General features: G+C 60.9%; 110 protein-coding genes and 3 pseudogenes (2 of these 113 only partly in view). 34 read left to right on the plus strand and 79 right to left on the minus strand.

Annotated elements, in window-relative coordinates:
• Positions 1-462, minus strand: the 5' end (the start) of a protein-coding gene (locus AC5V87_RS27925; protein WP_495368365.1) for an MFS transporter. The gene continues 822 nt to the left of window position 1, outside the view; the window shows 462 of its 1,284 coding nt (coding positions 1-462); the start codon lies at positions 460-462; the stop codon falls past the left edge of the window.
• A 55-nt stretch (positions 463-517) separates the two neighbouring features.
• Complete coding sequence (locus AC5V87_RS27930) at positions 518-1,720, minus strand: pyridoxal-phosphate-dependent aminotransferase family protein (RefSeq protein ID WP_495368366.1); 1,203 nt, start codon at positions 1,718-1,720, stop codon at positions 518-520.
• Positions 1,721-1,853: 133 nt separating this feature from the next.
• Between AC5V87_RS27930 and AC5V87_RS27935 the strand changes: the two genes are divergently transcribed.
• The 6 genes from AC5V87_RS27935 (at position 1,854) to AC5V87_RS27960 (ending at position 8,658) form a co-directional block, all read left to right on the plus strand.
• Positions 1,854-2,591 (plus strand): GntR family transcriptional regulator, encoded by a 738-nt coding sequence (locus AC5V87_RS27935; RefSeq protein WP_495368367.1) that lies wholly within the window; start codon positions 1,854-1,856, stop codon positions 2,589-2,591.
• A gap of 104 nt (positions 2,592-2,695) precedes the next feature.
• The gene (locus AC5V87_RS27940; protein WP_495368368.1) at positions 2,696-5,671 is read left to right on the plus strand and encodes an FAD-binding and (Fe-S)-binding domain-containing protein; all 2,976 of its coding nucleotides are present in this window, start codon (positions 2,696-2,698) and stop codon (positions 5,669-5,671) included.
• Positions 5,664-6,092, plus strand: a complete 429-nt coding sequence (locus AC5V87_RS27945; RefSeq protein ID WP_495368370.1) for a GlcG/HbpS family heme-binding protein — start codon at positions 5,664-5,666, stop codon at positions 6,090-6,092. Before AC5V87_RS27940 ends, AC5V87_RS27945 begins: the two co-directional genes overlap by 8 nt.
• Positions 6,093-7,098: 1,006 nt before the next feature.
• Positions 7,099-7,677: a DUF2939 domain-containing protein gene (locus AC5V87_RS27950; protein ID WP_456837187.1), complete on the plus strand. Its 579-nt coding sequence runs from the start codon at positions 7,099-7,101 to the stop codon at positions 7,675-7,677.
• A gap of 121 nt (positions 7,678-7,798) precedes the next feature.
• Positions 7,799-7,981, plus strand: coding sequence for a hypothetical protein (locus AC5V87_RS27955; protein WP_456837186.1), 183 nt, complete (start codon positions 7,799-7,801; stop codon positions 7,979-7,981).
• 419 nt (positions 7,982-8,400) lie between these two features.
• Positions 8,401-8,658: a hypothetical protein gene (locus tag AC5V87_RS27960; protein WP_456837185.1), complete on the plus strand. Its 258-nt coding sequence runs from the start codon at positions 8,401-8,403 to the stop codon at positions 8,656-8,658.
• Between the two features lie 749 nt (positions 8,659-9,407).
• Here the strand turns inward: AC5V87_RS27960 and AC5V87_RS27965 are convergent.
• The 3 genes from AC5V87_RS27965 to AC5V87_RS27975 form a co-directional block, all read right to left on the minus strand.
• The gene (locus AC5V87_RS27965) at positions 9,408-9,713 is read right to left on the minus strand and encodes a hypothetical protein (RefSeq protein ID WP_495368371.1); all 306 of its coding nucleotides are present in this window, start codon (positions 9,711-9,713) and stop codon (positions 9,408-9,410) included.
• Between the two features lie 943 nt (positions 9,714-10,656).
• The gene (locus tag AC5V87_RS27970) at positions 10,657-10,788 is read right to left on the minus strand and encodes a hypothetical protein (RefSeq protein ID WP_495368372.1); all 132 of its coding nucleotides are present in this window, start codon (positions 10,786-10,788) and stop codon (positions 10,657-10,659) included.
• A gap of 961 nt (positions 10,789-11,749) precedes the next feature.
• Positions 11,750-12,181 (minus strand): hypothetical protein, encoded by a 432-nt coding sequence (locus AC5V87_RS27975; protein ID WP_495368373.1) that lies wholly within the window; start codon positions 12,179-12,181, stop codon positions 11,750-11,752.
• A 120-nt stretch (positions 12,182-12,301) separates the two neighbouring features.
• Between AC5V87_RS27975 and AC5V87_RS27980 the strand changes: the two genes are divergently transcribed.
• Positions 12,302-12,643: an acyltransferase family protein gene (locus AC5V87_RS27980; RefSeq protein ID WP_495368375.1), complete on the plus strand. Its 342-nt coding sequence runs from the start codon at positions 12,302-12,304 to the stop codon at positions 12,641-12,643.
• A 939-nt stretch (positions 12,644-13,582) separates the two neighbouring features.
• On the opposite strand, the gene AC5V87_RS27985 is transcribed toward AC5V87_RS27980, so the two are convergent.
• On the minus strand, positions 13,583-14,359 hold the full coding sequence (locus AC5V87_RS27985; protein WP_495368376.1) for an outer membrane protein: 777 nt from the start codon (positions 14,357-14,359) through the stop codon (positions 13,583-13,585).
• Positions 14,360-14,658: 299 nt separating this feature from the next.
• Positions 14,659-14,913: a hypothetical protein gene (locus tag AC5V87_RS27990; RefSeq protein ID WP_495368378.1), complete on the minus strand. Its 255-nt coding sequence runs from the start codon at positions 14,911-14,913 to the stop codon at positions 14,659-14,661.
• A gap of 114 nt (positions 14,914-15,027) precedes the next feature.
• On the opposite strand from AC5V87_RS27990, the gene AC5V87_RS27995 reads away from it, so the two are divergent.
• The 4 genes from AC5V87_RS27995 to AC5V87_RS28010 all read left to right on the plus strand — a co-directional run bounded on the left by AC5V87_RS27995 (position 15,028) and on the right by AC5V87_RS28010 (position 17,321).
• On the plus strand, positions 15,028-15,387 hold the full coding sequence (locus tag AC5V87_RS27995) for a hypothetical protein (RefSeq protein WP_495368380.1): 360 nt from the start codon (positions 15,028-15,030) through the stop codon (positions 15,385-15,387).
• A gap of 546 nt (positions 15,388-15,933) precedes the next feature.
• The gene (locus tag AC5V87_RS28000) at positions 15,934-16,410 is read left to right on the plus strand and encodes an ATP-dependent DNA ligase (protein WP_495368381.1); all 477 of its coding nucleotides are present in this window, start codon (positions 15,934-15,936) and stop codon (positions 16,408-16,410) included.
• A gap of 370 nt (positions 16,411-16,780) precedes the next feature.
• Positions 16,781-16,966, plus strand: coding sequence for a hypothetical protein (locus AC5V87_RS28005; RefSeq protein ID WP_495368382.1), 186 nt, complete (start codon positions 16,781-16,783; stop codon positions 16,964-16,966).
• Positions 16,967-17,012: 46 nt separating this feature from the next.
• Entirely contained in the window at positions 17,013-17,321 is a 309-nt protein-coding gene (locus AC5V87_RS28010; protein ID WP_495368383.1) for a hypothetical protein, read from the plus strand.
• Between the two features lie 756 nt (positions 17,322-18,077).
• Here the strand turns inward: AC5V87_RS28010 and AC5V87_RS28015 are convergent.
• Both AC5V87_RS28015 and AC5V87_RS28020 read right to left on the minus strand, forming a co-directional pair.
• Positions 18,078-18,269: a DUF3606 domain-containing protein gene (locus tag AC5V87_RS28015; protein ID WP_495368384.1), complete on the minus strand. Its 192-nt coding sequence runs from the start codon at positions 18,267-18,269 to the stop codon at positions 18,078-18,080.
• A gap of 110 nt (positions 18,270-18,379) precedes the next feature.
• Positions 18,380-18,592 carry an ATP dependent DNA ligase gene (locus AC5V87_RS28020; protein ID WP_495371951.1) on the minus strand — a complete coding sequence of 71 codons (213 nt, stop codon included), beginning with the start codon at positions 18,590-18,592 and terminating at the stop codon, positions 18,380-18,382.
• A gap of 165 nt (positions 18,593-18,757) precedes the next feature.
• On the opposite strand from AC5V87_RS28020, the gene AC5V87_RS28025 reads away from it, so the two are divergent.
• A complete protein-coding gene (locus AC5V87_RS28025) occupies positions 18,758-18,991 on the plus strand; it encodes a hypothetical protein (RefSeq protein ID WP_495368385.1) in 234 nt (77 codons plus the stop codon).
• A gap of 361 nt (positions 18,992-19,352) precedes the next feature.
• Here AC5V87_RS28025 and AC5V87_RS28030 read toward each other — a convergent pair whose 3' ends face one another.
• The 9 genes from AC5V87_RS28030 to AC5V87_RS28070 form a co-directional block, all read right to left on the minus strand.
• Entirely contained in the window at positions 19,353-19,628 is a 276-nt protein-coding gene (locus AC5V87_RS28030) for a hypothetical protein (RefSeq protein WP_495368386.1), read from the minus strand.
• Entirely contained in the window at positions 19,622-19,816 is a 195-nt protein-coding gene (locus AC5V87_RS28035; RefSeq protein ID WP_495368387.1) for a hypothetical protein, read from the minus strand. The genes AC5V87_RS28030 and AC5V87_RS28035 overlap by 7 nt, the downstream gene beginning before the upstream one ends.
• Positions 19,817-20,032: 216 nt before the next feature.
• On the minus strand, positions 20,033-20,209 hold the full coding sequence (locus tag AC5V87_RS28040) for a DUF2934 domain-containing protein (protein WP_342737408.1): 177 nt from the start codon (positions 20,207-20,209) through the stop codon (positions 20,033-20,035).
• A 938-nt stretch (positions 20,210-21,147) separates the two neighbouring features.
• Positions 21,148-21,930: an ABC transporter permease gene (locus AC5V87_RS28045; RefSeq protein WP_495368388.1), complete on the minus strand. Its 783-nt coding sequence runs from the start codon at positions 21,928-21,930 to the stop codon at positions 21,148-21,150.
• Positions 21,930-22,742 (minus strand): ABC transporter permease, encoded by an 813-nt coding sequence (locus AC5V87_RS28050; RefSeq protein ID WP_495371952.1) that lies wholly within the window; start codon positions 22,740-22,742, stop codon positions 21,930-21,932. Before AC5V87_RS28050 ends, AC5V87_RS28045 begins: the two co-directional genes overlap by 1 nt.
• A 68-nt stretch (positions 22,743-22,810) precedes the next feature.
• Complete coding sequence (locus AC5V87_RS28055) at positions 22,811-23,860, minus strand: ABC transporter substrate-binding protein (protein ID WP_495368389.1); 1,050 nt, start codon at positions 23,858-23,860, stop codon at positions 22,811-22,813.
• A 22-nt stretch (positions 23,861-23,882) separates the two neighbouring features.
• The gene (locus AC5V87_RS28060; protein WP_495368390.1) at positions 23,883-25,190 is read right to left on the minus strand and encodes an NAD(P)/FAD-dependent oxidoreductase; all 1,308 of its coding nucleotides are present in this window, start codon (positions 25,188-25,190) and stop codon (positions 23,883-23,885) included.
• 16 nt (positions 25,191-25,206) lie between these two features.
• Positions 25,207-25,923 (minus strand): HAD family hydrolase, encoded by a 717-nt coding sequence (locus tag AC5V87_RS28065; RefSeq protein WP_495368391.1) that lies wholly within the window; start codon positions 25,921-25,923, stop codon positions 25,207-25,209.
• 34 nt (positions 25,924-25,957) lie between these two features.
• Positions 25,958-27,037: an ABC transporter ATP-binding protein gene (locus AC5V87_RS28070; protein WP_495368392.1), complete on the minus strand. Its 1,080-nt coding sequence runs from the start codon at positions 27,035-27,037 to the stop codon at positions 25,958-25,960.
• Between the two features lie 211 nt (positions 27,038-27,248).
• On the opposite strand from AC5V87_RS28070, the gene AC5V87_RS28075 reads away from it, so the two are divergent.
• Entirely contained in the window at positions 27,249-28,187 is a 939-nt protein-coding gene (locus AC5V87_RS28075) for a LysR family transcriptional regulator (RefSeq protein WP_495368393.1), read from the plus strand.
• Between the two features lie 787 nt (positions 28,188-28,974).
• Here AC5V87_RS28075 and AC5V87_RS28080 read toward each other — a convergent pair.
• The 7 genes from AC5V87_RS28080 to AC5V87_RS28110 form a co-directional block, all read right to left on the minus strand.
• Positions 28,975-29,310, minus strand: coding sequence for a helix-turn-helix domain-containing protein (locus AC5V87_RS28080; RefSeq protein ID WP_495371953.1), 336 nt, complete (start codon positions 29,308-29,310; stop codon positions 28,975-28,977).
• Positions 29,311-29,343: 33 nt separating this feature from the next.
• The gene (locus AC5V87_RS28085; RefSeq protein WP_495368394.1) at positions 29,344-30,549 is read right to left on the minus strand and encodes an ABC transporter substrate-binding protein; all 1,206 of its coding nucleotides are present in this window, start codon (positions 30,547-30,549) and stop codon (positions 29,344-29,346) included.
• Between the two features lie 81 nt (positions 30,550-30,630).
• Entirely contained in the window at positions 30,631-31,515 is an 885-nt protein-coding gene (locus AC5V87_RS28090) for a VOC family protein (protein WP_495368395.1), read from the minus strand.
• A gap of 48 nt (positions 31,516-31,563) precedes the next feature.
• A complete protein-coding gene (locus tag AC5V87_RS28095; RefSeq protein WP_495368396.1) occupies positions 31,564-32,760 on the minus strand; it encodes an FAD-dependent monooxygenase in 1,197 nt (398 codons plus the stop codon).
• Positions 32,757-34,379, minus strand: coding sequence for an FAD-dependent monooxygenase (locus tag AC5V87_RS28100; RefSeq protein WP_495368397.1), 1,623 nt, complete (start codon positions 34,377-34,379; stop codon positions 32,757-32,759). The genes AC5V87_RS28095 and AC5V87_RS28100 overlap by 4 nt, the downstream gene beginning before the upstream one ends.
• 64 nt (positions 34,380-34,443) lie before the next feature.
• Positions 34,444-35,328, minus strand: coding sequence for a fumarylacetoacetate hydrolase family protein (locus tag AC5V87_RS28105; RefSeq protein ID WP_495368399.1), 885 nt, complete (start codon positions 35,326-35,328; stop codon positions 34,444-34,446).
• Positions 35,329-35,435: 107 nt separating this feature from the next.
• A complete protein-coding gene (locus tag AC5V87_RS28110; RefSeq protein WP_495368400.1) occupies positions 35,436-36,176 on the minus strand; it encodes a GntR family transcriptional regulator in 741 nt (246 codons plus the stop codon).
• 203 nt (positions 36,177-36,379) lie between these two features.
• On the opposite strand from AC5V87_RS28110, the gene AC5V87_RS28115 reads away from it, so the two are divergent.
• Positions 36,380-37,051: a 3-oxoacid CoA-transferase subunit A gene (locus tag AC5V87_RS28115; protein WP_495368401.1), complete on the plus strand. Its 672-nt coding sequence runs from the start codon at positions 36,380-36,382 to the stop codon at positions 37,049-37,051.
• Positions 37,045-37,710, plus strand: a complete 666-nt coding sequence (locus AC5V87_RS28120) for a 3-oxoacid CoA-transferase subunit B (protein ID WP_495368402.1) — start codon at positions 37,045-37,047, stop codon at positions 37,708-37,710. The genes AC5V87_RS28115 and AC5V87_RS28120 overlap by 7 nt, the downstream gene beginning before the upstream one ends.
• A gap of 599 nt (positions 37,711-38,309) precedes the next feature.
• On the opposite strand, the gene AC5V87_RS28125 is transcribed toward AC5V87_RS28120, so the two are convergent.
• From AC5V87_RS28125 to AC5V87_RS28145, 5 genes are read right to left on the minus strand one after another with little or no spacing between them, the layout of a single operon-like run.
• Positions 38,310-39,221, minus strand: coding sequence for an IclR family transcriptional regulator (locus AC5V87_RS28125; RefSeq protein ID WP_495368403.1), 912 nt, complete (start codon positions 39,219-39,221; stop codon positions 38,310-38,312).
• A 58-nt stretch (positions 39,222-39,279) separates the two neighbouring features.
• The gene (locus tag AC5V87_RS28130; RefSeq protein ID WP_495368404.1) at positions 39,280-40,059 is read right to left on the minus strand and encodes a maleate cis-trans isomerase family protein; all 780 of its coding nucleotides are present in this window, start codon (positions 40,057-40,059) and stop codon (positions 39,280-39,282) included.
• A 55-nt stretch (positions 40,060-40,114) separates the two neighbouring features.
• Complete coding sequence (locus AC5V87_RS28135) at positions 40,115-41,026, minus strand: fumarylacetoacetate hydrolase family protein (protein ID WP_495368405.1); 912 nt, start codon at positions 41,024-41,026, stop codon at positions 40,115-40,117.
• A gap of 23 nt (positions 41,027-41,049) precedes the next feature.
• Positions 41,050-42,153, minus strand: coding sequence for a cupin domain-containing protein (locus AC5V87_RS28140; protein WP_495368406.1), 1,104 nt, complete (start codon positions 42,151-42,153; stop codon positions 41,050-41,052).
• Positions 42,146-43,222, minus strand: coding sequence for a carbon-nitrogen hydrolase family protein (locus AC5V87_RS28145; RefSeq protein WP_495368408.1), 1,077 nt, complete (start codon positions 43,220-43,222; stop codon positions 42,146-42,148). The genes AC5V87_RS28140 and AC5V87_RS28145 overlap by 8 nt, the downstream gene beginning before the upstream one ends.
• Before the next feature lie 269 nt (positions 43,223-43,491).
• Between AC5V87_RS28145 and AC5V87_RS28150 the strand changes: the two genes are divergently transcribed.
• From AC5V87_RS28150 to kynU, 6 genes are all read left to right on the plus strand, one after another.
• On the plus strand, positions 43,492-44,277 hold the full coding sequence (locus AC5V87_RS28150) for a tryptophan 2,3-dioxygenase family protein (RefSeq protein ID WP_495368409.1): 786 nt from the start codon (positions 43,492-43,494) through the stop codon (positions 44,275-44,277).
• Between the two features lie 53 nt (positions 44,278-44,330).
• Complete coding sequence (locus AC5V87_RS28155) at positions 44,331-45,317, plus strand: ABC transporter substrate-binding protein (protein WP_495368410.1); 987 nt, start codon at positions 44,331-44,333, stop codon at positions 45,315-45,317.
• 65 nt (positions 45,318-45,382) lie between these two features.
• Positions 45,383-46,162, plus strand: coding sequence for an ABC transporter ATP-binding protein (locus AC5V87_RS28160; RefSeq protein WP_495368411.1), 780 nt, complete (start codon positions 45,383-45,385; stop codon positions 46,160-46,162).
• A 10-nt stretch (positions 46,163-46,172) separates the two neighbouring features.
• Complete coding sequence (locus tag AC5V87_RS28165; protein WP_495368412.1) at positions 46,173-47,084, plus strand: ABC transporter permease; 912 nt, start codon at positions 46,173-46,175, stop codon at positions 47,082-47,084.
• A 1-nt stretch (position 47,085) separates the two neighbouring features.
• Positions 47,086-47,961 carry an alpha/beta hydrolase gene (locus AC5V87_RS28170; RefSeq protein ID WP_495368413.1) on the plus strand — a complete coding sequence of 292 codons (876 nt, stop codon included), beginning with the start codon at positions 47,086-47,088 and terminating at the stop codon, positions 47,959-47,961.
• A gap of 9 nt (positions 47,962-47,970) precedes the next feature.
• On the plus strand, positions 47,971-49,209 hold the full coding sequence (gene kynU, locus AC5V87_RS28175; protein ID WP_495368414.1) for a kynureninase: 1,239 nt from the start codon (positions 47,971-47,973) through the stop codon (positions 49,207-49,209).
• Between the two features lie 264 nt (positions 49,210-49,473).
• On the opposite strand, the gene AC5V87_RS28180 is transcribed toward kynU, so the two are convergent.
• The 3 genes from AC5V87_RS28180 to AC5V87_RS28190 form a co-directional block, all read right to left on the minus strand.
• Complete coding sequence (locus AC5V87_RS28180; protein WP_495368415.1) at positions 49,474-50,346, minus strand: ABC transporter substrate-binding protein; 873 nt, start codon at positions 50,344-50,346, stop codon at positions 49,474-49,476.
• Positions 50,347-50,374: 28 nt separating this feature from the next.
• A complete protein-coding gene (locus tag AC5V87_RS28185) occupies positions 50,375-51,730 on the minus strand; it encodes an MFS transporter (protein WP_495368416.1) in 1,356 nt (451 codons plus the stop codon).
• Positions 51,731-51,818: 88 nt separating this feature from the next.
• Positions 51,819-52,442, minus strand: a complete 624-nt coding sequence (locus tag AC5V87_RS28190) for a nuclear transport factor 2 family protein (protein ID WP_495368417.1) — start codon at positions 52,440-52,442, stop codon at positions 51,819-51,821.
• An 81-nt stretch (positions 52,443-52,523) separates the two neighbouring features.
• Here AC5V87_RS28190 and AC5V87_RS28195 point away from each other — a divergent pair, with 81 nt between their 5' ends.
• The gene (locus AC5V87_RS28195) at positions 52,524-53,294 is read left to right on the plus strand and encodes an IclR family transcriptional regulator (RefSeq protein WP_495368418.1); all 771 of its coding nucleotides are present in this window, start codon (positions 52,524-52,526) and stop codon (positions 53,292-53,294) included.
• A 262-nt stretch (positions 53,295-53,556) separates the two neighbouring features.
• Here AC5V87_RS28195 and AC5V87_RS28200 read toward each other — a convergent pair whose 3' ends face one another.
• The gene (locus AC5V87_RS28200; protein ID WP_495368419.1) at positions 53,557-53,982 is read right to left on the minus strand and encodes a DoxX family protein; all 426 of its coding nucleotides are present in this window, start codon (positions 53,980-53,982) and stop codon (positions 53,557-53,559) included.
• A gap of 198 nt (positions 53,983-54,180) precedes the next feature.
• On the opposite strand from AC5V87_RS28200, the gene AC5V87_RS28205 reads away from it, so the two are divergent.
• Positions 54,181-55,230 carry an IS630 family transposase gene (locus AC5V87_RS28205; protein WP_495371954.1) on the plus strand — a complete coding sequence of 350 codons (1,050 nt, stop codon included), beginning with the start codon at positions 54,181-54,183 and terminating at the stop codon, positions 55,228-55,230.
• 332 nt (positions 55,231-55,562) lie between these two features.
• Here AC5V87_RS28205 and AC5V87_RS28210 read toward each other — a convergent pair whose 3' ends face one another.
• Together AC5V87_RS28210 and AC5V87_RS28215 are read right to left on the minus strand one after the other, a co-directional pair.
• On the minus strand, positions 55,563-55,916 hold the full coding sequence (locus tag AC5V87_RS28210; protein WP_495368420.1) for a kynureninase/PvdN C-terminal domain-containing protein: 354 nt from the start codon (positions 55,914-55,916) through the stop codon (positions 55,563-55,565).
• A gap of 19 nt (positions 55,917-55,935) precedes the next feature.
• Entirely contained in the window at positions 55,936-57,399 is a 1,464-nt protein-coding gene (locus AC5V87_RS28215) for an aminotransferase-like domain-containing protein (protein WP_495368421.1), read from the minus strand.
• A 71-nt stretch (positions 57,400-57,470) separates the two neighbouring features.
• Between AC5V87_RS28215 and AC5V87_RS28220 the strand changes: the two genes are divergently transcribed.
• Positions 57,471-57,698 (plus strand): hypothetical protein, encoded by a 228-nt coding sequence (locus tag AC5V87_RS28220; RefSeq protein WP_495368422.1) that lies wholly within the window; start codon positions 57,471-57,473, stop codon positions 57,696-57,698.
• A gap of 28 nt (positions 57,699-57,726) precedes the next feature.
• Here AC5V87_RS28220 and AC5V87_RS28225 read toward each other — a convergent pair whose 3' ends face one another.
• Together AC5V87_RS28225 and AC5V87_RS28230 are read right to left on the minus strand one after the other, a co-directional pair.
• A complete protein-coding gene (locus AC5V87_RS28225) occupies positions 57,727-58,308 on the minus strand; it encodes a hypothetical protein (protein WP_495371955.1) in 582 nt (193 codons plus the stop codon).
• A gap of 336 nt (positions 58,309-58,644) precedes the next feature.
• Positions 58,645-59,667 carry a hypothetical protein gene (locus AC5V87_RS28230; protein WP_495368423.1) on the minus strand — a complete coding sequence of 341 codons (1,023 nt, stop codon included), beginning with the start codon at positions 59,665-59,667 and terminating at the stop codon, positions 58,645-58,647.
• Positions 59,668-60,439: 772 nt separating this feature from the next.
• Between AC5V87_RS28230 and AC5V87_RS28235 the strand changes: the two genes are divergently transcribed.
• Positions 60,440-61,399: a LysR family transcriptional regulator gene (locus AC5V87_RS28235; protein ID WP_495368424.1), complete on the plus strand. Its 960-nt coding sequence runs from the start codon at positions 60,440-60,442 to the stop codon at positions 61,397-61,399.
• On the opposite strand, the gene AC5V87_RS28240 is transcribed toward AC5V87_RS28235, so the two are convergent.
• The 20 genes from AC5V87_RS28240 to AC5V87_RS28335 form a co-directional block, all read right to left on the minus strand.
• On the minus strand, positions 61,372-61,611 hold the full coding sequence (locus AC5V87_RS28240; protein WP_495368425.1) for a DUF2274 domain-containing protein: 240 nt from the start codon (positions 61,609-61,611) through the stop codon (positions 61,372-61,374). The genes AC5V87_RS28235 and AC5V87_RS28240 overlap by 28 nt on opposite strands.
• Positions 61,612-61,615: 4 nt before the next feature.
• Positions 61,616-62,821 carry a TraB/TrbI/VirB10 family type IV secretion system protein gene (locus AC5V87_RS28245; RefSeq protein ID WP_495368426.1) on the minus strand — a complete coding sequence of 402 codons (1,206 nt, stop codon included), beginning with the start codon at positions 62,819-62,821 and terminating at the stop codon, positions 61,616-61,618.
• Positions 62,818-63,852, minus strand: coding sequence for a P-type conjugative transfer protein TrbG (gene trbG, locus AC5V87_RS28250; RefSeq protein ID WP_495368427.1), 1,035 nt, complete (start codon positions 63,850-63,852; stop codon positions 62,818-62,820). The genes AC5V87_RS28245 and trbG overlap by 4 nt, the downstream gene beginning before the upstream one ends.
• Positions 63,849-64,532 (minus strand): conjugal transfer protein TrbF, encoded by a 684-nt coding sequence (trbF, locus tag AC5V87_RS28255; RefSeq protein WP_495368428.1) that lies wholly within the window; start codon positions 64,530-64,532, stop codon positions 63,849-63,851. Before trbF ends, trbG begins: the two co-directional genes overlap by 4 nt.
• A gap of 102 nt (positions 64,533-64,634) precedes the next feature.
• Positions 64,635-65,864 (minus strand): P-type conjugative transfer protein TrbL, encoded by a 1,230-nt coding sequence (trbL, locus tag AC5V87_RS28260; protein WP_495368429.1) that lies wholly within the window; start codon positions 65,862-65,864, stop codon positions 64,635-64,637.
• Positions 65,861-66,232 carry a putative entry exclusion protein TrbK-alt gene (gene trbK-alt, locus AC5V87_RS28265; RefSeq protein WP_495368430.1) on the minus strand — a complete coding sequence of 124 codons (372 nt, stop codon included), beginning with the start codon at positions 66,230-66,232 and terminating at the stop codon, positions 65,861-65,863. Before trbK-alt ends, trbL begins: the two co-directional genes overlap by 4 nt.
• Positions 66,232-66,960, minus strand: a complete 729-nt coding sequence (gene trbJ / locus AC5V87_RS28270; protein ID WP_495368431.1) for a P-type conjugative transfer protein TrbJ — start codon at positions 66,958-66,960, stop codon at positions 66,232-66,234. Before trbJ ends, trbK-alt begins: the two co-directional genes overlap by 1 nt.
• Positions 66,957-69,398 carry a conjugal transfer protein TrbE gene (trbE, locus tag AC5V87_RS28275; protein ID WP_495368432.1) on the minus strand — a complete coding sequence of 814 codons (2,442 nt, stop codon included), beginning with the start codon at positions 69,396-69,398 and terminating at the stop codon, positions 66,957-66,959. Before trbE ends, trbJ begins: the two co-directional genes overlap by 4 nt.
• Positions 69,399-69,408: 10 nt before the next feature.
• Positions 69,409-69,672, minus strand: a complete 264-nt coding sequence (locus AC5V87_RS28280) for a VirB3 family type IV secretion system protein (RefSeq protein WP_495368433.1) — start codon at positions 69,670-69,672, stop codon at positions 69,409-69,411.
• Positions 69,672-69,995 (minus strand): TrbC/VirB2 family type IV secretion system protein, encoded by a 324-nt coding sequence (locus AC5V87_RS28285; RefSeq protein ID WP_260382384.1) that lies wholly within the window; start codon positions 69,993-69,995, stop codon positions 69,672-69,674. The genes AC5V87_RS28280 and AC5V87_RS28285 overlap by 1 nt, the downstream gene beginning before the upstream one ends.
• A 1-nt stretch (position 69,996) precedes the next feature.
• Complete coding sequence (gene trbB / locus AC5V87_RS28290) at positions 69,997-70,911, minus strand: P-type conjugative transfer ATPase TrbB (protein ID WP_495368434.1); 915 nt, start codon at positions 70,909-70,911, stop codon at positions 69,997-69,999.
• 229 nt (positions 70,912-71,140) lie between these two features.
• A complete protein-coding gene (locus AC5V87_RS28295; RefSeq protein ID WP_495368435.1) occupies positions 71,141-72,466 on the minus strand; it encodes an MFS transporter in 1,326 nt (441 codons plus the stop codon).
• 134 nt (positions 72,467-72,600) lie between these two features.
• Positions 72,601-73,026 (minus strand): CopG family transcriptional regulator, encoded by a 426-nt coding sequence (locus tag AC5V87_RS28300; protein WP_495368437.1) that lies wholly within the window; start codon positions 73,024-73,026, stop codon positions 72,601-72,603.
• A 6-nt stretch (positions 73,027-73,032) separates the two neighbouring features.
• On the minus strand, positions 73,033-75,021 hold the full coding sequence (locus AC5V87_RS28305) for a conjugal transfer protein TraG (RefSeq protein WP_495371956.1): 1,989 nt from the start codon (positions 75,019-75,021) through the stop codon (positions 73,033-73,035).
• A gap of 36 nt (positions 75,022-75,057) precedes the next feature.
• Entirely contained in the window at positions 75,058-76,821 is a 1,764-nt protein-coding gene (locus AC5V87_RS28310; RefSeq protein ID WP_495368438.1) for a relaxase/mobilization nuclease domain-containing protein, read from the minus strand.
• Positions 76,822-77,377: 556 nt separating this feature from the next.
• Positions 77,378-78,466 carry an IS110 family RNA-guided transposase gene (locus AC5V87_RS28315; RefSeq protein WP_495368439.1) on the minus strand — a complete coding sequence of 363 codons (1,089 nt, stop codon included), beginning with the start codon at positions 78,464-78,466 and terminating at the stop codon, positions 77,378-77,380.
• A 487-nt stretch (positions 78,467-78,953) separates the two neighbouring features.
• Positions 78,954-80,021: an IS110 family RNA-guided transposase gene (locus AC5V87_RS28320; RefSeq protein WP_495368440.1), complete on the minus strand. Its 1,068-nt coding sequence runs from the start codon at positions 80,019-80,021 to the stop codon at positions 78,954-78,956.
• Positions 80,022-80,327: 306 nt separating this feature from the next.
• Positions 80,328-81,041 (minus strand): lytic transglycosylase domain-containing protein, encoded by a 714-nt coding sequence (locus tag AC5V87_RS28325; protein WP_495368441.1) that lies wholly within the window; start codon positions 81,039-81,041, stop codon positions 80,328-80,330.
• A gap of 206 nt (positions 81,042-81,247) precedes the next feature.
• Positions 81,248-81,760: a S26 family signal peptidase gene (locus AC5V87_RS28330; protein WP_495368442.1), complete on the minus strand. Its 513-nt coding sequence runs from the start codon at positions 81,758-81,760 to the stop codon at positions 81,248-81,250.
• Positions 81,757-82,176: a DUF2840 domain-containing protein gene (locus AC5V87_RS28335; RefSeq protein WP_495371957.1), complete on the minus strand. Its 420-nt coding sequence runs from the start codon at positions 82,174-82,176 to the stop codon at positions 81,757-81,759. Before AC5V87_RS28335 ends, AC5V87_RS28330 begins: the two co-directional genes overlap by 4 nt.
• On the opposite strand from AC5V87_RS28335, the gene AC5V87_RS28340 reads away from it, so the two are divergent.
• Entirely contained in the window at positions 82,120-82,248 is a 129-nt protein-coding gene (locus AC5V87_RS28340; RefSeq protein ID WP_495372040.1) for a hypothetical protein, read from the plus strand. The genes AC5V87_RS28335 and AC5V87_RS28340 overlap by 57 nt on opposite strands.
• A 262-nt stretch (positions 82,249-82,510) precedes the next feature.
• Here the strand turns inward: AC5V87_RS28340 and AC5V87_RS28345 are convergent, their stop codons facing one another.
• The 5 genes from AC5V87_RS28345 to AC5V87_RS28365 all read right to left on the minus strand — a co-directional run bounded on the left by AC5V87_RS28345 (position 82,511) and on the right by AC5V87_RS28365 (position 85,016).
• The gene (locus AC5V87_RS28345) at positions 82,511-83,368 is read right to left on the minus strand and encodes a replication initiator protein A (RefSeq protein ID WP_495368444.1); all 858 of its coding nucleotides are present in this window, start codon (positions 83,366-83,368) and stop codon (positions 82,511-82,513) included.
• A gap of 22 nt (positions 83,369-83,390) precedes the next feature.
• Positions 83,391-83,672, minus strand: coding sequence for a helix-turn-helix transcriptional regulator (locus AC5V87_RS28350; protein WP_495368445.1), 282 nt, complete (start codon positions 83,670-83,672; stop codon positions 83,391-83,393).
• Positions 83,673-83,806: 134 nt separating this feature from the next.
• The gene (locus AC5V87_RS28355; RefSeq protein ID WP_495368446.1) at positions 83,807-84,247 is read right to left on the minus strand and encodes a DUF2285 domain-containing protein; all 441 of its coding nucleotides are present in this window, start codon (positions 84,245-84,247) and stop codon (positions 83,807-83,809) included.
• Positions 84,248-84,383: 136 nt separating this feature from the next.
• On the minus strand, positions 84,384-84,578 hold the full coding sequence (locus tag AC5V87_RS28360) for a transcriptional regulator domain-containing protein (RefSeq protein ID WP_495368447.1): 195 nt from the start codon (positions 84,576-84,578) through the stop codon (positions 84,384-84,386).
• A 165-nt stretch (positions 84,579-84,743) separates the two neighbouring features.
• A complete protein-coding gene (locus AC5V87_RS28365) occupies positions 84,744-85,016 on the minus strand; it encodes a DUF2285 domain-containing protein (protein WP_495371958.1) in 273 nt (90 codons plus the stop codon).
• A gap of 210 nt (positions 85,017-85,226) precedes the next feature.
• Here AC5V87_RS28365 and AC5V87_RS28370 point away from each other — a divergent pair, with 210 nt between their 5' ends.
• Entirely contained in the window at positions 85,227-85,454 is a 228-nt protein-coding gene (locus AC5V87_RS28370; protein ID WP_050385492.1) for a helix-turn-helix domain-containing protein, read from the plus strand.
• Positions 85,455-85,518: 64 nt separating this feature from the next.
• On the opposite strand, the gene AC5V87_RS28375 is transcribed toward AC5V87_RS28370, so the two are convergent.
• Positions 85,519-85,839: a DUF736 domain-containing protein gene (locus tag AC5V87_RS28375; protein ID WP_495371959.1), complete on the minus strand. Its 321-nt coding sequence runs from the start codon at positions 85,837-85,839 to the stop codon at positions 85,519-85,521.
• An 891-nt stretch (positions 85,840-86,730) separates the two neighbouring features.
• Here AC5V87_RS28375 and AC5V87_RS28380 point away from each other — a divergent pair.
• Positions 86,731-86,968, plus strand: a pseudogene (locus AC5V87_RS28380) (hypothetical protein); the annotation flags it as partial.
• A gap of 707 nt (positions 86,969-87,675) precedes the next feature.
• On the opposite strand, the gene AC5V87_RS28385 reads toward AC5V87_RS28380, so the two are convergent.
• A complete protein-coding gene (locus AC5V87_RS28385; RefSeq protein WP_495368448.1) occupies positions 87,676-88,062 on the minus strand; it encodes a response regulator in 387 nt (128 codons plus the stop codon).
• 1,229 nt (positions 88,063-89,291) lie between these two features.
• Between AC5V87_RS28385 and AC5V87_RS28390 the strand changes: the two genes are divergently transcribed.
• The 3 genes from AC5V87_RS28390 to AC5V87_RS28400 are packed head-to-tail and all read left to right on the plus strand — an operon-like array spanning position 89,292 to position 95,025.
• Positions 89,292-94,454: a GAF domain-containing protein gene (locus AC5V87_RS28390; RefSeq protein ID WP_495368449.1), complete on the plus strand. Its 5,163-nt coding sequence runs from the start codon at positions 89,292-89,294 to the stop codon at positions 94,452-94,454.
• A 17-nt stretch (positions 94,455-94,471) separates the two neighbouring features.
• Positions 94,472-94,861 (plus strand): response regulator, encoded by a 390-nt coding sequence (locus AC5V87_RS28395; RefSeq protein ID WP_495368450.1) that lies wholly within the window; start codon positions 94,472-94,474, stop codon positions 94,859-94,861.
• The gene (locus AC5V87_RS28400) at positions 94,858-95,025 is read left to right on the plus strand and encodes a hypothetical protein (RefSeq protein WP_495368451.1); all 168 of its coding nucleotides are present in this window, start codon (positions 94,858-94,860) and stop codon (positions 95,023-95,025) included. Before AC5V87_RS28395 ends, AC5V87_RS28400 begins: the two co-directional genes overlap by 4 nt.
• Positions 95,026-95,811: 786 nt before the next feature.
• On the opposite strand, the gene AC5V87_RS28405 is transcribed toward AC5V87_RS28400, so the two are convergent.
• Positions 95,812-97,221 carry an alpha/beta fold hydrolase gene (locus AC5V87_RS28405; RefSeq protein ID WP_495368452.1) on the minus strand — a complete coding sequence of 470 codons (1,410 nt, stop codon included), beginning with the start codon at positions 97,219-97,221 and terminating at the stop codon, positions 95,812-95,814.
• Positions 97,222-97,521: 300 nt separating this feature from the next.
• Between AC5V87_RS28405 and AC5V87_RS28410 the strand changes: the two genes are divergently transcribed.
• Positions 97,522-98,469: a class I SAM-dependent methyltransferase gene (locus AC5V87_RS28410; protein WP_495368453.1), complete on the plus strand. Its 948-nt coding sequence runs from the start codon at positions 97,522-97,524 to the stop codon at positions 98,467-98,469.
• A 312-nt stretch (positions 98,470-98,781) separates the two neighbouring features.
• Positions 98,782-98,961 carry a hypothetical protein gene (locus AC5V87_RS28415; protein WP_495372041.1) on the plus strand — a complete coding sequence of 60 codons (180 nt, stop codon included), beginning with the start codon at positions 98,782-98,784 and terminating at the stop codon, positions 98,959-98,961.
• A 106-nt stretch (positions 98,962-99,067) separates the two neighbouring features.
• Here AC5V87_RS28415 and AC5V87_RS28420 read toward each other — a convergent pair.
• The 7 genes and pseudogenes from AC5V87_RS28420 to AC5V87_RS28450 all read right to left on the minus strand — a co-directional run.
• Positions 99,068-99,412: pseudogene (locus tag AC5V87_RS28420) on the minus strand (glycosyltransferase); the annotation flags it as partial.
• A pseudogene (locus tag AC5V87_RS28425) lies at positions 99,395-99,562 on the minus strand (glycosyltransferase family 4 protein); the annotation flags it as partial. The pseudogenes AC5V87_RS28425 and AC5V87_RS28420, both read right to left, overlap by 18 nt.
• Before the next feature lie 445 nt (positions 99,563-100,007).
• On the minus strand, positions 100,008-100,352 hold the full coding sequence (locus tag AC5V87_RS28430) for a hypothetical protein (protein ID WP_495371960.1): 345 nt from the start codon (positions 100,350-100,352) through the stop codon (positions 100,008-100,010).
• A 74-nt stretch (positions 100,353-100,426) separates the two neighbouring features.
• Positions 100,427-100,627, minus strand: a complete 201-nt coding sequence (locus tag AC5V87_RS28435) for a hypothetical protein (RefSeq protein ID WP_495368454.1) — start codon at positions 100,625-100,627, stop codon at positions 100,427-100,429.
• Positions 100,628-100,944: 317 nt separating this feature from the next.
• Positions 100,945-101,367 carry a hypothetical protein gene (locus AC5V87_RS28440; RefSeq protein ID WP_495368455.1) on the minus strand — a complete coding sequence of 141 codons (423 nt, stop codon included), beginning with the start codon at positions 101,365-101,367 and terminating at the stop codon, positions 100,945-100,947.
• Positions 101,368-101,456: 89 nt separating this feature from the next.
• Entirely contained in the window at positions 101,457-101,804 is a 348-nt protein-coding gene (locus tag AC5V87_RS28445; RefSeq protein WP_495368456.1) for a DUF1236 domain-containing protein, read from the minus strand.
• Between the two features lie 503 nt (positions 101,805-102,307).
• A complete protein-coding gene (locus AC5V87_RS28450) occupies positions 102,308-102,535 on the minus strand; it encodes a hypothetical protein (RefSeq protein WP_495368457.1) in 228 nt (75 codons plus the stop codon).
• A 290-nt stretch (positions 102,536-102,825) separates the two neighbouring features.
• Between AC5V87_RS28450 and AC5V87_RS28455 the strand changes: the two genes are divergently transcribed.
• Positions 102,826-103,803, plus strand: a complete 978-nt coding sequence (locus AC5V87_RS28455) for an ABC transporter substrate-binding protein (RefSeq protein ID WP_495368458.1) — start codon at positions 102,826-102,828, stop codon at positions 103,801-103,803.
• Positions 103,804-103,862: 59 nt separating this feature from the next.
• Here the strand turns inward: AC5V87_RS28455 and mdoH are convergent, their stop codons facing one another.
• The 6 genes from mdoH to AC5V87_RS28485 all read right to left on the minus strand — a co-directional run.
• The gene (mdoH, locus tag AC5V87_RS28460) at positions 103,863-105,983 is read right to left on the minus strand and encodes a glucans biosynthesis glucosyltransferase MdoH (protein WP_495368459.1); all 2,121 of its coding nucleotides are present in this window, start codon (positions 105,981-105,983) and stop codon (positions 103,863-103,865) included.
• Positions 105,971-107,476 (minus strand): glucan biosynthesis protein G, encoded by a 1,506-nt coding sequence (locus AC5V87_RS28465; RefSeq protein ID WP_495368460.1) that lies wholly within the window; start codon positions 107,474-107,476, stop codon positions 105,971-105,973. The genes mdoH and AC5V87_RS28465 overlap by 13 nt, the downstream gene beginning before the upstream one ends.
• Before the next feature lie 405 nt (positions 107,477-107,881).
• Positions 107,882-108,202, minus strand: a complete 321-nt coding sequence (locus tag AC5V87_RS28470) for a DUF736 domain-containing protein (protein ID WP_495368461.1) — start codon at positions 108,200-108,202, stop codon at positions 107,882-107,884.
• A 573-nt stretch (positions 108,203-108,775) separates the two neighbouring features.
• Entirely contained in the window at positions 108,776-109,114 is a 339-nt protein-coding gene (locus AC5V87_RS28475; protein ID WP_495368462.1) for a hypothetical protein, read from the minus strand.
• Between the two features lie 238 nt (positions 109,115-109,352).
• On the minus strand, positions 109,353-110,276 hold the full coding sequence (locus AC5V87_RS28480) for a DUF2493 domain-containing protein (protein ID WP_495368463.1): 924 nt from the start codon (positions 110,274-110,276) through the stop codon (positions 109,353-109,355).
• A 334-nt stretch (positions 110,277-110,610) separates the two neighbouring features.
• Positions 110,611-111,647 carry the 3' portion of a DUF7146 domain-containing protein gene (locus AC5V87_RS28485; RefSeq protein WP_495368464.1) on the minus strand. 25 nt of this gene lie beyond the right edge of the window, so the window shows 1,037 of its 1,062 coding nt (coding positions 26-1,062); its start codon lies beyond the right edge, outside the window; the stop codon is at positions 110,611-110,613.

Raw genomic sequence — 111,647 nt, forward strand, 5'->3', positions numbered from 1 at the left:
CACCACCGGCGGCGTCACCGCATTGCCGAGCCTGGCGAAAGAATGGGTCAGGCCTTGCGCGAAGCCGCGGCGGTTTGCCGGCGTCCAGTATTGCATCGCGCGCGTCGCCGTCGGGAACGTCGCGCCCTCGCCGAAGCCGAGCGCGAAGCGTGCGACGAACAGCGCAGCGAGACCGTTGACGAAGCCGGTCATGATGGTGGCGACCGCCCAGATCATGCCGCACCAGAACAGCGTCTTGCGCGGCCCGAAATGATCGCCGACCCAGCCGCCGATCACCTGGAACAAGAGGTAGGGATAGGCGAAGGCGGAGAAGACGAGGCCGAGCTGGGTGTTCGATAGACCCAGCTCCTTCTGGATCTCGCTCGCGGCGGTGCCGATGTTCACCCGGTCGACATAGGTGATGAAATACATCGCGCAGAGCATTGCCAGCACGACATGCGTCGCCTTGAATCGAATTCCCATCTCCACCCCTCCCTGATTGCTTGTTATGATTGTCAGCCGCGTGTCCCGCGCAGCTTTAAGTGCCGACCACTTTCAGATGCGGCGACGCGTTGCCCTCTGGGCGCTGCTCCAAGAGCTTCATTGCGACATAGACGCCGCCGGAGCGGTGCGGCACGCCGGCAACCGCGAGACCCATCTCGACGCCGGTGAGCGCGCCGAGCAAGGTCAGCGCATTGCATTCGCCGAGATGACCAATGCGGAAGACTTTTCCGGCGACCTTCGACAGACCAGAGCCGAGCGACATATTGTAATTGTCGAGCACGACCTTTCTGAACTGGTCGGCATCATGGCCGGGCGGCATCAGCACTGCCGTGAGCACCGGCGAGAACTCTGACGGCTCCTGGCAGAGCACTTCGAGGCCCCAATGATTGACGGCGGCACGCGTTGCGGCCGCCAGCCGCTGATGGCGCGCGAACACGTTGTCGAGCCCCTCCTCGAGCAGCATCGCGATCGCCTCGCGCAGGCCGTAGAGCAGATTGGTCGCCGGCGTGTAGGGGAAGAAGCCTTTGGCATTGGGCTTGAGCATCTCCTCCCAGTCGAAATAGGAACGCGGCATCTTGTTGGTCTTGGACGCAGCCAGCGCCTTCTCCGAGATCGCGTTGAAGCCGAGGCCGGGCGGCAGCATGAAGCCCTTCTGCGAGCAGCTGACGCTGACGTCGACCTTCCATTCGTCGTGGCGGTAGTCGACCGAGCCGAGCGAGGAGATGGTGTCGACCATCAGCAGGGCCGGATGTGCGGCGCGATCGATCGCGGCGCGGATCTCGGCGATGCGGCTGGTCGCGCCGGTCGAGGTCTCGTTGTGCACGACCATGACGGCCTTGATCGCGCGCGCCTTGTCCTCAGTCAGCTTTGCTTCGATCACGGCGGGGTCAGCGCCGCGGCGCCAGTCGCCGGGCACGAAATCGACCTCGATACCGAAGCGGCCGGCCATCTGCCGCCACAGGGTGGCGAAATGGCCGGTCTCGATCATCAGCACCTTGTCGCCCGGCGACAGCGTGTTGACGATCGCAGCCTCCCAAGCGCCGGTCCCCGAAGACGGAAAGATCACGACCGGGCCTTGGGTCTGGAAAATCTTCTGGCTGCCCTCGAGCACGGTCCTGCCGAGCTCGCCGAACTCGGCGCTCCGGTGGTCAATCACCGGCATGTCCATGGCGCGCAGGACACGCCCGGGGACCGGGCTCGGGCCCGGAATCTGAAGGAAATGGCGTCCCTGATGCATGAAAACCTCCCTGTCGGCGGGTTCTGGCCGGCTCCGGAGGCTATTTTGCATTCATTTTTTGTCCTTTCAATCGAAATTTGGTATTCGATCGTGGACGTCGACGCGACTGACCCGGCAAACTACTGTGCTGCAAATGAAATCCACGATTCCCGATACCGGGGTTCCGATCGCCCCACCGGCTGGCAATGGCGGCGACCGTCAGGAGGCCTCGCTTCACGGCGAGATCCTGCTGCGGCTGCGCGACTACGTGGTCGAAGGCAACATCCCGGAAGGCGCGCGCGTTCCCGAGCGGCAACTCTGCGAGATGCTCGGCATCTCCCGCACGCCGCTACGCGAGGCGCTCAAGGTGCTCGCCGCCGAGGGCCTGATCGAGCTGCTGCCCAACCGCGGCGCGCGGGTGCGACAGCTCAGCCAGCGCGACCTGGAAGAACTGTTCGACGTCATGGCGGGACTGGAGAGCCTCGCCGGGCGCCTCGCCTGCGAGGCCATTACGGATGCGGAAATCACCGCGATCGAGCAGCTGCATTACGAGATGTACGGCCACTATCTGCATCGCGACATGCACGGCTATTTCCAGACCAACCAGCGCATCCACGAGAGCATCGTCGCGGCTGCACGCAACGACACGCTGAAGACGGCCTACGCCAATTTCGCCGGCCGCATTCGCCGCGTCCGCTACTCCGCCAATTTCGCCCGCAAGCGGCAGCGCTGGGCCGAGGCGATGCGTGAGCACGAGGCGATCCTCGATGCGCTGCGCCGGAGAGCCGCCAGCGAGCTCAGCGACATCCTGTTCCAGCACCTGCGCAACAAGCGGACGGCCGCGATCGAGCACCTGACCGAGCCCCAAGAGGACGCCCCAGCTTCGCCTTAGGGGCGGCCGGCTTGCTCATTTTGAATTCATCATATAATCGGTCGAAAGCCATAATGAATAACTCAGCAAGGCGTGAGCCTCGCTGGGGCAGTCCGGGATCAGGGATGACAAACGCCTCCTCGCTCGAACGGCGCCTGCGGTCGGAAGTGACCGGCGACGTCCTGTTCGACCCCTTCAGCCGCGGCCGCTACGCCACCGACGCCTCGTTCTACCAGATCATGCCGGCGGGCGTGGTGGTGCCGAAGACCATGGGCGAGGCCTTGAGGGCGCTGGCGATCGCCCGCGACGAGGGGCTGAAGGTCACCCCGCGCGGCGGCGGCACCTCGCAATGCGGCCAGACCGTGAATGACGGCCTCGTGGTCGATCTCTCGAAGCACCTCAACCGCATCCTGTCGCTCGATGTCGAGGGCCGCACCTGCGTGGTCGAGCCCGGCATCGTGCTCGACGACCTCAACCGCCAGCTCAGAAAGCACGGCCTGTGGTTTCCGGTCGACGTCTCCACGGCGTCGCGCGCCACGATCGGCGGGATGGCCGGCAACAATTCCTGCGGCGGCCGCTCGCTCCGCTACGGCACCATGCGCGACAACACGCTGTCGATGGAGGCCGCGCTCGCCGACGGCACGCTGAGCCGTTTCGGCGAGGTCTCGCGCGATCTCTCCGACGTCGATGTGCCCGACAGCACCCGCGCGCTGTTCCGCGACATGCTCGATCTCGGCAGCCGCGAGGCGGATGAGATCGCGGCGCGCTTTCCAAAGGTGCAGCGCCGCGTCGGCGGCTACAATCTCGACGCCCTGGTGCCGCGCAATGCGCCGAGCAACATGGCGCATCTGCTGGTCGGCTCGGAAGGCACCCTCGCCTTCACCACCAAGGTCGAGCTGAAGCTGTGGCCCGTCATCCGCAACAAGGCGCTCGGCGTCTGCCATTTCGGCAGTTTTTACGAGGCGATGGATGCGGCGCAGCACCTCGTCAAGCTGAAGCCGATCGCGGTCGAGCTGGTCGACCGCACCATGATCGCGCTCGGCCGCGACATCGCGATGTTTCGCCCGATCATCTCCGCTGCGATCAAGGGCGATCCGGACGCGGTGCTGGTGGTCGAGTTCGCTGAAGAAGATCAGGCGGACAACCTTGTACGCCTCAAGCAGCTCACCGAGCTGATGGGCGATCTCGGCTTCGGCTGGAACAACGAGCCGCGCAAATGGGGCGGCGTGGTCGAGATCACCGAGCCGGCGCTGCAAAGCGGCATCGCCGATTTCCGCGCCGCCGGCCTCAACGTCATGATGTCGATGAAGCAGGAGGGCAAGCCGGTCTCGTTCGTCGAGGACTGCGCCGTGCCGCTGCCGCACCTCGCCGACTACACCGCGCGGCTGAACGAGGTGTTTGCCAAGCACGGCACCAGCGGCACGATGTATGCGCACGCCTCCGAGGGCTGTCTGCACGTGCGGCCCGTGTTGAACCTGAAGCTGGACAAGGACGTCAAGGCGATGCGCGCCATCGCCGAGGAGGCTTTCGCGCTGGTGCGCGAGTACAAGGGCTCGCATTCCGGCGAGCATGGCGACGGCCTGGTGCGCTCCGAATTCCACGAGACGATGTTCGGCGAGCGCCTCGTCGCCGATTTCAGGGAGGTGAAGCAGCGCTTCGATCCCGAAGGCGTCCTCAATCCCGGCAAGATCGTCGACGCGCCCAAAATGGACGATCGCTCGCTGTTCCGCTTCAAGCCCGACTATCGCGTTGGCGAGCTGAAAACAAAACTCGACTGGTCCGCCTATCCCGGCGCCGGCGGTGGTTTCCAGGGCGCGGTCGAGATGTGCAACAACAACGGCGCCTGCCGCAAGCTCGAGGGCGGCGTGATGTGCCCGTCCTATCGCGCCACGCGCAACGAGAAGGACGTCACGCGAGGGCGCGCCAACACGCTGCGGCTCGCGATATCAGGCCAGCTCGGCCCCGATGCGCTCGCCTCCGACGAGATGATGGAGACCTTGAAACTCTGCGTCTCCTGCAAGGCCTGCCGCCACGAATGCCCAACCGGCGTCGACATGGCCAAGATGAAGATCGAGGTGCTCGCCGCGCGCGCCGCAAGCCACGGCCTGACGCTGCGCGACCGCCTGGTCGGCTACTTGCCGCGCTATGCCGGCCTTGCCGCGCGCTTTGCGCCGCTGGCGAATTGGCGCAACCACAGCCCGCTGCTGCGAAAGCTGTTCGAGTGGTTTGCCGGCATCAGCGCACGCCGCGCCCTGCCCGCCTTCCGTAGCGACGTGTTCGTGCCGCCCGCTGATAGCGTCGGTCCGGAAAGTGGCCGTGAGGTCGTGCTGTTCGCCGATACGTTCAACCGCATCTACGAGCGCGAGAATCTCGACGCCGCGCTCCGCGTGCTCGCGGCCGGCGCCTATCGGGTGCACATGCCAAAGCCCGCGAGCGGCAGCCGCCCGCTCTGCTGCGGCCGCACCTTCCTCTCAGCTGGTCTCGTCGATGAAGCGAGGGCCGAGCTCGACCGGCTCGTCGCGACCTTCGCTCCCTTTGCCGCGCGCGGCGTGCCGGTCGTCGGCCTCGAGCCGAGCTGCCTGCTGACGCTGCGCGACGAGCTCGGCTCGCTGCGCCAGGACAACGACGCCAAGGCGATCGGCGCCCACGCGCTCACCTTCGAGGAGTTTTTGGTGCGCGAGGCCGAGGCCGGCCGGCTGCAATTGCCACTCGGCGCCGTCGCTGACAAGGCCATGGTGCACGGCCATTGCCACCAAAAATCCTTCGGTGCCTTTAAGCCGGTCCAGCAGGTGCTGCGCCTCGTCCCCGACCTCACGGTCGAAACCATCGAGTCCAGCTGCTGCGGCATGGCCGGCGCCTTCGGCTATGGTGCGGACACCTATGATGCCTCGATCGAGATGGCCGAGCTGTCGCTGCTGCCCGCGGTGCGGCGCGCGGACCAGAGCACGCTGGTTGTCGCCGACGGCACCTCCTGCCGGCACCAGATCCATGACGGCGCCCAGCGCGAGGCGCTTCACGTCGCGCGCGTGCTGGCGATGAGCCTCGACCGCGCCGGAACCAATTCCACTTCAACCGCTGCAAAGGAAAACAGCCATGGCTGAGCTCACGCTCGACACCGGCCGAAAGATCCTCGACGCCGCCTTCGCAAAATCCGCCGAGCTGAAGCTGAAGCCGCTGGTCGTCACCATCCTGGATGCGCGCGGCGTGCTCAAGATCGCGGCGGCGCAGGACGGCACCAGCCTGATGCGCGCCGAGATCGCGCACGGCAAAGCCTATGGCGCACTCGCCATGGGCATGGGCTCGCGCGCCCTGTTCCAGCGCGCGCAGGAGCAGGCCTATTTCATCGACGCAGTGAACACGATTGCCAGGGGCGCGCTGGTCCCTGTCCCCGGCGGCGTGCTGATCATGGACAGGATGACTCTGCTCGGCGCCGTCGGCGTCTCGGGCGACACCTCCGACAATGATGAGGCCTGCGCGGTGGCTGGCATCCAGGCGGCCGGGCTGAAGGCCGACGCAGGTTAGCCCCAACCGGTCTTGCTAACTGGAGCAGGGATTCCGGTTTTGGCAGGTTTTTGATTCAGGATGCTGGCTGGAACGGAGTCCAGCATCCGATGACCCGACCTCTTTCCCGGCCGAACTCGGTTGCCGGACAATGCCAGCGGGGTTCAGCCGGCCGAGGCAGGTAGTCACCCCTCCGGATGGTTTGCATGCTGGGCGAAGCGGTCAAATGTATGCCGGAACCTCACCATAGCCGCCATCCCTGATCCGCCGCCCCCTTCCTCCGTGATTGCACCGCACAACGGGAATTTCTGGCAAATTCGTCGAATCAGCAGCAGGCTATCGATACCAAGTGCCCGGAGGGCGCAGCATGTTGGGCGGACTGCTCATCAGTCTCGCAATGTGGGGAATGCTGATGTGCGCGGTGCTGAAGCTTGCGACGCTGGTAGCGTAGCGGCTATCAGACTCTAACTAACAATCCAGCTTATCGCGAGAATGACGCCTCGGGTCAAAGCGTAAAGCCAGCCAGCCATGGCTCCCAGTACCACTGCGCCGAAACCCGCCTCTGTGGCGATGTCTTTTATTGCTCTTTTTTGAGAGGCATCCGCCGTCTTGGTGCCAGCTTGCTCCGCGCCATCCACGTGACCATACTCCACCCTGTCCGGGAAAAACCGGAAACCAGCAAACCATCGCTGCGTTCCTGGCCTCTCTTGTGTTCTTTTCGAGGCTGTGGATCCAATTTATGCCTGCGCCCCAACGGACGGGGGTACCGCACGCTTGATGGCTTCGAAGCGTTGGGTGCCGTCCAAAGCGCCTGGCGATCAGCGTTCTGGATGGTTGCGGATTCCGGTCGGACCGACCCGAGATCCCGGCGGCTCCCCTCCCCTTAATGGCGTGTGCTCGAGCTCCGCCGAGCACAGCCACCACCAGTCAGCTCCTGCTCTCGCCGGAGGATACAGGCGCATTGTGCTGCCGTCTTCTTGTGACATAAGCCATTGGAACGAAGCCCAACCATTTCGATTGCCGCATCATGAAGTGGCTTGTGGGCATCGTCACGGCTTTCCTGATCTTCCTTCTGGTATACGCGGGATCCGCTTTTGTTTCTGCCCTGAGCCTGGTTTCGGCCGTGAGGAGCGGAAACACTGCAGAGGTGATGGTTCGGACGAATTTGCCGCGCGTTCGCCATTCGCTCGTCGACCAAATAGTATCGGCCTATCTCCATCGTCTTGGCCAAAAGCGGCCTGTACGCGCGTTCGAACGAATGGCTATCAACGCGTTTGGCGCAACGATCGCGGATGATTTTGTGACCAAGCTCATGACGTCTGAAAATCTCTCCGTGCTACTGAAGAGTGGTACCGTTCGGAACGGAGCAGAGAACATCACTTTTGGGACGATGTCTTCACTTGCCGAGCTCGACGCCTCAAACTTCTTCGTTTTCGCAAGCCGGATCTCGCTAGTGAAGCCCGTCGAATTTTCCGTGAGGCTTGGCGAGAGTCAGGACGCCGGAAGCGTTAGCATGCACTTCGAAGGCTCGACCTGGAGACTCTCTGCTATCAAGCTACCACCAAAAGTGTTGTCCAGTATTGTGGACCGGCTACCGAGCCGCTGAGGCTTCGCGCCGCCGGCAAGGTCGCTGGCTGACGCTTGTCCTTGCTAAAATACATGCCTTGGTCATTGCGGCGCCCACATCTCCGACTACTGGGAGCGAAGTTTTTGTCAATGGAGTCGTTATGTCCAAAAAAGTGAAGAAGCGAGTCCGGCGCGAGTACACAGCGGCAGACGTCAAAGAGTTGCGCGCCCATTCAAGGGCACGGACTCCGGTCACGAAGATCGCTAAAGCTATGAAGCGAACCGAGGCATCCCTGCGTCAGAAAGCCAGAACGCTTGGCATGCCGCTCGGGCATGTTCGCTAGAGTCCCTCTTCGTTCTAACGTTCGTGGAAGGTTTTTCCTCTTCAGGGAAATTGGTTTCCACCGGAGAACCGACCGCGAACGTCACCGTCAGCGTTGGTGACTCCTGCCGGAGTGCCCAGACGGGATGTTCGCGACGATCTATAATCCGGGAGTAACATCGCCTGTACGCACAGGTGACGAAAGGCTAACGACAGAGTATCTCATGCCAACTTTGTTGCCTCGGGCAGAGCCTGGTTCATCGTCTCAGCGATGCCGGCCCTAAGTTGCCATCGACGGGAAGCGAGGTTGGGTAACTGGGGGGCGGAGTGCGTGAGAACCGCGCCCGCAGACAGCAAGAGTCCCCGCCAGCTCGCTTGCAATAGGTTGCTGAAAGTTTTTTTAAGACTTGTTTTCGCGCGAAGTGACTTTATCTCCGCGCTATGGATCTCAGCGACACCCAAGACTACGCGATTCAGGCAAAGCTAGCCGGTGTAATAGGCGCGACTGTGTTCTATCGCGTGTTCGCTGGCGTCAGATTTGCTGAAGTGGATGGACCCCTCTTGTACGTCTATGCGAAGGACGAAAGCATCGCCGCGGAGATCGAAGATGACTTCGCCTTGGTGATTTCGGATCTGGCTACGGAGATCTTGAAACAAGTGATTGAGGTTGTCGTCGTGCTGCCCAAAGTCCTTCGGTAGCAGTCGCTGGAAGCAACCCGCAGCTTGCCGCCAATGCGAAATAGCCAGTGAGGGCAGCTTGCAGGTCAAAAAACGGCCCCAGCACAACCCGCCGGAGCCGCTGTTGGAGGCCTCGACAGTAATGGGGGGCCGCCGAGGCATGCCGAGGTCTAGGGTGATTCGGCAATCGGGTCTGTACCCCTTTGGATATAAGCGGCGCCCTTGATCGCGCCCCCTGCGTGACCGACACACTTCGCTTTTCCACACCCACGGCGCCCAGTAGCCCGCGCCCGCTCGGAACCACCAGCTATTGATAAGGCGAGACACTTATGATGCCGCTTTGATGCCGGCATGCCTCGCCCTGTCCGACGCCACACGCCAACGCAGGCCGATGGTCGGCCGCTTAAGGTTCGGCGAGATGCGCGAGAGGGCCTACGCGGGATCCTGATCTACTGCCATTGCGGCCATCACGTCGCGCTGAGTGCCGATCGTTGGCCTGACGATGTTCGGCTGTCCGATCTCGAGCCGCGGTTTGTCTGCTAAGCCTGCGGATCACGCGGTGCCGATGTCCAGCCTGACTTCGAACGAGGCAATCAGCGGCTTGCGATCGCGGTCCGCCAAGACGCGGGCTGAGGCGGCCCGAGCGCTGCTCTGTTCGTTTGAGCACACCGGCCGAGGTTCTCGCCAGGAACACGGCCAGAGATGCGTCCATTTTTCCCTGGGTGATTCACATAACCGTAGGAATAGGCGTGGCGTACTTGTTAGGGGCATCAGGAGGACTGCTCTTGACTGACAGCGCCGCGCCTCGGAACAGATTTCTCGTTCGCATGGGAGGCCTCGGTTGGATGGTCTACGATCGTGAGCGCAAAGGCCCGGCGGTGGTCGGGACCGAGTTCGCAGCCAATCTGACGAAGGAGCAGGCAGAGCGAGCGTATGAAATCCTCACTGGCTCCCCACACCAACCCGACGCTGAGAAAGGCCCGCCAGCGTGAATTGGCGGGTATCTTGTATTTCACCGCCTTGCCCTGCAGAAGCGGCCTGTCCATCAACTCAGTTTGGTTTCCCGGCTCAGCCACTCGTCCAGCTCTCCTCGGGATCAATTCGCCAGGAAGGCGACACCCCCTCCGCCGTTCGAGCCGCCAGCCGGTACCCTTTCCGACGGAGCTTGGCCGCCAAATTCTTCGCGCTTGCCTCGTCGCTACACTCCACGGACATGCCTCCGTACACGACGACCCACTTGGAGGGTGGCTTGCGTTTCTCGGGGTGCCGTCGCCTCGAAAAGTGGCGCATGACCATGAACCCCAAAATGCTAGACCTTCAGAGTTTAACTATCATTAGACACTCTGTTGAGATGTTTCGCAAAGAAAAGCAACCTCAATGCGATTATGCCGCATGCACGCGCGAGTTGTGACTGCGGGCGCGAATAGAATGTACGGATTAACTCCAGCGATTTGGTCCACGTCATCAGCCCGAGTACAAAGCCCGCCAGCGTGAACCGGCGGGGTCTGACTCCAGTTTTACTTTTTCAGGCAAAGACCAATCGTCGGTGAAGTGCCGCACTTTCCGCCATCCGCGCTGCCACCACTGGGGCAGAACACCGACACAAGCGTTTCGCTGCTGTCGCAATTGACGGCGCCGTCCGCCTGCAACGCTCGGATGTTGACCGACGCCGGATCGCCTTTGTCTCCCTTGTCACCCTTCGGCCCCTGTGGTCCTTGGGGTCCTTGAGCGCCTGCTGCCCCCTGAGGACCTGGCACGCCCTGAATCCCCTGGGCACCTTGCGGGCCAGCCGGCCCCTGGGGTCCTGGATCACCCTTTGGCCCAGGCTCTCTGCCACATGCTGCAAGTACGAGTGCGGCGGCCATTACAGCCGCCATAATCAATTTCTGCATTGCGATCCTCCCGGTGATCGAAGCCATTAAACTGGTCGCTTAAGAGGGCCGCAAGAGAGAAGCCCGCCGGCTGTTAGACCAGCGGGCTCCTGGTCGTTTACCGCCTCAAAGCCGCCGGCGACATCGATTAGGCCGGCCGCTCCAGCGGCAGCACCGCGCCACGGCAAAGCCGCTCCATGCGCGCGAGCTTGTCGATGTCGTCTGGTGCTGCCCCATGGCGCCGATCAGACTCCGACGATGAGTCCGCCGTCAAGGTCATTGAGATGGCCTCATGGGTTACTCCCGGAGCGCATCTCACTTTGCCGCTCCTTCCCTGTACAGTGGCTTTGCGCGCGGCGGAGCGCACGGAGACGAACGGCTCCGGCGTGTCCGCCAGCCTCGCGCGCCGGGGCCGTTATCGCGTGCAGTATCGAAGCGCCCTGGCAGCTCAAATGGGGCGGGAGCGTATGATTAACTTGGTGGTCGCAATTTGAGGGCGCAAACCAAGGGGAAACAAAATGCGTGCCTTTTTTGTGGTATTCTTCGCATTGGCTCCGCTTTTCCAGGCTCATTCACAAGAGGCAGCTCAAGGCAGAGCCGAGACGTCCGGAAGGGCAGATCCTAGCCTCCGCGAGGTCTGCACCTACACGATACGCGGGTATCCACAAGACGTTCCGGCGGGCGTGAATCTATGTTAGCGCGCACCATACCCGTATTTGTCGGAATATGGGCTATTGCACTGTGAACCAAAATACAACTTCCAAGAGATCACTCTGGTGAAACGCGGCGATCCTCGCTGCGAGCGATACGAGATCCGTCAATAGGGATGAACGACCTGAACTGGCGGGCCTGCGTGCGCTGGCACCGTCGAACAATCATTAGTCGACCCGGCAACGACCAGAGGTCGCACTTCGTGATGCCGTGCATATCAGGTGCGAAACCATCGACCTCCACGACTCTCGGCTTCCTGTGCGAGCTTAAGCCACTCGGCGGCCAAGCGCTGCCACTCTTCCTTGTCTAGGGCGCTGATCGCCTTCTCCGCAAGGTGGAGGCAATCCTCGGCTTCCTTGCGGAAGAGTTCTGCGTCCGTCACGGCCATGGTGCAAAGGTAACGCACAAGACAGGGCAAAGTTGAAGGCCCGCGCCGATCGCGGCTGGCTCGAGCTGCACGAGAGCGGGACCTATTGCGGCTGCTGACGCCAGGGGGAAGATCTGCTGGCAAAGGCGCGACGCTGAACTGACTAAGTCGGTGGCCCTTCCGGCTCTCCAACTGATCGGGACAAAGTTCGGTATGCTCGTTCTGCCTGCTCCTTCGTCAGATTAGCTGCCCAATCGGTCCCGATCAGCGCAGGTCCCTTGCGCTCTCGATCGTAAACCATCCAACCAGTGCCTCCCATTCGAACAACAAATCTGCTTGCCCTAGCCCCTCTTTCACTCACCATTGCCTCCTCTTCTTTATCAGGATGCAAATTTGATTGTGCTCCCTCAAGGATTGCATTTTTATGAAACGGCTGGCAATGCCGGGCCGGGTCGCGCTCTGGTTTGGTAAATAGGGCGATGCCAAAAGGCACAGCGGGTTCACATTTGTTGTCGCCGGAACTGAAGCTACCGGGAAGATTCGGCAAGCCGGGGCTGGCTCCATAGTTCACGTAGATCGTTTTCACCCGGTTCATTTGACCTTGCGCGGGCCGCAGCGATTGAGTTCGCTGCGGCCTTCGTCGAACCGGCGGGGTCGCCTCAGCTCGCGAGCGCTGCGACGTACGCCTCTGGCAAGCCCATTTCCGAGCGATCGCTTGCAACGCATCAACATATTCGGGATTACCGCTCGTTCCCTGCGGCGAACCCGGCACATTGAAACAAAGGGCGAGCTCAGCCGGAATGTCCAGAGGGCTCTTGAATGGCGCCCCCTGCTGTCTCTCGGAAAGATCTCCTATTCTCTCTACCTTTGGCACATGATCGTGATTGGCGTGCTGTTTCGAGTGCTCAACGGCCTACCGCCGCTGCTTATTGGCGCCCTCTGTATGCTTTGCAGCGTCGCCATCGCGGCGCTGATGTACAGATTAACCGAACTTCCATTCATCAGACTTGGCCGACTTTACTGCGCAAAATGCTACCAGCCCAATGTTGCCGCGTGAGGCGAGCACGCGAATCGGAGAGTGCGGCCTTAACGAAGGCGAATTCATCCAGGAGCCTGTGAGCCGGAATGTTTCGGGAGACGCGCCACCGCCAATCGAGTTGTCTAACATGGTCATGCAGTCGATTTGAGGGGCGTCTCGCTGGCGATGTATGAGATCGAAGGCGTAGATGAAGCCGAGCTCAAATCTCGTGTGGCGGCGCTCTTAGAAGCACATGCTGCCATCGAGGTCTGGGACGGGTCGAGGCTGGTAATGCGGGTAGCTCGAGACCAGAGGAGCGGCGCCAGTTAAGGCGGAGCGGACGTTCACTACCGCACCGCGCCCGGCCGGCCACCGCGAATAACCCGCTAGTGGACGCAGCCGCCGACACCCTCGCAAGAGCACGGTGTGGCACGGCGTCCGGTGCTATTCAAATGGTTTCGCGCTAGAGAGCCCATCTCGGTGAGATTTCCCGCTGTCGATCCGAGTCCGTTCGCGCGGACCAAGGTACTACCACTCGGACGTAGCGCTCGGCGGGCCCCAGCTCCACTTGCCTGGCACATACGGAGCTGCATCATCGGCGGCCTGTTCTGCTTCAGGCACCTTCGAGCGACGCGACACGGGAGCATGGTTTGGAGCGACCTTGGTGTGGTCGTTGCGTCCCGCAGGGCTCTGAGCGACATCATTTGGCATGCTGGACTCCCAAATAACGAAGGGGCTTTTTAGCAGACGTCTATCGCTGACAGCTGTGACTGAATGGCCACATTCCCTGCCATTTAGAGGTAGTTCTGAGCAGCCCGTCCTCCGGCAGCTTTGATTTTGGGGGCTGGCCGCGGAACCTGTCGCATCAAGGAAGTGCAAACCAGTTTGACTCCAGCCTTGTTGCAGGAGCCCATTCGGTGCCCACCCACAAGGCCGGCTCGCTGAGCCGGCCTATCATTTTCGTTCAGCTGACGCTGCTTAGTACTTCGCGACGACCGGTCCACCCCAACGGTAGTTCACCCGAACCAGCCCCATGTCGACATCCTGTCCAATGCGAGCCGTCCCGAAAACGCCGCCAGCCGGAGTGGTGAAAACCGTATCGTGATGTCCCAGGAAGATATGATCATACTCGAAGCCGACCGACCAATTCGGCGCAAAACCAAACTCGATGCCAGCGCCGACCGTCGCTCCCCAACGGGTGTCGCGTGAAGACGCCAAGAGCGTGCCAGCTCCAACGAACCCAGGCGGAATGTAAGTGTCGAAGCGATCTCCAACCACAGCTGCGCCGCCCTTCACGTAGAGCAGCACATTATTCCAGGCATATCCCACCTGGCCAGTGATCAAACCAAACGAGTCGATCCGTGAGCGATTGTCAGCCCCAGTGAAAAGACCAATGTTGCTGCCCGTGAAATCGGCCCAGTTGCCCTGCCCCTCAAGGCCGAACACCCAGTTGGCCGATTGCCAACGGTAGCCGATCTGACCACCGGCAGTGCCGCCGGTCGCGTTGTGGCAGCCCTCGGCAGCCGCCGGCGCGACTGGGACGACGCCAACCGCGACGATGTCGGCGCAGGTATGCGAGGAGCCATAACCTCCGTTGACGCCGATGTAGAAGCCGCTCCAGTCATAGATTGTCGCGACTACGGGTGGCGGAGCCTTGGTGTACGGACGTGCAGCCAAGTCCGCTGCACTGGCTGGAGCCGTCAAGCCCAGAGCCAGCGCTCCGGCGCCAGCGGCGACTGCAAACAGTTTCTTCATGCGCATTGTCTCCCCAGGAAAGAACTTCAGTGAATCGGTGCGTTCGCCACCTGCAAAGAAATGATAATCGCTTGACCTGCTCGTTGCTGTAGCCAGGTTGCAACACTTGCCAAAGACAACGCGGCGGAGATTCCCGATTGTTGTCAAGCACGTGGAACCTAAAGCTCGTTGGAATGCATATGTGACGGCTGGGCTGCCGTCGTCGAGCGACCAATAAGCCGCGGGCGATTTCAGCGCTCGGTATTCTAGGGACGGGAAGCTGCAGACAAGCTTACAAACATGGCGAAGCATTTCACCATCTATTTCGGGTCCTTGTTCCGGAACGGATCCGCGGCCTTGTCATAGCCTCGGCGGCTGCTGAAGAACATCAAGGCCATCAAGCCGCAGCCCATAACCAGCGAGAAGAACGAGCCAGGGCCGAGTGCGATCCAGCCGCTTTCGTCCATAGCAACATCCTCCACCCCGTTAGTCGCATTCCAGGTCCACGCGATGCCGAACGCGGCAAGGCTTCCTCCAAGCCCGCCGCCGGCCTGGCAAGAGCGGCCCCGGCCCATACTTCCCAAGCCTGAGAGCCGGGGCCGTCTCTCCGCCCTTCCTGCAGCGCATGCGGGGCGTGATACGCCTTCTCGCTGCCTATCTTGGACTCCGGTCACTGGAAGTTCTTGCGTATGGCCTTCCCTTCGATCATCCCGAACGATCGCCTCGACAAAGATTTCTATTTGGTCCTGGAGGAATTCCGGGATGGCGCAGCGTTTGGCGAGACTGACGAAGGCATCACCTACGCCACGCTGATCGGAGACATGCTCGCCGGGCAATACGATCAGGTCCTTCGCGTCGTGGCATTCAATCCGGTCGAGGGGTGGTCCCGAGACGCCTCCGAAGATGTGGCGCGCGAACTTGAGCGCCGCATTTCTGCCGAAGGCCACGAGATCTCCGATGCGCTGAAAGACTTCGTCGAGAGCCAGCTCGGCCACGCAATCGGCGTCCAGTTGGCGCTCCCGTTGCGGATGGCGGGCTATGCCTCGTGAAGGCAACCCGCAAGGCAACTGGTCGCAACGCGAGGGCGACCACTTCATCGGCTGCAAGATCTGGGGCGAATTGCTCGATGTGCGCGACCTCGGCTAGGTGCTCGAACATCTGCACGGGCGGCCGATCGAGGAAGAGCCGACACAGCATTGAAGGGAGGTCCGGCATGACTTGCGCGCGCTGCGACGGCACGCACTGGGTTTGCGAGAACCACCCTGAGCGCCCGTGGGAAGGACCGCTGGCCTGCGGCTGCGGCGGCGCGGGTGCGCCCTGCCCCGTCTGCAACAGGGTCGGCCCCGACGAGATGCCATCGCTGCCAATCGGGTTCGAGACCAGCTTCACGACCACCGACATCATGCGTCCTTTTCTTCGCAAGCCAACGAAACCATAGCGGCCTCTGAACCACCGAGACTCATTTTCAACGATGCGTAAAGCGTTTGAGTTTTGCCTGCCGACGGCCGCCAATTCTGTCCCTGATGGGCCCGACTGGATTCACGAAGTCAAATACGACGGCTACCGCCTGATGGTGGTGCGAGAAGAACGATCGCGTGCGGCTGTTCATTAGGAACGGCCACGACGGGACCAAGCGCTACTCCTTGATCGTCGAGGCCGCGTTGAAGAACCGGCAGAAGCACTTTGTGATCGACGGCGAAGCGGTGGTGCTGACTATGACCGGCATCCCCGACTGGGAGGCACTGCACTCGCGCAAGCACGACGACGAGGTCCAGCTCTACGCCTTCGACATCCTCGCCGGCGACGGCGACGATTTCCGCGGCCTGCCGCTGAAGCTGCGCAAGCCGCACCTCGCCCGGCTGCTGGCGTTCCGCCCCGAGGGCATCTTCGCTGCACCGTTCGAGCAGGGCGAGATCGGCCCCGACCTGTTCCGGCACGCCTGCCCATGGGTCTCGAAGGGCTGGTTTCGAAACGCTGCGACCGGCGATAGCGGTGGTCGATCGAAGGACTGGATCAAGGTCAAGAACCGGACGCATCCGGCGATGACACGTGTGGCGGACGCGCTCACGTAAGGGGCGTCTTAGACTCCGTCGCGGGCCTATGGCGATCGATCCATATAGCTTTGGCACGACATCTCGGTCGGCATTGCATCCAACCATGCTTGCAGCTAGTGGTCGTTATTTCGCGCAGTAGTTGGATTTTTGTTCACGCAGGAGCGACCTTGAGTTGTTTGACGAAGTTTTGCCGAAACAGAAGGCTGCTACATTAGCTTTTTAGGTAATTAGCCCTGTTCTTTTTTGTGCCGACAACCAAGTCGGCCAACTGCACATTTCGACGCTCGAACGCCAGGTTGTGAACGAGCTGTCGGAGAGTCGGTCAAAGGGCCAACGTCAGAAAACTCTCGAAAGACATTCTAGGTCGTCTTCAAACACGGGGGCAACCATGCCTGCCATATTCGATGTGCTTTATCACCAATACTGCCGCGCCCGCCTCGCTGAAATGCGGAAACAGCTTTTGATTGTGAAACAGGATCCTGCGGGTCTAGAGGCCGATTACAATCGTGCTGATCAGGATGGAATCGGCAGGATAGACACGCAGCAGGAGATTGCTTGCGCCGCAGGGAATTGAAGCGGCCGCGAGCTACAACTTCATTTCGGTTGTGAGGGCTCAGCTCATGACGAAGAATTTTTTCAAGCGCCCCGTGATCGATGTGCTGGTCGCCATGTTTGTCACGGCAATCGCGATTGAACTGACCTCGTCGGGAGGATCTATTGTTGCAGGCGTTGCTGCTTCTATTCCCGGCCCATTTCATCTTGCGACGGAAATGACAGTTACAAACAGAGAGCCGAGCAAACCGAAGCTCGCCCGCGCACCAACAGGCTGTCCGCTTCGATCTGCTCCTCCTCAATGGAAGGCGGACGGACTTCTCGAGCCGCCTACAGCTCCCGACCCAGGGCCGCCGAGCGCTGCCGTTGAGGATTAACGGGAAGGGCAAGCCGAAGCTTTGCTCACGTTCGCTCGCGGCGCGGACTGAAATGAAGAATGGTTTAGTGGACGGAGGCTTCCAATGCTCGCAGTAGTCAAATGGAACTCGCGACATAGTACTCGCGAATGGGTAGTGATGGCCGTGGGGCTTCTGATCGGCACAGAGGAAAATCGGCAGAACGGCGAAAGGAAGCCACTCTGGAAGCGCTTCGACGACACTCACCATTGGGATGAAACTGCGGAGGAATGGGTCCCTAACCTAGACCGCTGACCGCGCAGCGCATGTGGCTTCATCGGCCATTGTCTGTCGCGTTCTGGACGGCGTCTTGCTAGCGGCTCTAGGTGCTACGTTTCATCGTCTCTCGTCCGTCGCGGCGCATCTCTCGGCAAGCCCCATCATCTGGTCGCGCCGCTGCGCCGACGCGGTGATCTCGCGCAGCATCCGCGTGAAGCCGGCGAGGAACAGAGCGCGAGCGACTGCGCCTGCGAGCTGGCGACGATGACTCGCGCTGACCGCCGCATCAGCGCGGCGAAGTGCGCGTCTCGAACAACTGTTTGCCGGCGCCGCACTGACAGTCGTCAGGCTTTTTGGTCCAAGCGGGAGTTCTTACTGATCCAGCCGAGCCCGTGGCTGATAAGTTCGCAGGGCTAAACCAAGAACAGCCCTCCGACCATATGCGCGAAGGTTATCACAAGGCCGGGCAGGCAAACGGCTACAGCGATGTCGATGTAGAACAGCAGCCACTCGCGGTCCTTATTGCGCATCTGCCTCTTTGCCCAACTCCTTACGTACCGTTGCTGCGGAGTTGCCTACCTTATCGACTGCTTTCTGAAGCTCTTCGCGGGTCACGCCGAGAGCATGGGTCCAGTACTTTACCTCGTGAGCTTCGTGCATGTTTATTTTGCTGCGATCGGGCTGGCCTCGCTTGGTGAGACTATCAGTCACGTTCTTCCTCCCTATTCTTGTGTACTGAACGCAACTAGGAACGCCGGGTTCCTTTGCTCAGTCCTTTGAACGAGCTGGCGTGTAGCGCGGCAATCTGGGTAGGAAGTCTTCTATCCTGATCGCCGCGCGACACTGGCGCGAAGCAACCCCTCAGAGGATATGTCCCGGTACTCAATATCCGCCAAGAACTTAGGTTCGACCCATGTGGCCTTTGGCTTTCTAATGGGCTTGGTGAGCTTCTGCTTTGGGCTCACGACGGTATTAAGCGCCTTACGAATCTTGGCAGATGTTATGCGATTCCAACCCTTGCCGACCTTCCACATGTAGACGAGATCCTTCCCTTCGTGTTGGCCGAGATAGAGAGCTGCAACACCGGTGGATGTTTTATAAAGCCGACGACGGGCTATTTGCCCTTCTGGACGGCCTTGATCTTCTGCCAAGCTTCCACGCGATCCGATCTGTACGGAGCATCTACCCGCTTGGAGACGATGCCTTCGATCCTGATCCCCTCTCGCAAGGTCGGCCTGCAGCTCGGAGAAGTTAGGCCGCCCCTCGTGGATAACGACGACCTCACCGTCAACGATCGCCTGACCTTTGATGTCGAAGGCGCCGGCGACGACGGAGAATTTGTGGACCCAGTTGTGGCCGCTTCGCGTGTAGGCGCGGCGGTCATCTCCATCGATGCGAAGCTGGATGCGGTAACGTCGTTTTTGACTTCATGAATCCACTGCGCACCCGAAGGCGCCTTCATCTTCACGATCGCAAGGTGGGGCAATAAACCCGGGCATCGGACGGGCTTCCGGCTCGTTGCCCGATGCCCTGACAGGCTTTGCCACTCACGCAACTCACAAAAAGCCCGCCGTCGGGTTGGGGCAACAGCGGGCAGTCTACCTACCTCAATCAATGAGTCACGAACGCTAAGTCGCCTTCTGAGTTCCTGCGCGTTCTCGGATACAACCGAAATCGCGCTTCTTCGGTTGTATTCTCAACGTCAACGAGAACGCCCGCCGAACGGCAAGAGCGCGGTGTGACAAAGCTCCCCTTTGCGATGGCGGCCCGGAAGAAGAGTCTGCGTACTGGCATTTACATCGGCCCGGAAAGCGGCACGGTCAGGCCGAGAAGAAGTAACGACGGGATGTCAGTCTGGCTCCGAGGCCCAATGCCGTACGGCTTGTTGAGGAAGAACTCACGGTTGCCCGGCGCGGCCTCGGCGTACTCATCGATCGCGACCTGGATGGCGAGGACGTGATCGCGACACCAGCCCTCGCGGGTACCGAGCCTTCTCACAAGGTCAAGCGCCTTGATGTATTCGGGCGGGTTTTCCCAGTCTGAAAAATACTGCGGATGAACTCTCACCATTTCCGCCCCCCGAGCACCCGCGGTTTTATCTCGCGCGGTTCAGCCTTCTTCTTCTCATCCCGTTGGGCACAGAGATCATCCACCTTTGCTTGCATCCGCGCGAGGAGGGCTTCGGCCGATGCCGTTCCTATCCCGGCCCGTTGGAGCTGGAGGATTTCCGTGCGCTGACGGCTGATCTGCGCGCGCATGCGCTCGTCTCCGACAGGACGAATTCGAATGTGGGCATGGTCTAACCTGGGATTTCGTTCAATAGAACGAAACAAGAACCCCAGAGTCAAGCTCGCTCGCAAAACGCCGCCCGCTTAAATGACCCGCGGGCGGCGGCTTTCCAGCCCCGAGAGGGTGTCGTGCAAAATCTCAGCAGCTGGAGCTAAGCACGGTCTGAACCGAAACTTTGCGGCAGCTCAGACCGGCAGATTATCCGTCATTCCGGGAGGCACCTCGCCCAATTCCCTCCGTTCGGCAAGAAGCTGCTTCTCAGCCTCGTACCAAAATGTGTCCATCTGTCCCGCCGGCTCCCCGGCCTCTGTCCAGAGATGATACGCCCGAACGCGGATTTCTTCTTCGCTTAGACCAGCCATGACTTTCTCCTTTCAGAAGCAAGCGTTGGCGAAACGCCGAGTTCCTGTCATGCGGCAATGAGAGCGCTCATCTTCACCTTGCCCTCCGCGCATCCAATCTAAAGTCGGCCCAAAAATTCTTCGTAGATGAACAAACGAGCAAGCCGGCATTAACAAAGGCTTGAGCCAGGCCAAGGCGAGCCAGCAACCAATTTGTGCCAATTGCTCATTCTTTCGGCGCATCGGAATCCAATAACCCGCGTTTTCACTAATGCGGGTCCTGGCGGTGACACCTCGTCCGCGAGCCTCACCTCCTCCATCCGCGCAGCCCTCGCCGGCCAACGGCGGGGGCTTGTCGCTATTCTCGCGGGGCCGGAAGATCAGGCTGCGCGGCGCTTCTTTCGCGAGCTCGCCGGCCTTGCCTTTTTGCGCCCGACCTTAGAATCACGTGCGACGGAGGCGAGCGAAGCGGCAAGGATTTCGCGCTGAGCCTCGAGCCAGTGCGCTTCGGCGTTGCCGTCCCGGTTGATAACGATTCAATCCGCGAAACGGAAGTGCAGGCTCAGGCGAGGTAGGACACGTCCTTTGCACGTGATGCCAACTCGGCCTCAATCTTGTCGATCTCCGCCTGATTGCTCGCAATGAAGGCAGCAAGCTCGTCCCGAGATCTTTCGGAAAGCGATGCTGTGAAGAAGTGTCCTTGCGCGTCGGGGCGATGTGCCCTGCCCGATCCAACACTTTAGTCGAGAGATCTGCTCGGACGCGCGCACTCACGAAGATAGGGCGATGAAGCGCGTCGTTTGATTCGGGCGTCACCACGCCAGGGACGTTCTGCCTTAAGCTCGCGAGCATCGCCTCATTCTCTTCCGAAGTGCGCTGCCAGCGGCTGTGCCTCCGTGCACTTCTGCCATGAGACTGGCTAACGGAAAATACAGCGCATCATTAGCTAGGGATTTGCGCTACGCGTTGCCTTTCTGTCGTGCAGTTGCGGCCAGCACCAGCATGAAGGAGGCCACCGTCATTAACGTCGAAATGGCTGCAATAGTCGGGTCGATCTCGTCGCGGAGAGCGGTGAACATGCGCTTGGTCAACGGCTGGTACTGGCCGCCGGAGATGAACAGCGCGACGATAGTCTCGTCCATGGCCGAGATGAAGGCGAAGATTCCGCCCGCAACCACGCTCGACTTGATCTGCGGCAGCGTCACCGCGAAGAAGCTGCGCAGGCGGTTCATGCCCAGGCTCCGCGCCACCATCTCCTGCGTGGGATCGAAACTCTGCAGGCCCGCGAGCACCGAGATGACGACATAGGGCAGGCCCAGCATCACGTTCGCCAGCACGAGGCCGGGCATGGTCGCGACCAGACCGACCTTGGCATAGACGAAGAAGATGCCGACGGCGGTGATAATGATCGGCACCACTAGCGGCAACAGCAGCGCCATGTGGATGAGGCGCATGATCCATAGCTTCGACTGGCTGATGGCGTATGCGGCGGCCACCCCGAACGGGGTCGCGATCACGACGGTGAGGAGCGCAACCGTCAGCGTCACGCGCGTCGCCTGCATCCAGGCGGGATTGGAGAAATATTGTTGGTACCAGCGCAGCGAGAAGGACGGCGGCGGAAAGGTCAGGAAGCGCGCGCTGGAGAACGAGATCGGCGCGATGATCAGGACGGGGATGATCAGAAAGACCAGCACCAGCGCGCTGATCACGTAGAGGGCACTCCGTGCGGGTGAGGCGCGCATTACTTCTGCCCCAGCACGCGATCGAGCGAGATGAAGCGGCTGACGACGAAGAAGATCGCGAGCACGCTGAGGAGCAGCACCACGGCAACCGCGCTCGCAGCCCCAAACTGGTTGTAGAGCTCGACATTGCGGCTCACCAGCATGGACACCATGACGGTGCGGCCGCCGCCAAGCAGCTCCGGCGTGATGTAGAAGCCGAGGCAGAGCACGAACACCATGGTGCAGCCCGCAAGCACACCCGGCAGCGACAGCGGCAGGAACACGCGAAAGAAAGTCAGCGACGGGCTCGCGCCGAGGCTGGCGCCAGCCTGCATCAGATCGTTCGGAATCTTCTGCATGGTGGCGTAGAGCGGCAGCACCATGAACGGCAGCAGGATGTGCACGGTCGCGACCACCGTGCCGAAGGTGTTATGGACCAGCGCCAGCGGCTCGGAGATCACATCAAGGTAGCGCAAGAACTGGTTGATGACGCCGGTGCGCTGGAGCAGCGCCAGCCAGGCATAGGCGCGGACCAGCACGGACGTCCAGAACGGCAGCACGACCAGCGACAGGATGAGGATACTCCATCCCTTCGATACGGAATTGGCGAGATAGGCCACGGGATAACCAAGCAGCAGCGCGATCACTGTCACCGCGAGGCTGATCTCGAATGTCAGCGCAAAGCTCCGCCAGTAGACGTCTTCGGCGAAGACGCGGCGATAATTCTCCAGCGTGAAGCCGTCGTGATAGATCGACTGCCAGGCCAGCCAGCCGACTGGCAGCACGATCAGAGCCAGGATCACCAGCAGCGCCGGCGACGCGAGCGCTAGCATCAGGCCGTGCTCGCGGCGCTGATGCTTCTGCGATGGATCTGGCGCGGATGTCGTCAACGCTGCCTCGCCTACTTCTGCATGAATGACGCCCAGCGCTTCTCGGCGGCCTCCCCCGCCGGCGACGACCACCAGGCATAGGACATCAGCGCCTGCTTGGCTGCATTGGCCGGCTCGCTCGGCAATTGAGCGGCACGCTCGGGCTTGATCACGCCGGTCTCGAACGCCTTGGGATTGCCAGGGCCATAGTCGATCTGCAACGGCAGATTGGCCTGGTGCACGGGATCGACGGCCTCGTTGACGAATTTCACCGCCGTGTCGAGATTCGGCGCGCCCTTGAGGATGCAGAGCGAGGTGCTCTGCAGGATGCCCTGGTTGTAGGTGAACGACACCTTGGCGCCTTCCTTGGCGACAGCGCTGACGCGGCCGTTCCACGCCATCTCCATGTCGACCTCGCCGTCATTGAGGAGCTGCGCCGACTGCGCGCCCGAGGTCCACCACACCGTGATGTGCGGCTTGATCTCCTCCAGCTTCTTGAACGCGCGGTCGACGTCGAGCGGATAGAGCTTGTCCGGCGCGACACCGTCGGCCATCAGTGCCGCTTCGAGCGTCGCGAACGGGTGGTTGCGCAGCGCGCGGCGGCCGGGGAATTTCTTGACGTCCCAGAAATCCGCCCAGCTATTCGGCGCGTCCTTCGGAAAGGTCTTCTGGCTGTAGGCCAGCACGCTGGAATAGAACTCGTAGGATACCGAATAGGGACTGCGATACGCCTCCGGCATCGCCGCGCCGTTTGGAATCTTCGAGAAGTCGAGCTTCTCGATCAGCCCCTGCTCGCCGCCACGCAGGCAGTTGCCGGTGGGGGTGTCCACGACGTCCCAGATCGGCTTGCCGCTGCCGACCTGGGTCTTGATCGCGGGCCAGGCGTCGGGAATGGAGTCCTGGTTGATGGTGATGCCGAGCTTCTTGGCGGAGGGATCGAGGATCGCCACCGTCTGCGCCTGCTGATAGGCACCGCCCTGCGAGACGAAGGTGATCTGCTCGGCAGCATCGGCCGCGGTGCCGGTCAGCGCGAACGCGCCAAGCAGGGCGCAACCAAATCCAAACTTCTGCTTCATCGTCATCCTCACCTCCTCCAAAGAGATCTCACCGACCGATCGCATCGAGAAACTGGTACCAGCCGGCGATCATGCGCACGGCAGGCTCACGCAGCGGGTAGAACGGAATCGCCTTCATGCGCCTGACGTCGAGCAGGCCGACATCGGGGCTCTCGCCGCGGACGAGCGCGGCGAGATAGCGGCCCATCAGGCTCGACATCGCAACGCCGGCGCCGTTGTAGCCCATCGAGACCAGCGTGCGCTGGTCGAGCCGGCCGATATGCGGGACCGAATCCAGCGTCATCGCGACGAGGCCCGACCATTTGTATTCGAGCGGCACGTCGGCAAGGTCCGGGAAGATGCCGACCATCGCCTTGCGCAGCGCATCAAAGGCGGCCTGCGAATCCTGTTTGCCAAAGGCGCCGCGGCCGCCGACGATCACGCGGTTCTCGACCATGCGGAACCAGCGCATCATGCGCTTGGTCTCGGTATAGGTGCGCCCGGTCGGCATCAGTTTTCCGGCGAGATTGCGCGGCAACTGCTCGGTGGCAACCATGGCACTGCGGAACGGGATCAGCGTGCGCTGCATCTGCGCGGTCGCGCCGGTGAGGTCGGAATAGCTGTTGGTGGCGATAATGGCCTGTTTTGCGCGCACCGCGCCTCGCGGCGTCTCGGCGACGATGCCGTCCGTCTCGCGCCTGAGCTTGACGACCGGCGACTCCTGGAAAATGGGGACACCGCGGCGCGCCACGCCGTCGGCGAGACCGCGCAGATAATTCAGCGGATGGATGCCGCCGGAGCCCGGGTTGAGCACGCCGCCAACAAAGATATCGGAGCCGGTCTCATCGCGCACGCCGTTCTTGTCGAGGATGCGAACCTCGGCAGAGCCCATCTCGCGCGTCATCCAATTGGCCTCGTCGATGGCCGCTTTCAGCGTCGTCTCGTTGTGCGCGGCCTTGACCTGGCCGGTGCGGATCAGGTTCGCGCGGGTGATGCCGAATTCTGACACCAGCTCCTCGACCATGTCGGTCGATTCATGCGCGATCTGGTACATGCGCCGCGCCATGGCGCGGCCGTGCACGGCGTCGATCTCGCGGAACGAGAGGCGGAATTTTGCGGTGATCACGCCGCCATTGCGCCCGCTCGCGCCCCAGCCGGGGCGGTTCGCTTCCAGCACGATGGGCGAAAGACCGTCCTTGGCGATGTGGTGCGCCGCTGACAGGCCCGTGTAGCCCGCACCGATGATCACAACGTCCGCCTGGTGCTCGCCGGTCAGCACGGGATAATCACGCGCCGGCTCCGCCGTGGCTTCCCACAGCGAATTGACCGATGGCAGCGCGCGCCAGTCCCGTGTCATGCCCGCGCTCACGAACTTACGCCGCCGGCCCGATCGCCGCGTCGGCGAGTGCCTTCAAGGTCGGATAATGGAAGTCCGGCTTTGTCAATGTCTCGACCGCGGGCGTGCCGCCAAAGCCGGCGAGGCCCTGGCGCCGCTCGATCCAACACACCTTGTAGCCGAGTTTTCGCGCGATACCGATGTCGTGGTACTGGCTCTGCGCGACGTGCAGGATGTCGGACTGCTTGTAGCCGAAGGCGGACTGGCGACCCTTGTTGTAGGCGAAGAACTCGGGGTTCGGCTTGGCCACGCCGGTGTCGTCGGCGCAAACGGTGTCGTCGAAGGGATTGCCGAGCGCGTGCGCGTAGCAGGACAGCGCGACGCGGTCGGCATTGGTCATCGCCACCAGACGGAATTTTGTACGCAAGCGCTTCAAGGCCTCGACCGAGTCCGGGAACGGTCCCCAGCGCAGCACGGCGATCTGGAACACGTCGCAGGAGGCATCGTCGGCCGGCAGCCCGAGCTCCTCGGCGAGATAGCGGTAGACGTGAAACATCACCTCGCTCGAACGCTCGTAGTGCTTGTCGCGGCCGCGCTTGTAGGCTTCGAAAATTTGCTCGTCGGTGAGCTCGGCGGGCGTCTTGCCGGAGATCTTGCGCACCGCTGCGAGCACGCCGGTCTCGAAATCGATCAGGGTGCCGACGACGTCGAAGGTGAGAACCTTGAAATTGCTGAAGGCGGCTTGGGTCGACATATCGGTTTCTTCTCTCGGTTGAACAGGACTGGTTTCAGTCCACCCGGGGCACCACGATGGTGTCCTCGGGGTGAAGGGTGACTGTGAGGCTGCCGCCAAGCGGCGGGATGCGGTGATAGGCCTGGTGGTAGCTCGGCTGGCGCAGGCTGAGCGCGATGCCGTCGGTGAGCGCAAGGAAAATGCGCAGGCTCTCGCCCTGATACACGATGTCGGTGACGGTCCCGGTCAGCCGGTTGCAGGCGGCATCCTGCGCGCCGTCGTCGATCAAGAGCTTCTCGCTGTGCACGGCCAGCATCAGCGCATCGACATCGGGAATGGCGCGGGCGCTGCGCAGCACGGCATTGCCGAGCGCGACGCAGGTCCCATCGACACGGCGGACCGGGAGCATCGTCGCTTCGCCGATGAAGCTGGCGACGAAGGAATCGGCGGGATGATCGTGCAGCCGCGCCGGCTCGTCGATCTGAACCATCCGGCCGTCTTTCATGACGGCGACGCGGTCGCTCATGGTCAGCGCCTCGCGCTGGTCATGAGTGACGTAGATGATGGTGGCGCCAATGCGCTTGTGAAGCGCGCGCAGCTCGATCTGCATGGATTCGCGGAGCTGCTTGTCGAGCGCCGAGAGCGGCTCGTCCATCAGGATTAGCCGCGGCTCGAAGATCATCGCGCGTGCGAGGGCCACGCGCTGGCGCTGGCCGCCGGAAAGCTGCGCGATGCCGCGCTCCTCATAGCCGGCAAGCCCGACCATGCTGAGCGCAGCGCGAACCTTGTCCGGCCAGCTCGCTTTCGGCAGGCGCCGCGCGCGCAGGGGAAAGGCGACGTTCTCGCCGACGCTCATATGCGGAAACAGTGCGTAGTTCTGGAAGACCACGCCGATGTCGCGCTTGTGCGGCGGCATCCAGGTGACGTCGCGGCCGCCGAACAGAATCGTGCCTGACGTCGGCAGGATGAAGCCGCCCAAAATGCCGAGCAGCGTGGTCTTGCCGGAGCCGGAGGGGCCGAGCAGCGAGACGAATTCACCGGCGCCGACATTGAGCGAAACGTCGTCGAGGGCGCGAACGGCGCCATAGGCCTTGCTGGCGGACCTGATCTCGACGCTTTCCGCTCGCTTGTCCAACGATCGTCCTCGCCATGTCCCTGCGCTGGCGTGCCTCACTGCACGCCATAAGCCTACTTTATAGACAGGGCTTTGGAGCACTCACGGCCGAAGCGTGCGCTGCACCAAGTCTTCTCACGAAGGGCCTGTCTTTGGGCTGTCATATTCATGACATCAGACTTGCCAAAACTCGGCAATTGCCAAATTCTCACCGCGCCCATAACATGCCGTTATGCCCGAGCTCCGCCGCATGCTGCCGTCCAGTAACGCCCTGTTCGTCTTCGACGCAGCCGCGCGCAATGGCAGCTTCACGGCGGCGGCGGCGGAATTGAACGTGACGCAGCCGGCGGTGAGCCGGATGCTTGGCCAGTTCGAGGAGCATCTCGGCGTACGCCTGTTCGATCGCAGGACGGGCCGCGCCGTGCTCACGGAGGAAGGTGAGCTCTTGTATCGCCGCGTCCTCGAAGGCTTTCGCAGCATCGAAAGCGGGCTCGTCGAGATCGAGCGGCGCCGCAAGGGCACCGAGACGGTGACGCTGTCAGTCTCCTCCGCCTTTACCACGCACTGGCTGATGCCGCGAATCGACAAGCTGCAGAAACAGTTTCCGCAAGTGGATTTGCGTTTCCAGCTCATCTCCGGCGCGCTGCGCGGGCCGGTGGAGAATGTCGACCTCGGTATGCGCTTTCGCGACCGCGACGAACCATCTTCCGGCGGCACGCTGATCATGAAGGAAGTGATGCTGCCGATGTGCAGCCCCGGTTATCTCGGCGAGACCGATCCTGCCGAAGGCAACACCATCATTCGCCTTGCCGAGACGCCCGGCGACTGGGCCGTGGATTACACATCGCTTCTCACCGGGCGCCGTGGGGCGGCGAAGGCACTCAGCTTCACCGATTATGCCGTCGTGGTGCAGGCAGCCCTGCTCGGCCAAGGCATTGCGCTCGGCTGGCTCACGGTGACCTCGCATTGGTTACTGACGGGCGCGCTGGTGCCAGCCTCGGATACCCTTGCCGTCACGCGCCGCCTCTGCGAGTTCATGCCGCCCCGAAACCGTACCATGCGGCCTATTGCGGCCGAGATCCGGGATTGGATCACGGCACAGATGCGAAACGAAGTGGCTGCAATCGATCGGCTATATCCGCGACTTGGATTGATGCCTGCATGCTACTGAGGTTCAGGCATGGAATGGTTTTCTTGGCGGCCGGCTCATCCTATCCGATTGAGAATTCGTTCACGAAGCGATACCGCACCTCAAAGGGATACGACTTTGAAACCGGCTTTGGCGGCGAGGATCAACTCGAGATCCAGCCTGGTCGAGCAAGGGGCAGATCTCTTTCTCATTGGCGGGAATCGAGATGCCGACACCGATTTCGACAATCGACCGCATGATTTGCGCGTCAATCAGATCCTACACTCATCGCTGGTGCCTTGGTCATGTTCTGCCCTCACCTATTCACCGTCTCATATTGGGCGACGCAGGATTTTTCCTGATTTCCCGGTGCACGCGACGTGCACACGCCGACCTCTAACCGACTTAAAAACTTGAACTCTCGATCCAGTCCATCATAGACCAGTTTGAGGCTGACTTAAGCTAAGCCGAGGCAACTCCGGCTTGCTAGAAGAAGCAGCCGATGCCCGCCGCGCACAGCAGAAATAGCTTGTCGGGGGTTCGAGTCGGGGGTCCGCTACATCGCGAACCCACTATTTCGGAAGTGCTGTTTTCCTATCGGCGAGCAGCCTAGCTGGCCTATTCACGTCTTGATAGTGCGCCGAAAGCTGCATTTTTTGCGCAATCAGACTACGCCTCGAATGTGGATGGGCCAACTTCAGATACAGGAGGCGCAACACCTGATCTCAGCGAAGCGGCTCCCAAAATGCGAATCCGTCCTCCGACCCCACGCTCAGAAGCTACCGTTTGCGCGGTGACTACGGGTAACATCGTGGAACCAGCCGCAACCCTAGCTCGGGAGGTGGAGCATCCTGGGTAAGGTCAGTTTGCGCGAGGCGCATAGAAATCTCTCTTGGGTCGCGCGATCATTGATGACGAACTTTTTCGGAGTACTCAAGCCGACCTGATCGAGCTGATCCACCCGGACGCTTGTGCTCTGCTCTTGCATCCCAGCGAAGGCCGCTCTTTCGCAGCTTCCCGAGAACAACGAGGCAGCGAGGGCGAGGGCATTGGGGCCTACGGCATATTTCTGATCTTGCGGCAGATAGGTGAGTTGGCCGATCCGCGTCAAAGTCAGCGTCAAACGAGAGACCGTCGATCGAGTAAGACCGCAGCGGTCGGCGATTTCCCGGTTGCCGAGGCGGCTACACCCATGCTTCTAGGGCAAGTCCATGATTTCGCCGATCGCATCCCAGCCCGTTCCGTTGAACCGCATCAACCGAATTTGTTTGATAGGTTCGTAATCCTGATTGGCCGTGTTGAGCGTGATGCCGGGCAGCAGCAGTGATAATGGAACCTGCTTTAGATTCGTCGCTTGCCGCATCAGGTTTTCCCGCGTCAGGTCGTCGCCGCACTGACGCAGAACCGCCACGATGGCTTCCCCGACCGAATATCCGAAGACCGCATTGGAATCGTACGGATCGATATCGGGAGCATAGGTTTTGAGGGTCTTGAGATACTCCGTGACCGCTGGATCGTTCTGCCACGTCGGATCCTGCAGATCCTTGAAATACGTGCCGGAAATAACGCCGACCGTCTTATCTAGTCCGACGGGCTTGAACGTGACTGCGATCGAGGTCGCAGGCACGTCGATGAATTGGAGCGGCTGCCAGCCAAGCTCGTGAACCTTGCGCAGCCCCTGCGCCGCAAACTTGGAAATGCTGACATGGAAGAGGACGTCGGCGCCGCTGGCCTTGAGGCTAACGATCTGCGAATCGACCGTCGGATCGTTCACCTCGTACGCCTTCTCTGCGACGACGAACTTGTCGACCTCGGGTCCCAAGCCCTTGCGAATTCCCCTCTCTCCCTCTCTGCCGTACTCGTCGTTCTGATACACGATGGCGACCTTGGCGTCGGGCCGGGCTTCGCGGATGTAGCGCCCATATGCCTCGCCGACCCTTTCCGCAGACAGGGTGAACGGCATGGTCCAAGGAAACTCCTTCGGTTGAAGGAACCGCGAGGAGCCCGACATGATGAAGATCTGAGGCACCTTCTTGAGGTTGAGATATTTTTGGATGGCCGCGTTCGGTGCGCTGCCAAGGGATCCTGCAATTGCAAGAACCTCCTCCGATTCGACCAACCGCCGCGTTTGCTCGACGGTCTTCGGCGGGCTTAATGCGTCATCCAGAGAAATCAGCGTTATCTTTCGTCCATTGATGCCGCCCGCCTCGTTCACCTTCCGCAGCAGCGCTTGCGTACCGCCCGCCGTCGGAATACCGACCGCCGAGCCGTTTCCACTATAGGCCATGGTCTGCCCCAGCTTGATTTCGGTATCGGTCACGCCTGGACCGTATTGCGGCCCGCCGTAGGCAAGAGTTGTGGTGAGGAACGCAGCCGTCGCGGTTAATGAAAACACAGCTTTCACGGACTTACTCCTGGGTTACTTGGGCGCGGTTGGGCCGCCGACAAACGGTCATGTCAGTCCGGCATGTCCTTGGAACGCGCCCTATGCCTTCCGGAAATCGAAGTCGTACTTGGTGCCCCAAGTGGTTAGCGTTCCGCGCTGCCAGACCTGGGGCTTGAGCGGCAAGGTTTCATGCCACGGCCGCGGCTCGAACCAGCCCAGTTCGGGAATGAGTATGTCCATATCGGCGTAGAGCTCGACCAGCACCTGGTCGGGATCGAAGTGATAGGACGCGAGATTGTGGCCCGCCGTATGCCGCGCTGGTCCCCAGACGATCGGGATGTCGTGAGAGCTCAACAGATCGGCGGCATCATGATGATGGGCGCGCTCCTTCAGCTCGAATGCGATGTGGTGGAGTTTTCGGCGCGGCGCATCGACCACATTCAGGACATGATGGTCGCGGTTACACGTCAAGAAGGTCGCGCCAGGGTCGATGCGATCTGTCAACGCAAAGCCCAGTGCCTGTTCGAAGAACCTCACCGACTTGGCCGCTTCGGGTGACATGATGGCGATATGACCCAGCTTGTTGGGCACGATGCCGTGCGTGGCGAAACCGGGCGCCGGCAGGCTCATCTCCGCATAGAGCTGCACCACGTGGCCGCCGGGCTCCACCACCTCGACGAGCTTGCTCACTCCGGGTCGCGCATCGGTTTTGACCGACGCCGCCAATCCCTGGTCACTCAGGCGCATCGCCCAATCTTCCATGGATATATCCCTGGTTACCTGCAACCCAACGCATTGCAGACCGGTCTCCTCGGAGACGCGCAAGGCGATGTTGTGATGGTCGAGTCCGAGGCTGAGATAGGCCGAACCGTCGGCGGCACGCTCGGTCACCTTCGCGCCGATGACTTCGGTGTAGTAGCGCAGCTCGGGTTCGATGTGTTGGGTCCCCAGTTCGACGAAACCCAGCTGGAATGCTCTCGGCATGGCGTCCTCCGTATCTGCGGCGGCCGGCTCAATCCGGCGCTGCCAAGGTCATGAAAGCGATGCGGTGGGTTGCGGCCGTTCGGCGTCGAAGCCGAAAATCGCCGCCCGCCGTGGCGACAGCCCGACCCAGGCCGCCATCTGTGCATCCCTCTTCTGCTGCTCGACGCCGTCGGCGAGATGGAACGTCGTCGCGTTACCGCGCGCCGCCAGCTGGATCGCCGCGGTCCTGGGCTTGCGCCATGTTTCATAGTTGGCCAGTGCCTCCGCTACGCGAGCCGGCGCGACCCCGGTTAAACACACGGCAAGCGTGGCCCCATCTTCGATCGCCTGCGCCGCGCCCTGCGCCATGTAGGGCAGCATGGGATGGCAGGCGTCGCCAAGCAGCGTGACCCGACCTACGCTCCACGCCGACAGGGGGGGCCGGTCGAAGAGCGCCCACTTGAATGTTTCGTCGACGGCTCCCAGGATCTGGTGGATCTGAGGATGCCAGCCGGCATAGCATCGCTTGGCGTCTTCGACGTTGCCGCGGTCGTTCCAGGATTCGCGATCCCAGCTGTCCTGCTCAGTTACAGCCACGAAGTTCAGAAAGCGGCCGCCGGACACGAAGTAGTGCACGAAGTGTCCGCCCGGCCCCATCCAGTTGGTCGCGCAATGCTCGAGATTGAGATGGGTTAGCCGCTCCGCGCGCGCGAGCCCGCGATAGGCGACATTGCCGGAAAACCGCGGACGCTCGTCACCGAACAGCACCTTTCGTACCACCGAATGAATGCCGTCGGCACCGACCACGACGTCACTGTCGACGGCCGTGCCGTCATCAAAGACCGCCAAGGCGACAGCATCGCTCTGCCTGACATCGACGCAGCGCCATCCGGAATGAAGGCGCTCCGCCGGCAACGCCGCAGTAAGAATCGACAACAGGTCGGCGCGGTGGAAGTGGTAGTACGGCGCACCGTAGGCCTCCTCGACGGCGCGTCCCAGTTCCTCGCGCCCCAATATCCGGCCGTCGCCCCAGCGCTTGATTTCGACATGCGACGGCTTGACCGCGACCCGTGCTAACGCGTCCCCCAGGCCACAGCGGTGCAACAGCCGCGTGGCATTCGGGCTAAGCTGAATGCCGGCGCCGACCTCTGACTTTCTGGCGACCTGCTCATAGACGTGGACGTCGCAGCCGGCGCGCAGCAGCGCCAGCGCAGCCGCGGTGCCGCCGATGCCACCGCCCACCACCGTAACTTTCAGACCGCTCATGCGACGGCCTCATAGCCGAGTGCGCGCGCCAGGATCCTGTCCGCATCCGCGGTGGACGCGTCCGACCCGCGCCAGGCGATATGCTGGTCGGGCCGGACGAGCAACACTTCGCGACCATAGACCGGTTCGAGCGACGGCTCGTCTAGATCGACAATCTGCAGCGGAATCTTCGCTTTCCGTGCGGCGCGTGCGAAACCGCCGCTGTCGGAGCCACCTAGATTGATCAATGTGAACCACGGCCCCAGCCTGTCAAACAGCGCACCGCCGTCGCTCAGGAAGGTGCTCGGCAGCCGTGCACCAGGCATGGTCGTCGGGGTGTAGTGTACCGGATCCGTCGGCGGCTCGACATTTGGTTCGACGGCAACAATCGGCGACCGGTGATATACGTAGCCGAGCTCGATGCCCCAACTTTCGTTCTCGGCATTCCCAAGTTCCGCTATCCGTGACGCGATCTCGCTGCGGCGCTCCGCGCTCACCGCTTGCGTGCCGTCAAGATCGCTTCTGTAGGTTTGCATAATGTCGATCCGAACTCTGGTGTGACGAGCCGACGCTTCGCGATTGCGCAAGCCCACCGGACGGCGTTCGCGCTCGTACGAGGCCAGCAGGCCGGGGCCTCCAAAACCTTGGATCGTTGCCGCCAGCTTCCATCCGAGATCGACAGCGTCGGCAATTCCCGTGTTCATGCCGTAGCCACCGGTCGGAATATACTGGTGGACGGCATCGCCGGCGAGAAACACACGGCCGCGGCCATAGGACTGCGCCAGCAGCAGATGAGGCGTCCAGGCGTTAGTTATCAGAATCGTATGGTCGAAGTCCGTGCCGACGAATTTTCGCAACACCGTCCTCGGATCGATATCGCCGGGCGCAACCGCGGGATCCTGGCGGGCCTGGATGGTCCAGATGTCTCTGTCATTCTGCGCGATCATGGTGCCGAACGGGGACTGGTAGTGCCAGGCGATGCCCCAGCGCTGCAGGATTTCGCGTGCGTTCGAGTAGAAATGGACCATCTGGAAGATCCCAACTCGCGGCGTGCCATCAAGCCCGATGTCGAGCAGCTTGCGAACACGGCTTCCACCGCCGTCGCAGCCGATCAGATAGTCGCATTCGACGATTTGGGTCCTGTCATCTTCGGAGTTACACAGTGTGACCGTGACTCCGGCATCGTCCTGCGTGAAATCCTCCAAGGTCCAGCCGAAGCGCACGACAGCATTCGGCTCAGCGTCAACCGCGCGCTTCAGGACCGGCTCGATCTCCACCTGCGAGACGCGCATGGCGGGTTCCCGGGCCTGGGTGCCGTCATTGGTCTCGCGAATCTGGCGACGCGCCTGTTCGGGACTCGGATAGCGGAAACGATGCAGCTCGTGCCCGGCAAGCGAGGTGATCCAGGAGACGTCGAACGGATGATGCTCTGGGACCGCGACCTTGCGCAGACTCTCGGCCAATCCAAACTTCCGGAACAGTTCCATGCTGCGGCCATTGGTGATGTCCATCTTGGGATATCGGGTGGTCGTGGCATTGCGTTCGACGACCATGACCTTGATACCGAAGTGAGTCAGCACCTTTGCCAGCGTCAGCCCCACCGGCCCACCGCCCGCGATTAGAACCTGGGTCGTCTTCATTGGAACTCCATCCGAATCGCGCCCCGAACCTTAGGCGGTGCAACATCCGCCCGCGACATGGCATTCAAGCCGCGCGAACCTGATCTTCCTCAGCGATGATTGGATTCGACAGCGTGCCGATTTTTTCGATCATCACCTCGACGAGGTCGCCCGGCTTCATCCAGACCGGTGGCTTTCTTGCGGCGCCGACGCCAGCGGGCGTTCCCATCACCAGGATGTCGCCAGCTTCCAGCGTCATGCAGGCGGACAGCAGTTCGACCGTCTCCGCAACGCCAAAAATCATGTCGCGCGTATTGGCGCTCTGCATCACCGCACCGTTGAGGCGGGTCTCGATCTTCAGCCCCGTCGCACCGGGTGGAATTTCGTCGCTGGTGACGAAGTCCGGGCCGAACGCTCCACTGGCATCGAAATTCTTGCCGACCGTCCATTGCGGCGTCCGCAGCTGATAGTCGCGGATGGAGGCGTCATTGAAGATCGAATAACCGGCGATGTAGTCGAGCGCGTGGTCGCGCTTCACGTGACGCGCGGTGCGGCCGACAACAGCGACCAATTCTCCCTCGAAATCCAGCGCCGACGACTGCGACGGCCGCACGATCGCCTGACCGTGGGCGACGAGCGAGGTGTTCGCGCGGAGAAAGATCACCGGAAAATCGGGGCGGGCCTGCTTCGATTCGGCAGCATGGTCCGCATAGTTCAGACCGAGGCACAGGATTTTTCCCGCCTGGGTGATTGGCGGAAGCAAGCGAATTGCGCCTTCGGCGATCGGTTTGATCTGCGGTGCATGACCGAGCGCGTCCGCGATTCGCCTCATCGCCGGCGCGCCCAGCGCGAGCAGCGCCGGAAGGTTCTCTGGCAGGTCCGTCACGAGATCGGCCAGCGGCAGGATGCCTTCGGACGACCGAACGCCCAGCGCGGGTTGGGAACGACGTTCGTAGCTGACAAGTCGCATGATGCCTCACCAAAAAATCGATGTTTTCGTCATAAACAATAAAACATCGATTTTCAAGTGCGATCAATGATGACGAAGTTCCGTTATTTCCTAGATAGTTGCCGCACTCAAAGGGCCTCGTGGCGGCGCGCGACCTGAGCAACAAGCGCCGTGGTGTGGGATATGTGGGCGTTGGCCAGGCGGATCGCCTCTGCCACGTCGCGCCGCATCACCGCCTCCGCGATCGCCTTGTGCTCCTTCTGCACATCCCGGCTCACCTTCGAGCGTGCGGACAAGGCGCGGTATCGCGCCGCCTGTTCGAACAGCATCGCATCAAAATCGATCAGCCAGCGCGAGCCGCAGGCGGCGATGAGACTGGCGTGAAACGCGCGATGCCGTGTCTCCCACTCCGGATTGATCCGCTTCGGATCATCTGCATCGCGCGGCGGCGTGCGCGACAGCCGATGCAACGCAACCACGATTGCTTCATCGGTTTCGTTACTGGCCCGGGCAATCGATTCACGCAGCGTGATCTCGTTGAGGAGACAGCGTGAGCGAGTCAGCTCTTCCAGCTGATCCGCTGAGACTGACGGAACACGGAAGCCGCGCTGGTCAGACTGTACAACCCACCCCTCCGCAGAAAGGCGGTTGAGCGCCTCGCGCACGGGGCTCGCACCTGCACCGTATTTGTCCCGAAGCGTGTCGATCGCCAACTTTTCTCCCGGCATGAACACCGCGGAGATCAAGTCGCGACGCAGCCTTTCCTCGATCGTTGAGGCCAGCGTTGTCGCGCCACGCGGCGCGGCTTCGATATGGGCGACTGCTTTCTTCAGCGGCATATGATCCTCGACATGGCGGCGGGCCGACATGGCGCCCGATCGAGCGAAGCCCGCGAGCGCACAACAGATCAAACATCCAAAAAATCGATAAAAAGTCAACGAAACCGAATCATCGGTTTTCGCCAAAGCGCCATTTTATCGATATTCTTTCAGAATCTCCTTGAACATCGATGTTCCTTCCTCTATCAGCACCCGGCCGACCGCGTAGGCCAAGCTCGCTCCTAGGACGTGTAATGCTCGATCGCCGAATGAACACATACGCGGAGGCATTGAGTGGGCTCTTCCACGGGGCCACGATCTTGCTGGGCGGCTTCGGAGGCGCAGGCGTTGCGCTTGGCCTTATCCGCGCCGTCCTAGATTCGGGCGCGCGCGATCTTGTCGTCGTCTCCAACAACGCGGGCTCTTCCGACGACGACCTCGCGCTTCTTCTTCGGAACGGACGCGTAGCAAAGGTCATCTGCTCGTTTCCGAGATCGAAGACGAATACGGTGTTCGCGGAGCTTCATCGGCAAGGAAAGGTCGCGCTCGAACTGGTGCCTCAAGGGACGCTCGTCGAACGGATTCGATGCGCCGGTGCCGGGCTGGGCGGGTTCTACACGCCGACCTCGGCTGGAACGCAGATCGGCGCCCATAAGGAACCTAGAATTCTGAACGGACGGGAGCACGTGCTCGAGCTTCCGCTCGGCGGCGATTTCGCCCTGTTGAGCGCGTTGCGCGCTGATCGCCACGGCAACCTCGTCTACAACAAGAGTGCCCGCAACTTTCAGCCTATGATGGCGACTGCGGCGAAAATCACCGTCGCAGAGGTCGACGAACTCGTCGACATCGGACAACTGGATCCGGAGGCGATCGTGACGCCGGGCATCTTCGTCAATCGTATCGTAACGCGGGGATCACCATGGTGAAGCGGCTATCACGCGAAGAAATCGCGGACCGGATCGCCAGGGAACTTCGGGACGGGTCCTTCGTCAATCTCGGCATAGGTCTTCCGACGCTCGTGGCGGACCGCATTCCCGAAGGAATCGAAGTCATCCTACATAGCGAAAATGGCATCCTGAACATCGGACCTCGACCGCCCGCGGGAGAGGAGGATTGGGATCTCGTCAACGCAGGCAAGGATCCGATTTCGATACTTCGTGGGGGATCGTTCTTCGATTCCAGCCTGAGCTTCATGATGATGCGCGGCGGACATCTCGATTGTTCGATACTCGGGGCGTACCAGGTGTCAGACAAAGGTGATTTGGCGAACTGGTCAATGGGTTCAGGAGACGATTTGCCCGGCGTCGGCGGAGCGATGGATCTTGCCGTTGGCGCCCGCGAGATCTGGGTGATGATGGAGCACGTCACCAAGCAAGGTGCGCCTCGGATCGTCAGAGAATGCACTCTGCCGTTGACCGCGTTGGGCGTGGTGACCCGTATCTTCACCGATCTCGCCGTCCTCGACGTGACTTCGGACGGTCTCGTCTTACGAGAGATCGTCGAAGGATTAGGCACTCAACGCCTGCAAGAGCTCACGGCAGCGCCAATCGCTCTCGACGGAACGCTAAGGCCTCTTCATCCTTAGTAATTCCGCGAGATTCGATCACAATTGGGGCTTGCTTCAGAGGTCCACTGCATCGCGAGAGCCACTATTCTCGAAGCGCTAGTTTCTTATCGTCGCACAGTGTAACCGGCCTGGCGGCGCTTTCGCAGCCAGCCAGAATTGCCCTTTGCACGTGATCGCGAGCGATACTTTGAATGTTGATTAGCAGTTTCAAATCCAGGACGCGCAACCACCAATACCGACATTCGTCGGCTGTCGGCGCGCGGTAGCTATTTTTCCAGCAACCTTTTGAGACCGAGACTTTGGCATCCTTTTGCCGCGGACCCGGCGAGTTGGAGACGAATAGACCAAGCTCGCCTTGATTCGGGCAGGCGCTGGTTGGGGGCGACTTCCATACTGGATTGTACAGCAAGAGTTGACCAATGGCAGATTGAGCCGGGTGTTGACACCTGCACAGAGGGCGAGACAATTAGCTGGGCCTACCTGGCCCATTGGTTAGATCGACCTCTTCATCCGGCGGCTAGACTCCTTAGAACCGCCTTGAAGGGAGTCACAGCCAAAAGGCAGACGGAATTCGGCCCATAATAAGAGCGTCGTGAAGGGGTGAGCCAGCCCTCTATCTAAGTCTTTGAAATATAACGTATATAGCTTGTGGTTCTTTGGCCTGCATCACTGGAGATATCGCGGGCCAGAGACTGTATCGCCATAGCGTTTGGTCCTCCCAGATCGTCATCTAGGACACCTCGCAGGCCCATTACCGTGATACCCGCAATGATGGTGCTAGTATGGTCAAAGATGGGAGCCGAGATCGCAGTGTAGTCAGACAGCAGATTGCCTCGACTGCGACTAATTCCCTTTTGCCTGATCGTCGCGACGAGTTCGCGTACTTCCTTCCAACTGCGCGGGACGTCGGCCAACTCGGTCGGCGAAGGGCGCTGAGACAGGTCTACCAGTTCCGCATCAACATGGGCGGACGTCATGCCCTCGGGAAGATACGCCAGGAACAGCCGTCCCAAGGCAGATCTCAAGATCGGGAGTACACTGCCCACGCGGAGTTCGAAAACGGAGCGACTGTGGATACCATCGGCCCGAAAGACAATCGTCGGGCCGTGATTGCCCCAAACGCCGAGAAAGACGCTGTGGCCGATGTCGTTTGCCAGTTCGACGAGCCGATCGCGGGAAGCTGTGAATATGTCGAACTGCTCGAGGCCGGCAATTCCAAGTTTCAGCGTATATGGACCAAGGCCATAATGCCCGGTGCTGGCATCCTGATGAACCACTCCGATGCCGAGCAGGCTGACGAGATAGAAATGCAGCTTGCTCGCGGATAGGCCTGTGCCCGCTGCAATTTCCTTTAGGGGCAGCGGCCGCCCGGCGCCAACCAGGAAGTCGATTACCCGAAATCCAATTTCGATGGACTGAATGCCTTTCCGAGCACTCTTTTTAGATCCGTCTTTATCCACTTGAGCCGTTCCCGGGGCCGTTGCGCGAACCGCCACCATGTCGGCTAGGTTCTCCTTGGAGTGGTCCATGTCTTACAACCCGGGGGGCAAACGGGCAACGGAGTCCTCCAAGTCCCGCTGACGCAATTCAATTGACGGGAGCTGTCTGGCCAAAGGCTCCGGAAAGCAGGTGGCCCGCGTTGGGGAGTGTCGCTTCGAGCCCTAACGCCCTCAGCATCTGGTGCGTTGTGGCGATGGCCGCAGTGACGACGGGTACACCACATTCGGCCTCGACGTCGGGCACCGCCGCCAGCGATGGCATTTGGACGCATGCTGAGAGGACGAGGGTGTCAATGCCCTTGATATCGAGCTTTTTGTAAATGTCGAAGAGGCCCAGTGGGTCTCGTGCACCGACTGCCAGATTGTCTTCTATCTCGAGGGCGATGAAATCGTTGACGGAGATGTTTTCGCTCTCGATGTAATCGACAACCAGTTTGGTCAACGGCTTCATATACGGAGCGACGATGGCGATACGCTTTGCACCCATGAGCTTGAGGCTGTCGACAAGTGCGCCGGCGGAGGTAACAACGGGCGCAGGGGCGCCATTTTCCACGGTGCGGCCGTGCAGCCGTTCCTGCGAGACGCGATGGTAGCCCTTGCCCATCGCCATGATCGCGACCAGGCAGGCGTAGCCGAGAACATCGACCCGCGCGTCCGATAACTCGGCGGCGCAGCGGTCGGAATCGCGGTCCATCGCCGCCAGTTGGTCCGTTGTGACGCTCTTCATTCGCATGCGCGCGGAGTGGAAAGAGAAACGTTCGGGAAGAACACTCTCTCTCGCGCGCAGCATCGCCGGAATCTCGCGCTCCATGGTCACATTGGAGCTGGGCACGATCTGGCCGATGCGTATTACTTTGTCTGTAGTCATGGTGTCCTGTCCCGGGTTACGTGCAAAATCTCAGGTGAAGTCTGTCGTCAGGACATCAAATGGCGACGACAGGGTTGCGCAGCCTGCCGATGCCTGCCACCTCGGCCTCGATGACGTCACCCGGCCGCAGCCATTCCTGCGGGGCGCGCCCAGCGCCGACGCCGTCCGGCGTGCCGGTCGCGATGATATCGCCTGGCTCGAGCGTGATGCCCTGGCTGATATCGGAGATCAGCGCGTTGACGTTGAATAGCATGTGCCGCGTATTCGAGTTCTGCTTCTCGACGCCATTGACGGACAGCGAGAGGTCCAGAACGTGTGGGTCGGGGATGTCATCTGTGGTGACGATCGCTGGACCGAAGGGCGCATAGGTGTCCTGGCCCTTCGAGTAGATCCACTGGCCAGCGCGGCGGTTGTCGCGCGCGCTGATATCGATAAGTACGCTGTAGCCAAAGACATGACTGAGCGCATCTTCGGCTCGGACCCGGCGAGCGGTCCGCCCGATGATCACGGCCAATTCCACCTCCCAGTCGAGTTGCTTGGTGATCTTGGCGTCGTGATGCACGGCATCGCCGGGGCCGATCACTGTAGTGGGTGGCTTGGAGAAGATCACCGGCTGTTTTGGCAACTCCCTCGACGTGTCCAAGGTGCGGCTCGATTCTGCGACATGCTCGATATAGTTGAGCCCGATGCCAAAAATGTTCTTGCGTGGGCGCTGGATCGGAGCGAGCACCCTGACGTTCTCGATTGGTAGCGCAGCGCCGACCGGCAAGGCCCGTTCCGTGTCGCCAACGAGCTTGCGAAGCGCTGCCAGTGCGGCAGGACCCTGATCGATGAAGGCAAGCATGTCGTCCGCCAGAGGAATGCCGGACGCCGCACCCAGCCCACCGACATCGAGGACGGTTCCCCCGATCACGACGCCGAGTTTTGACTTATCGGCGGGGTGGGCACGGAATGTAATCAACCGCATGTTCGTCTCCGGTGTTTCGTGGCTTAAGCGGCGAGCGGCTGATAGCCCTCGTTCTCGCCATAGGCCTCCTCGCGATAGAGGCCGAGCGAATGCATGACTGGCAGGTCATTGAACGAGAACAGGCAGGCATCCTCCTTGTCCGATGCATTGGCATGCTCGTGGATCGCCCATGATGGGACGCAAAAGATGTCGCGCTCCTGCCAATCGAAGCGCTTTCCATCGACGATGGAGTAGCCACTGCCTTTGGCGCACTGATAGATGAAGCTTCCAGTGTGGCGGTGCGCCTTTGTCCTCTCTGCGGGCCGCAGCAATTGCATGCCGGCCCCGATCGTCTGCATCACGGGACCGCCCGTGATTGGATTGACGTATTTCATCAGGACGCCGTCATAGGGCGAACCGTCGGTTGCCATGGCGTACTTGGTCAGCGCCTCGTAGGTCGGCTCCCACTCATACTTGAAGAGCGGCGAGTAGGGTTTCGACCAGGTGCCTGTAGCAGGTAGTACGCCAGGAGCGCCGTAGGTGTTGGTCGAGTCGTCAATCTCATAGGTGACCTGCTGCCTCAGGTCTGGATGGACGGTGAAGAAGTTCGCCTCGAGCGCGTTCATCAACGGAATGTCCAGCCCATCCTGCCAAATGCAGGGGCTGCCGTCGGCCGACACGCCATGCTCGTGCCAGGTGCCATTCGGCGTGAGGACGAAATCGTTGCGGCGCAGCGTCATCTTGTGGCCGTCGACGATCGTATAAGCGCCAGACCCTTCCATGATGAAGCGTAGAGCGGAAGCCGAATGGGCATGGGCCGAAGCGGCCTCGCCTGGGTTCATCACCTGAAGACCGGTATAGAGCCAGCCCACGGCTGCCGAAACGTCGCGACGGTTGGGATTGGACAGGTAGATCACCCGTCGGCCGGCCTTCTCTGGCGTTACCAACTCCACCGAGCGAAGGACATATTCGCGCAGGCGACGGTAGGGCCAAAGGACCGGGACCGACGTCGACTTCGGGAACCAGGGCTCAATTTTGTTCGCCACTGTCCAGAGTGCGCCGGCCTCTAGATCCTCGAGTTCCTTGTAATAGGAAAGCAGTTCCTGAGTGTCCTCGACGTTGGAGCGACCCGCAACATCTTCACGCATTTGACAATCTCCTCTTCATGGTCTCTGCAAAATGACCGGCTTCCTCCCCGGCGGGGTCGGATAAGGTGGCGTGGTCGGAATTGTCTCGGCCACCAGAGATAATCGAGGTGGGATCGTTGCGGATCGACACTGCCTCCTGCGGCGCGGCATTCACCCGCAGATTGAAGATGTCGAAGCGCTGATAATGGCCGACGATATCGTGCATCTGCTTTGGCTGAATGCAGCGGCTGAGATCGATGTCGGCATAAACAATGCCTTCGTCGTCGATCAGCGGTGTGCCCACGACACGTCCATCCGGCCCTACAATGCCGGAGAATGCGCTCGACTTGCGTTTCAGCCGCGCCCGAGCGTCCGGAACGATCGTTTCCATCGCAGCGATGATCTCTTCGGAGATGGTCGAGCAGGCCACGACGGTGAATAGCTTGCCTTCAAAGGAATGAGCCGCAGCCCGCAGCCGGATCGCATCGGCCATGTCGTAGTCAGGCGGAGCAACAGGCAGTGCAATGTAGCTTGCGACGTGGACCAACTCGCCCTGAGCAAGCAGAGCGTAGCGCGCGAGCGTATTGGTGTTCTCACCGCAGGCCAGCCCGGCGAGCGGACCGATCGCGGTTTGATGAACCACGAGCGAAGAACCATCGCCGTTGGTCCAGGTCAGCTTCTCCGCCCAGGTCGGAACGAGCTTCCTGTGCCGGCCCAGCAGCCTTCCGTCAGGGCCGATGAATAGCAAGGTGTTGTATATGGCGCCCAAACTGATCGGGCTACGCTCGTTGATGCCGATAACGACGTGAACACCGTGCTCGCGTGCCGCCGCGCACAATGTCGCCACCTCCGGACCGTCGATCAATATGGAGGCTCGCGAAAGCCGCTCGAACCATGCGCTTCCCGTTACTGGGTCAGTAATCCAACTCCAATATGGATACCCAGGAACGAACACCTCCGGAAAGGCGACTAGCGAAGCGCCATGCCGTGCCGCCTCCCCGATCAGGTCCACCGCTTTCAATATCGTCTTTGCGGTGTCCAGGAACTCCGGTGAGGCCTGGATGGCGGCGGCGCGAAACACGGGGAGCATTTTTAAGCCCTCATTTTTCCAATATTGTTGTACATAACACAACATTGATGAATGGTGTCAAGTCCTCAGACCACGCGGCTGACGCAGCAGCGCGAGAGTTCGCGCAGCAGTCCATCCAACAATTTGGGATCGGCGCGAGATGGTGCGCCAGGGGGAGGACTGGCGCGCCGCCAGGTTATCGCATTGACAGAAGCGACCAATATACAATAGTGCTGAACGAATAAATCCATATTAAACGCCGATGAGGCGTTGGAGGAGACGGTAGAGGCATGTCGGACACCAAGCTGACCGATCAGCAGTTCAGTTACGTGAATCACCTGCAACTCGAGCAGTTGCTCTCAGTGATGCGGCAGGTCACGCCACATCCCGAAGAGCACATTTTCATCACCACGCATCACGCGCTGGAGATCTGGTTCAAGCACCTGATCTTCGACATGAAGCGAATTATCGAGCACTTGTCCGCGGGCGAATTGACAAGGGCGAACTGGCTCCTGAAGCGGGCCGCCGAAATCATGAGGCTGGCGGAAGGGCATTGGACCGTTCTCGAAACCATGTCCGCGGCGGACTTCCTAGAGTTTCGGAGCTATCTGACCGGTGCCTCGGGGATGCAGTCCCGCCAGTTTCGCGAACTGGAGGTCATGTGTGGACTTTGTGAGACAGCAGGAGAAGCTTACCGCCAGCGCGTGGCCAAAGCTTGGCCAGGTCTCGCCGAGGGCTACCCGATAACTTTGCGCAAGGCGTTCTTTGCCGCCGTCGGAAACTCGGGCCACTCACTCGTCGATATCTACCGCGATAGATGGAAGCTCTTCGAACTTTTCACACTCGCCGAAAATGTCTTTGAATTTGATCGCCGCTTCCTGTCCTGGCGACACAGCCACATTCTGATGGTGCGACGCCAGATTGGTATGCGCACCAAAGGCACGGGCGGAACCATCGGCCAGGACTATCTCGCTTCAACGGCCAACTTCCTGTTTTTCCCCGAGCTTTGGGAGCTTCGACACGAGCTGACGCTTAGCGCCGGCGGGGAAGTGGCGGCACTACAAGCGGCCGATTAACGAGCGCACCGTCCGGGCGCTGATGATCGGACGATCTATGGGGAACTGAGCCAATGAAATGGAGAAGAACCAGCCTCTCGGGCGCGATCGCGATTTCGCTGACGGCGATGTTTGGCGACGTAGCGCGTGCGGACGAGGTCGCAAAAATCGGGATAGCGCAATTCGGGCGCCATCCACAGCTCGATCTCATCACTGAGTCGTTCAAAGAAGAGTTGAGCAAGCTAGGGAAGCACGAGGGGAAGAACGTCTCCTACAATTTGAAGCAGGTGAATTTCGATCCTTCCCTTGTTCCACAGATGATCGGCCAGTTGCTTTCTGAGAAGCCGAATTTGATCCTGACTATCACTACTCCGGTCAGCCAAGGGGCCAAAGCGATATTGCAGAACACCGATGCGGTTGGCGTGTTTGCCGCAGTGAGCGATCCGGTTCAGGCAAGCCTTGTTCCAAGCTGGCAAGGAGGGGACAAGAACATGACCGGCGCCTCGGACCTGCAAGACATCGACGCCGTGCTTAATTTCATTCACGAACTGCTGCCGGACGCTAAGCGGCTGGGCGTCCCCTACAATCCGGGTGAAGATAACGACATGGCGGTGCTACGGATCATCAAGGATCTGGCGCCCAGATATGGCTTTGAGGTAGTCGAGGTCGGCGTCGAGACAGTCAACGACATTCCGGTGCGAATCTCCGCGTTCAAGGGTCGCGCTGATGTTCTGTACGTCATGACGTCCAATCTGCTGCAATCGTCAGAGCCCGCCGTCGCGGCTGCAGCCGACTCCGTTGCAATCCCAGTCATTTCGGCAAATGACGCAAACGTGCGCACAGGTAGTTTCCTGGCCTCGTTTGCGGTCGACTACGCTAGCGTCGGACGGCTGGCGGCGGATTTGGCTGCACGTATTCTCAAGGGCGAGAAACCGGAAAACATCCCGGTCGCCAAACCGGCCCCGAAGGACCACAAGCCGGTGATCAGTGCCAGGCAGATGGAGAAGTTCGGCCTCAAGCTCCCGGCCTCCCTCTCATCCTGCAACTGCATGATTGATTGAATCATCCGCACCGGGGTGGCCGGTTAGGGCTGCCTCGGTGCGTGGTCAGAGTAAGGGAGGAAGAAATGCTGGCCATCAAAAGCATCGACAAGAAGTTCTTTGCTGGAACGCTTGACGAAAAGCATGCGCTTAAGGGCGTAGATCTTACGCTCAACGAAGGCGATTTCTGCTGCGTCATCGGCAGCAACGGCGCTGGAAAGAGCACACTGTTGAACGGTGTTGCCGGCAAGATCATTCCCGACAAGGGATCGATCCGGATAGATGACCGAGACGTCACCGCGATGCCAGTGCATCGACGCTCGCGGTGGGTCGCCCGTGTCTTCCAGGATCCTATGCTGGGTACGGCGCCGGAGATGACGATCGCAGAAAACATGCTCATGGCCGAACTACGCCCTCGACCCGCGCGGTTCACGCTCGGACTGAGCGCAACCAGACGTGACGCCTATAAAGAAAGGCTGAGAACGCTGCGGCTCGGGCTCGAGGACCGGCTCGACTCGAAGGTATCACTGCTTTCAGGCGGACAAAGACAATCACTGTCGTTGCTCATGGCCGTCATGGCGCAGCCCAGGATTCTGCTCCTCGATGAGCACACCGCTGCGCTCGATCCGCGCACGGCGCAACTCGTTCTCGACATCACCTTGGACGCTGTCGAACGCAACAAGCTGACAGCGCTGATGGTGACTCATGACATGGATATGGCGATCCGCTGCGGCAACAGGCTGGTGATGATGGAAGCGGGCCAGATCATTTACTCGACTTCGGGCGAAGCAAAGAGACAGCACACTGTCTCTGATCTTATCGATCGCTTCCACACCAAAGACGACAAGATACTGCTGGCAAGTTGAGGGCACCATCATGACGGCGTTCTGGAGCTTTTACGACCTCATTCCGATCACCTTGTCGCAAAGTCTCATCTATGCGTTTGTGGCCTTAGGGATCATGCTGCCTTTTCGTATCCTCAACTTTCCGGACATGACGGCGGAGGGTGCGTTTCCTCTTGGCGGCAGTATCTGCGCAGCATTCCTAGCAAGCGGACTGTCCCCCATAGCGGGCATGGCAGTGGCAGCTGTGGGTGGGGCGCTTGCCGGCGCTAGCACCGCAATCATTCACCTGCGCTTTCGCATTAATTCGCTGTTGGCAGGCATTCTGGTGATGACCATGCTCTACTCGGTCAATCTCCATATCCTCGGCCGACCGAACGTCGCGTTGTTCAAATACCCGACCTTGTTTAGCAGCATTGCATACTTCGGTCCGGGCTCCCTTGCAGGAAAGATCGTTGTGCTGAGTCTTCTCGTCGCGGCAGTCTTCTTCCTACTCCTCTACCTGTTATTGACGGAGCGTGGCGTGGGTGTCCGCGCCGCCGGCTCGAACCCGGAGATGGCTGAAGCTTATGGTGTCAGCGTTGCCTCGATAACCGTTGCCGGCGTCGCGATAGCGGGTGCCTGCTCTGCTTTTGGTGGATCGCTCCTCGTGCAATCGCAGGGCTTCGTCGATGTCGGCATGGGTATTGGCGTTCTCGTCAACGGCCTCGCCTCTCTCATCATTGGCGAAAGCTTGCTAGGGCGACGGCGCGTCATAAACCAACTGGCCGCCCCGGTTGTCGGATCAATCCTCTATTCGCAGACGGTATCGGTCTGTCTGGCGATTGGGCTCCCGCCCTCGGACCTCCGCTTCGCTACCGGTCTGCTGGTCCTGGTCGCGCTGGCGCTCCCTATTTTGCGAAAGCGCGGAACCGCACCAGCAATGCGGGAAAAGATGAGAGCCTGACATGCAGATGCTCGATTTGGCCGACCCGCCAGCCGAGAAAGCCGAGTTGGATCTCCAGCTTTCGCCCAGTCGCTCCTCATTGCATGTGCCGGCTATTTTTGGACAATGGCAAGCGCTTTCCGAGAAAGCTCGTCATCAGTCGGGGTCGGCTGCATTCCTGAACCTGCCCTACGGCAAAAAGACCCGACAACGTCTCGACGTTTTCACCAATGGCTACAGGAAGGGGGCGCAGCTCCGTCCGGTCCATGTCTTTATTCATGGCGGATTCTGGCAAGAGGGCAGCAAGGACGATTTCCATTTCCCAGGGCCGGCATTTGTTAAGGCGGGTTGGGTCTACATCGTGGTGGGCTATTCGCTCGCTCCGACAGTCTCGCTTAGTGAGATCGTAGCAGAGATCCGGGAGGCCGCCGGCTATGTGAGGGCCCGTGCTGCCGACTTCGGAGGTGACCCGGAAAGGATCGTGGTCTCCGGCCATTCGGCTGGCGGTCATCTGGCGGCATGCTTGGCCCTAGCGGGCGAGGAGGAGCAAAAGCTGGCCGGAATTGTCGCAATCAGCGGCGTCTTTGACCTTCACCCTATCCGTCAGTCCTATGTGAACGATGCGATCAACATTGGGGATGACGAGGCTCGTTTGCTGTCGCCGGCGCTCCGCGCCCCCATTCCCGGCACCGTAGCTCGCGTTTTGGTCGGCGCTTTGGAAAGTCCGGAATTCATTCGTCAGTCGCGATTGCTTGTTCAGAACTGGGGCAACGCATGTGGCTCGTTGAGCTACAGCACGATCGCCGAGGCCGACCACTTCAGCATTCTTCTAGATCTCACCGACCCAACCAGCCAGGCCTTCCGCGCCGTCGCGGGCGTGGTCGACACCGCTGCCTGAGGAAAAGATATGACCGATCTTGTCGCAATGGCATACGCACTTGATGCGGCCGACCCACTGGCTCGCTATCGCGAGTTGTTTCAAATCCCCGAAGGCATGATCTACCTCGACGGCAATTCACTCGGCCCGCTGCAGAGGGCTGTCGCGGAACGCACTTCCCTGACCGTGGGTAGGGAGTGGGGCGAGGGTCTGATCAGCAGTTGGGACAAAGCTGGTTGGATCAGGATGCCGGTAAACGTGGGCGATCGCATTGCCTCGCTGGTGGGTGTCGGTAACGGGGAAATAGCTGTCGGCGACAGCACCTCCGTGAATCTGTTCAAATGCTTGGCCGCCGCGTTACAACTACGCCCTCGCCGGCGGGTGATTCTGGCAGAGCACGACAACTTTCCGACAGACAACTATATTGTCGAGGGATTGGCTGAGTTGTGTAGGGACGTCGAGATTCGATTTTTCCCTTCGACAGATCGGATCGCAGACCACCTTGCGGACGATGTCGCAGTGGTGTTGCTCAGTCACGTTCATTACCGGACATCCAAAATCCAGGACATGGCGGCGGTGACCCGCGAAGCCCACGCGTGCGGCGCGCTGGTCGTTTGGGATCTTTCGCACTCGACCGGCGCCGTTAAGGTGGAACTGGCAAAGTCGGGAGCCGATTTTGCGGTTGGCTGCACGTACAAGTACCTCAACGGGGGTCCGGGTGCGCCAGCCTTCGTTTGGGTCGCTCCGTCACTGGTGAGTTCGGTATCACAACCCCTCACTGGCTGGATGGGCCACAGTCGCCCCTTCGAGTTCATACCGGAATACGAAGCAGGCGCAGCGATCAAACGCTTCGTTTGCGGTACGCCGCACGTGCTGAGCCTTTCTGCCCTGGATGAAGCCTTGAAGTTGTGGGCCGAAGTGGATCTCGACCACGTCTTCGAGAAGTCAAGGCGCATGACCGAGTTGTTCATTGAACTCGTAGAACAGGAGTGCGGCCAGTTTGGGCTGGAGTTGCAGTCGCCGCGCGACGCAAGCGGACGAGGCAGCCATGTCTCGTTCGGTTTGACCTATGGCTATCCCGTGATGCGGGCGCTGGCGGCGAATGGCGTCCTCGGGGATTTCCGCGCTCCCGACACTATGAGGTTTGGGTTCGCGCCGCTTTATCTGCGATATTCCGATATGGCTGAGGCCGTGGCGCGGCTGAGGACAATCCTGACCAACAAGCTATGGGATGTCGACACATTCAAGGCCAGAGCCGCTGTGACTTGAACTTATTGCTTCCGTGCGTCCAACCGTCGGCGCGGAAGGCGGCAGGTGGGCTAGCCATTTCAACAGGATGGCGAAGAGAGTGTCAGTCAATCCCCATTGAAGCATAAGGTATTCTCTGCTTTTTTTTCCAAAACCTACCAGTTCTACGGCCGTGAAGGTCTTGGGCCATCGATCCCCAGTGCAAGAGAACGAAGTCGTGGTACCGACGTCTCGTCGGGTTGTCGCCGCGACGGCGGTTCCGGAGTGTTTCCCAACATTGTCGGGCTAACTCTTGATCAAAGAACATTTTCCCTGCGCCAGTGGTCGGAAAGCCTCCTCACCTTCGACGGTCCGAAGATACTTGTAGTAGTCCCACGGCTTCTTCGATTCTTCTGGGGCCTTGACCTCGAATAGATGCATGTCATGGATCTTGCGGCCGTCTTCCCGTAGGCGCCCCTTGCCAAAGGCTAGGTCATCGGTCGGCATCTCCTTCATTTTCGTCACGACCGCAGCGCCGCTCTTTTTGGCGTTGTCGAATCCCAGCGCGGCGACGGCCTTTAAATAGTGAAGAACTCCCGAGTAGCAGCCCGCCTGAATCGTGCAGGGCTTGGCACCCCCGACCTGAGGCGCATACCGCTCCGTCAGCGCTCGCGTGCCGTCGTTGAGATCCCAATAAAATGCCTCGGAGACGAGGAGCCCCTTCGACGCTTGAAGACCCAGCGAGTGGATTTGGGGAATGAAGCACAGCAAAGCCGTCAGCTTCACGCTGCCGTTCGCGAGGCCGAACTCTGATGCTTGCTTGATCAAGTTCGACGTGTCGGCCCCTGCGCTCGCGAAGCCGATGACTTCCGCGCCGCTCGCCTGTGCCTGTAGCAGGAAGGAAGCGTAGTCACTCGTTTCCGGGAACGGATACTTCACGGTTCCAAGAACCTTGCCGCCGGAGGCCGTGATGACCGAGCTTGCGTCTTCGACCAGGGACGCGCCGAATGCGTAATTTGCTTGGACGAAGAACCAAGTCTTTCCGCCCGCCTCGACGACGGCGCGGCCTGTCGTGGCGGCGAGCCCGTAGGTATCAAAGGCCCAGTGGGCGGTATTGGACGTGCAGCTGGCGCCGCTCAACGCGGATGATCCCGCGTTGAAGAGCGCAACCTTGCGCATGCTCAATCCCGCTCCGGCTCGAGGCGGCTCATTCCGCAAGCCCGAGGACGGCCGAAGGCAGGCCCGAATGATACCTTCTCATTTTCGCGACGATTGCTAGGGCCGCAATGGCCGCGGGCACGGCGAGCACGCCGATGATCAGCTGAAATGACCATCCCACACTGAGGAGGACGCCGCCTGAGAACGCACCGAGAATCGCGCCGAACCGGCCGATGCCAAGCATCCAGCTTACGCCCGTGGCCCGGCCCAGCGTCGGATAGAAGCTCGCTGCCAACGGCGACATGGATGTCTGGGACCCGCTCATGAAGAACCCCGCCATGAACACCGCAGTACTGAGAGCGATGAGGTTCGACGGGACCTGCGCGATCGCGACCAGGCAAATCGCGCCGAGGAGATAGGATATCACGATAGATAGATGCGGATTGTATCGGTCCATGCACCAGCTGACAGCGATCGCACCGAGGGTGCCGCCGAGTTGGAACATAGCGCCAATTACCGCGGCCTGCTCGATGGGAAGGCCGGACGTAGAGATGAGCGTCGGAAGCCAGCTCGTCAGCAGGTAGATCACCATGAGTCCCATGAAGAACGTGACCCAGAGCGCGATCGTGCCGAACGTCAGTCCGTTTTCGAACAGCACGCCGAGCGAGGAGCTTTCGCTCTTTCTGTCGTTCACGCCCACGAAACGCGTGTTGCTGTCGATCGGGGCGAACTGGTCGATCCGATGAACGACCGACGCAATGGCGTGCTGCCTGGCGCTTCCCCGCGCGACGAGATACTGGATCGATTCAGGCAGCGCGAACACGAGCACGATCGCGAGAGCCAGAGGCGCGACGCCGCCGACCACGAACACGCTCTGCCAGCCGAAATAGGGAATCATCGCCGCGGCAGCGAAACCTCCGCCCGCGGAGCCGAGCGTGAAGCCGGAGAACATCAATGTGATCAGGAGCGAACGACGGGCCGCAGGGCAGTATTCGGCCGTCAGCGTGGTGGCGTTCGGCATCGCCGCGCCGAGGCCGACGCCTGTCAGAAACCGGAGCACCGTGAGCTCGGTGAGCCCGATCGCATGCGCCGCGATCAGGCTGAACAGACCGAAGAAGGCGAGCGAGCCGGTCAGGACCCATTTTCGACCTACGCGATCCGCCACTGGCCCCGAAAGGAGCGCGCCAATCGCGAGACCGAAGAAGCCGACGGTGAGAAGTTGCTTCAATTCCGGCGGCGGCACGTGAAGTGCCTTGCTAAGTGCGGGCGCGACGAAACCGACGGCTGCGGTGTCGAAACCGTCAAGAAACGTCACGAGGAAACAAAGAGCGAGGGTCATCCACTGAAAGGCGGATACCGGCCTCTCGTCGATGAATTTCTGGACGTCAAACGTTGAAGCAGTCATGGCGCATCCTTCCGATTTTGCGAGCGACACGTGCAAGCGAAACGCGCCTCGGGTTGGCTCCCGAGGTCTGGACGGTTGGCGAAGTCGCCTAGACGGCGGCGAGCTTGGGTTGGGGGGCGGTTTGGCCGAGCCATTCCTGGCCCAGACGGTAGAGAGCCTCGACCTCCGGCCCCTTGAGGCCGGGCATGTCGCGCTTCACGCGATAGCCGATCTGCTCCTGGATGTAGGCGAGGTGCCGGTATCCAACCGGATACTGCTGCAGATTCGTCTGGGCGATGACGAGTTTGGCCGCGGGGTCCACCGGATCGATCCGGTCTTTTTCGTAGATCGGCTGTCGCCTAACCACTCCCCACTTGCCGCCGCGCTTTTCCAGAAAATCGTAGAAGCGGCCGGTGCAGACGACGTCGCATTCGACGCCATGAACCGGACCACGTTGGGAGATGGTCATCTTGGTCTGGGCGATGGCGCGGTCTCCGGAGAGATCGATGCTCATGCCTCCGAGGAAGTGCAGGATGCTAACTCCCTTCGCCCAGCCTTCCTGGCTGACGCGGATAAACTCGCTGGCAGGTCCCTGGAACCAAGTCGCCGACATCCACCCGTCGGCATGCCATACTGTAGCGAATCGGTCCCAGTCGCCGGCGTCGCGCCAGACCACCCAATTCTCGATGAGATCGCGGATCGCGATCCGATCCAAAAGGTGTGCATCAACCATGTTCGTGATCCTCGCTGAAGGCTGGCCCTGGACAGAACCTCGGAGCCTGGTATAGTTTACATATATAAACTGGTGTAAGTTATGAAACTCAAATCGGACTCCTCTGTCAAGTCCGCGGATCGCGCTTTCGATATTCTGGAGTACGTCGCGGACGCGCCGGAACCGCCGTCGTTCTCGCAGTTGCTCGCCGACCTCGAAATTCCAAGGAGCAGTTTGTTTCATCTACTCAATAACTTGCTTGCCCGTGGTTATTTGGCGCAGGATCCAGCGACGGACCGCTACAGCCTCGGCGAACACGTGCTGACGCTTGCTAAGAAAATATCTGCTCCGGCCCTTCCGGCGATCGCCACTCCCTTTCTGAAGCAACTGACCGGCGAGCTGAATGAAACATCTGGCTTCTACGTAAGGGCAGGAGATGTAGTCGAGGCCGTGGCTTCTGCCACAAGCACACAGGCACTCGCCTACACCATGAAAGTTGGAGAACGCGCCCCAATGTACGCGGTGTCGGGCGGCAAGATCGCACTGGCAAAGATGTCCGCCGAACAACTGGATGAATACCTGCGGCAGTTGAAGCTGGAGCCGATCACCGAAAAGACGATCAACTCCAAGAAGCAGCTTCGGGAGGAGCTGATCTCGGTGAGGCGCAGCGGTTTCGCCTATTCCTACGAGGAGTTCACTCCGGGCATCATTGGCATCGCGAAGGCGGTCGAGTACGACGGCCGCTTCTACGGAGCGCTCAACCTTGCGATCCCCGCTGCGCGATACACGCGGGAGCGCGAAGCCGTCATTCGACGGCAGCTCGAGGCCGTCGCTGCCTCGCTCGGAAAGGCCATCGCGTCGCGGAATGCTTAATGGGCGACGGAGCCGGAGCCGACGAAGCAGGAACAGGCGTTTATCCGAATAGCTGCGTCCTGGGCCGGACGAGACATCCGAGGAAGCCCGCCGCCCCTTCCCTAGCGGCTCGGCCCTGTAGCACATCGCCCGAGGTCGCCTGATGATCTCGTCCGCTCACCATTCGCCTGCGGTACGGAAGCGGAGACGTGCGGAGCTCGAGACACAGTAAAACCGCGGCCCATCTGTCGGCTGCACGTCTCTGCAGACTTCGATCATGGCGTCAGACTTCTCGGTTCAGTAGATGGTCCACGGAGAACCTGCCGGGTCCGGCAAATAAGAAGCCGAGATAAATGACCAGCAACAAAAACGGAAACTCAGCTCCTCCTCCTGGGACACTGTAGATCCATCCCTTCGGCAGGCTGACGAAGAGCGCAATCACAGCCGTTTCACCCACGAGCATTGCTGCGATCAACCGCGTAAGAAAGCCGGTGGCGAGCAATAGACCGCCGAGAACTTCCAAGGTCCCGAGGAGGTAAGCGATCAGCAGAGGGGCGGGAAGCCCTAGTGGTACCAGCACGTTCTTCGCCAAGACCGGCGCGAACGTACCGAAAAGCTTCGGGATCCCGTGCGGTATTAAAATCAACCCTGCCGCGATCCTCAGCATCGGCCAGGCTAGCGGCGCAAAGCCGGTGTTGATCGCACGCAAAATCGAAAAATGCGCGTGCCCTAGCGCGTCGTTCGCTAGTGTCCTGAGTCACAAGTTCGCAATCGTAGATTCGCAGTAGATTCGCGTCGCTGTGCCAGAGATGGCGGCTGTAACAGCGACGGAGGATCTGATGTCGGCCCAGCGGCTTGCGCCCTGATATTGAGCGATGATGAGCTTGCCGAACTTCAGTCGCTGACGATGCGGCGGAAAACGGCGCAGGCGCTGGCTCTGAGAGCCCGGATCGTGCTGACCTGCGCGGAAGGCGGTCAGAACAAGGAGGTGGCGGCCAAGCTAGGCCTGGAGCGGGGAACGGTAGGCAAGTGGCGGCAGCGTTTTGTAGAGCAGCGCGTGGCCGGGCTGCACGACGAGCCGCGTTCCGGGGCGCCGCGCACCATTGACGATGCCCGCATCGAAGCCGTGATCGTGCGGACGCTGGAAAGCTGCCCCGAGAACGCCACTCATTGGAGTTCTCGGGGCATGGCGAAGGCCAGCGGCCTGTCGGTGTCAACGGTGCAACGCATCTGGCGGGCCTTCGGGCTCCAGCCGCACCGGCTGGAGACATTCAAGCTCTCCACCGATCCGAACTTCGTCGCCAAGGTGCGCGACGTCGTCGGCCTTTACGTCTCGCCGCCGGCACACGCCATCGTTCTGTGTGTAGACGAAAAGTCCCAAATCCAGGCGCTGGACCGCAGTCAGCCGATGCTGCCGATGCGTCCCGGTCAGCCGGCTCGAAGGAGCCATGACTACAAAAGGCACGGCACCACATCGCTGTTCGCCGCTCTCGACATTGCGACCGGACGGGTCATCGGCAAATGCTACGGACGCCACCGAGCCGCCGAGTTCCGCAAGTTCCTCGACGAGATCGAGGCCGCCGTACCGGGCGAACTCGACGTCCATCTCGTCATGGATAACTATGCAACGCACAAGACGCCGCTGATCCGGAAATGGCTAGCCAAAAGGCCGCGTTGGCATGTGCACCTGACCCCGACCAGTTCGTCATGGCTCAATCAGGTCGAGCGCTTCTTCGCGCTCCTTACCGATAAGAAGATCAGACGCGGCGTCTATCGCAGTGTCGCTGCCCTCAGGGCGGACATCACCTCGTTCATCGAACGACACAATGCCGATCCGAAACCATTCCGATGGACCAAGTCCGCTGACGACATCCTTGCTTCCATCGAGCGCTTCTGCCGATACAATGCCCCGGCACAAAACGGACCAATGTTGCGAACTTCTGGTTCAGGACACTAGGTTGTCGTCCTCACTCAGTGAACTCATCCGAAACACGCTCAGTTTATATACATAAACCAGTTTATTATATGAAATGTACCGCCTTTGTCAAGGTACTCGTTGGCTGCCTAAAGCAAACGAGTGCGGACAAGCGACAAAGTAAGTCGATAATGGGACAGCCGGCGAGATACGCGGAGACATCAAGTGTCCACACCAAGTTCGTAACCTATCGTGACCCGACTGCTATTCGTCCTGCTCATGGTCAATAGCAGCGGCAACAACCTCGGAGCGATCGTCGGCACGTTGATGAAGTCGGCGCTGTGGCCTCTCAAACCGTGCTCACGTTACAATGCTCAGATTTTGTGGGCATCCACGTTCCAGAGCCTGCCAGCGAGGATCGACTTGAGGCGAGCCACAGCTTCTGCGACATCGGAATGTCGCAGATAAAGAGGAGTGAACCCGAACCTCATTGTATTGGGGGCGCGGAAGTCCCCGATGACTCCGCTCGCAGCCAGCGCCCGCATCACCGGATAGCCGTAGCTCAGACCAAAAGGGACATGGCTGCCTCGTGCGCTTTCGTCTTGCGGCGATTGCAGCTCGAGACCGAACCGGCCGCACTCCTTTTGCACCAGCTCGATGAACCACCCGCTCATGCGCTTCGACTTTTCGAAGACGAGGTCGAGATCAATCTCGTCCCACAACTTCAAGGCTTCATCCAGAGCCGGTTTAGCTTCCGCCAACGTCCTTGATGCTCGCCTTCAATCGATCCTCAAACTCAACGGAATCGCAAGCCGCAATGCTGAAGCGTAGCCAAGGCGTCGCTTTCCTCGTCGCGAAGAAGATCGATCCTGGCGCGAGCACCAAGCCGCGGCGCAATGCTGCCTCTGCTAACAAGTCGCTTGAGGCGATGTCGCCAAGGCGCGCCCAGAGAAAGAACCCCCCGTCAGGCTCGGTCGGTATCGACAGTCCTGCAGATTGGAGCTTGGCCAACGCGTGAGGCAGCTTCGCCGACAGCCTTTCCCTAATGCGCGCCATCTGCCGCCGATATTCTCCAGTCGCGAGCAGCTCCGCCACAATGCGCTCGCTGATCTCAGATGTCGCCAGGCAGGTGGCGAGTTTGCGCTGCGCCAGCCGAGTGGCGATCGCCGGACTAGCGGCCACATATCCCAACCGTAGATTCGGTGATATCGTTTTGGAAAAGCTGGACAAGTAGACCACGCGTTCGAGCTGGTCGAGGTTGGCGATCCGGAACGAACGTCCCTTGTAAAAGTCGCCATAAATGTCGTCCTCGACGATCGTGAGATCATGTTGTTCGGCGAGCGCCAGGATCTTGTGCGCGTTGATCGGGTGAAGCGTCGCGCCGGTTGGATTATGGAGCATTGAATTCAAAACGAGCAGCTTCGGCTTCTCGGTCCGGATCGCTCGCTCCAGCGCATCGAGATCCAGCCCTTCCGCTGTCCTTGGAATCGCAACATACGGGATACTGTGCATCTCAAGGTAGGCATAGAGTGAATAGTAGCCGGGCTCCTCGACCAGGATTGTATCGTTGGATCCTAGAAGCGTGCGCAGAACCAGGTCCAGCGCGTGACTTGCGCCTGAGGTCAGCACGATCTGGTCAGCTTGTACTGCTATCCCTCCTTCGATCAGCTTGAGCGCAATCAGCTCGCGCAGACGCTTATAGCCGAGCGTCGTGGGATATTGGCCCAGCGAGGCTCGAGACGTGCGGAGTGCCGTTCGCGCACAGCGTTTCAGAGCTTCCTCGTCGAACCAGTCGAGCGGAAGGACGCCGGCTCCCGCCTTGATGGAGGCGCGACTGTCGTGGAGGGCCCTGAACAGCCAGCTCGGTCCGATTGGAAGCGTCTCCCCAGGGGCTTCGCGCGTGCGGTCCAGCTGCCTTTCAGTGACATAGAATCCGCTCTTCTGGCGAGCGCGAATGTGGCAGGACGCAACCAGTCGGTCGTAGGCGTTCACTACCGAGAATGTGCTGATCCCGAGATCCTTGGCCAGGCGCCGGACCGACGGCATGCGCGTACCCGGAGAAAGGCGGCCGCTTTCGATAAGTTCGCTGACCTGCCGCTCTAGCTGGCTGACGATAGGGCTATCTTGCGTGAGGACGATGGGCAGCACAGTTCGACTGTTGCGTTCACTCAACTGTACAACTTTACGAACCCTCAACTGATCAGTCAACATTCGCATCCGGAGACGATGGTGATCCTGCTGAAGCGTTTCTCCTTACGCTTCGGTTTCGAGGTCATCGTGTAATGGACGTCAATGAGGATCGGCGTCCTCGTGCCGAGGACGTTCCAGATGTCTGCGAGATAAACGATGACGGCGCCTCGTCTAAGATCGCCTCGTCACGCGCGTTGCGGCGGGTGGTCGTTGTGCACAGCAACTGGCCATCCATCAGCTTCAACTGGATCTCAATCACCTACACAGGCGAAGGTGAACTTGTCGTGGCTGGTGCTTTTGGCTTATCGGCATTGGACTAGTCTATGAAAGGCGTACTTCCGGCCGACATTATACTGGGCGACATTGATAGTCGGGCTGCCTCAAGTCTGCGCTGCGATCGCCGCGCGGCAGCGTCGTACTGCAGCGGGATCGGGCCTGGGCCATCCCTGATGACCAAGACCGAAGCGACGGGGGTAGAATGGCGTCGGATAGGTTGCAAGGACGAAGAGCTCGGCGCGCGCCAGGCGGCGTCGAAATGCCACGTGAGACAGTAGAATAGCCAGCCAGATCCACAACAGCAGAATTGCCGATATCGTCATAGTTGCTTTGCAACACGAAACCCGAAGTTAGCCAGTTGAGAAACACGATTCCGACCGGGCCAACTGCTGATACATTGATTGCATATGCGGAAATGCTGTCAGAGTTTAGAGTCGCAAAGGATGAAGGAGCGTGCGCGCTCCGTGCAAGGGCCGGCAAGGACCGTCCCGTCGCGAACAGCCCAGTACTACTCGCGGAAACAGCGGTGGTGATAACAACAAAGTTGATCACATCACCGGCGCAACAAATACCAATCTTCTGCATAGCAACGACGAAGGGGCTTACATAGACCGCATATTCTGTCCAAGCTGCAAGCGACATAATGATCGCCATTGATCCAACATAAACCAAAATGCGAACGATCACTCCAGTGATGGCGCGGGGCAACCGGAATCCTCGGACTCGACAGCGGTGAGCCCGATGACCTCAACGCCCCCAAATGCGAAAAGAGCTATTGGGCAGGACCGGGATAAAGCTGGCAACACCTCTTGGAAGCATGTCTCCCTGCGACCAGAGGTTAGCAATCGTTGCATCGCCGGCGGCGCCCAATTTGGAAAGAGTAGGACGGCGGCACCACCGCTGTTTCAACCTCGCCGGCAAGAAGAATTGAAGCCCGATTGAATGCGGCGCCCCCGGCCAGAATGCTTAAGCGGCATATAGGACGAATGCCTATGGAAAGAGTACCGAATAGGTGAATACTGGAGCAGTGAATCGCGGCGTGTTTCGCCCGGCAACTGTCGTTATGAACCCAAGATTAAAGCGCACTGTGTCAAGGTTGTACTCAATTTGCGGGGCCACAACGAACGACCAATTGCTCGGTCCGCCGACGGAGGCCAATCGGGTCATTCCGAAGTCAGAAAACCCCGAGATGCCATTGAAGGCCGACCTCGTTTGATAGGCATAACTAAGATCCAGACCCAGCACAAATTCCTTAGTTACGCTGTATTCGAGACCAAGAATTTCGTTGATCGTTGTTCCGACTCCGACTTTTCCTAGAGTACCATACCCGCCGCCATAGGCGTTGAACCCATGCACGCTCGCGTCATGATCAGCGAATAGAACGTCAGTATCGAAGCGAACACGCAGGATCCGTCCCGTAAAGGGAACTATCAGTTCCTTCTGCAACAGGATTGACGTGGACGTGGAGAAAACCCCAGCGCCGACCACATCGGCACGGCTAGGCAAACCATTCTCATATTTGCCGGCTGGGACGTTCTGACGAACTTGAAAGGCCACCGTGGGCATGGTCGAGCAAAAGTCTGGACGGTTCAGTTGATACACGCCACGCAACTGGACGTCTCCCGCCTGTACGGATCCAGCATCAGCGATCGAGGCGTTGCGCAAAAAGATTGGATAAATGCCCGCGCTAAAATTATCCGTGAAACCATAAGCGAAGCCGGGATTGACGACTGATTGGTCGTTGCTAGGTATTCTTCGTACGTTGCCCGCATCATCGTAGATGCCGTTGACGTGAACGTTGTAGAAGTATGTCTGATTGCCGAAAGCTCCCTTCGGAAGCGCCGTATTTTGGTAGGTCAACAGCGTCCCGGCATATCGAGCATCGTCCGGTGATTGCTGACCCGGAAGCAGACAGCCATTGGTGGCGGCCCAAGACGAGACACTCCCCGAACTGAGCGCCACGAAAGCAAGCACAGCTTGCAGTGAAGTTCTGGCATAACTGCGCGTAGACATAGTTCCGGCCCCCTAGATTTCCTGTCAATCATGCACAATGAGCGCACGACGAGCGTTCGCCGCTATTTGGAGATTGCCTACGCGTCGATGGGTAGATACAGAACTCTTGGAATTGATTGGCCTGTATCGGTGCAAATGCCGACACACCTATGGGCGAATGTTTCGGAAGCAAGCTGTTGACAGCCCGATTGGGCGCGGTCGGACTGCTTATGCGCACCTATCGATGCGGCGTGGCCGGTGTCAGCCCAATCAACTCAGGTATTCACAGCGATCCCATCGGTGGCGTCCTTTTGCGGCAAGCGAACGCGCATTTTGTGATAGAAACCGAAGCCCACGTTGGAGCCCCAACTTTCTACTGGCTGTGCGGTTTCTTGACCCGCACAGTTAACTGGATTCCCATCGATCTGTCGCGATCCACTGCGGCAGGATTGGGCTAGTCTAACGACCTCTTTCATGATCGTCAGAAGCGACTATCGCCTGCAATTTCAGCATGTCCTTCGCTGTTTATAGCCTCGCTGGATTGCCCTTATGCGCTGTTTGAGTCCGTCGTCGCATATCCGCCTTTCTGATCGATTGCAGTCTTGCCCAGATGCACTCTCCCGACGACACATTCAGGTCGGCCGGCGTACGGAAGTAGAATTTGCAACGATATCGCCCGTTCATGCATCGGCTCTTTCAGCGGCTTTTAGAACAGTTCCGAGCGCCGCCGATAGACACGCGCTCAGCCCTGTCGCAGGCAGGAAGTGAACCTAGTTGATTTAGGGTGCTCCACATGGCCCGCGACGCCACTACCAACCAGAAGCCCAGAATCGCGCGGCCGGTCGCCATCGATCTCCAGCACCTCAGATTCCTTGTCGCCGCCTGCGATTCCGGAAGCTTCCGACAGGCGGGTGACGTGCTCCGTGTTCAACACTCTGTGCTTAGCCGCTCCATCGCTCACCTAGAATATCTGATGGGGGCCACCCTGCTCGAGCGTTCGAGTGGAGGAGTGAAGGCCACCCTCGCCGGCAAAAGTGTCCTCCGGATAGCCCGAACAATTTTGGAGCAGGTCGACGCACTCTTAGCGACGGGGAAAGCTAACGGTCGAGGTGAGGCCGGCCGGATTTCGATTGGCTTCTGCACATCGATTTCCGCAGGTAATCTGCGGGCTATATTACTGGAGTTCAAGAAGCGGTACCCGCAGATCGAACTTGTAACAGTTGAGCGGAGGCGTACCCATTTGATGAACGCGCTGAGGTATGGGACACTAGACCTATTAGTCATTCCGGACGGAACGCCATCATCTGGAAACAAGACTCTGAAGCTCTGGAGCGAACGTATTCTTGTTTCCTTGCCTGAACGTCATGCATTGGCAGCATGCAACGTGATCTATTGGACTGATCTACGTAACGAGACCGTCCTCCTAAGCCATCATGATCCAAACCGTGAGCTGGAAGATCTGATCTTATCCAAGCTCGTCTCTGCAGGGGATCGACCCATGATCGACCGCCGTGACGTAAGCCGAGGCATCATCAAGAGCCTTATCAGCATGAACTTTGGGATTGGTCTGGTGATGGAATCTGACGTGGGAGCAAAGTTCGCAAGCCTGGTTTATCGTGAGCTGCGCGATGAAACGGGATCTAGTCGCATCGATTTTTCCGCTCATTGGCGAACTGACAATGAGAACCCAGCTTTGGACGGCTTCCTAAGGATGCTGTCGGAACGCTATCCTTCGCCAACAACTACCGAATGAGCCGCGCGCTTCAGCTTGGCAAATCCACGGTCTGTAGCCATGAAGCGTGCCAACATTGGCCCGATCAGTTTGGCCGGTTCGATCGGCTGACCGACCTCTCGTGCCATAGCTTCTGCATATGCCACGAGATCCCGATGCACAGTTGCCGACAGTTCTGTACTCACCCTAACGGGTTTGTCGTCGAGAAGCGCTCCGATTTTGAGCTTTGGCATGCCGTTACCCTCCGTATGGCACAAGTATGAGGTCACGATTGACGACAACGCGAACCGGAAAACCAGGTCGCACAGTCAGCGTAGGCTGAATGTTGAGACTGCGCCGAACCACCTGTTGTCCGGTTTGGTTGAGCGAGTCGGAGGCGCCGTGCCGCAATGCCTGGATGATGGCGCTGTCGTTGCTATTCGTGTCGGAACCTGCACCTAGTTCTGTCCCGACAGCCAAGAACGTCGATAGCGCAGCCGCCTTGAATAGCTCGCCCCAGTGATTGTCGACTTGGTCTTCGAGACCCGCATAACCTGCGGTGTCAGCGCCAGGCTGCCGCTCGAGAACGATTGACCGTCCATTTGGCATGATCAGCCGGGTCCAGACGAGGAGGACACGGGATTGGCCGAAAGAGACCTGGCTATCGTAGATCCCGATTAGACGCGCTCCCTGAGGCACAAGCAGAAACCGGCCAGTCGGCGTATCAAATATGTTCTCGGTTACCTGCGCCGTAATTTGGCCTGGCAGGTCCGATCTGATTCCGGTGATCAGGGCTCCCGGAATAACCGTCCCAGCCTGCACCACATATGGTGAAGCTGGCTTGGTGACGCGATCAGGGCTGACTGTGCGGCGGTCCACGGACGCGTTCACGAAGGCAAGCTTGCGGTCCTGACCGTTCTGCGCAAATCCGTCGTCATTGGCACTGGTCGGGCTTTGTGATGCGATGCGATCGCCCCCTGCAGCCGTGGGCTCATGCGCTTCTCTCCCAGTGGTCGAAGCGAACAGATGGCTGATGCGGGCTGCTTCGGTTTCTTGATCCCGGCGCTGCTGTTCCGGATCAGCGCCGATCGTCGGCGACCGGCCTTGGCTTGCAAGGATCGGCCGACCGAGGTCGCCAGGGAGCGGCGGACCAAGCTGCGGGATTGGCTGGCGCGGAACGCCGGCATAGTCCTTCGGCAGCGCCGTAATGCGGTCGGCCACATTATGATGGTCGGTACTGTAAAGCTCATCGGCCGTCTGGTCTCGAGGGCGATTCTTCTGGAGCGACCACAGCACGGCTCCGCCGATGACAAGCAGGGCGACCACGCTCCCTCCCGCCAGTACTTTCCGTGACAACCGTGTCACGCGCGGGTGCTCCGCTCTCAAGCGGAAGCTCCTGGACTGATCCTCTTGTGTCTCAGGCGGAACCGCTTGTTCCTGATCGTTCCCATTTCGGGTGTTCATGTCGACGGCCTCCCGTCGGTCCTAACAATTCTGACCTTCTGCTGGTGCTCACCGCCGAGCCGGAGTTCGGCGGCTGCAAAGAGCCGATCCACGATCAGCACGTTACCGTACGCGCGGTAGTTGACCAGTTCAGTCTTGCCATCCGGGCCGATGACGAAGAGCGGTGGCATCTCGCCCTGCACGATGCCTTGCGGGAATTCGACGTAGACCTTGCGGCCATCGTCATATGCGGCGATCGGCCGCCAAGGCGGACTGTCGCCTTCGATGGCATAGCGAGAGATTCGCTGCGCCGGGTCAGGAAGAACGGGCTTCAGGGCGGCCGAGCGAGATCGTTCCCGTCCAGTTTCAGGATAGTACCAGGCAACGGATGGCATGTATGGCCGCTCGCGGGAGCGGAGCTCGATCAAGTAGGTGCGCCGATCGGTATTGACGACCAGGTTGGTCTCGATCGATGCGCGGGTCGGCTTGACCAGGATGTGGACGCGCCGCGTGTCGCCACTCCCGCTCTCGGTATCGCCCACGACCCAGCGCACGGTGTCTCCAGCCGCAATCGGCCCTGATCCCGTCAACTGCTCTCCCTCCTCGAGCGCAATATCCGTGATCTGCCCGGGTGCTGCGTAAATCTGGTAGAGCGCACCTGGACTATAGGCGTAGATCTGCGCCGCGTTGAAATATCCGCGCTTGCGCGGTTCGACCCGGGCTGCGCTGTTTGCGGTCTCAACCCGGCTCACGGGTTCAGGCTCTTCCTTCCCTCCCGACTTGCCGCCGAGAGCCGGCTTCCAGCGGGGTGGAACGTGAAGCGGTCGCGATCTCTCGTCGAGAGCCACCGGCGTCGCCGGTAACGGAGGAACTTCAGCGTCATAGCTGATCTCCGGCGGAATGTAGGTCGTGCACCCGCCGATCGCCGAGGAAGCAAGCAGGAGAGCAAACAACACTGCTCGCTTCGCGGTCAAGAATTCGGGCGGAGTCGGAGTGATCCTGCTGTACGGCACTGGATGCTTCGAATGAACGTCAGACGGCGTCTTGGTCACTGACTCAACTCCTTCGACCAGTTGATGGCGCGAACGTAGACGCCAAGAGGATTCTTGCGCAGGCGTTCGGCATCGCGCGGCGTTTCGATCACGATGGTGAGAATGGCAGTCCAGCGCTCGGTCGAGCTCAGCGAACCATTGTCGTAGGTACGTTCAGTCCACGCCACCCGAAAACTCTCCGAAGAGGCGCGAATGACGCTCGACACGTCGACGGAAATCTGGACCTTGCCCAACTTGGCAAAGGGGTCATTGTTGCGCGCGTAATCGTTGAGCGCAGCGGCGCCGCGATCGGTCGTAAAATCATAGGCCCGGAGCCAGTTTTGGCGCAGAACGATGCCGTCCGCCGGCAGACCTCTGACATCTTCGATAAAGCGCGCCAGATGGTAGGCGATCTGGGCATCTGTCGGTTGATAGTCGATGTTGGCGGGTGCGACCCTTTGGGCCTTACCGAGATGATCGACCTCGACCACCCACGGCGTGATTGATCCCTGGCTCGATTGCCAGATAAGGCCTGCAGCGAGACCGGCCGACAGCATGAGGCAGCCAAAGGCCATCAGCCGCCAGTTCTTGGCTTGGACGCGTGCCGATCCAATGCGTTCGTCCCAAACCTGCGCTGCTTTCTGATACGGTGTAACCGGCTCGGGCATACGCCCGTAGTGAACGGATGGTCGCTTGAACATTGGATGGCTGCCCCTGAGATAAAGTGAACGGCTTCAAGTGGTGCGGCATCTGGGTTTGAGGCGCTGCCGAGCAGCGGGTGGCGAAAGCACGATGGCCGCGTGTCAGCGCTCTCCTTCAGACAAATCGACCGAGGAGCCGCTGCCACCATGATCGCCCGAGCGAACGGCCTGGCTAGCGGCCGAGGCACCATGCCGAATAGTCTCGGCGCGCTTCATGCGTCGCGCCCAATTGGGCTGCCCTTCAGCCGAAGTGTTCGCCGTCTGCGCACCGGCTTCCCCACGTCCGCCGAGCGTAGCCGCTGCACGACGCAACGGGCTCATGGCGGCGGAGGCACCAGCCTCCGCACCGCCAGCCATGCCTCCGCTTCGATAGGCAGCGGACGCACCGCTCAAGACGGCACCCCCACCGCGCGCGGCACCTGCAATCGCACCACCAGCGAGACCGGCGCCGCCGGCGGCGAGGCCTGCGCCCGCCGCAACGATGCCGCCGGCGGCAAGACCCGTTCCGATCGCGGCACCGGCGCCGAGTTGCGGTCCGCCCGAAACCAGACCATTTGCGATACCCGGACCGAAGATGCCGAGGCCCAGCAAGGAGAGCGCCGCAAGCACCAGTGTCATTGCGTCTTCGATGGTTGGCTGATTGCCACCGAAGCCTGCGGTGAACTGCGAGAACAGGGTCGAACCGATGCCGACGATGACGGCCAGAACCAGGACCTTGACCCCTGAAGAAATGACGTTGCCCAAGACACGCTCGGCCGCAAAGGCGGTCTTGCCAAACAAGCCAAAGGGAATGAGCACGAAGCCGGCCAGCGTCGTGAGCTTGAACTCGATCAGGGTAACGAAGAGCTGGATCGCCAGAATGAAGAAGGCGAGCAGCACCACAACCCAGGCAAACAGGAGAACGACGATCTGGACGAAATTCTCGAAGAAGCTGATGTAGCCCATCAGGTTGGAAATCGAGTCGAGTAGCGGGCGGCCGGCATCGAGCCCGACTTGAGCGATCTTTCCCGGTCGCAGGAAATCGGATGCGGACAGGCTTGCACCCGATGCTTTCAGCCCAAGGCCGGCAAAGCTCTCGAAAACGATGCGCGCTAGGCCGTTCCAGTTACCGATGAGGTAGGCGAAGACCCCCACGAAGAGCGTCTTCTTGACGAGACGGGCGATGATGTCCTCGTCCGGCCCCCAACTCCAGAACAAGGCAGCAAGCGTAATATCGATCGCGGCAAGGGTCGTGGCGAGATATCCGACGTCACTTCCCAGCAGCCCGAAGCCGTTATCGATATAACGCGTAAACGTTTCCAAGAACTGGTCGATGATCCCCGCACCCGTCATGGCTTGCTCGCCTCAGGTGTTGCCAGGGTCGGATATCCCTGCGGGATCCGGCTCTGATCCTTTGGGGCGGGCGCCAATGCTGCGGCGGGTTCTTCTGGGCCAGGAACCGCGGCACCGGCTCTCTTGGCGAAGAAGCGTCGCCGGTTTTCGGCCCAGACCTGCCTGCAATGCTGATAACCTGCCGTTTCCTCCGGAGTGACGCCGCGGCAGCGTACGAGGTCGGAGCTGCTTTTATCGGTCGTCTGCTCCGCCTTCGGCAGCGCGGTCGGCTCGTCACCACCGCGAAGCTGAATCGTGCAAGCAGTAACGACCAACACGCCGATTGTCGTAAGCAGCGACAACGCCTTGAATGCCCTTATGTCGGTCATCAGTGGAACATCTGCACGTTGGATGATTGATAGCCCTGCCCCGGTGTCAGGAAGCGCCGAAGCTGTTCTCGTCCTTGATCCTGGGCCGAGGCACGCTGAGCTGCTTCGAGACTCTGCGCCCGACCTTGCGCCGTGACGACAGCCGTCAGGTCGGCAAGCTGCTGCGCGTTCAGTGCGAGAATCTGATTGCCTGCTTGCGTTGCTTGCAGAGCGCCGCTGGCGCCTTGACTTGATGTTACAAGCGCGGATGTCTGGATGCGATTGGTGTCGAGGTTGCTCACGATGCCTGCCTGGACGCGAAGCGCATCTTGCGTTGCGGAATAGGAATTCTGCCAACGCGATTGAGCGTTGGAGACCAGCAACTGGTTCGATTGGCTACTGGTCGCTGGCGCGTAGCTGGTCGAGAACGCGCGGTCGATCTGCTGGACGTCGTAGGCGATGCGCTGGGCCTGGGCCAGCAATTGCTGGGTCCGTTGGATCGAGGATTGCAGTTGCTGCAGCGACGAATACGGCAGGCTTGCCAGATTCTTTGCCTGATTGATCAGCATCTGCGCCTCGTTCTGCAACGAGGTGATCTGGTTGTTGATCTGCTGGAGTTCCCGCGCGGCCGTCAGGACATTCTGAACGTAGTTGCTGGGATCAAAGACGATCAGTGCCCGTGCGGGTACCGAGGCACCAAGCACCAGCGCAATGGTGCCAGTGGCTGCCAACAGGCGAAGACGCTTCATAGCGATTTCTCCAGATTTGCGAGATTGGGGATCAGCTCGAGGGCCCAGGCGACGTCCCGGTGCTGTAGCCAGGCCGGCACGAAGCCATCAGGTCCATATTCGGCGAAGAGCTGCGCAATGGCTGCCTGATCTGTCTTGGAAGAGGCCGCGGTGAATGCGAGCGCAACTTCGCCCAGACCAAGCTCGAACATCCGGTTGCCACGACGGGACTGGCAGTAGTAGTCGCGCTTTGGCGTTGCCCGGCTCAGAAGTTCGATTTGGCGATCGTTGAGTCCGAAGCGGCGGTAGATGGCAGTGATTTGCGGTTCGATCGCCCGTTCGTTCGGCAGCAACAAGCGTGTTGGGCAGCTTTCGATGATCGCGGGTGCGATCGCGGAGCCATCGATGTCAGAGAGCGACTGGGTCGCGAAGATGACGGACGCGTTCTTCTTCCGAAGCGTTTTCAGCCATTCCCGGAGTTGACCGGCAAAATCTTCGTCATCGAGGGCTAACCACCCCTCATCGACAATCAGGAGTGTCGGCCGGCCATCGAGCCGATCACCAATACGATGGAAGAGGTACGCCAGCACGGCCGGCGCAGCGCTCGTTCCGATCAGACCTTCGGTCTCAAACGCCTGGACCGAGGCCTCGCCAAGGCGCTCGAATTCAGCATCAAGCAGGCGCCCGGAGGAACCGCCCAGGCAATAGGGTTGCAGTGCGCGCTTCAGGGAATTCGATTGCAGCAGAACTGACAGACCCGTGAGGGTACGTTCCTCCCTCGGCGCCGAGGCGAGAGATGTCAGCGCCGACCACAGATGATCCTTGACCTCCGGGGTGATCTCGACCTTTTCTCGTGCCAGGATCCCGCCGATCCACTCGGTGGCCCATCCGCGCTCGGTGGAATCGTCGATCCAGGCCAAGGGTTGCAGGGCGACTGGCTGGCCGCCCCCCTCAGACAATGCGCCTCCGAGATCATGCCAATCGCCGCCCATCGCGAGAGCGGCCGCCCGGATCGAGCCGCCGAAATCGAACGCAAAGACCTGCGAGTTCGGATAGCGCCTGAATTGGAGCGCCATCAGAGCGAGCAGGACTGACTTGCCAGAGCCGGTCGGTCCTACCACGAGGGTGTGACCGACGTCGCCGACGTGGAGTGAGAACCGGAACGGCGTTGATCCCTCCGTCTTGCCGAAAAGGAGCGGCGGCCCCTTGAAATGTAGATCCCTCGCCTCGCCCGCCCACACGGCCGACATCGGGATCATGTGCGCGAGATTGAGCGTCGAAACCAGGGGCTGCCGTACATTGGCGTAGACGTGCCCCGGCAGACTACCGAGCCAGGCTTCGACCGCGTTCACCGTCTCGATCATGCAGGTGAAATCGCGACCCTGAATGACCTTCTCGACCAGCCGCAGCTTTTCGTCGGCCGCATCGGGATCGCGGTCCCAGACGGTGATGGTCGCCGTGACAAAGGCCTGACCGATCTGATCCGAGCCTAGTTCCTGCAACGCAGCGTCGGCATCGATCGCCTTGTTGTGAGCGTCGGTATCGAGCAGCGTCGACGCCTCGTTGGTCATGACCTCTTTGAGGATGGCGCCGATAGACTTTCGTTTGGCAAACCACTGCCGGCGAATCTTGGTCAGCAGCTTGGTGGCGTCGGTCTTGTCGAGCATGATCGCCCGGGTGGACCAACGATAAGAGAATGGCAGGCGATTCAGGTCGTCCAGGATTCCCGGGGTCGTCGCGCCCGGAAAGCCGATAATCGTCAGGACCCGAAGATTGGCTGGGCCCAACATCGGCTCTAGCCCGCCGGTCAGCGGCTGGTCGGCCAACAGCGCATCGATGTACATGGGAATCTCGGGCACGCGAACGCGGTGACGCTTGGTCGAGATCGTCGAATGCAGGTAGGTCAGCGTGTCCTGATCATCGAGCCAGGCGCATTCGGGCATGAACCCTTCGACGAGCTGCAGCACGCGGTTGGTTTGATCGACAAACCTGCGCAGCACCTCGCGCGCGTCTGCGCCAACAGTCCGATCGCGGCCCTCATAGAGCAGGCGCTCTGCCCTGGCGGCTCCCTCCTCTGGAGGCAGATAGAGGAAGGTCAGGAAGTAACTGGACTCGTAATGGGCGCCCGCCTCCTCGAACTGAGCCCTGCGCTCCGCGTCAACGAGCGCGGACGCGACATCCGGAAATGTACTCGGAGGATAGGCCCCAGCAAAATGACGCTGCGCCTCAACAAATACGGCCCAACCAGATCCCAGACGGCGCAGGGCGTTATTCAGGCGACCGGCAAGGCCGACAAGTTCGGCCGGCATCGCGCTGTCGAGGTCAGGCCCCCGGAACTTTGCCGTCCGCTGGAACGAGCCGTCTTTGTTCAGGATGATTCCCTCGTCGACGAGTGCTGCCCAGGGCAGGAAGTCGGCGAGACGCGCGTTGGAATGACGATATTCGGCAAGGTTCATCATGACAGAGGGCTCAGGTATTGAGATGTGCGGGAATGCGCAGATGCCGGCGCACCACATCGACAAAGGCGGGATCGCGTTTGGCGGCCCAGACGGCGGCCATGTGGCCCATGAACCAGAGGACAAGACCCGCGACCCAGAGCCGAAGTCCGAGCCCAAGGGCTGCCGCAAGCGTGCCGTTGACGATCGCAACCGACCGCGGCGCGCCGCCCATCAGGATCGGCTCAGTGAGCGCGCGGTGAACGGGCACGACAAAGCCTGCGACTGATTCATCCATCAGATCACCACGCCGCCGCCGAAGGAGAAGAACGACAGGAAGAAGCTCGAAGCGGCAAACGCGATCGACAGACCGAACACGATCTGGATCAGCCTGCGGAAACCACCTGACGAGTCCCCGAACGCGAGCGTGAGCCCGGTCACGACGATGATGATGACCGCGATGATTTTGGCGACCGGCCCTTCCACCGACTGCAGGATCTGATTGAGTGGCTGCTCCCACGGCATGTTCGATCCAGCCGCCCATGCCGGCGGGGCTGCCACAAGCACCGCGCCGAAGGCGGCCAACGATGCACCTCGAAGAAAGCGAAATTGCTGACGCATGTCAGTCTCCTGCTGATGAAAGGTCGTAGTCGCCAGCGGCGCCAAGCCCCGAAACGAAGGCGAGCTCAGCGAGGCGACGGTCAGCGCCGCGGCCCGCGAGCACAGCAACGAGGTTGATGGTTTCGGCGATCAGGGCGCGCGGAACCGTGATAACGGCTTCCTGGATGAGCTGCTCGAGCCGCCGCAGCGCACCGAGCGCGGTGCCCGCATGAATGGTCCCAATGCCGCCTGGATGCCCAGTCCCCCAAGCCTTGAGCAGATCGAGCGCCTCGGCACCGCGAACTTCGCCGATCGGAATTCGGTCAGGACGCAGCCGCAGCGAGGACCGGACGAGGTCCGATAGCGTGGCCACGCCGTCTTTGGTCCGGAGCGCCACCAGATTGGGCGCTTTGCACTGAAGTTCGCGCGTATCTTCGATCAGAACGACCCGATCGGCAGTCTTTGCCACCTCGGCCAGGAGCGCATTCGTCAATGTTGTCTTGCCGGTCGATGTCCCGCCAGCGACGAGAATGTTCTTCCGTGCAGCGACCGCGCTCTTCAGGATCCTGGCCTGCTCCGAGGTCATGATCTCCCGCGCGACGTAGTCGTCGAGCGTAAACACCGCGACCGCGGGCTTTCGGATAGCAAAGGCCGGTGCCGCGACGACCGGAGGCAGGAGACCCTCGAAGCGCTCTCCGGTCCCAGGCAGTTCGGCCGAAACCCGCGGCGCGCCTGCATGCACCTCGGCACCTACGTGATGCGCAACCAGGCGAACAATGCGCTCGCCATCCGCAGCCGACAGAGTTTCGCCAGTGTCGATCAGACCATTCGACAACCGGTCGATCCACAGCCGCCCATCCGGGTTGAGCATCACCTCGATGATCGCTTCGTCTTCGAGGTAGCCGGCAATCGCAGAGCCGAGCGCGCTGCGCAGCATTCGTGCACCGCGCGAACTAGCTTCCGATTGAATGGAATGGATTGCCACCGTTCGCCCCCACGAATGAGAGCGTCCACAGACGGCCCTCAGATGGGGATGATTTAGAAAGGCACCAACGGACTTGGTGCAACAATGGCTTTCAGTGATCGTAGATTGGAGTAGAAAAAGAAAGACTGAGAACTGATCTCTGAGGCCTAAACAATCGTATCGGTTCGCTGCGAGTAGCTACTCACCACTCGACATCATCATCCGCGGGCAGGAGGATGACCGAATCCTCATACAACCCAACTGACTCGACAGCGTAGGAAACATCAACCGGCTTGAAGAGGATCGAACTCATCCATGATGCCCCGGATCGGCGCCAAGGCAACGCGAACCACGCCAACGCCGAAATCTGCAGCGCCACGTTGAGGCCGAACGCGACTTGATAGGCTTGAACGGACCTATGGCCATCATTCGCAGCCAATTGCTCCAGGATCAGGCCTGTCCCGGACTGGGCCAGAAAAGCCCAGCCAAAGTGCAAGACGTTCAACGCGCCATTGGCACGACCAGCTATTTCCCGTGGAAAGTAATCCGCTATTACCGCAAAACTGACGACGGTCGCCGTTCCGGCAATTGCGACAACGGACCAAGGCAAGATGGATGGCAGGGGCGCTCGCAGGAGCAAGGCCAGCTCGGCAGCGATAAACAGCACTGCAACCGTCGCCAGTATCGTCTCCGCCCCGATTCCTCTTCGTTTGAGGTAGTGCACCGCCATGCCGAACAACCAGGCACCGCCGCTCAAGACGATGGACATTATGAAAAGCTGCCTGACGAGACTCGCGCGATCAAACCCTTCAACGTCTATCAACCACGGCGACGCCCATAAGCCTTGCAGAGACCAGGCTGATCCAATGCAAGTCGCCGACAACGGCGCGATTCGCCAAAAGCGCCGATCTCCGAAAACGGAGCCAAGGGTGGCGTGCGCCGCTGATGGGACAATGGGTCGTTCAGGCACCACGACATAGATGAGAATGGCCGTCACACCCGTAGCGGCTGCCAGGATCTCAAAGAGCTGCCGCCAGCCCATCCAAGCGAGCAGGTGTTCGACGGGAGCCGTAGCGGTCACCGCTCCTAGCGATCCCAGCATGACCATGTAGCCGTTGAGCAAGGCGACGCGTTCCCTGGGGAACCAAAGGGTGATGGACTTCAGCCCTGCCGTCAGCGCCGCGGCCACGCCAAGCCCGATCATTGCACGCGCGATCAGAAACGACAGGAAACCCGTCGATACAGCGAACAGTCCGGCTCCAAGTGCTGCGAGCAAGAGCAGAACACTCTGGACGCGGCGCGGACCGAAGTGGTCCAACAACATACCGACGGGGATCTGAGCCGCCGCGAACACAAGGAAATAGACTGACGTAAGCAGCCCGAGGTCGGCAGTCCCAAGCCCGGTGTCGGAGCTGAGATGATTGGCAATCAAAGCATTGATCGTTCGAAACAGGTACGAAAGATAGTATCCGACAGCGAAAGGTAGAAAAACGCGCGCAAGTCCACGCCATCGTTTTGAGATTTGCATGCCGGCCCCTCTCGCTGTCAGCTCTTTCGAGCCGATAGCGCGTCCAGCTTTTTGTCAGTTCGGCCAAATTGCTGTGGTCGTAGGCTGGCGTAGAAAAAGAAGGTCGGGCGCGATGGCGCATCCAGGGTGCCCGATCAGGATTCGTTGGCCGGTTCCTGACGGCGGATATCTTCCGGAATCTCGCGCAGAAAGCTTTGCCCCTTTTGCAGGCGGCGCCCGAGTGCCTCGACAAATCCGTCAAACCGCTCCCGGCCCTTTGCCTGCGCGGCCGCCTGGGCATCATTCGGCAATGGTGGCGTGATCGTCAGCCAGAAACGAATGAACAGCGCCAAGGTCTCGGCTGTTAAACCAACGTCACGCTCCAGCCTCTGCATCTGACGCGACAGCCGATCGAGGCGCCTGGCGAACGCTGCCTCCCGCCTGTCCGCTCCATCCGGTGACAGAAACGAAGCGACAGCCGCTTCCACGATCGCAGACCGGGAAAGCTTCTTGCGGTCGGCGAGGTCCGCGATCTGTTTCAGCAGCTCTGGCGGGAAATAGACGTTCATCCGGTCGCGCATATTGCCTCAGAGCTCCATGCCGTCATTCGGGTCCATGGCGACCTGACGGGCGACACCGCGCATTTGTTGGCGTCTGAGTCGGGACTGACGGACCGCATCCTCGTCATCATCAAGAACGGCGGCAAATTCCTCTGCGGGTGTCGGCTCGGTTATTTCTTTGACAATTGCGACGTGATCGGGGAGTTCGGGCTCGCGACGGAGTCCGCTGTTCGCCGTGTCTTCCTCGGCCACCGCGGCTTTGTCAGTTGGAACCCCTGTTGGCTTCGGCGCTCCGAGCGCTGACCATCCGTCCATTCGCGATGATCGGCCGGCGCTCGCCGGATCGGGCGGCGGCAGAACCCGCTCGGTGAACCGATGATCCTCGTAGTAGCGGACCTTCTTCGCTCTTATCGGCGGCGTGCCCGCCACCATGACGATCTCGTCCAGCGGCGGTAGCTGCATGACTTCGCCAGGCGTCAAGAGCGGCCTCGCCGTTTCCTGGCGCGAGACCATCAGGTGCCCCAGCCAGGGATTCAACCGATGTCCCGCATAGTTTTTCATCGCACGCATCTCCGTCGCCGTGCCCAACGCGTCGGACACACGCTTCGCGGTGCGCTCGTCGTTGGTCGCGAAGCTGACGCGGACGTGGCAGTTGTCCAGGATCGCATTGTTGGGCCCGTAGGCCTTTTCGATCTGGTTGAGCGACTGCGCGATCAAGAAACTCTTGATCCCATACCCCGCCATGAAGGCGAGCGCGGACTCGAAGAAATCGAGCCGCCCAAGTGCGGGAAACTCGTCGAGCATCATCAGAACGCGATGGCGGCGGTCGCGGGCATGCAAGTCCTCGGTCAGACGCCGGCCAATCTGGTTCAGGACCAGGCGGATCAGCGGCTTAGTCCTTGAGATATCCGAGGGCGGCACCACGAGATAAAGCGTCGTCGAGCGGCTGTCTGCGATTAGATCCGCGATCCGCCAGTCGCAACGGCGGGTCACCTGAGCCACCACGGGATCGCGGTAGAGCCCGAGGAACGACATCGCGGTCGACAGGACGCCAGAGCGTTCATTCTCCGACTTGTTCAGGAGTTCGCGCGCCGTCGAGGCGACCACGGGATGGACCCCCTGCTCGCCAAGGTGTGCCGTGGTCATCATCGCCTTTAGCGTTGCCTCGATCGGCCGCTTCGGGTCGGACAGAAAGGCCGCCACGCCGGCCAAGGTCTTGTCCGCCTCGGCATAGAGGACGTGGAGGATGGCGCCGACCAGGAGCGAATGACTGGTCTTCTCCCAATGGTTCCGCTTATCAAGAGAGCCTTCGGGGTCGACTAGGACGTCGGCGACGTTCTGGACGTCGCGGACCTCCCATTCCCCGCGCCGGACCTCCAGCAGCGGGTTGTAGGCTGATGATTTGGGATTGGTGGGATCGAACAACAGGACGCGACCATGACGAGAGCGGAAGCCCGCGGTCAGTTGCCAGTTCTCACCCTTGATGTCGTGGACGATGGCCGAGCCGGGCCAGGCGAGCAGCGAGGGAACGACGAGACCGACACCCTTGCCGGACCGGGTCGGTGCAAAACACAAGACGTGCTCCGGCCCGTCATGGCGGAGGTAGTCGCGGTCGAGCTTGCCCAGCACCACGCCATCCGGGCCGAGAAGTCCGGCCGCTCGAACCTCCTCCAACCCAGCCCAGCGCGCCGAGCCATAGGTCTCGACGTTCTTGGCCTCGCGCGCTCGCCAGACCGACATGCCGATCGCCACCGCGATCGAAATGAACGTCCCGGATGCCGCGATGAACGCGCCCTCGACAAAGACCTGCGGCGCATAGGCGTCGTAGACGAACCACCACCAGAAGAAGATCGGTGGGTAATAGATCTTGAAGCCCGACAGTTCGAACCAGGGCCGCCCAAGCTCCGGTTGCCAGGCAAGTCTCCAAGCCGTCCACTCGGTTGCTCCCCAGATGGCCAGCGAAACGATTAGGCCGACAACGATTACCTGTCCCCAGAGGATTTTGGTTCCGGACATCCCGAACACCCTTCCGCAACTGAATTTGAGATACTGCTAGAGGCCCAGGTCGCGCCTCCGACCAAAGCCCCATTCGATACCACCGTTGTCCTTCACGACGCCGGCGACGTGTTGGCCGACTTTCCTTTCGAGTTCGCGCGACCAGGGCACGAGCTGGAAGCCGAGCCCATTATCGATCATGGCGAAGCGTCCGGAACTGAGTGTCAGCCGCTGGCGATACGTGCCTGCCACGTGCTCCCCGGAGCCAGGCTTCAGGTAAGGAAGGCGGGTGTCGGCCGAGACCCTTGCTGCCACCTCGTCCAGCTCGCGCCGGCGCAGCGTGTTCAGGAGATCGCGCTGCAGGATGATGCGCTGGCCCTGGCGCCGCGCCAGCCGCTCCTGGATCAGATGCTCGGTACGGGCTTCCATGGCATCGCGGGTCTCGCGGCCGAAGCCGCCCATCGCGAGGGGCAAGGGATCGCGGTCGACCAGCCTGTGGTCGAGCCAGGTGGCTCCCTTTGCCGTGACCTGTTCACTAAGATCCAGATCGGAGCGGATCGCGAGCACGAAGGTCGGGCGCGAATCGCCGATCTGACCGAAGCGTCGGACTTCGACGATTCCGCCGATTGGCGGAGCTTGGTCGAAAGCCTCGGGCCCTCGGAAGCGAACGTGGTGCGCGCGCCCGTCTGTCCCGTCGATCAGGGCGTAGGCCTCGCCGGTCAGTTCGTCATGCAAGCCACGATCAACCAGCCGTCCAACGATCTGAGACGCCGGTTGTCCGCCCTCGATGATGAAGTCAGCAACGCCGCGCGCTTCCCCACGCTCGCTAAAGGCGCGGTGCATGGTCTTGATGATGTCGCCGCGCATGCCGAGGTCGCGCAAGCTGCGCTCGGCCTCGAGCCCGACCATCCACTCTCCCGGCGCGGCGGAGGCCGCAACGCCCATCTTCTCCAGGTGTTGAAGGCGACCGACCATCAGGCGCCTGATCTCCGGATCGGACTTGCCGGGATTCTCCGGGCGTAGATCGATAGAGCCGGTCTCGTCTGCCGCCAGCCGGATCTCCCGATCGAGCCGCGTCCATCGTTCCGCCGAGACTTCCCTCTCAAGCGAATTGCGGATCTCGTGCTCCGGCTTTGGACCGAGTTCAATGGCCACCAGTTCCTCGGCGCGTGAGCGCAGGCCCTGGCTGATGTAGTCGCGGGAGATCACGAGATCCGCCCCGTCCTCATCCACTCCCCGAACGAGAAGGTGGACGTGTGGGTTGTCGGTGTTCCAGTGATCAACGGCGACCCAATCAAGGCGCGTACCGAGATCAGTCTCCATCTGCTTGGCGAGGTCGCGGGTGAAAGCCCTGAGGTCGGTCATCTCGCCGGCATCCTCGGGCGAGACGATAAACCGGAAATGATGCCGATCGTCCTTGCAGCTTTCTGCGAAAGCCGGGCTATCGGCGCGATCGCTGCCGGCATCGAACATCTCGGCCCGCTCACCATTCCGGGTCACGCCGTCACGCTTCAGATATGAAAGATGAGTGGTCAGTGGCGCCGAACGGAAGGCTCGCCCTTTGTGTCGCACCACGCGCGCCTTCACCACGACGCGCCGGGTCGGGCTGAACAATCTGGCGCGGCTAAAGGCGATGCGCCCGCGGCCAAACGTCGAGCGCCCGTAGGCCGCCGAACGCCTCCTAGGTGCGGCCTGCCCCGAGGTGTGTCCTGCTTTCTTCGCCGCCCGCAGAACCTGGTTGATGAAGCTCTTTTGCTTCGGCGCGCGGGTACTGCGGATGCGCCCAGGCCGAACACGCAAGTCGCTGTCGCGCACGCTCACGGAAGGGCCTCCCAGGCATTAAAAGCACGCACGGTGCCGAAAAGACCTTTGATTGCATTCGCCAAAATGCAGGGCGCGGCACGCGCCCCGACCGACCGGCACGCCAGAACCCAAGCCATGCCAATGGCTTGCGGTTCGACCGGCGAGCCCCTTTTATCTCGCCCTCTTAATCGGGCGTGTCGTCTGCTTGCTCTCAGCCATTTTCGCTTCCTTTCTCGCTTGCGACAAGGCCCTCTGCGCCACGCTTGAACGCGCTGCGCCACCACAAAAGCGAGTCCCGGTGCGCCGTGCACTCTTCCGCGCTCAGCGACGGTATAATCTCGCTGCAGCAAGGCAGCGCGGACGCCGTCGCGGCGCATCTTTCCATCGGCATGACGGAGCCACATCACAGGCAGTCCGGCGTGGTCCACATTGCACGTCACGTGCGTGGCCACAGGCAAGATAGCGTGCGTTCCGTCGTCGTTGATCTGCACCAGGTCTCTTCCGCTTGTGGCGGAGCTCCGTGTTCAAAGCCTTGCGGTCATCGGGTCATTGATCTGCAACTGGCTCGGGCTGGTCATGCATGGGCTCCGAGCAGCTTGCGGTCCTTGGCGGCGGCACGGGCGCGCACGTCCGCCCTCGATGCGCCCGGATCGCCACAATAAAACGTGCCATCGACCCACATCGCATGCATGATCACCGCAAGCTTGCGTGCCACCGCAACGGTCGCCTTGCGGTGGCTGGTGCGCTTGGCGATCGCCAGCCCCCAGGTCTTGACCTTGTCCTTGCGCTTGAAGCGGGTCAGCAACGCACTGGCCGCCTCATAAAGCGCCCGCCGCACGTCGCCATCGCCGGCCTTGCTGATCCGCCCCTGCACGTCGATCGACGTGCCGGACTGCCAACGCCGCGACGTCAAGCCAAAATACGCCGCCACATCACGCGACCGCTTGAAGCGCGCGGGGTCGTCGATCGCCGTCATGAAGCTCAGCGCGGCCACCGGGCCGACGCCGGGGATCTGCATGAAGCGCCGGCACAGTTCATGGCTCGCCACCAGCTTGACCACGAGATCGTGCAGCCGGCAGTACTCCTTCCACAGCGCCGCGCGCGCGTTCAGCATGGCATCGATCAGCTCGGCTACCAGCGCATCACCCGCTACCGCCTCGCGCACCGCTTGCGCGAAGCCGCCGCGGCCAACATGGCTGAGGCGAATGCCAAACACCTTCAGCGAGTGCCGAATCGCGTTTTCCAGATCCAGAAACTTGCGCTTCAGATTGCGCCGGTGCGTCAACAGCAGCCGCAGCCGGTAGCAGGCTTCGCTCTTGATATGCGCTCTTCTGAACCAACCGGTGCGCATCAAATGCGCCAGGCCGAGCGCGTCGGTCCGGTCGGTCTTGTTGCGCTGCGCCTTCAGCGCGGCGCGGACGTGGAAGGTTTCCAGGCAGACCGCGGGTACACCAAGGCGAAGCAATTCCGGGTGCAGCCAGGGCGACAGCGACCCCGCCTCGTGGCCGACCCGGCGCAAGCGGCCGAGATACGGCGTGAGCGCCGCCTTGATGGTCTCTGGGTCGGTTACCACGGTAACCTCCAAGGCCACCTGGCCTTTGTCGTCCACCACGCAGATCGCCGTCTCGTCCATGCCGACATCCAGGCCACAGAAGAATTCCATCACACGCCTCCCGCGTTGCTGAGGCGGCGTAGTGTGCGGGTTATTCATCGCGCAGACCACTTGCTCGGCCGCCGCAAGACCCGGCGCAGACCGATTACGGGCGGCCTTCCTAATCGGGCGGGCAAAGTCAACTCATTCCTACGCTTTTCTTCGACTCTTCGCACTTCAGCCATGACAGACTCCCTGCATCGACGGCGCGCACGCGTCACCGCAACGCTTGCGATCAGCATTCACCAGGCGGGGTCCATGCGTTCCTTCGCGTTCAGCACTTCGGCCGTCGCATGCTCTTCATCAGGTTCGTAAACAGGGCTGTCCAAGCAGTCTGGCGCTCTCGTTCCCGAAGGACGGCAGCAGGCAAGAGATAGCGGACATTCCCCGTTTCGCGGCCCCGCCAGGGGACGCTCACCGCGCGCGCGGATCTCTAATTTCGTTCCCTCCTCAGCATGCTGGGAGTAATCCCAGCGCCTTCCTACGCTCGTCTACGTAGCTATTGCTGCGCCGGCTTTAGGCGCAGCCGTTGCGTGACCTTGGCACCGAATCCGACGTGGAAATCGGTCTCACTGACCCACATCCGGTGGAGAATGCCCGCGAGCTTTCGCGCGACCGCGGCAATCGCACACAGCATGCTCGACCGCTTGGCAATTCGCAGGCCCCACGCCCGCAACGCCGACCATTTTCTGACCCGTAGCAGCAGACTTGCAGCCGCTTCACACAGCGCCTCCCGCACGGAGATATCGCCTTGTTTACTGATGCGACCTTCAAAATCGATCGATGTGCCAGACTGATGGCGCTTCGGCGTCAAGCCAAAATGGGCGCCCACCGTACGTGATCGGGCAAAGCGATGAGGGTCATCAACGCCAACCTTGAATGACAAGGCGACAACCGGGCCGACACCCGGAACCGTCATGAGACGCCGGCAAACGGGATCATGCTGGACCACCTGCAGGAGTACGCGATGCAGCCGATCGTAGCCCTCGAGGAGCGCGCGGCGCACGTCCAGCATGACCTGGATCGACATCACAAAAATCGGGTCGCTGTGCTCGATCAGCTCGCGGATGCGGGCCTCAAAGGCGCCTCGAGCGACTGCTCCGACGAGCAATCCATAGGCCCGCAGCGCGCCCCGAACATGGTTCTCGAGGTCGACCAATTTGCGCTTAAGCAGCTTCCGGTTGGTCAGCAATGTGCGCATTTTTTGCATGTCGATATTCTTGACATGCACGGCGCGGTACCAGCCCAACCGCATCATCTGCGCGATGCCGCGCGCATCGTTTCGGTCGGTTTTGTTGCGCATTGTCGACAGCGAAACGCGCATGTGGCGCGCCTCCACGACAATGATTGGAAGCCCGACTGGCTGTAATTCGCGATACAGCCAGATGCCTAGCGATGACGCCTCGACCCCTACTCTATCGAGGCGATCCGCGTAGCCCTCTACAGCGCAGCGGATCGCCTCTGGCTCCGTGCTGACCTTAATCTCGCGGACCGTGAGACCCTCGCTATCGACGATGCAAACGCTGGTTTCTTCAAGGCCGACGTCCAATCCAACGTACAGTTTCATCGGAGCTCTCCTTTGTGGCAACGACCTTCCAAGTCGTTGCACCAGGCTCCGGATTCGGCCACGGCCGTCTTATCCCCGTGCACCGGTATCTCGAAGCCCGATTTGAAGAGCCCTGCTATCGTGGTCTCCCGGTCGCCGGTTCCCGAAAGAACCGTCGCGACCCCGCAGCCAACTCGCGAAGCCCCCACTGCTGCCGAGCGCTTGCGATAGCGATCGTTACCCGAAGGGCCGAGACACCCGAAGGGTGGCTCGGTGAGGAGCGAAGCGACGAGTAGAGCGCAGGCCGAAGGCATCGCCCATACGCCGTCAGCTTGCGAACCCGCACGCTTGGTCATTGCGATGCTCCGAATCCGATCGAGGGGCGAACACGCCAAGAGACCGTGGAACCATGGGCGAAACATCGGGCGCCGAGATTGCAGCCGTGACACCGCGCGAAGGCATGAGAGCCAGCAACCGATCGCGCGTTTTCATGAGATCGGATCGCCTGACGAATAGCGCCGCAGCTGGTGACGACTGCCCGCTGGACGTCCACCTCGGAGGCAGTTCGATGGCAAGCAGATTTGCAAGCTTTGCGACGTATGCTCGCGTCCCGTCTGGCAAGGAGCCGCCTGCGAGATGCCCTTCATAGCGAGATGGTCCCGCGTTGTACGCGGCAAACACGCCAGGTGAGCCATACCGGTCGAGCAGTTCGCGCAAGTAAGCCGTGCCGGCCAGAATGTTGTCGTGCGGGTCGTAGGGGTCGCTCCCGAGATTGTAGCGCTCGCGAAGTTCCGCCCAGGTCGCCGGCATAATCTGCATCAGCCCCATTGCGCCTTTGGGCGACTTGGCGTGCACGTCTCCAGCGCTTTCGACGTTAATGACCGAACCGATCCAGTTCACCGGAATTGCAAAACGCTTCGAGGCTTCGTCGACGAAAGCAGAAAACGGGTTACTTACCCGAGCAACCGCTTGAACCGACGCCGATCCACTCTCGGCTAGTGCAGCACTGTCCGACGCAGCGAAAACAAGCAGCAGCGACACGACAGCCCAAGCACGCACGCTCGACCGAACCAAGCATGCCGTCGCGCTCGCGCCCGTCCAGGGTAAAGCCGCTTCGCGCCGGCCATGCGGCTGCCCTGGACTGCCGCGGCGTGCGTCGGCCCTGCTACCGTTGGTCGGGACGGAGGAATGGCCGCGCGATCGATCGAACAGCGGAATGATGGGGTAGGAGCGTGGAACACGCACGATCACTCCTCCCACGTCGACACCGGCAGCGCGCGGCCGATCACCGCCGACGCAGGCAAGAATCCAAAATATCGGCCATCCAGGGAGTCGTCGGACTGCCAGTTCATCAGAAACAGCTCGCCGTCGCCAACGACGCGGCAGCCCTGCCATTTCGGCAGCGGCCGGCCGCGTCCGTCGCGGTCGCGTGCCTCGCCCATTGCAATGTCGTCGACCGAAACTGTGAGCCCGCTTCTGCAGACCGTCTGCCCCGGCAGCGCAAGGACCCGCTTCAGCATGGGGACGCCAATGGGCAAATAGCCGTTAAGGTCGAGGAAGGTCGCGAGCGGCTCCGGCGGCTGCACGGCGACCAATTCAGTGACCTGCAATTGGTCCACCGGTCTGAGGCGGTAGAGACCGATCGGCACGCTCGCGGATGCGTTCCAGATGTAAAGCGGAAGCGGCTCCAGAACGATGGTCGCGATGAGCGCAGCAGCGAACCCAATCGTCACGGCCAGCATCATTGAGCGGCCTGTCATCGTATGACCCTCTGCCGGTGAAGCCAAGCCTGATGGCGGGCTTTCGTATACGAACGCGGGCATTCGTTGACGGACAGACGGTTATGAACGTGATGCCAATGATCAGGCGCAACATCAGCGGGATCGATGCTAAGCGCCTCAACGGCATCGACCATCTGCAGCACGCGCTCGACTTTCGGCCAGCCGGACAGGCGCAGCAAAATCTCGCCGCCTGGCTTCACATAAGGCACGGTCGAGCAGCGCTGTCCCGGCGCGACCGCGCGCAGGATGTCGATCCGCGAAATGATCGTGCCAAAGTCGTTGGAGGTCCACCGGACGAAGGCAAAGATGCTGCCTGGCGCGAATGACAGGACACGCCGATGGAGATCAAGCTTCCGTTCCTTGACGATGCGACCGAACCGAATGCGGTTTTCGATGCGCTTCTCGAGCCACAGCACTTCTACTTCCGTAAGATCGCTCATGCGGCGGCCCGCCGACGCTGGAGCTGACAGCCGTGAGCTTGGGGCTCGGTCGAGTGTATGTATCGCCTGCAAAGGCAGGCTGGCCTATCGGACTGCCGTTGCCGAGCGCCGCCAACCGGGCTTCCGGCCTGGTCCGTGAGAAGAAATCCGAAGGATTTCTGGTTAGTAAAGTTAGAGCAGCTGGAAAGCGCGGAGAAACAAGCCCTTAAGCTCGATTCCGGTCCCCGATAGCACGAGGATCGGGTCCTCGATAGCACGAGGGTTGCGGTCCCCGATAGCACGAGCTGATTCACAGGTTGTCCTCCGGATTTGGAATGAGACCGCGCCGATGCAGGCGTCCCGTTAAGGGAGCAACAGGCGTTGGCGTGAAGTTCAGCCGATCGATGCCGTTCGGGTCGCGCGTGAGCACGAGCTGATAGCCGGGCAATGTCTGGCGCTGGACGATCTGGCGTATGTCGTAAGCAAAGTGCTTGAGCGGCGAGAGGATGCCGGACTTAGCATGGAGATGCACAAGGTCAAAGCTCCAGCCGCCATCCTGGTGGCCGCCGTGCCTGCGCACAAGACGATAAAGCCAGCGCTCGAGTCCACCCGTCAGATCGAAATAGGCGCGGTCGATCGTCAGCACGAGCGCGTCATCGATGACGCCGGCGTAGAACCAATCGGGCAGGATCAGCTCGATCCCAAATGGACGTCCATTTGCATCGGCCGTCTCCTTCCACTCGTTGATCCAGGAGAAGCGATGCTGTCGCCGCTCGGTCGGCTGCCGGATGGAAGTCATGAGACCAGCCTTCAGGCGATCATAGTCGCGTGCGCTGGTGCCGCGGCCGACCAACGTCAGAATCTCGTATGGTGTTGCAGCCACCACGCGCGACGTCTTCAAGCCTGCGTCACGAGCTTCGACGATCTGGGAAGCGGCCCAGATCAGAACGTCTGCATCCCAGATGGTCGCCATGCCGTGTTCCGGCACCGCCTCGACCCGATTTGCGATCGCACCGGCACGGAAATCGATCGGCACGATCCGCTTGGTCTCCGCGAGGGAAAAGAAGGGATATGCCATCAGATCCTGAGCGTTGTGGGGCGCAAGATCACCAGGGAGCGCCCGAAAGAGCTCAAGCTGGTCGGGCTCGGAATGGTGTCTGCGCCGCATGATCACTGCTCTCACGCGGCAATCAGCGGCGTTCCTGGCCCGCATACGGGCGCAGCGCAGGATGCGTCTTCGCCGGCAGCACCGTTCCCTTGCCGGGATCGGACGTCGATGTCTTGGCGCCCCGGTCGGCCCATGCTTTCAGGTCATCGATCGCGTAGACAACACGTCCGCCAATCTTCCGATACGTCGGTCCAGTACCGTACGTGCGGTGTTTCTCGAGCGTGCGGCCGGACAGGCCAAGATAGCGCGCGGCCTCAGGTGTACGCAGGAATCGCGGGGGAAGACCGGCCATCGGATCGGGCATTTGAGAACTCCAGGAGGATAGCGCACTACGCTTGGCTAGGCCGACGTGTGTGCGGTCATCATGGAGGAGCAAGATCTCGGAGGGGGATGCCGAATATGGAGGGGGACGATTTTCGGCACCCCTTGGGGACTGCGCTACTCGTCCTTGCGCCCGGGCCGCAGGAGTTTGCGGTAGCCACCGCGCATCAACGCGAGGCCGCCTTGCACCAAGCGGATTGTTCGATTGCGCAGATCATGCGTCTTCCAGGCACGATCGGGGATGTACTTCTTGCCGAACAGTACTTCGGCGATGACGCGATAGCTTGCGCCCGCGCCGTGCGCGTCGAGCGCACGGATCGCACCCCTCAAGCGCTCGCGCCGCTGTTTGGATAGCGTGTGAAATGCCGGACCTGGCACGCGTCCATTCATCGCGCGCCACAGCCGGCGGGCTGCATACGCGCGCGCATCGAAATCGCCATCAAACGGCAGTTCGGCTGCGTATGACGCGCCGAGCGCCGGCGGGTCCTTGGACCAGACGCGGTGATCCACTGCACCCATGCGCAGCACGGCATGCCAGCCGTCGACAGCGCGGCGCACCTCGCCTGCTGTAAGGTCAAGCAGTGGCTGAGACGCCGACACGAGATCGGCCGTCGAGGCAACCTTGACCGGAACGACCGCCGCTAGAACCTCAGGCGCCCAAAAGATCGTCTGCTCGTCGAAGGACCTCTGCGGGTCATGGGCGAAAGCAGATACCCCATTTCCTCCTGAATTCCTCGTTCACCGCTCCATCGGGGCTGCTTGCGATCATCGCTTCGTACTCGCGTCGATAGTCCGCGTTACGACGAAGACATTCCCAGGCGATGTCGGTGATCTCGGCGTCTTGTAGGCTCTTGTAGGAATCCGGCGACCGCCAGTCGAAATCAGGCATTGCTTCCGCCCCATTGCACGTAGCTAACAAGGATTGGGGCGCAATAGGTATGAACGACACGGTTGTAGGAAGCCCCTAGTTTGGCACCACGTGGTGCCCCGGAATGACCACCCGTCAGTCAAAGAAAATAGTTCTGGCTGCAAATCGTCTGCCGGCGATTTTCTTCTATTTGGAGCCGGTGCCACGTAATAGGCGGCCCTGCTCAGTCACCCATTTGGCGCGCGCAAGATGACTCTGATATGCGCTCCGCGCACGGTTCGGCTCTCGCTCTGGGTCCATATGCAAGACCACTCGAGTCACTTCGCGCCAGTCCGCCCCCTCGCCCTCCGCCTGCAGGAGGCGCATGTACGTAACGACATGCTGTTCGTCATAGGCAGTCAGCAGCGGCTCGTTCGGCGCACTGTCAGCTACGTCTGGATCTAGGGATGGCTTCTGCATCATACCCGCTTTTAGAACGCCTATAAGCTACGCCATGGGTTGGTCGCAATCCAGACCTCCGCTTCCCGTTTGAATCCTGAATATTCGTTCGGTAGATCGGCGGCCAAGTTCGGTCGCGCACGTAGCGCCGCCACACTCGATAGCATGTTCAGACACGAATAGGAACGATCGTTCCTAGAACGATCGTTCCGGCTCAGTTCCCATATCGCCATGGATCTCAAAGAGATCATGGCTGTGAATCTGCGTCGGAAACGCCACGATCTACAAATGACGCAGGAGGAGCTGGCCGAGCGCGCGGGTTTAAGCGCCCGTTACGTCGGCGCCATCGAGCGCGGCGATGTATCAGCAAGCGTCACCGTGCTCGGACAAATTGCTGAAGCATTGGGGGTCGAACCGGGGGACCTGCTCAAAAAGGCTGCGCGGCTTAGCAAATCGTAAGCCCCTTCAGGCCGACCGCGAAGCGCCCCGCCCGGCGGACCGGACGAGGCTTGGCAGTGCGATCTTACTCGCCGTTCTTGCGCGGCCGCGCCCACAGGAGGGTGTAGCCTTCACCGCCCTCGTCATCGAACAGGTTCGCGTAGATCGAAGCGTTGAAGGAAGGATCATCGAGCTTGAGCGAGAGATAGTCGCGGCCCTCCTCGGAACGCTTCGACCAGGCTGCCCCGATCTCCGCCCGGCCCACATAGATACGGTGGCTGGGAGCGTTGTCGTTGGTCCGGTTGGTCTCGGCGACGATGCGGACGCCCTTGGTTTGCAGGCTCAGGGTGATGATCTCGCCCTGGAAATCGTTGCCGACCTTCTTGAAAGAACCGATGTTAGCCATGTCACTTCTCCCGTTGTGTTTCGAGCCCGCGACCACCGCGGCCTCGATGGCGATCTGAACGCCGAAGACGATCGGCGACGCACCCGCTCGGGCCGGAGCGCAGCGGAGGACGCCGTTGGAGCGACTTTCTTGTCTCGCGAGGAATGGGCGAAGCCCAGGGGAAGAAAGTCGCATCAACGGCGTTGCGGCTCGGACGATCGAGGCGAAGCCGGTCTTCGGCCAGATCACGCCATCAACGAGGCCACGTGCGTCCGCGTGCTGAACCACAATCTCTGGAGAAGCATGGCTATCTCGGTTTTGATGAACAAGAGGTCGGAACGATTCAGCGCGGGAAGAGAAATAATCTGCTGCAAAGGGCGGCATCGTCTCCCAAGAACCGATCGGGGCAACACCGCTCTGCCGCGGTTGCGTGGACCAGACCTTGCCGACAGCTTGGTCGAGGAGTTCCGAGGAGGACTCTCCCGCGCTCAGGTTTCGATCATCTCCCGTTCACCACGCCGATTTACGCACACCTGTTCGACGATGAAGGCGGGAAACGGTCATCGCTCGGCCAATGCGGCCGTAAGAAGCGGTTAGGACGAGTCCTGGACTGGCTCCGATGCGGCTCTGCCGCCGGAATACTGGAAGCCCCTTCTGGACCAGCCCCGCGCCGACGGAGCCGAACCGCGCCGCGGGGCGTCCGTCGGCGCGCAGCAGCTGGACTATCCATCCTCCTACGGGTGGGGTGCCCACGCTGCGAATCGCCGAAATCCGGAAGGTCGACGCGGTCCGCTTCTACGGACCCGAGGCGATGTGGAAGACGGTTGGACAGGGTCTTTTGGAGAACACGTTTACGCATCGGAAGACGGCTGCTGGCCCTGCGTCGCCGGCGCTGCGGAACTGGATGCTGTCATGTCACCGAAGCATCACCAGGCGCCATTGTCCGGCGGAGACCGGAACGCGCTAAGAACTCGGCCGCGCGCGAGCGAGGACCACGATTCTCGCAGCGCAGTGGGCCGATGCGCGCGCGAAGGGCGAGGCGCTCCTTCGCCGAGCCGACAAGCTGCCCTGCGCGTCATGGAACGAGCGTATGGGGGCCGGTGGCGGCCCGGTCGACCCGTCGCCGACCATCGACCAGGCCATCAGCGGCAGCCGCGAGTGAGCGCGCAAAAGCTCGCGACGGCCGAGATCCAGGTGACCGCGACCGATTTGTCCGTCGTCGCTCAGGAACGGCGGGACACCAGCATCAGGCGGTCTCGGCCGCCTCCGTCTCCGAGCAGCCGGCCGGTCTTACCGTCCAACACGTGAGAGCCCATGCAGGCCTGGCAGCGCACAAGCACGTGGGTCCCTTCCGACTCCGTCCCGACCAGCAGGTGCTGGACGGTTATGCCGGTCCGCGGACACTTGAAGAGGGTCTGTCGCTCGATGCCTCAAACATGCGCTTGTCGCCGAGGGGGAGAAATTCCGGTTGATTACTTAGGTCCTCACCGTCGGTGAGTCGCCCCGTTTGAGCTGGGTCAAGGCGCCGGGCCCGCTCTTCTTTAAAGGATTTCGTCGCGTCGGCCTGACAGACCCGGCGCCGTGACGAACCGCCCGCTTCGTGTCGACCAGCGTTGCGCATAGCGCTGCGGAACACGTGGGACATTGCGAAGCCCTGACCCGTGCCAAACCGCCCGGAACGAGCAGGCGGGGCTCCCGAAGGAGTTGTCCCGCAGGCACGATCTCGATACTAACGCTTCGGATTTCTGTTCGGATCCGACCTGCGTTCCCGTTTGTCGCGCGAGCTTTGCCATTGCCGGTACAGTCCGATGATGTGTTTCGCGATGGCGGGCGCATCGTACAGTTTTTCAAATCGTTTCACTTCCACGGCGAGGAAGCCTCTTGGCTAAAGCCGGTGGCGAAAACGAACGGAATGCGTTGCTCCATGAGCTTGTCGGCGATCGGATATGCAGATTGGCCGTGCACGTTGATGTCGATTACGGCCACGTCGAAACCGTCTCCCTCGACCTGCGCCAGCGCTTGCGACAATTCGCAGATCGGACCGACGATCTCCGCGCCTTGCGACCGGAACGCCACTTCCAGATCGGCTGCGAGGAAATACTCGTCTTCGACGATCAGTACCCGACAGGACCTGCTCATGACGCCACCTCGCGGGCGCGGATGATGGTCCGAAACCGGCCCCCCCGCAATCGAGTAGCTCAGCCAGTGTTCGTTCACGTGTACTAGAGAGTCCACGGCGCCCATTTGTCCTGGCCTCGTTCGAGGAGGTCACCCCCGCAGCCTCCGTTCGCGCCATCCGTCGGATGCATATCTTTCAACGGTGTGACCAGCATTGGGTGGTCCACTGCGCGGGTAGAGGATGACGTCCGCGCTCCCTTGGCTTGGCTACTCTCTTCCCCCGGGAGAACGGGAATTGACGATGGGGCCTCTTCGTCCAATTCACGAAGCAGATCGATCTGACGTTTGAGGCTGTCCGGCAGCTCTCCGCCGTCGCCTAGGGACGCTTGCAGCCTTTCGCCGATCTCGCGGACAATTGCGCGGCTGTGCGTGTGGTCGATATCGATGCGGTCTCGCATGGCGCGAAGCGACGAAACCATTTCGGGGGATCCACGAAGCAACGCCGAAACAGAAGGCGTTCAACATCCCTCACCGAATATCTTTATCGCGATTTCTCCCTCGCCCGCATTCAAGAAATGCGGAAGTTCGAGATTTCGCGTAGGCCATAGTTGGGGCACGCAAGAATCCCATCGCGGCCACCGTTCCGTGCACCGTGGCGATCGCAATTGTGATCTGGGCCGTGATGGGAGCGCGACTTCTGGGCCTCCCACGTCAGAACGCGCGCCGCTCGCATTGCGCAGAGTCCCTGAGCGCGCAGAGCCGGCGGCAACCTATCGGCCGCGGCGAAGGACAGCGAACCCGTGACTTGACGGAACTTGGGCGTAGGGTTGCCGCATCGACAGTGCGCCATCCATGGTCGAAGTTGCGCTAGAGTTCGACCGCGCGACAAACGTGCGTTTTGGGGGACGCCGCGGCGCTACCGTGACGCCTGCGCGGACCTGGCAATCGCCTTCATGTCACTTCGAGACGGCAACGATATGCCTGCGCCGTCCGAGAAGTGGGCGCGTTTGTTGGAACCGCGTGCCAGATTTTGTGTGATAGCCGTTCGGTCATGCAATGGGACATTCGAACAAGCAAGCGCCGACGCCCGTTCCATCGTCCAGGGCGACTATCTGGGCGCGTTCCAACATGGTGAGTCGGTCAGCGTGACCGTTTAGCAATGACGCTCCACAGCGAGCATTGCCCTCTCGAAGCCTATTTCTCGCGACTGGGCGGCAACCTCAAACCGGTAGCCTGCTGAAAGTCAAACAACGATAGGACTGGCTGGATGGCTATGAGAATGCGATAATCGAGGCTACGTTTCGCGTGCTTTTGGCCTGCTGGTGGCGAACCTTCGGGCGATATGGATGTTGTAGATGGCCGCGCTTTCTCAGGACGTGGTGCCGGATTTACAGCAAGAGAACGCCCGGCTCTCGGCCGAGCTGCGTGCAGCGCAGAATCGCCAGGACGCAACCGCGGAAATTCTCAGGACCATCGCCAGTTCGCCCGGCAATGCCGACAGGGCCCTGCAAAAGATTGCCCACACGAGTGCTCGCCTGTTCGAGGCCTTCAGCGTTCAAATCCAACTCGCCGAAAATGGTGGATGGGGCAAAGGATATCGGTTCGGCGCAAGTGCGCAACAGGTCCGCTCAGCGGTCCCGCTAGACAATATCCAGATCGGAGGACGGAATCTGCCGGGCGCGGTTATCGGCGAGAACCGCCAGATTCACATTGCCGATCTCGATCATCCCGATACGACTGTGGCCGATTTTGTTGGCATCCCGCACGCGCGCGCGGCTGGTGCGCGCACAATCTGTGGGACGCCCTTGCGACAAAATGGCCATGCAATCGGGGTCCTTGTCATTTATCGCGACCGGCTGCTGCCCTTCAGTCACGAAGAGCTCGCGCTCCAGCAGACATTCGCCGATCAGGCAGTCATTGCAATTGAAAACGCCCGCCTGTTCAACGAGAGCAAAGAAACATTGGAGCGGCAAACTGCAACCGCCGAGGTGCTGCAGGTCATCAATTCAGCGCCGGGCGATCTCGCGCCGGTATTCGACGCGATTTTGGCTAAGGCACATCAGCTGTGCGGTGTCGCTTATGGTAGCTTACAGGTCTACGACGGCGAACGGTTCCGCGCTGTCGCTGTGCATAATTTGCCAGAACAATTCGCCGAGCTGTTGCGGCGGGGTTTTCAGGGCGCGGACCATCCGGTCGGTAGGGCCTTTCTCGCCGGCGACCGCCTAGTGCACCTATTGGACTGCTCCGAGATTGATCATCCGGTCATGCAAAGCGCGGTCGAACTCGCTGGGATTCGTACCGCGCTATTTGTGCCGCTACGTCGAGACGAGGCGCTGCTCGGAATGATCGTCTGCGGCCGACGCGAGATTAAGCCCTTTGGTGAGAAAGAGATCTCTTTATTAGAGAGTTTCGCCACGCAGGCGGCGGTTGCCGTCGAAAATGCTCGTCTTCTAACCGAGACGCGCGAAGCGCTGGAGCGGCAGACGGCAACCGCCGATATCCTGAAGGTGATCGCGAGCTCGCCCTCTGACGTGCAGCCCGTGTTTGAGGCGATAGCGATAAGAGCTAACGCCCTGCTCGGCGGGTTCTCAACCGCTGTCTTTCGGTTCATTGACGGCATTGGACATCTCGCGGCGTTCACACCGACCAATCCGGCAGCTGACGACATCTTAAAGAAGTCTTTCCCCCGGCCGATCGCGGATTTTGAGACCTTCGCGATGGCGCAGGCAGGCAAAACCGTGCAGACGCCCGACGTCGAAACCCTGACAAACGAGATCAAGTACATCGCTCGCGCGCGCGGCTTTCGCAGTATGATGTTCGTTCCGCTGGTGAGCAGCGGGGCCGTCATTGGCATGATAAGCGTGACGCGCAAGGAGACCGGTCACTTTGTCGAGCATCACGTACGGCTGTTGCAGACATTCGCCGACCAGGCAGTGATCGCTATCGAAAATGCCCGGCTGTTCAACCAGGTTCAGCAGCGCACGAGGGACCTGACCGAATCCCTGCAGCAGCAGACCGCAATCGGAGAGGTCCTCAAGACTATCAGCCGCTCGACATTTGATCTTCAGCCCGTGTTGGACACGTTAGTGCGCACGGTAGCGCGCCTTTGTGATACCGAGATGGCCTTTATCATGCGACGGCAGGGGAACGTATATCGTGCTGGCGCGGCGGTTGGTTACACCGACGAATATATCGAATTCCTGAAAGGCCACCCGATCACGCCGGATCGAGGCACCATCACCGGCCGTGCCGTGCTCGAAAGACGTCCTATTCAGATCGACGATGTGTCGACCGATCCAGAATATACGTTGCGGGAGTCCACGACGCTGGCCGGTCAGCACACCGCTCTTTGCGTACCTCTTCTGCGAGAAGGCGAGCCAATCGGGACCATCGTGCTGGCGCGTCAGCGCGTTGAGCCGTTCACGGAAAAGCAGATCGAATTGGTCACAACCTTTGCCGACCAGGCGGTGATTGCGATCGAGAATGTCCGCCTGTTCGACGAACTTCGGCAGCGCACTGATGACCTAAGCGAATCGCTCCAACAACAGACTGCGACCGCGGATGTCCTGAAGGTGATCAGCCGCTCGACATTTGACCTGCCAAATGTTCTCGAGACGCTCGTTAGCTCGGCGGCGCGGCTGTGCGGCAACCCGAGGGCGGCGATTTATCTCATTCGCGATGGTCTGCTGCACCTGGAGGCCGCGCACAACAATTCTGCCGAATGGATCGCTCTGCGCAGGAGCCAACCGCTTGTCCTTAGCCACGACACGCCGAGCGGCCGGGCGGCGCTGAGTGGCCAAATAGATCATGTTCCTGATCTCTTGAATGACCCGGAGTTCAAGCGGCATGATCTTGCAAGACTTGGCGACTATCGCGCGACACTCAACGTACCTTTGGTCCGGGAGGGGATCACGACTGGGGTACTCAGTTTGGCAAGGCCTGAGTCGGGGCCGTTTACCGAGCGGCAGATTGAGATCGTGCAGACCTTCGCCGACCAGGCGGTGATTGCAATCGAGAATGTGAGGTTGTTTGAACAGCTGGAAGCAAAGAGACGGGATCTTGCGGAGGCGCTGACCTATCAGACCGGCAGCGCCAACATCCTGAAGGTTATCGCGTCTTCGCCGACCGACGTCGGCCCCGTCATGAAGGCCATCGTGGAGAGTGCATGCGAGCTTTGCGACGCCGCCGATGCCGTGGTGCTGCTTCGGGATGGCGATGAACTCGTCTTTGGCGCGCAGCATGGTTCTATTCCGATGGCCTGGCGGCGCCAACCAATCGACCGTCGATTGCCCTCCGGGCGCGCCATTGTCGACTGCAAACCCGTTCATGTGCACGATCTCCTCGGGCCCGAGGGTGATGAGTTCCCGATCGGTCGCGAGCTCGCACAGCGCTCCCGTGTCCATACCATTCTCACCGTACCGATGCTGCGCGAAGACGAGAGCATTGGCGCGATCGCTCTCCGCCGCACCGAAATCAATCCGTTCAACGAAAAGCAGATCGCACTGCTTCAGACCTTTGCTGACCAGGCGGTTATCGCCATCGGGAACGTCCGCCTGTTCGAGGAGGTGCAGGAACGCACGCGAGAACTGACGGAGTCGCTTGAGCAGCAGACAGCGACCTCCGAGGTATTGCAGGTCATCAGCTCCTCGCCGGGCGAGCTGGAGCCGGTTTTCCGGAAGATGCTCGAGAACGCCACGCGCGTCTGCGGAGCGAATTTCGGCGTTATGAATCTACGTGACGGAGACAACTTCCGAATCGCTGCAAGCTGTAACGTACCGCCTGCATTTGCAGCGTTGCGGCAGAATTTCGTGTTTCAACCTCATCCCGACAGCGGCCACGCCGCCCTTATCAGGACCCGTCAACCCGTTCACATTCACGATCTGCGAAACAGTCCTGCCTACGTGGCCGGTGCACGTCATGTCGTCGAGATGGCCGATATCGCTGGCGCCCGCACCATCGCCGTCGTGCCCATGTTGAAAGACAATGAGTTGATGGGGACCATTACGATCTACCGAACGGAGGTTCGACCGTTCACGAACAAACAGATCGGGTTGATTGAGAGCTTTACTAAGCAGGCGGTGATCGCGATCGAGAACACCCGCCTGCTCAAAGAACTGCGCCAACGCACAGATGATTTGAGCGAGTCACTTGAACAGCAGACCGCGACCGCGGAAGTTCTTGCTACGATCAGTTCGTGCGCCGGCGAGTTGAAGCCGGTCTTCGACAAAATGCTCGAGAATGCGACGCGGATATGCGGTGCTCGATTTGGCACCATGAATCTCTACGAAGAAGGCGGCTTCCGGACGGTCGCATTATTCAACGCTCCGCAGGCCTACGTGGACACCCGGCTGTACAAAATTATTCGCCCGCATCCCGCGAGTGGACTCGGCACTGTCGAGAAGACCCACGAAACCGTCCATATCGACGATATCAGGACACAGCCGCCCTACGTCGATGGCGATCCCAATGTTCGCGCGCTTGCTGATATTGCCGGCGCCAGAACCCTAGTTATCGTACCCATGCTCAAAGAAGATGAGCTCATTGGGACCATCACGATTTTCCGCCAGGAGGTCAAGCCCTTCACGGGGAAGCAGATTGAGCTTGTATCCAATTTCGCAAACCAGGCAGTGATTGCGATTGAGAATACCCGCCTATTGAACGAGTTGCGCGATCGCACGAAGGAATTGTCGCAATCACTGGAAGAACTGCGGACCGCTCAAGACCGGCTGGTCCAGACCGAGAAGCTTGCCTCCCTAGGTCAGCTAACCGCCGGCATTGCACATGAGATCAAAAACCCGCTCAACTTCGTGAATAATTTCTCCTCTCTCTCGTACGAACTAATTGGTGAGCTTAACGAAGCACTGCGCACGACGACAGTCGGTGATAAGTTGCGGACGGAGATCGATGAGCTCATGCAGATGCTGCAGAGCAACCTTGAAAAGATCGTCCAGCACGGCAAACGCGCCGATTCTATTGTCAAGAATATGCTGCTGCATTCGCGCCAGGGCTCTAGCGAGCTCCGCTCCGCTGACGTCAACGCAATTGTCGAGGAAAGCCTCAATCTCGCCTATCACGGTGCGCGTGCGGAAAAGCCGGGGTTCAATATCGCGCTCGAACGAGATCTCGATCCCGCTGCTGAGATGATCAACCTGTACCCGCAGGAAATCACCAGGGTCTTACTTAATCTGATTTCGAACGGCTTTTACGCGGCCGCCAAACGCAAGGAAGCCGCTGGTGATGGTTTCGAGCCAAAGCTGAGCGTAGCAACAAGAGCTCTTGGCGGCGTCGTGGAAATCCGGATTCGCGATAATGGCACCGGCATTCCACCTGGGGTGAAGGAAAAGATATTCAACCCATTCTTCACTACGAAGCCGCCGGGGGAAGGAACCGGGCTCGGTCTTTCGATCTGCCACGATATCATCGTGAAGCAGCACGGCGGCAGCATTGATGTCATCACCGAGCCGGGCACTTTCACCGAATTCATCATTACGCTGCCGGGCACTGCGGCCCCTTCATAGCGGACTGGAGGATAGAGTTGAGCATCTACATTTTAGTCGTTGATGACGAGCCGGATGTCGAAGCACTGTTCCGCCAGCACTTCCGGCGGGATCTGCGCGACGGCCGCTTTCTCATGGAATTTGCAACGTCCGCGTCAGCGGCGCTGCAGCGCGCGAGCGAAATTCGGGACGCAACCCTCATCCTGATCCTCTCTGATATCAACATGCCCGGCATGAGTGGGCTGGAAATGCTGCCAATCGTGCGCTCGGCCCGTCCCGACGTGCCCGTCATCATGATCACGGCCTATGGTGATACCGAAACCAGGCGCAAAGCACTCGAGAACGGCGCGGCCGATCTATTGATCAAACCGATCGACTTCGCGGCGCTGCGCCGGGAAATCGATGCAAGACTTGAGCAGGCCGCATGATCGCCACCATTCTGGTGGTTGACGAGCGAGGCCTCGAGCGTTGCGGCGCTGGCATTTTGCTCCCCTTCGTTCCGCGCTTATCAGATCAGACTATTTTCCTGTGGATTTCAGAATCGCGAAAGCTCGGCGAATACTTACAACCGGACGGAGCGCAGCGGCTATGAAACTACTGGGAGGCATCAGCCATGTCGCGAGGGCAGCACACCACGTTTAGGGCATAATCGTCACCGACAATGACCGTATAACAGCGGTCGTTCCATTCCGACGTACGGCTGCAAGCCGTATCTGGTGAAGAGACTCCAGCGCAGCCTAGACGAGGCGTTGCCTAATAACAGGGTGGGATTATCGATCGAACCAGAGTCATGGCAACTCTGCTGACCCGTTAAGGAGGCGAGATAGCCGTCGCAAATTTGCACTGAGGGAAACACTAGCGCAGCCGCCAACCCAACACCTTCCATCAATCGAAGAACCTGAGACGAGAAAGGTGCAGGCGTCGGATCGGGATTAACTTGCGGATTGCAAAAACACTCGAGCAGCGTGCGGGGGACCGGCAACAACGCGAGAAGGGTCTCGACGTTGTCGTGCAGGAGCGCGCACCTACATGCCGGACCAGGACGCCATTGTAACAGATCGGCTTGCCATCTCCTTCGCAATTAGCGTCTCATATTCTGTGGCCTTCATCGGCTACGCCATCTCCAGGCTCGGTGACAGATCAGCAGCGTGTGGCACATGACAACATCAGAATTTGCCCTACAAAAGACCAGACGTATACGATCAAGCCCCGCAGGAAATTTGTCGTCTTGGCGCCGGCGTAATCGGGTCTCGCCCAAGTCGGGTCGACCCGCAGCTTCGGACGCCACGGCCGCAGGGTTGGCTGCCCCGAAGAGACGAAAGGGACGTTCACGGGCCGCCAGTGAACGATAAGCAGCACGCCGCTCCGCACAAAGAAGCTACAGTAAAAAATTTCGCAGCTCCTCCTGGAAAATGGGTGCGCCAGGATCCTGCGAGAGCAACATATGATTTTGACCGGGCAGCGCGACGAATCTGGCGCCGGGAATTTCCGCGGCCATATCTCGACCCAAAGAGATCGGAACCCTGCGGTCGTCTCGAACATGCATCACGAGCGTAGGGACTTTAACTTGCTTGAGGAGAGGTCGGACGTCGAAATTGGCTACCGTTTCGAGGTAACGTACGGCGGACTCGGCCGAGGCGCTGAGACGCTGAAGTTCATTAAATGCGTCGACCTGTTCTTTGGTGGCACTCGGTAACATGGAGGATGTAAAAAGCTGCCGGAAGGTTGGCTCATCCGCGCCCCACCCCAGCTTCATCAGCGTTTTCATTGCCGCAAACCGCTCCTGATCGGCGGCCGAAAGAGTGGGATTTTTGTTGGCGCCGACAGCAAACCCGCCATAGAGGATCAGGTGCGTTACGCGCTCCGGATGCCGGACCGCAAATGCAATCGAAACGGCGCAGCCCTGCGAGAACCCGAGAAGCGGAAACTTGTCCAGCCCGGCCGCGTCGGCCACGCTTTCCATGTCCTTGACCCATGCGTCAAGCGAGAGCTCGCCTACATCCCAGTCCGAGAGGCCGTTGCCGCGAGCATCGTAGCGGACGAGCGTAAATGACGAAGCAAGCCCGAGCAGAAAATCTCGGTAGAGTGGGAGGTCCCAATCGTACTCAAGGTGGCCAAGCCAATGGGCCGATTTCAATAAGCCTGGTCCACTTCCGACCTTCGCATAGGCCAACCGCACTCCATCGGTGGCCCTGCAATAGCGGATGGTCTGTTTGAGATTTGCCCCGGACAGGACACGCGCCGCGGGCGATCCGTTCTTGTCCAGATCGATGGCATAGACTTCGATCGGTCGTGCGATGTTCTTGAGGTTTTGCCGGCCCAGCTCGCGAAAGGGCAGCTTCAGCTTACCATCGATCTGATCAAGGACCTGTCGGGAAATGCAGATGCCGCCCCGCACCGCCATGCCTTCGAGCCGCGCGGCGACGTTGACGCCGTCTCCAAAGATATCGCCCTCATCCTCAATGATGTCCCCGACATTTATCCCTACACGGAATTCGATACGTCGATCAGGAGGGATACTCGCGTTCCTCGTGACCATCCCGCGCTGGACCTCGACTGCACACTTCACCGCTTCAACGGCGCTCGAAAACTCCACGAGCATTCCGTCACCGGTCGTTTTGATAAGACGCCCGCGGTGCGACTTGAGCTTGTGGTCGACCAGCTCCCGACGGTGCGCCTTCAATCCAGCAAGAGTGCCTTCTTCGTCATCGCCCATAAGCCGTGAATAGCCGGCTACGTCAGCCGCCAAAATTGCCGCCAGCCGGCGCTCGACGCTCGCGTGAACCACGAAGTTTCCTCCGTCACCTGGCTCAAGCAGATCATATGCAGTGAAACGGCGCCAGTAAAAAACCCTCGTTAGGCGCCGGCCGGGCGTATCCGCTTTGGGCGTCAACTGCGTCGAGTCTCACGGTCGGGGGAGTCTGGGTTCCCCATGCGAGGAAGGCTGAGCCTCTGGGTGTCGGCAAAAAACAGAACTCGAACATTCCATTTTCGGGTTAGTCTCTCGGCCAAATTCCCAAATCGCCGGCAATTCTACCGTGCAACTAAAGTCCGCGGCCGGCGGGCAAGCCCTGCTAGGGGACGATCTATGGTGCAGTCATTGCCCAGCCGTACGGCTTTGGTGACATCGCTAATGCGAGCGTTGCATTCGCGCACCGACCCTTCTCCTCTGCTGGACGATCCCTGGGGCGATCGGCTCGTTCCCGAAGTCGAGCGCGAAGGAATGATCCAGCGGATTTTGGCACGCATGGATTCGGACGCGCGCGCGCGCGCAATGCGGACACCAGGTTGCGTCCTGGACGATTTTCTAGTGAGCAACGCCGCCTTCCCGGGAGTAGTAATCCGATCTCGCTACGCAGAGGATGCCCTGAGGGAGGCGACAATCAGGGGTATACGTCAGTATGTCCTGATTGGTGCCGGATTCGACAGCTTCGCGCTTCGCCGTCCCCCGTTTTCCGACGCTCTAAGAATCTTCGAAATAGACCATCCGGCGACGCAAGCCATGAAGGTTCAACGTATTAAGGAATGCGGCATCTCGATTTCGCCGTCCGTACATTTTATCGGTGCCGACCTCACGAATGAGGATCTAGCAACGGTATTGGCTCGCTCGGCGTTCCGAATGGACGAACCAGCATTCTTCTCTTGGCTTGGCGTTACGGTGTACCTGACGCGGAAGGCCAATTTGGCAACTCTGCGTGCGGTAGCGACTTGCGGCGCTCAGGGAAGCGAGCTTGTGTTCACCTACGTCGACCAAAGCGAGTTCGCCCCCAAAAGAACGCAGTGCACTCAGAACGAGAACGCCAAAGTGGTGGCGTCAATCGGCGAACCCTGGATTTCTGGCTTTGATCCCAATGAAATTATCAGCGATCTCGCCTCTGTTGGGCTTGAGCTGGTTGAAAATCTCGACGGAAAGGCAATGTGGGACCGCTACCGGGCCAGCACCACGCTCAGTCAACCGTCTGCCAGCTTGCACATAGCCCTGGCGCGCGTGGGTAAGGGACCGCGCATCAGCGGACACCGGCAAGCGTGGCACTGATGTCGCTTTCGGCAGCTTGCATGGCCTTGTTAGGGCCACCTTCAGGAAGCAGACATGGCGGCGCACTGAGCTAGGTCCGCCACTTCACATTCGCGTCGGTCTGGTCGCGTTCTCCGCACGTCCGGTGTGGCCTCAATTACTGCCATGCTGAGCAGAAACCTAAGGGGTGAGAAGCGGGCATTCGGGCATGCCCGCCAATCTAGCGCATCTGTGTAGTGATGAAGGTCTTCTCGGCGGCGCAGAACGTTTAGCAGCGGAAGCTTCGATGTCCAGTCTGCTGGCGGTCGTTTGACGCCCTTGGCGTCAGCCGCGATGATTGCAAGGCAGTCCACCCCGATCTCGAAGGATCTCGCCTTCGTCATGGCGCACCCCACCGTGGTCGACACCAAGCCGACGACCGCCACAACGACGGTCGTGGGCAACGGCGTCTACAAGAACAAGACGGAAGCCGAGTCAGCCGTGAAGACCACCAAGGTCTGCACCGAGCAGTAATCGCTCGGCGGCTATTCTGACAAGCTATTGGAGGAGACATGCCTGTCTTGATTTTGTGGGCCGTTACCGCTGTGCTCGTTGTGGGCGGCGTCGGCTATTTCCTGGTTCACGTGCACCGAGCGAACAGATTTGCGACGAACGGCTCGTCCGGTACGCCGGGCGGGCCGCCTTTCGTTTCGACTATCCCGCGAACGATGTCCCCGACCGGCCTCACCTGAGCGACCAGCTCACGATATCGGTCTTCGTACTCCCTGGCCATCCGGCTCGCGACAAAGCGTTCCTCGAATCGGGCGCGGACCTTTCTTCGATCCAAGCGGACGGCTTTCTTGATCGCCTCGATCGCCTGCTCCTCGCCGTCCACGATGAAGCCGGTGACGCCGTTCTCCCGACTTTCGAGCACGGATCCGGAGCGGTAGGCGATCACGGGCGTCCCGCACGCCATCGCCTCGATCCTGGTCTTCGAATCTCCGCTTGCGAACAGCGTGACGTCATGTCCGAGTTCGACCAGCTCATCCACCAGCCAGGCGATCACCCGCTCCGTGCCACCATACAGCTTTGGAGGAACGCTCTCGGCCAAGGGGGCAAGCTGGGCGATGCGCATCGATCAGCCACCAAAGACGATCCGCAAGCCGATCACGACGACGGCGGAGATGAGAAACGAGATCGCGAGCAGCGTCCAAAAAGGGGCCTTGTGCTTCCACGAGCTGCGCGCACGACGAGCATTTTAATGCTCGTCAGCATTCGCCTCGGGAGAGTCGGTGCAGGTAGACAATCCCGAAGCCGGCGAGTTCTTCGGTATCGCCTCTCTCGCTCTTCCGCTCTTTTCTGCAGGTGGCGTTCGAGTAGGCAGCGCCGGCTGTCCTGTCGGACCACGTCGGGGTGGCGCGCCCGGTAAACTGTCCAGGCGGTCTCCGTGGCATTCTTCAAGACGACGTCGTCGACCATCTTCACGCTCCACAGCGACCGATCCAATCGCTGGCAACTCAGGACCATCGGCAAAGTTTCCGGTTTTTCCCGGTCAAGCGAAGTCAGCCGAGAACGTGCATTCAGCACGCTTTGACACGGACCAGCTCGCGTGCCGCACGACGGCGCTGCAGGCGATGGCTTCTGCCAGAGCGCCCGGCGGCAAGAAACGGGGACGTCGCCGGCGCTGAGGCTGAAGACTCAGCTGCGGGTGCAGCGATCTCCGTCCGTATCTCGGCAGGCCTTGCTTCCATCAATTCGAGCACGGCGCGACCCTTCTCCGTGATGCGCCATCCGCCATTCAGACGCTCGACCAATCCTTGCGAGAAGATATCGAGCTCCGCGCGAGCGGCGAGGCGCTTGGTCCGCTCGGCCCAGTGGCGCCCGCTCGTCGCCAGAATGGCCATATCGCGCTTGAGGTCTGCCATGACGGCGAACCCGTCGGGATAGCTCACCAGGATCTTGAGCACAGTGAACTGGAAGTTACCCCGCCTTCCTCCGCCTACCGCCACATCGTCGGAGCTTCGTGAAGGGCTTCGCGTCCGACCTGCTTCAGCCTCTCGGGCGAGGTGTCCCCGTTTGTAGCCGCTTCCAGAATCCTTGAGGCCACGTGGGTGCGTGCTCCCGTCTCATAGCGCGAGACGTCTTCGCAGACCTCGTCGAAAACGGCGCGCAAGAGCGCGGTCGTGGTCGTATCGAACATGGGAACCCCCAATGCAAAAAGAGTTAGCGTATGGCAGAACGCTTCGCGGCGAATTCAACGATGTTAACGTCACCCCATCAGGCGAGCGAAATTTCTCGAACTTCCGCGGCGCAGCATGAACTGAGCCCAATCTGAACTTTCGTGTGTGGTCCAAGCTCGATGCTTCGGAGTGAAGCAGCCCTGGCGCCGAGCATCCATCGCCCACTCGCTGCCGGGTCCGGCACTACCGGCACTGGTGAGAGCTGTCGATCCGCAAGCAGCGGGGCCGCGCGATTAAAGGCGCAGCCTTTTGCGTTGCGTCACGCAACAGCCTTTCGTCACCACAATCCGCCGGAAAATGGATCGGCCCGCTCGAAGGCGAGACGCCGGTCGGGCATCCTTTTCTGCAGCTTTGCCGAGCGCTTCGGATGCGGGCGAGCCGCTGCGGGCGCGCGCACAGGCGTCTCTTTCTTCACCTCAGCGGCCGTAGCTACAGGCATTGCGGCCATGGCTTCGCGTACTTTTTGCTGGGGTTCTTCAGGGAGCGGATCGGCCTGCGCAATTGTCGGCAAGTCGGCACGCGGACGCGTGTCGAACACGATCTTCTCCGGAAGGCTCCTCGCTGAGGCGATTCGGATAATGGTCCTGTCCGGCTCGGACGGGCCGACCTGCTCAACCGGCGCTGGCAGATACCGGTCCGCAGCGAAGAGCAGCGCCAGCAGCAGGGCGCCGACGAAGACGAAATAACGAATGATCGGCATGAACGGCCGCTCGCAAATGAGAAGTCGGGTATCGGCCGAGGGCCGGATGGGGTGGCGGCCCGCTGCTTTCAGCGACCCGCCAGGAAGGCTTAGTCGATCTCCTGGACGACCGTGCGGGTCGACGGATCGATCAGCATCACGCGTTCGCCCGAGTAGACATAGCGGTACTTGGAGAGCGACGGCCCCCAATCGGCAGGCACCGCCTCGAGCTCGACTTCGCGCGGCACGGGCTGACCGATGACGATCTTCTCGCGGCTCTCCACAGGACGAACCTTGTGCTCGGTGACGTAGGTGCGGATCTTGGTGCGGTATTCCGGCTCGATCTGCACGGCGGCGGCATGCCCGGTGCCGGTGGTGGTCGTGACGACAGTGGACTGCGCCATGGCGCCCGTCGAGATCAGCGCGGCGGTCGCGCACGTCAGCATCAGCTTCTTCATCGAAATCTCCTGTCCGCAGGATGCGGCCTGCAAGAACCCGCGGATGATGGCAAGGTTCCGCAGTTGCAGGACGATTGCCGAGTTTTCCCGTCGGCTGCAGGCGTCGGGACGGACTGTCGGCGCATAATCCGAGGATGGCGCCCCTTGAGCGCCGGCCGAAATGGACCGATGCTAGACTGGGTGCAGCAATGGTGGAGAGATCAGTGAAACGATGCACCTTCATCGCCGCCGCGGCAGCCTCCGCTATCACGGCCCGAAGGCAGGTGCGTGCGGCCTCCAGGCTTTTCCGGATAGGTTGGCTCACGGCCCAGCGGGAGGCCAGCCTGCCCCCTTGGATTGACCGTTCCAGATGCAATGCTGGCCTCCGCCGACGAGCTGATCGAATGAGCGCATCGTCGCCGCCACGCTCTTCCGACCTCCGCGGGGACGCAGGATTTGCTGGCTCAGTGACGCAAGGGACGGTGGACAGCCGCCGGAGTACCGGCGGATGCCACTGGCGAACCTCAGTGGTGGTGGCGTCGGTTGCCGCGACCGATGTACCATCCGTAGTGGTGGCCGCGATTGCCATGCCATCCGCGGTGACCTCCCCCGTGACCATGACCGCCCTTCACTTGGATCACGTTTTCGTCCTGCATAGCCGTCGGCGCCATGCCCAGTCTTGCCGAAGCGACCTCCGCGCCGCCGAGCATCGACATAGTCAATACTGCCGTCGTCCATCCGAGCTTCTTCACTGAAAATCCTCCCGCGCGGGATTGCGCCCGGCATCAAGCGGACCGTGATAGGATTTGTTCCCAGCGCTTGATGGCCACCCGAAGCCGATCGCCGCCGTCAGCGTCGGTTCTGCTGTGCTTCGACACTCATCGTGCAAACAGTGATGAACACCTTCGGGTTCGAAAACGAGCCTCCGTTCCGGTCCCGCGAGTTCTCGCCTTTATCGCTGCGGCGCCGGTCTCGCTGCCATCCAAAATCTCTGCGCGCGACATGCAGAATGTGTAGATTAGCTCGAAGAACGGAGGGAACAGTGCGAAGGCGCGATTTCATCCAAGGGCTTGCCGCCGCCGCTGGCGTACCGGCAATCGCTCGTGCGCAGCAGGGTCAACCTGTCGTCGGATTCCTGAGCACTCGCTCGCCGGAGGAAGCCAAAACGCACACGAATGCCTTTCGGCGCGGGCTCGAAGAGATGGGGTACGTCGAGGGCCGCAATGTCGTCGTCGAGTATCGCTGGGCGAAGGGCGATTACGGCCAGTTGCCCCCGCTCGCCGCCGATCTGCGCGATAGGCGACCTTCGTTGGTGGTGGCGGCCGGCGATCCCGCGGCGAAGGCCGCGAAGGCGGCGAATTTTCCGGTCCCGATGGTCTTCGTGGTCGGCGAAGATCCCGTGCAAGCCGGCCTCGTGACGAGCATGAACCGCCCCGGAATGGCGACCGGCGTCAACTTCTTCACCGGCGATTTGGGAGGAAAGCGACTTGCGCTCCTGTGCTCGATGGTCCCTGCGGCCCGCGTGCTCGGACTGCTTGTGAACCCGCGCTTCGGCGCCGAGGCGGCCGAAGAACACAAGCGATCCATAACAGCCGCCGCCCGCACACTCGGACGCGAGCTCCAGGTCCAGCAAGCGAGCACCGAGCCCGAAATCGATGCCAGTTTTGCGGAGCTAGTCAAGGCAGGCATCTCGGGTCTCGTCGTGCAGAACGATCCGTTCTTCGACAGCCGGCGCGAGCAAATCCTGACGCTCTCGTCCCGGGATCGTCTGCCGGGCATTTTCCATATCCGGGAATTTCCGGCTGGAGGGGGTCTCATGAGCTATGGCGCCAGCCTTTCCGACACCTATCGCCAGTTAGGCGCGTACGCCGGGAAGATGCTTAGAGGCGCGAAACCCGACGAGCTTCCGGTTTCGCGGCCGACGAAGTTCGAACTGGTCATCAACACCAAAACGGCAAAGACACTCGGCCTCGCGGTACCTCCATCCATTCTGATCGAAGCAGACGAACTGATCGAATGATCGCCTATACCAGCCGATCTTTTCGCTAGTTGTTCGAACCGCCCCTCAAGGCCAAACTCTCATCGCTTCTGCAGTACGGTCGAGAGCGCCGAACCGTCGTTCAAAATAGAGAGGACTTCCCGCGAGGACAGATGCGCTGCGGCTTCCTGGAAGGTATCGCTCGCATCGACCTTGGCACGGCCGACCGCCAGGTTGGCGTCGACGGTGTCGGGCCTGACGGGGCGAGGAGGCGGCAGCTGAGCCAGGTGAAAGGCTAGGAGCGCGGGATCTCCACGCAGCTGCACCAACGCAGGTTTAATGCCGGCCTCCGCCGCCGCACTTAATTCGTTGGCCCGGCGCAAGACCGAAGGCGGCTCTCGGTCTTCAGGGGTGGCAAACAGTTTGCCGGGCGCGGGCCTGGCCGTCAGCGCCCCAATAGGAACCGCGAACAGCAGCCCCACGATGACCGGCGACATCCAGAGCAGAAGGGGTACCGAAACTGCGTAGGCGCTTGCCGCCATCGCAACGCCGCATAAGGTCGGGATGCCGTATTTCCGATAGAGCTCCCGGCGCTCCACCGTGCCGTCGTCCCGCCTTTGCGTCTGCCAGCCGGCATCGCGGCCGGCCAGAATCTCGACGACCGCGATGGACTGAAAGATCATCATCACGGGCGCCATCAGCGCGGATAGGACGATCTCGGCGAAAACTCCGGCCGAGGTTCGCAATGCGCCGCCAAATCGACGTCGCTCCGAGCCTAGCATCCAAACGAGGGCGAGGCTGAGCAGCTTCGGCAAAAGCAGCAGCCCCATGGTAGCGCCGAACACCCAGATGGCGAGCACAGGATCCTGGGCGGGCCAGGTCGGAAACAACGAGAAACCCTTGGGAAAATACTCCGGCCGCACGAAGCGCGCCTGCAGCGAGATCAGCATCCCCAGCAGCAGGAATACGAGCCACAGCGGCGCTGTCAGATAGGCCCCGATGCCCACCATGAAATGCAGCCGCGAGACCCAGTGAAGCCCCCGCGCAGGGACCACGGCGAGATGCTGAAGATTCCCCTGACACCAGCGCCGGTCGCGCGCCGCGAAGTCGAGCAGCGATGGCGGCACCTCTTCGTAGCTGCCGCCGAGCATTGGCAGCATGTAGATGCCCCACCCGGCCCGCCGCATCAGCGCAGCCTCGACGAAATCGTGGCTAAGGATGTGCCCGCCGAACGGCTTGCGCCCCCGAAGCTGCGGCAGCGCCGCCGCTTCGGCAAACGCCTTGACCCGGATGATCGCGTTGTGTCCCCAGTAATTGCCCTCGGAGCCGTGCCACCAGGCCACGCCGGCTGCGATCATCGGACCGTACAGCCGGCCCGCGAATTGCTGCACGCGGCTGAACAGACTTCGCGCGTTGACGATCATGGGAACCGTCTGGACGAGCCCGGCGCTCCGGTTGGTCTCGATAGCATGGACCAATCGGACGATGGTCTGCCCGCTCATGAGACTGTCGGCGTCGAGCACGATCATGAAGTCGTACACGGCGCCGAAGCGCGTGATCCACTCGGAGATATTGCCAGCTTTCCGAGCTATGTTGTTGGCACGGTGACGATAATACAGCCGTGGCGTCCCCACAGCCTGTCGTAACGCGAGGAGCGCCTTTTCTTCGGCGACCCAGATGTCCGGATCAGTGCTGTCGCTCAGGACGTACCAGTCGAACAGCTCTCCATGGTTTGTCGCTTCCAAGGACTCGATGATCGCGCGCAGCCGGGCTGTCAATCGGTGGGGGTCCTCGTTGTAGGTGGGAAGCAGCATGGCGGTGCGGCTTGCGATCGCAGGCAACTCCGCGTCTGGCGCGAAGGCGCCCGAACGATAGGCCAGCAGCACGAAGAAGCCGGCCAGCGCGGATGCGAACGAGAAGGCGACCCAGGCCAGCAGGACCAGAAAGAGTGCCAGCACCATGGCTTCGAGGACGGTGACGCCTCCCACCTCCAGCACTCGATACATCTCATAGCCGCCCGCTCCCGTGAGCGCCGCCGTCGAGAGCAGAATGAGACCGCGTCGCCAGGCCATTGCGGGCGCAACCGGCGCAGGAACGCGATCGGGGACCCGGTTCTTTCCGAGGTCGCCAGGAGCCATTGTGAGGGGCGACTCGCGCGGCAGCAGGCGCTGCGTCGCGATATCGCCGGCGACCGGCCGCGGCGCCGTGTTCAGGGTGCCCATCGGTAGACCCAGATTTCCGACAAGGGCTTGTCGCCCTCGGTCAGAAACGCCCGCAGCTCGATCGGCTCTCCCTTCACCGGGCACTGGAAGCTCAGCCGCCAACCGCCGGTGTAGGGATTGGGCTGCGTGACGATGTTCTTCACCTCGGACTTCTCCGCCGTGACGACGCCTTTGACGCCGGCAGGATCGATGCCGTTGAGGTTGTCGCCGACCAGATCGAGGACGAAGAGGCGGGCGTCTTCGCCCCTCGCCCCTATTCCGCTTCGCGTGAAGCGGGCCAGCGAATGCGGCTTCGGGCTATCAGGTCCCCAGTGCAGTCGATAGGTGTAGTTATGTTCGCGCTTGGCCTGCAGCGGATTCTTCGGCCGCCAAAATGCGGCGATGTTGTCGTGAACCTCCTCCTTGGTCGGAATCTCGAATAATACGACCCCGCCTTCGCCCCAATCGCCGATCGGCTCCATCCACAAGCTGGGGCGCTTTTCGAAGCTGGATTCGATGTCCTGGTAGGCGAAGAAGTTTCTCTCTCGCTGCATCAAGCCGAAGCCGCGCGGATTGAGATCCTGAAAGGTGCTGACCTGGAGATCGCGGGGGTTGCTGAGCGGCCGCCAAAGGCTTTCGCCCTTGCCGTTGAAGATCGCAAGCCCGTCCGAATCGTGGACTGACGGACGGAAATCGTCGATGTCATTGCGATCGTTCGGACCGTAGAAGAACATGCTGGTCATCGGCCCGAGACCGGCCCGCTGCATTTCGACCCGCGGATAGACAAACATTTCGACGTCGAACACCGTGGTGTCCCCAGGTCGCACCGTAAATCGATAGCTCGCTGCGCAGCTCTTGCTGTCGAGCAAAGCATGGATGACCATCGAGGTCGCGCCCGGAGCCGGCCGCTCGAGCCAGAAGGCTTTGAACAGCGGAAATTCCTCGCCCTTGGCTTCGCCGGTATCGATCGAAAGCCCCCGCGCGGAGAGCCCGTACGTCTGCCCCTTGGCCACAGCGCGGAAATAGCTCGCCCCGAGGAAGACGCATACCTCGTCGTAATAGTCGGGACGGTTCATGGGCGCATGGATGCGGAAGCCCGCGAACCCAAGATCGCTGTCCTCGAACGCCGGGACCTTCTCGCCGAAGGAAAAGTCCGCTTTGCGGTACTTGAGCTCTGCGGCCTTTCCCTCGGAGACTTCGAAGACGTTTACTCTGTTCTTGTAGAAAAAGCCGCGATGAAAAAACTGCGCCTCGAAGGGAAGATTTTTGCCGTGCCAGAGCGCACGCTCCGGCAAAAAGCGGATCGAACGATACTGATCGTAGTCAAGGCCCTTCAACCCGCCAGGCAGGCTCTCGTCCGGCGCCTCGAACGGCTTGGCTGCCAGCGCACGGGCTAGATCCCTGACGGTGGACGGGCCGAACGCATTGTCGGGCGCGGCGGCGAAGCCGCTCCGTGAAGCGAGCAGCAACGCCGGCAGCACCGCCGACCCTCGAACAAGCTGGCGTCGGTTCACGTGCACTCCTCGCTACTGCTGCCGCGGCCAAGCAACGGCCAGCGCGTCTGCGAGTTCCATTGGCCGCCACCATTGGCCGAAGGCTGGCTGGAGTTTGGGATTCAAGAGGCCGGCAGCCGAGGCGGCGTTAGTGCTGTTCGACGTTAGGAAGCCGTGTGTGGCTCTCCGGCGGTGCGGATGTCGAGCAATGGATCAAATGACACCTAGGACAGGGAAAGCTCTCGCAATGCTAAGGGTCACAACGCGAAAAACTCAGACTGAGCAAATCTGAGCCGATGAGCGGATCTCCGAGAGACAGAGCGCAGTTTCGCAGGTGGGCCAGGCAGCTGGGAAGTGGCGTTACGCTATAGGTAGGCTTTTAAGAAACCCCGCCCGACGGACCGGACGGGGCTTGGTAGTGCGATCTTACTCGCCGTTCTTGCGCGGCCGCGACCACAGAAGGGTGTAGCCTTCACCGCCCTCGTCATCGAACAGGTTCGCGTAGATCGGAGCGTTGAACGAGGGATCATCGAGCTTGAGCGAGAGGTAGTCGCGGCCCTCCTCGGAACGCTTCGACCAGGCTGCCCCGATCTCCGCCCGGCCCACATAGATACGGTGGCTGGGAGCGTTGTCGTTCGATCGGTTCGTCTCGGCGACGATGCGGACGCCCTTGGTTTGCAGGCTCAGGGTGACGATCTCGCCCTGGAAATCGTTGCCGACCTTCTTGAAAGAACCGATGTTAGCCATGTCACTTCTCCTGTTGTGTTTCGAGCCCGCGACCACCGCGGCCTCGATGGCGATCTGAACGCCGAGGACGATCGGCGACGCACCCGCTCGGGCCGGAGCGCAGCGGAGGACGCCGTTGGAGCGACTTTCTTGTCTCGCGAGGAATGGGCGAAGCCCAGGGGAAGAAAGTCGCATCAACGGCGTTGCGGCTCGGACGATCGAGGCGAAGCCGGTCTTCGGCCAGATCACGCCATCAACGAGGCCACGTGCGTCCGCGTGCTGAACCACAATCTCTGGAGAAGCATGGCTATCTCGGTTTTGATGAACAAGAGGTCGGAACGATTCAGCGCGCGAAGAGAAACAATCTGCTGCAAAGGGCGGCATCGTCTCTCAAGAACCGATCGAGATAGGATCGCTCTGGCGCGGTTGCGTGGACCAGACCTTGCCGGCAGCTTGGTCGAGGAGTTCCGAGGAGGACGGCCTCTCCCGCGCTCAGGTTTCGATCATCTCCCGTTCGCCGCGCTGATCTACGCGAACCTGTTCGATGAAGGCGGGAAACGGTCATCACTCGGCCAATGCGGCCGTAAGAAGCGGTTAGGACACCTTCTCCACCACCCCGCCCGGCTCCAACGGGCGGGGCTCCGCCAAAACCATCAAGCGCGTCCATGACGTGACGCCAATGCAAACCGCGCCTAGGCAAGCGAAGACCTCACGCCAAGCCAGCGAAGGCCCCCCGATCTGGGACAGGGCGAACACCATGTGATAGCCAGCGGCGGCAGCGGGAACAGCGAATGCCGTCGCGATCGCGATGCGCAAGAGCAATGACCGGGTAATACCGACGGCGACCTGGCCGAGGACGAGCGTCAGCGCACCGCCGGCCGTTGCGATAAGCAGCGCGCCAACGAGGCCGGCGCCGCTCTGAAACGCCGCCATCCCGCTACTCAGTGCGACAGGGCATACACTGCGAGCGCGAAAATCGCCCAGCAGAATAGGCCGATGCCGAGTGTCTTGAGAACAAGCCCAAGGGTGAGCATGGTGGTGGCTCCATCTTCACATATCGACCAGTCGCGCCTTCCACCACCACGACGGCGCAACTCTGGATATGAGTAAGGAGCCGGAGTTGCGGCGTGAGCAATTTCGCCCCGATGGCTCGGAGTCGAGGAGACGGCGCTCACGCGCCGCCGAACCTCCAGACGGGAATGCCGAGCCGCCTTGCCTTGTCGGCGAGATTGTCCTGGATTCCCGTGCCCGGGAAGTGCATGACGCCGATCGGCAGGAGTTCGAGCATGGCATCGTTGCGCTTGAAGGGCGCTGCCTTGGCATGCTTCGTCCAGTCGGGCTTGAAAGCGATCTGGGGCACCTTGCGGGTCGTCGCCCATTTGGAGGCGATCAGTTCGGCCCCTTTCGGCGAGCCGCCATGGAGCAGGACCATGTCGGGATGCTTGGCGTGAACCTTATCGAGACGATCCCAGATCAGGTGGTGGTCGTTGAAATCGAGCCCGCCGGTGAGTGCGATCTTTGGCCCTGACGGCAACAGGACCTCGGTCTCGGCGCGACGCTTGGCCGAGATGAAGTCGCGAGAGTCAATCATAGCTGCGGTCAGCGTGCGGTGGCTCACCAGCGATCCTGATCGGGGGCGCCAGAATGTGCCGGTTTGAGTCTCAAAGCGCTCGATGGCTTGGTCGCGGAAGAGCTCCAGGCAATTGCGGCGCTCGATCAGTGTGATGCCTTCCGCAGTCACGCGCTCAAGTTCGACTGATCGAACTTCGGAGCCGTCCTGCTCGCGCTGGCTCTTCTGCTGCGCCAGTTCGTTGTCGTCGAGTTGGCGTTCGATGCGGTCGACGGCACGATGGAACAGGTTGACAGTCGACCAGAGCAGATCGTCGAGGTCCGGCTCGAGCCGAGTGTCGCTCAACGCCGCGACCAGGGCATCAAAGATGTCAATAACCGCGCCAGCAACGATTTTGCCGTCGGGAAGCGGCCGTGGATCGGGCTGCTCGTCGAACGGGCGGTACCCGAAGAGCTGCAATTCGGTGATAGCGTGGTCGGTCGGAGATATCGCGTACGGCGGTTCAATATCGTCGTGGTCGGTCATCGGGGAGGTCCTTTGCCGGATTGACCGCGACCATCGCGGCCTTCGTGGCGATCACTCAGACGGCAGGCGGAACGGGCCAGAACCCGGAGCAGAGCGGAGGGCCGAGCGCAGCGAAGGATGGCGAAGACCGGCTATTTTGCTTCGCGATGCAAAGCGCGCTCCCCAGATGGCTTATGTGCCTTCGCGTCTCCGGCGCGCGGCGGAAAATAGCCGAACGCAGCCATTGCCGGCCCGAGCCGCTTGCCGTCCGATCGCCCTCTAGAAGGCCGTGGTCGCGTCTCTCCCGGCATTGACCTCGGCCCGACCGATCTCGAAGCCGGTCGAAGCGCCAGGGCTATTCCGCGGCGAGCGCCGGACAATGCAGGAAGCGCGCGACGTCCTCTGGTACGAGTTGAAGCCGCAGGCGTGCGCGGAGAGCATCAATCCCGAAGATATGCAGATCTTCGTTGAAGTCGCCCAGTCGAGGCGACAGCGGGATCGCTTCAATGCCGATGGCTTCAGCGCGCTTGGTAAGGATAGCCTGTACGGCATCTCCGGCAGCATCGTTATCGCGGGCGATGTAGAGCCGACGCAGGCCAGACGGCAGCAACATGGCTGCGAGGTGATTAGCCGAAAGCGCAGCCGCCATCGGCAAGGTCGGCAACGCGTAACGAAGTGACAGCATGGTCTCGATCCCCTCGCCGGCGCCGAGCACGTCATCGACCACACCGAAACGAACGGCGTTGCCGAGCAAGTTTCCCATGGCGCGTCGCGGCGTCTCGATCGGAGCCTTGCCGAGCCGCACGCGATCAAAGCCGTCTGGATCAAGCCAGGTGCGGTGTACGCCAGTGATCTGTCCATCGCGGCCCGTGACGGAGGCTATCATCGCCGGCCAGGTTTCTGTCGGCGAATGCTCGTCCGGTCGATAGTAGCAACGAGGATGGAAGCGCAAGCTGCCACCATGGTTGATGCGGGTTATCCCCCGGCGCTGCAAGTACGTCTCGGCTAGCGTCCCTTCGATTCGGCTGGATATTGCAAAGAGCCGACGGGCAGCTTGCTGCGATCCGGCCACTACACCTGGATGAACGGGTTTCGGAGCCAACTGCGGCTCCAGACGAGGCAGTTTCAGAAACCGCCTCGCCTCCTCGGCGACCTTGCGAAAGTCTCGCAACGTCAGACTCTCGCGGATGACGTCGAGGAGATCGCCATGTTCGCCGGTTGCAGCATCGGTCCACTTGCCGGCGGCGCCCTTCGGCGTTTCCTGGAGACGCACGAACAACGAGCGGCCCGGCGTGTTGTGGACGTCGCCGACCACCCAATACCGACCCGCCCGCTTGCCATTGGAGAGATAGTGTCGGCACACCGCCTCGGCCTCGCGCGCGAGGCGGCGTG

The organism is Bradyrhizobium sp. SOJA106 (assembly GCF_059448745.1).

Excerpts from the sequence above, each read along its gene's own strand:
- AC5V87_RS28330 (WP_495368442.1), bottom strand. The coding sequence starts at position 81,760 with ATGACAGGCCGCTCAATGATGCTGGCCGTGACGATTGGGTTCGCTGCT.
- AC5V87_RS28105 (WP_495368399.1), bottom strand. The coding sequence starts at position 35,328 with ATGCGACTTGTCAGCTACGAACGTCGTTCCCAACCCGCGCTGGGCGTT.
- AC5V87_RS28135 (WP_495368405.1), bottom strand. The coding sequence starts at position 41,026 with ATGCGGTTGATTACATTCCGTGCCCACCCCGCCGATAAGTCAAAACTC.
- AC5V87_RS28305 (WP_495371956.1), bottom strand. The coding sequence starts at position 75,021 with ATGTCCGGAACCAAAATCCTCTGGGGACAGGTAATCGTTGTCGGCCTA.
- AC5V87_RS27970 (WP_495368372.1), bottom strand. The coding sequence starts at position 10,788 with ATGACCTTGACGGCGGACTCATCGTCGGAGTCTGATCGGCGCCATGGG.
- AC5V87_RS28415 (WP_495372041.1), top strand. The coding sequence starts at position 98,782 with ATGATTGCAAGGCAGTCCACCCCGATCTCGAAGGATCTCGCCTTCGTC.
- AC5V87_RS28470 (WP_495368461.1), bottom strand. The coding sequence starts at position 108,202 with ATGGCTAACATCGGTTCTTTCAAGAAGGTCGGCAACGATTTCCAGGGC.
- AC5V87_RS28185 (WP_495368416.1), bottom strand. The coding sequence starts at position 51,730 with ATGACTGCTTCAACGTTTGACGTCCAGAAATTCATCGACGAGAGGCCG.
- AC5V87_RS27975 (WP_495368373.1), bottom strand. The coding sequence starts at position 12,181 with ATGAACCGGGTGAAAACGATCTACGTGAACTATGGAGCCAGCCCCGGC.
- AC5V87_RS28155 (WP_495368410.1), top strand. The coding sequence starts at position 44,331 with ATGAAATGGAGAAGAACCAGCCTCTCGGGCGCGATCGCGATTTCGCTG.
- AC5V87_RS28025 (WP_495368385.1), top strand. The coding sequence starts at position 18,758 with ATGCCTTCGATCCTGATCCCCTCTCGCAAGGTCGGCCTGCAGCTCGGA.
- AC5V87_RS28295 (WP_495368435.1), bottom strand. The coding sequence starts at position 72,466 with ATGCAAATCTCAAAACGATGGCGTGGACTTGCGCGCGTTTTTCTACCT.
- trbF (WP_495368428.1), bottom strand. The coding sequence starts at position 64,532 with ATGTTCAAGCGACCATCCGTTCACTACGGGCGTATGCCCGAGCCGGTT.
- AC5V87_RS28110 (WP_495368400.1), bottom strand. The coding sequence starts at position 36,176 with ATGTCGGCCCGCCGCCATGTCGAGGATCATATGCCGCTGAAGAAAGCA.
- AC5V87_RS28065 (WP_495368391.1), bottom strand. The coding sequence starts at position 25,923 with ATGTCGACCCAAGCCGCCTTCAGCAATTTCAAGGTTCTCACCTTCGAC.
- AC5V87_RS28345 (WP_495368444.1), bottom strand. The coding sequence starts at position 83,368 with ATGCGGCGCAGACACCATTCCGAGCCCGACCAGCTTGAGCTCTTTCGG.
- AC5V87_RS28445 (WP_495368456.1), bottom strand. The coding sequence starts at position 101,804 with ATGAAGAAGCTGATGCTGACGTGCGCGACCGCCGCGCTGATCTCGACG.
- AC5V87_RS28365 (WP_495371958.1), bottom strand. The coding sequence starts at position 85,016 with ATGCAGAAGCCATCCCTAGATCCAGACGTAGCTGACAGTGCGCCGAAC.
- AC5V87_RS27935 (WP_495368367.1), top strand. The coding sequence starts at position 1,854 with ATGAAATCCACGATTCCCGATACCGGGGTTCCGATCGCCCCACCGGCT.
- trbL (WP_495368429.1), bottom strand. The coding sequence starts at position 65,864 with ATGACGGGTGCGGGGATCATCGACCAGTTCTTGGAAACGTTTACGCGT.
- AC5V87_RS28430 (WP_495371960.1), bottom strand. The coding sequence starts at position 100,352 with ATGGCAGACCTCAAGCGCGATATGGCCATTCTGGCGACGAGCGGGCGC.
- trbE (WP_495368432.1), bottom strand. The coding sequence starts at position 69,398 with ATGATGAACCTTGCCGAATATCGTCATTCCAACGCGCGTCTCGCCGAC.
- AC5V87_RS28195 (WP_495368418.1), top strand. The coding sequence starts at position 52,524 with ATGAAACTCAAATCGGACTCCTCTGTCAAGTCCGCGGATCGCGCTTTC.
- AC5V87_RS28125 (WP_495368403.1), bottom strand. The coding sequence starts at position 39,221 with ATGGACCACTCCAAGGAGAACCTAGCCGACATGGTGGCGGTTCGCGCA.
- AC5V87_RS28480 (WP_495368463.1), bottom strand. The coding sequence starts at position 110,276 with ATGACCGACCACGACGATATTGAACCGCCGTACGCGATATCTCCGACC.
- AC5V87_RS28180 (WP_495368415.1), bottom strand. The coding sequence starts at position 50,346 with ATGCGCAAGGTTGCGCTCTTCAACGCGGGATCATCCGCGTTGAGCGGC.
- AC5V87_RS28375 (WP_495371959.1), bottom strand. The coding sequence starts at position 85,839 with ATGGCTAACATCGGTTCTTTCAAGAAGGTCGGCAACGATTTCCAGGGC.
- AC5V87_RS28300 (WP_495368437.1), bottom strand. The coding sequence starts at position 73,026 with ATGCGCGACCGGATGAACGTCTATTTCCCGCCAGAGCTGCTGAAACAG.
- trbK-alt (WP_495368430.1), bottom strand. The coding sequence starts at position 66,232 with ATGACCGACATAAGGGCATTCAAGGCGTTGTCGCTGCTTACGACAATC.
- AC5V87_RS28150 (WP_495368409.1), top strand. The coding sequence starts at position 43,492 with ATGTCGGACACCAAGCTGACCGATCAGCAGTTCAGTTACGTGAATCAC.
- AC5V87_RS28115 (WP_495368401.1), top strand. The coding sequence starts at position 36,380 with ATGCTCGATCGCCGAATGAACACATACGCGGAGGCATTGAGTGGGCTC.
- AC5V87_RS28385 (WP_495368448.1), bottom strand. The coding sequence starts at position 88,062 with ATGGGCGCCGTGGACTCTCTAGTACACGTGAACGAACACTGGCTGAGC.
- trbJ (WP_495368431.1), bottom strand. The coding sequence starts at position 66,960 with ATGAAGCGTCTTCGCCTGTTGGCAGCCACTGGCACCATTGCGCTGGTG.
- AC5V87_RS28035 (WP_495368387.1), bottom strand. The coding sequence starts at position 19,816 with ATGCGCGCGCAGATCAGCCGTCAGCGCACGGAAATCCTCCAGCTCCAA.
- AC5V87_RS28435 (WP_495368454.1), bottom strand. The coding sequence starts at position 100,627 with ATGTTCGATACGACCACGACCGCGCTCTTGCGCGCCGTTTTCGACGAG.
- AC5V87_RS28005 (WP_495368382.1), top strand. The coding sequence starts at position 16,781 with ATGCCTGCCATATTCGATGTGCTTTATCACCAATACTGCCGCGCCCGC.
- AC5V87_RS28045 (WP_495368388.1), bottom strand. The coding sequence starts at position 21,930 with ATGCGCGCCTCACCCGCACGGAGTGCCCTCTACGTGATCAGCGCGCTG.
- AC5V87_RS28010 (WP_495368383.1), top strand. The coding sequence starts at position 17,013 with ATGACGAAGAATTTTTTCAAGCGCCCCGTGATCGATGTGCTGGTCGCC.
- trbB (WP_495368434.1), bottom strand. The coding sequence starts at position 70,911 with ATGCTGCGCAGCGCGCTCGGCTCTGCGATTGCCGGCTACCTCGAAGAC.
- AC5V87_RS28145 (WP_495368408.1), bottom strand. The coding sequence starts at position 43,222 with ATGCTCCCCGTGTTTCGCGCCGCCGCCATCCAGGCCTCACCGGAGTTC.
- kynU (WP_495368414.1), top strand. The coding sequence starts at position 47,971 with ATGACCGATCTTGTCGCAATGGCATACGCACTTGATGCGGCCGACCCA.
- AC5V87_RS28225 (WP_495371955.1), bottom strand. The coding sequence starts at position 58,308 with ATGGCGATCATTATGTCGCTTGCAGCTTGGACAGAATATGCGGTCTAT.
- AC5V87_RS28215 (WP_495368421.1), bottom strand. The coding sequence starts at position 57,399 with ATGTTGACTGATCAGTTGAGGGTTCGTAAAGTTGTACAGTTGAGTGAA.
- AC5V87_RS28160 (WP_495368411.1), top strand. The coding sequence starts at position 45,383 with ATGCTGGCCATCAAAAGCATCGACAAGAAGTTCTTTGCTGGAACGCTT.
- AC5V87_RS28220 (WP_495368422.1), top strand. The coding sequence starts at position 57,471 with ATGGACGTCAATGAGGATCGGCGTCCTCGTGCCGAGGACGTTCCAGAT.
- AC5V87_RS28390 (WP_495368449.1), top strand. The coding sequence starts at position 89,292 with ATGGCCGCGCTTTCTCAGGACGTGGTGCCGGATTTACAGCAAGAGAAC.
- AC5V87_RS27955 (WP_456837186.1), top strand. The coding sequence starts at position 7,799 with ATGTCCAAAAAAGTGAAGAAGCGAGTCCGGCGCGAGTACACAGCGGCA.
- AC5V87_RS27995 (WP_495368380.1), top strand. The coding sequence starts at position 15,028 with ATGGCCTTCCCTTCGATCATCCCGAACGATCGCCTCGACAAAGATTTC.
- AC5V87_RS28040 (WP_342737408.1), bottom strand. The coding sequence starts at position 20,209 with ATGGCTGGTCTAAGCGAAGAAGAAATCCGCGTTCGGGCGTATCATCTC.
- AC5V87_RS28360 (WP_495368447.1), bottom strand. The coding sequence starts at position 84,578 with ATGCCTGATTTCGACTGGCGGTCGCCGGATTCCTACAAGAGCCTACAA.
- AC5V87_RS28095 (WP_495368396.1), bottom strand. The coding sequence starts at position 32,760 with ATGAGCGGTCTGAAAGTTACGGTGGTGGGCGGTGGCATCGGCGGCACC.
- AC5V87_RS28400 (WP_495368451.1), top strand. The coding sequence starts at position 94,858 with ATGATCGCCACCATTCTGGTGGTTGACGAGCGAGGCCTCGAGCGTTGC.
- AC5V87_RS27945 (WP_495368370.1), top strand. The coding sequence starts at position 5,664 with ATGGCTGAGCTCACGCTCGACACCGGCCGAAAGATCCTCGACGCCGCC.
- AC5V87_RS28245 (WP_495368426.1), bottom strand. The coding sequence starts at position 62,821 with ATGAACACCCGAAATGGGAACGATCAGGAACAAGCGGTTCCGCCTGAG.
- AC5V87_RS28205 (WP_495371954.1), top strand. The coding sequence starts at position 54,181 with ATGCGGCGGAAAACGGCGCAGGCGCTGGCTCTGAGAGCCCGGATCGTG.
- AC5V87_RS27930 (WP_495368366.1), bottom strand. The coding sequence starts at position 1,720 with ATGCATCAGGGACGCCATTTCCTTCAGATTCCGGGCCCGAGCCCGGTC.
- AC5V87_RS28130 (WP_495368404.1), bottom strand. The coding sequence starts at position 40,059 with ATGACTACAGACAAAGTAATACGCATCGGCCAGATCGTGCCCAGCTCC.
- AC5V87_RS27940 (WP_495368368.1), top strand. The coding sequence starts at position 2,696 with ATGACAAACGCCTCCTCGCTCGAACGGCGCCTGCGGTCGGAAGTGACC.
- AC5V87_RS27960 (WP_456837185.1), top strand. The coding sequence starts at position 8,401 with ATGGATCTCAGCGACACCCAAGACTACGCGATTCAGGCAAAGCTAGCC.
- AC5V87_RS28165 (WP_495368412.1), top strand. The coding sequence starts at position 46,173 with ATGACGGCGTTCTGGAGCTTTTACGACCTCATTCCGATCACCTTGTCG.
- AC5V87_RS28075 (WP_495368393.1), top strand. The coding sequence starts at position 27,249 with ATGCCCGAGCTCCGCCGCATGCTGCCGTCCAGTAACGCCCTGTTCGTC.
- AC5V87_RS28020 (WP_495371951.1), bottom strand. The coding sequence starts at position 18,592 with ATGTGGAAGGTCGGCAAGGGTTGGAATCGCATAACATCTGCCAAGATT.
- AC5V87_RS28140 (WP_495368406.1), bottom strand. The coding sequence starts at position 42,153 with ATGCGTGAAGATGTTGCGGGTCGCTCCAACGTCGAGGACACTCAGGAA.
- AC5V87_RS28475 (WP_495368462.1), bottom strand. The coding sequence starts at position 109,114 with ATGGCGGCGTTTCAGAGCGGCGCCGGCCTCGTTGGCGCGCTGCTTATC.
- AC5V87_RS28320 (WP_495368440.1), bottom strand. The coding sequence starts at position 80,021 with ATGAAACTGTACGTTGGATTGGACGTCGGCCTTGAAGAAACCAGCGTT.
- AC5V87_RS28060 (WP_495368390.1), bottom strand. The coding sequence starts at position 25,190 with ATGACACGGGACTGGCGCGCGCTGCCATCGGTCAATTCGCTGTGGGAA.
- AC5V87_RS27950 (WP_456837187.1), top strand. The coding sequence starts at position 7,099 with ATGAAGTGGCTTGTGGGCATCGTCACGGCTTTCCTGATCTTCCTTCTG.
- AC5V87_RS28030 (WP_495368386.1), bottom strand. The coding sequence starts at position 19,628 with ATGGTGAGAGTTCATCCGCAGTATTTTTCAGACTGGGAAAACCCGCCC.
- AC5V87_RS27985 (WP_495368376.1), bottom strand. The coding sequence starts at position 14,359 with ATGAAGAAACTGTTTGCAGTCGCCGCTGGCGCCGGAGCGCTGGCTCTG.
- AC5V87_RS28350 (WP_495368445.1), bottom strand. The coding sequence starts at position 83,672 with ATGCCCGATCCGATGGCCGGTCTTCCCCCGCGATTCCTGCGTACACCT.
- AC5V87_RS28120 (WP_495368402.1), top strand. The coding sequence starts at position 37,045 with ATGGTGAAGCGGCTATCACGCGAAGAAATCGCGGACCGGATCGCCAGG.
- AC5V87_RS28170 (WP_495368413.1), top strand. The coding sequence starts at position 47,086 with ATGCAGATGCTCGATTTGGCCGACCCGCCAGCCGAGAAAGCCGAGTTG.
- AC5V87_RS28440 (WP_495368455.1), bottom strand. The coding sequence starts at position 101,367 with ATGCCGATCATTCGTTATTTCGTCTTCGTCGGCGCCCTGCTGCTGGCG.
- AC5V87_RS28370 (WP_050385492.1), top strand. The coding sequence starts at position 85,227 with ATGGATCTCAAAGAGATCATGGCTGTGAATCTGCGTCGGAAACGCCAC.
- AC5V87_RS28315 (WP_495368439.1), bottom strand. The coding sequence starts at position 78,466 with ATGGAATTCTTCTGTGGCCTGGATGTCGGCATGGACGAGACGGCGATC.
- AC5V87_RS27990 (WP_495368378.1), bottom strand. The coding sequence starts at position 14,913 with ATGGGCCGGGGCCGCTCTTGCCAGGCCGGCGGCGGGCTTGGAGGAAGC.
- AC5V87_RS28340 (WP_495372040.1), top strand. The coding sequence starts at position 82,120 with ATGGAGATCAAGCTTCCGTTCCTTGACGATGCGACCGAACCGAATGCG.
- AC5V87_RS28230 (WP_495368423.1), bottom strand. The coding sequence starts at position 59,667 with ATGTCTACGCGCAGTTATGCCAGAACTTCACTGCAAGCTGTGCTTGCT.
- AC5V87_RS28090 (WP_495368395.1), bottom strand. The coding sequence starts at position 31,515 with ATGCCGAGAGCATTCCAGCTGGGTTTCGTCGAACTGGGGACCCAACAC.
- AC5V87_RS28240 (WP_495368425.1), bottom strand. The coding sequence starts at position 61,611 with ATGCCAAAGCTCAAAATCGGAGCGCTTCTCGACGACAAACCCGTTAGG.
- AC5V87_RS28280 (WP_495368433.1), bottom strand. The coding sequence starts at position 69,672 with ATGGATGAATCAGTCGCAGGCTTTGTCGTGCCCGTTCACCGCGCGCTC.
- AC5V87_RS28050 (WP_495371952.1), bottom strand. The coding sequence starts at position 22,742 with ATGCTAGCGCTCGCGTCGCCGGCGCTGCTGGTGATCCTGGCTCTGATC.
- AC5V87_RS28055 (WP_495368389.1), bottom strand. The coding sequence starts at position 23,860 with ATGACGATGAAGCAGAAGTTTGGATTTGGTTGCGCCCTGCTTGGCGCG.
- AC5V87_RS28410 (WP_495368453.1), top strand. The coding sequence starts at position 97,522 with ATGGTGCAGTCATTGCCCAGCCGTACGGCTTTGGTGACATCGCTAATG.
- AC5V87_RS28285 (WP_260382384.1), bottom strand. The coding sequence starts at position 69,995 with ATGCGTCAGCAATTTCGCTTTCTTCGAGGTGCATCGTTGGCCGCCTTC.
- AC5V87_RS28235 (WP_495368424.1), top strand. The coding sequence starts at position 60,440 with ATGGCCCGCGACGCCACTACCAACCAGAAGCCCAGAATCGCGCGGCCG.
- mdoH (WP_495368459.1), bottom strand. The coding sequence starts at position 105,983 with ATGGGCACCCTGAACACGGCGCCGCGGCCGGTCGCCGGCGATATCGCG.
- AC5V87_RS28100 (WP_495368397.1), bottom strand. The coding sequence starts at position 34,379 with ATGAAGACGACCCAGGTTCTAATCGCGGGCGGTGGGCCGGTGGGGCTG.
- AC5V87_RS28190 (WP_495368417.1), bottom strand. The coding sequence starts at position 52,442 with ATGGTTGATGCACACCTTTTGGATCGGATCGCGATCCGCGATCTCATC.